At 74.6% G+C, this 113902-nt stretch carries 95 protein-coding genes (1 of these 95 cut by a window edge); 33 read left to right on the plus strand and 62 right to left on the minus strand.

Annotated features, from left to right (window positions below; genetic code table 11):
* Positions 1-64 precede the first annotated feature (64 nt).
* The 4 genes from AC3EVP_RS25145 to rhaI all read right to left on the minus strand — a co-directional run bounded on the left by AC3EVP_RS25145 (position 65) and on the right by rhaI (position 6089).
* Positions 65-901, minus strand: coding sequence for a (Fe-S)-binding protein (locus tag AC3EVP_RS25145; RefSeq protein WP_335972967.1), 837 nt, complete (start codon positions 899-901; stop codon positions 65-67).
* A 149-nt stretch (positions 902-1050) separates the two neighbouring features.
* Positions 1051-2460, minus strand: coding sequence for a rhamnulokinase (locus AC3EVP_RS25150; protein ID WP_435133542.1), 1410 nt, complete (start codon positions 2458-2460; stop codon positions 1051-1053).
* Positions 2461-2751: 291 nt separating this feature from the next.
* A complete protein-coding gene (locus tag AC3EVP_RS25155) occupies positions 2752-4791 on the minus strand; it encodes a bifunctional aldolase/short-chain dehydrogenase (protein WP_435133299.1) in 2040 nt (679 codons plus the stop codon).
* A 131-nt stretch (positions 4792-4922) separates the two neighbouring features.
* Positions 4923-6089 (minus strand): L-rhamnose isomerase, encoded by a 1167-nt coding sequence (gene rhaI, locus AC3EVP_RS25160; RefSeq protein WP_335972957.1) that lies wholly within the window; start codon positions 6087-6089, stop codon positions 4923-4925.
* A gap of 324 nt (positions 6090-6413) precedes the next feature.
* On the opposite strand from rhaI, the gene AC3EVP_RS25165 reads away from it, so the two are divergent.
* Positions 6414-7502, plus strand: a complete 1089-nt coding sequence (locus AC3EVP_RS25165; RefSeq protein WP_335973105.1) for a MerR family transcriptional regulator — start codon at positions 6414-6416, stop codon at positions 7500-7502.
* A 1-nt stretch (position 7503) separates the two neighbouring features.
* Here AC3EVP_RS25165 and AC3EVP_RS25170 read toward each other — a convergent pair whose 3' ends face one another.
* The 4 genes from AC3EVP_RS25170 to AC3EVP_RS25185 all read right to left on the minus strand — a co-directional run bounded on the left by AC3EVP_RS25170 (position 7504) and on the right by AC3EVP_RS25185 (position 11307).
* Entirely contained in the window at positions 7504-8553 is a 1050-nt protein-coding gene (locus tag AC3EVP_RS25170; RefSeq protein WP_435133302.1) for a DUF2690 domain-containing protein, read from the minus strand.
* Positions 8550-9425 carry a peptidoglycan-binding protein gene (locus AC3EVP_RS25175; RefSeq protein WP_435133305.1) on the minus strand — a complete coding sequence of 292 codons (876 nt, stop codon included), beginning with the start codon at positions 9423-9425 and terminating at the stop codon, positions 8550-8552. Before AC3EVP_RS25175 ends, AC3EVP_RS25170 begins: the two co-directional genes overlap by 4 nt.
* Before the next feature lie 122 nt (positions 9426-9547).
* Positions 9548-10051: a hypothetical protein gene (locus AC3EVP_RS25180; protein WP_435133308.1), complete on the minus strand. Its 504-nt coding sequence runs from the start codon at positions 10049-10051 to the stop codon at positions 9548-9550.
* Between the two features lie 44 nt (positions 10052-10095).
* Entirely contained in the window at positions 10096-11307 is a 1212-nt protein-coding gene (locus AC3EVP_RS25185) for an alpha/beta hydrolase family protein (RefSeq protein ID WP_488179826.1), read from the minus strand.
* 175 nt (positions 11308-11482) lie between these two features.
* Here AC3EVP_RS25185 and AC3EVP_RS25190 point away from each other — a divergent pair, with 175 nt between their 5' ends.
* On the plus strand, positions 11483-12130 hold the full coding sequence (locus AC3EVP_RS25190) for a TetR/AcrR family transcriptional regulator (protein ID WP_435133314.1): 648 nt from the start codon (positions 11483-11485) through the stop codon (positions 12128-12130).
* Between the two features lie 13 nt (positions 12131-12143).
* On the opposite strand, the gene AC3EVP_RS25195 is transcribed toward AC3EVP_RS25190, so the two are convergent.
* Positions 12144-12860, minus strand: a complete 717-nt coding sequence (locus tag AC3EVP_RS25195; protein WP_435133317.1) for an SDR family NAD(P)-dependent oxidoreductase — start codon at positions 12858-12860, stop codon at positions 12144-12146.
* 177 nt (positions 12861-13037) lie between these two features.
* Here AC3EVP_RS25195 and AC3EVP_RS25200 point away from each other — a divergent pair, with 177 nt between their 5' ends.
* Entirely contained in the window at positions 13038-14087 is a 1050-nt protein-coding gene (locus AC3EVP_RS25200) for an Lrp/AsnC family transcriptional regulator (protein ID WP_435133320.1), read from the plus strand.
* 94 nt (positions 14088-14181) lie between these two features.
* On the opposite strand, the gene AC3EVP_RS25205 is transcribed toward AC3EVP_RS25200, so the two are convergent.
* The 11 genes from AC3EVP_RS25205 to AC3EVP_RS25255 all read right to left on the minus strand — a co-directional run bounded on the left by AC3EVP_RS25205 (position 14182) and on the right by AC3EVP_RS25255 (position 27074).
* Positions 14182-15024: an HpcH/HpaI aldolase/citrate lyase family protein gene (locus tag AC3EVP_RS25205; RefSeq protein WP_435133544.1), complete on the minus strand. Its 843-nt coding sequence runs from the start codon at positions 15022-15024 to the stop codon at positions 14182-14184.
* Between the two features lie 62 nt (positions 15025-15086).
* Entirely contained in the window at positions 15087-16397 is a 1311-nt protein-coding gene (locus AC3EVP_RS25210; protein WP_435133323.1) for a CaiB/BaiF CoA transferase family protein, read from the minus strand.
* 170 nt (positions 16398-16567) lie between these two features.
* A complete protein-coding gene (locus tag AC3EVP_RS25215) occupies positions 16568-17542 on the minus strand; it encodes a ribokinase (RefSeq protein WP_435133326.1) in 975 nt (324 codons plus the stop codon).
* Positions 17542-19125 carry an ADP-ribosylglycohydrolase family protein gene (locus tag AC3EVP_RS25220; RefSeq protein WP_435133329.1) on the minus strand — a complete coding sequence of 528 codons (1584 nt, stop codon included), beginning with the start codon at positions 19123-19125 and terminating at the stop codon, positions 17542-17544. Before AC3EVP_RS25220 ends, AC3EVP_RS25215 begins: the two co-directional genes overlap by 1 nt.
* Positions 19122-20267, minus strand: a complete 1146-nt coding sequence (locus AC3EVP_RS25225; protein WP_435133332.1) for an ADP-ribosylglycohydrolase family protein — start codon at positions 20265-20267, stop codon at positions 19122-19124. The genes AC3EVP_RS25220 and AC3EVP_RS25225 overlap by 4 nt, the downstream gene beginning before the upstream one ends.
* Entirely contained in the window at positions 20251-21585 is a 1335-nt protein-coding gene (locus tag AC3EVP_RS25230) for an ADP-ribosylglycohydrolase family protein (protein ID WP_435133335.1), read from the minus strand. Before AC3EVP_RS25230 ends, AC3EVP_RS25225 begins: the two co-directional genes overlap by 17 nt.
* Positions 21582-22679, minus strand: coding sequence for an ADP-ribosylglycohydrolase family protein (locus AC3EVP_RS25235; RefSeq protein ID WP_435133337.1), 1098 nt, complete (start codon positions 22677-22679; stop codon positions 21582-21584). Before AC3EVP_RS25235 ends, AC3EVP_RS25230 begins: the two co-directional genes overlap by 4 nt.
* Positions 22680-22853: 174 nt before the next feature.
* On the minus strand, positions 22854-24176 hold the full coding sequence (locus tag AC3EVP_RS25240) for an ABC transporter substrate-binding protein (protein WP_435133340.1): 1323 nt from the start codon (positions 24174-24176) through the stop codon (positions 22854-22856).
* Positions 24176-25093, minus strand: coding sequence for a carbohydrate ABC transporter permease (locus AC3EVP_RS25245; protein ID WP_435133343.1), 918 nt, complete (start codon positions 25091-25093; stop codon positions 24176-24178). The genes AC3EVP_RS25240 and AC3EVP_RS25245 overlap by 1 nt, the downstream gene beginning before the upstream one ends.
* Positions 25090-26049, minus strand: coding sequence for a carbohydrate ABC transporter permease (locus tag AC3EVP_RS25250; RefSeq protein WP_435133345.1), 960 nt, complete (start codon positions 26047-26049; stop codon positions 25090-25092). The genes AC3EVP_RS25245 and AC3EVP_RS25250 overlap by 4 nt, the downstream gene beginning before the upstream one ends.
* Positions 26046-27074, minus strand: coding sequence for a LacI family DNA-binding transcriptional regulator (locus AC3EVP_RS25255; protein WP_435133348.1), 1029 nt, complete (start codon positions 27072-27074; stop codon positions 26046-26048). The genes AC3EVP_RS25250 and AC3EVP_RS25255 overlap by 4 nt, the downstream gene beginning before the upstream one ends.
* 239 nt (positions 27075-27313) lie before the next feature.
* On the opposite strand from AC3EVP_RS25255, the gene AC3EVP_RS25260 reads away from it, so the two are divergent.
* Positions 27314-27712: a YunG family protein gene (locus AC3EVP_RS25260; protein ID WP_335972905.1), complete on the plus strand. Its 399-nt coding sequence runs from the start codon at positions 27314-27316 to the stop codon at positions 27710-27712.
* A 41-nt stretch (positions 27713-27753) separates the two neighbouring features.
* On the opposite strand, the gene AC3EVP_RS25265 is transcribed toward AC3EVP_RS25260, so the two are convergent.
* Together AC3EVP_RS25265 and AC3EVP_RS25270 are read right to left on the minus strand one after the other, a co-directional pair.
* Positions 27754-28281, minus strand: a complete 528-nt coding sequence (locus AC3EVP_RS25265) for a MerR family transcriptional regulator (RefSeq protein WP_435133351.1) — start codon at positions 28279-28281, stop codon at positions 27754-27756.
* Positions 28282-28311: 30 nt separating this feature from the next.
* Positions 28312-29349: an MDR family NADP-dependent oxidoreductase gene (locus AC3EVP_RS25270; RefSeq protein ID WP_435133354.1), complete on the minus strand. Its 1038-nt coding sequence runs from the start codon at positions 29347-29349 to the stop codon at positions 28312-28314.
* Between the two features lie 352 nt (positions 29350-29701).
* Here AC3EVP_RS25270 and AC3EVP_RS25275 point away from each other — a divergent pair, with 352 nt between their 5' ends.
* From AC3EVP_RS25275 to AC3EVP_RS25285, 3 genes are all read left to right on the plus strand, one after another.
* Complete coding sequence (locus tag AC3EVP_RS25275) at positions 29702-30385, plus strand: helix-turn-helix domain-containing protein (protein WP_435133356.1); 684 nt, start codon at positions 29702-29704, stop codon at positions 30383-30385.
* A gap of 73 nt (positions 30386-30458) precedes the next feature.
* The gene (locus AC3EVP_RS25280) at positions 30459-31277 is read left to right on the plus strand and encodes a universal stress protein (RefSeq protein ID WP_335972888.1); all 819 of its coding nucleotides are present in this window, start codon (positions 30459-30461) and stop codon (positions 31275-31277) included.
* A gap of 141 nt (positions 31278-31418) precedes the next feature.
* Complete coding sequence (locus AC3EVP_RS25285; RefSeq protein ID WP_435133360.1) at positions 31419-31913, plus strand: DUF3761 domain-containing protein; 495 nt, start codon at positions 31419-31421, stop codon at positions 31911-31913.
* A 100-nt stretch (positions 31914-32013) separates the two neighbouring features.
* Here AC3EVP_RS25285 and AC3EVP_RS25290 read toward each other — a convergent pair whose 3' ends face one another.
* Complete coding sequence (locus AC3EVP_RS25290; RefSeq protein ID WP_435133363.1) at positions 32014-32793, minus strand: transglycosylase SLT domain-containing protein; 780 nt, start codon at positions 32791-32793, stop codon at positions 32014-32016.
* Between the two features lie 361 nt (positions 32794-33154).
* On the opposite strand from AC3EVP_RS25290, the gene AC3EVP_RS25295 reads away from it, so the two are divergent.
* Positions 33155-34123: an LLM class flavin-dependent oxidoreductase gene (locus AC3EVP_RS25295; RefSeq protein WP_435133366.1), complete on the plus strand. Its 969-nt coding sequence runs from the start codon at positions 33155-33157 to the stop codon at positions 34121-34123.
* Positions 34124-34326: 203 nt separating this feature from the next.
* Here the strand turns inward: AC3EVP_RS25295 and AC3EVP_RS25300 are convergent, their stop codons facing one another.
* Complete coding sequence (locus AC3EVP_RS25300) at positions 34327-35067, minus strand: nitroreductase (RefSeq protein WP_435133368.1); 741 nt, start codon at positions 35065-35067, stop codon at positions 34327-34329.
* 102 nt (positions 35068-35169) lie between these two features.
* Between AC3EVP_RS25300 and AC3EVP_RS25305 the strand changes: the two genes are divergently transcribed.
* Positions 35170-35763, plus strand: coding sequence for a TetR/AcrR family transcriptional regulator (locus tag AC3EVP_RS25305; RefSeq protein WP_335972876.1), 594 nt, complete (start codon positions 35170-35172; stop codon positions 35761-35763).
* A gap of 79 nt (positions 35764-35842) precedes the next feature.
* On the opposite strand, the gene bla is transcribed toward AC3EVP_RS25305, so the two are convergent.
* The 5 genes from bla to AC3EVP_RS25330 form a co-directional block, all read right to left on the minus strand.
* Positions 35843-36793 (minus strand): class A beta-lactamase, encoded by a 951-nt coding sequence (gene bla / locus AC3EVP_RS25310; RefSeq protein WP_435133371.1) that lies wholly within the window; start codon positions 36791-36793, stop codon positions 35843-35845.
* Positions 36794-36861: 68 nt separating this feature from the next.
* Complete coding sequence (gene lysA / locus AC3EVP_RS25315; RefSeq protein ID WP_435133373.1) at positions 36862-38190, minus strand: diaminopimelate decarboxylase; 1329 nt, start codon at positions 38188-38190, stop codon at positions 36862-36864.
* Between the two features lie 13 nt (positions 38191-38203).
* A complete protein-coding gene (locus tag AC3EVP_RS25320; RefSeq protein ID WP_435133376.1) occupies positions 38204-38581 on the minus strand; it encodes an SAV_915 family protein in 378 nt (125 codons plus the stop codon).
* Positions 38582-38756: 175 nt separating this feature from the next.
* A complete protein-coding gene (locus AC3EVP_RS25325) occupies positions 38757-39110 on the minus strand; it encodes a hypothetical protein (protein WP_335972866.1) in 354 nt (117 codons plus the stop codon).
* On the minus strand, positions 39107-41497 hold the full coding sequence (locus AC3EVP_RS25330) for an FdhF/YdeP family oxidoreductase (RefSeq protein WP_435133379.1): 2391 nt from the start codon (positions 41495-41497) through the stop codon (positions 39107-39109). Before AC3EVP_RS25330 ends, AC3EVP_RS25325 begins: the two co-directional genes overlap by 4 nt.
* A gap of 361 nt (positions 41498-41858) precedes the next feature.
* On the opposite strand from AC3EVP_RS25330, the gene AC3EVP_RS25335 reads away from it, so the two are divergent.
* Positions 41859-43685 carry an RICIN domain-containing protein gene (locus AC3EVP_RS25335; protein ID WP_435133382.1) on the plus strand — a complete coding sequence of 609 codons (1827 nt, stop codon included), beginning with the start codon at positions 41859-41861 and terminating at the stop codon, positions 43683-43685.
* Between the two features lie 82 nt (positions 43686-43767).
* On the opposite strand, the gene AC3EVP_RS25340 is transcribed toward AC3EVP_RS25335, so the two are convergent.
* Together AC3EVP_RS25340 and AC3EVP_RS25345 are read right to left on the minus strand one after the other, a co-directional pair.
* Positions 43768-45807: an NPCBM/NEW2 domain-containing protein gene (locus AC3EVP_RS25340; RefSeq protein ID WP_435133385.1), complete on the minus strand. Its 2040-nt coding sequence runs from the start codon at positions 45805-45807 to the stop codon at positions 43768-43770.
* Positions 45808-46170: 363 nt separating this feature from the next.
* Positions 46171-47358, minus strand: coding sequence for a UDP-N-acetylglucosamine--N-acetylmuramyl-(pentapeptide) pyrophosphoryl-undecaprenol N-acetylglucosamine transferase (locus AC3EVP_RS25345; RefSeq protein ID WP_335972855.1), 1188 nt, complete (start codon positions 47356-47358; stop codon positions 46171-46173).
* Positions 47359-47527: 169 nt separating this feature from the next.
* Here AC3EVP_RS25345 and AC3EVP_RS25350 point away from each other — a divergent pair, with 169 nt between their 5' ends.
* The gene (locus tag AC3EVP_RS25350) at positions 47528-47965 is read left to right on the plus strand and encodes a hypothetical protein (protein ID WP_435133388.1); all 438 of its coding nucleotides are present in this window, start codon (positions 47528-47530) and stop codon (positions 47963-47965) included.
* Between the two features lie 30 nt (positions 47966-47995).
* Here AC3EVP_RS25350 and meaB read toward each other — a convergent pair whose 3' ends face one another.
* The 5 genes from meaB to AC3EVP_RS25375 form a co-directional block, all read right to left on the minus strand.
* Positions 47996-49000: a methylmalonyl Co-A mutase-associated GTPase MeaB gene (meaB, locus tag AC3EVP_RS25355; protein ID WP_335972849.1), complete on the minus strand. Its 1005-nt coding sequence runs from the start codon at positions 48998-49000 to the stop codon at positions 47996-47998.
* Between the two features lie 7 nt (positions 49001-49007).
* Positions 49008-51290 carry a methylmalonyl-CoA mutase gene (gene scpA, locus AC3EVP_RS25360; RefSeq protein WP_435133547.1) on the minus strand — a complete coding sequence of 761 codons (2283 nt, stop codon included), beginning with the start codon at positions 51288-51290 and terminating at the stop codon, positions 49008-49010.
* Entirely contained in the window at positions 51290-53131 is a 1842-nt protein-coding gene (locus tag AC3EVP_RS25365; RefSeq protein ID WP_435133391.1) for a methylmalonyl-CoA mutase family protein, read from the minus strand. The genes scpA and AC3EVP_RS25365 overlap by 1 nt, the downstream gene beginning before the upstream one ends.
* A 215-nt stretch (positions 53132-53346) precedes the next feature.
* On the minus strand, positions 53347-54015 hold the full coding sequence (locus AC3EVP_RS25370; RefSeq protein ID WP_435133394.1) for a GntR family transcriptional regulator: 669 nt from the start codon (positions 54013-54015) through the stop codon (positions 53347-53349).
* A 73-nt stretch (positions 54016-54088) separates the two neighbouring features.
* Positions 54089-55174, minus strand: coding sequence for a 4-oxalomesaconate tautomerase (locus tag AC3EVP_RS25375; RefSeq protein ID WP_435133397.1), 1086 nt, complete (start codon positions 55172-55174; stop codon positions 54089-54091).
* Positions 55175-55368: 194 nt separating this feature from the next.
* On the opposite strand from AC3EVP_RS25375, the gene AC3EVP_RS25380 reads away from it, so the two are divergent.
* Complete coding sequence (locus tag AC3EVP_RS25380; protein WP_435133400.1) at positions 55369-56943, plus strand: MFS transporter; 1575 nt, start codon at positions 55369-55371, stop codon at positions 56941-56943.
* A 117-nt stretch (positions 56944-57060) separates the two neighbouring features.
* Here the strand turns inward: AC3EVP_RS25380 and AC3EVP_RS25385 are convergent, their stop codons facing one another.
* The gene (locus AC3EVP_RS25385; RefSeq protein WP_435133403.1) at positions 57061-58671 is read right to left on the minus strand and encodes a glycosyltransferase family 39 protein; all 1611 of its coding nucleotides are present in this window, start codon (positions 58669-58671) and stop codon (positions 57061-57063) included.
* Positions 58672-58800: 129 nt separating this feature from the next.
* Between AC3EVP_RS25385 and AC3EVP_RS25390 the strand changes: the two genes are divergently transcribed.
* Both AC3EVP_RS25390 and AC3EVP_RS25395 read left to right on the plus strand, forming a co-directional pair.
* Entirely contained in the window at positions 58801-59481 is a 681-nt protein-coding gene (locus AC3EVP_RS25390) for a response regulator transcription factor (RefSeq protein ID WP_335972832.1), read from the plus strand.
* A complete protein-coding gene (locus tag AC3EVP_RS25395) occupies positions 59468-60979 on the plus strand; it encodes a sensor histidine kinase (RefSeq protein WP_435133406.1) in 1512 nt (503 codons plus the stop codon). The genes AC3EVP_RS25390 and AC3EVP_RS25395 overlap by 14 nt, the downstream gene beginning before the upstream one ends.
* A gap of 90 nt (positions 60980-61069) precedes the next feature.
* Here AC3EVP_RS25395 and AC3EVP_RS25400 read toward each other — a convergent pair whose 3' ends face one another.
* The 4 genes from AC3EVP_RS25400 to AC3EVP_RS25415 form a co-directional block, all read right to left on the minus strand.
* Positions 61070-62089, minus strand: coding sequence for an NADPH:quinone reductase (locus AC3EVP_RS25400; protein WP_435133409.1), 1020 nt, complete (start codon positions 62087-62089; stop codon positions 61070-61072).
* Positions 62090-62260: 171 nt separating this feature from the next.
* Positions 62261-62818 (minus strand): TetR/AcrR family transcriptional regulator, encoded by a 558-nt coding sequence (locus AC3EVP_RS25405; protein WP_435133412.1) that lies wholly within the window; start codon positions 62816-62818, stop codon positions 62261-62263.
* Between the two features lie 115 nt (positions 62819-62933).
* The gene (locus tag AC3EVP_RS25410) at positions 62934-63290 is read right to left on the minus strand and encodes a hypothetical protein (RefSeq protein WP_435133415.1); all 357 of its coding nucleotides are present in this window, start codon (positions 63288-63290) and stop codon (positions 62934-62936) included.
* 282 nt (positions 63291-63572) lie between these two features.
* A complete protein-coding gene (locus tag AC3EVP_RS25415; protein WP_435133418.1) occupies positions 63573-64448 on the minus strand; it encodes a LysR family transcriptional regulator in 876 nt (291 codons plus the stop codon).
* Between the two features lie 122 nt (positions 64449-64570).
* Between AC3EVP_RS25415 and AC3EVP_RS25420 the strand changes: the two genes are divergently transcribed.
* Both AC3EVP_RS25420 and AC3EVP_RS25425 read left to right on the plus strand, forming a co-directional pair.
* Positions 64571-65569 carry an NADP-dependent oxidoreductase gene (locus AC3EVP_RS25420; protein ID WP_435133421.1) on the plus strand — a complete coding sequence of 333 codons (999 nt, stop codon included), beginning with the start codon at positions 64571-64573 and terminating at the stop codon, positions 65567-65569.
* A complete protein-coding gene (locus AC3EVP_RS25425; RefSeq protein ID WP_435133424.1) occupies positions 65566-65991 on the plus strand; it encodes a nuclear transport factor 2 family protein in 426 nt (141 codons plus the stop codon). Before AC3EVP_RS25420 ends, AC3EVP_RS25425 begins: the two co-directional genes overlap by 4 nt.
* A gap of 65 nt (positions 65992-66056) precedes the next feature.
* On the opposite strand, the gene AC3EVP_RS25430 is transcribed toward AC3EVP_RS25425, so the two are convergent.
* The 3 genes from AC3EVP_RS25430 to AC3EVP_RS25440 all read right to left on the minus strand — a co-directional run bounded on the left by AC3EVP_RS25430 (position 66057) and on the right by AC3EVP_RS25440 (position 70306).
* On the minus strand, positions 66057-67139 hold the full coding sequence (locus tag AC3EVP_RS25430; protein ID WP_435133426.1) for a Gfo/Idh/MocA family protein: 1083 nt from the start codon (positions 67137-67139) through the stop codon (positions 66057-66059).
* Positions 67136-67951 (minus strand): alpha/beta hydrolase, encoded by an 816-nt coding sequence (locus AC3EVP_RS25435; RefSeq protein ID WP_435133429.1) that lies wholly within the window; start codon positions 67949-67951, stop codon positions 67136-67138. The genes AC3EVP_RS25430 and AC3EVP_RS25435 overlap by 4 nt, the downstream gene beginning before the upstream one ends.
* A gap of 165 nt (positions 67952-68116) precedes the next feature.
* On the minus strand, positions 68117-70306 hold the full coding sequence (locus tag AC3EVP_RS25440) for an NHL repeat-containing protein (RefSeq protein ID WP_435133432.1): 2190 nt from the start codon (positions 70304-70306) through the stop codon (positions 68117-68119).
* A 212-nt stretch (positions 70307-70518) separates the two neighbouring features.
* On the opposite strand from AC3EVP_RS25440, the gene AC3EVP_RS25445 reads away from it, so the two are divergent.
* The 3 genes from AC3EVP_RS25445 to AC3EVP_RS25455 all read left to right on the plus strand — a co-directional run bounded on the left by AC3EVP_RS25445 (position 70519) and on the right by AC3EVP_RS25455 (position 75918).
* Positions 70519-71544, plus strand: coding sequence for a LacI family DNA-binding transcriptional regulator (locus tag AC3EVP_RS25445; RefSeq protein ID WP_435133434.1), 1026 nt, complete (start codon positions 70519-70521; stop codon positions 71542-71544).
* Between the two features lie 135 nt (positions 71545-71679).
* On the plus strand, positions 71680-74748 hold the full coding sequence (locus AC3EVP_RS25450) for a glycoside hydrolase family 2 TIM barrel-domain containing protein (protein WP_435133437.1): 3069 nt from the start codon (positions 71680-71682) through the stop codon (positions 74746-74748).
* Between the two features lie 132 nt (positions 74749-74880).
* The gene (locus AC3EVP_RS25455) at positions 74881-75918 is read left to right on the plus strand and encodes a LacI family DNA-binding transcriptional regulator (RefSeq protein ID WP_335972806.1); all 1038 of its coding nucleotides are present in this window, start codon (positions 74881-74883) and stop codon (positions 75916-75918) included.
* A 12-nt stretch (positions 75919-75930) separates the two neighbouring features.
* Here AC3EVP_RS25455 and AC3EVP_RS25460 read toward each other — a convergent pair whose 3' ends face one another.
* Entirely contained in the window at positions 75931-77586 is a 1656-nt protein-coding gene (locus tag AC3EVP_RS25460; RefSeq protein WP_435133550.1) for a GAF domain-containing sensor histidine kinase, read from the minus strand.
* Positions 77587-77907: 321 nt separating this feature from the next.
* Here AC3EVP_RS25460 and AC3EVP_RS25465 point away from each other — a divergent pair, with 321 nt between their 5' ends.
* Positions 77908-78912: an Acg family FMN-binding oxidoreductase gene (locus AC3EVP_RS25465; RefSeq protein ID WP_435133441.1), complete on the plus strand. Its 1005-nt coding sequence runs from the start codon at positions 77908-77910 to the stop codon at positions 78910-78912.
* A gap of 284 nt (positions 78913-79196) precedes the next feature.
* A complete protein-coding gene (locus AC3EVP_RS25470) occupies positions 79197-79913 on the plus strand; it encodes a response regulator (RefSeq protein ID WP_335972796.1) in 717 nt (238 codons plus the stop codon).
* A 33-nt stretch (positions 79914-79946) separates the two neighbouring features.
* Here AC3EVP_RS25470 and AC3EVP_RS25475 read toward each other — a convergent pair whose 3' ends face one another.
* Complete coding sequence (locus tag AC3EVP_RS25475; RefSeq protein WP_435133445.1) at positions 79947-80819, minus strand: universal stress protein; 873 nt, start codon at positions 80817-80819, stop codon at positions 79947-79949.
* Positions 80820-81111: 292 nt separating this feature from the next.
* Here AC3EVP_RS25475 and AC3EVP_RS25480 point away from each other — a divergent pair, with 292 nt between their 5' ends.
* A complete protein-coding gene (locus tag AC3EVP_RS25480; RefSeq protein WP_335972790.1) occupies positions 81112-81537 on the plus strand; it encodes an Hsp20/alpha crystallin family protein in 426 nt (141 codons plus the stop codon).
* A 116-nt stretch (positions 81538-81653) separates the two neighbouring features.
* Here the strand turns inward: AC3EVP_RS25480 and AC3EVP_RS25485 are convergent, their stop codons facing one another.
* Entirely contained in the window at positions 81654-82316 is a 663-nt protein-coding gene (locus AC3EVP_RS25485) for a CBS domain-containing protein (RefSeq protein WP_435133448.1), read from the minus strand.
* Positions 82317-82845: 529 nt separating this feature from the next.
* Between AC3EVP_RS25485 and AC3EVP_RS25490 the strand changes: the two genes are divergently transcribed.
* The 7 genes from AC3EVP_RS25490 (at position 82846) to AC3EVP_RS25520 (ending at position 90054) form a co-directional block, all read left to right on the plus strand.
* The gene (locus AC3EVP_RS25490; RefSeq protein WP_435133451.1) at positions 82846-84348 is read left to right on the plus strand and encodes a SulP family inorganic anion transporter; all 1503 of its coding nucleotides are present in this window, start codon (positions 82846-82848) and stop codon (positions 84346-84348) included.
* 93 nt (positions 84349-84441) lie between these two features.
* Complete coding sequence (locus AC3EVP_RS25495) at positions 84442-85014, plus strand: helix-turn-helix domain-containing protein (protein ID WP_335972782.1); 573 nt, start codon at positions 84442-84444, stop codon at positions 85012-85014.
* Positions 85015-85122: 108 nt separating this feature from the next.
* On the plus strand, positions 85123-86115 hold the full coding sequence (locus AC3EVP_RS25500; protein ID WP_435133454.1) for a class I SAM-dependent methyltransferase: 993 nt from the start codon (positions 85123-85125) through the stop codon (positions 86113-86115).
* A 235-nt stretch (positions 86116-86350) separates the two neighbouring features.
* Positions 86351-87445, plus strand: a complete 1095-nt coding sequence (locus AC3EVP_RS25505) for an FAD:protein FMN transferase (RefSeq protein WP_435133457.1) — start codon at positions 86351-86353, stop codon at positions 87443-87445.
* A 4-nt stretch (positions 87446-87449) separates the two neighbouring features.
* Entirely contained in the window at positions 87450-88106 is a 657-nt protein-coding gene (locus AC3EVP_RS25510; RefSeq protein WP_335972766.1) for a response regulator transcription factor, read from the plus strand.
* Positions 88103-89287: a sensor histidine kinase gene (locus AC3EVP_RS25515; RefSeq protein ID WP_435133461.1), complete on the plus strand. Its 1185-nt coding sequence runs from the start codon at positions 88103-88105 to the stop codon at positions 89285-89287. The genes AC3EVP_RS25510 and AC3EVP_RS25515 overlap by 4 nt, the downstream gene beginning before the upstream one ends.
* Positions 89288-89328: 41 nt before the next feature.
* Entirely contained in the window at positions 89329-90054 is a 726-nt protein-coding gene (locus AC3EVP_RS25520) for an SOS response-associated peptidase (RefSeq protein ID WP_335972759.1), read from the plus strand.
* A 36-nt stretch (positions 90055-90090) separates the two neighbouring features.
* On the opposite strand, the gene AC3EVP_RS25525 is transcribed toward AC3EVP_RS25520, so the two are convergent.
* Entirely contained in the window at positions 90091-91557 is a 1467-nt protein-coding gene (locus tag AC3EVP_RS25525) for a sensor histidine kinase (RefSeq protein WP_435133553.1), read from the minus strand.
* Between the two features lie 71 nt (positions 91558-91628).
* Complete coding sequence (locus AC3EVP_RS25530) at positions 91629-92390, minus strand: response regulator transcription factor (RefSeq protein WP_435133464.1); 762 nt, start codon at positions 92388-92390, stop codon at positions 91629-91631.
* Positions 92391-92551: 161 nt separating this feature from the next.
* On the opposite strand from AC3EVP_RS25530, the gene AC3EVP_RS25535 reads away from it, so the two are divergent.
* From AC3EVP_RS25535 to AC3EVP_RS25545, 3 genes are read left to right on the plus strand one after another with little or no spacing between them, the layout of a single operon-like run.
* Entirely contained in the window at positions 92552-93916 is a 1365-nt protein-coding gene (locus tag AC3EVP_RS25535; RefSeq protein ID WP_435133467.1) for a ferredoxin reductase family protein, read from the plus strand.
* Between the two features lie 39 nt (positions 93917-93955).
* A complete protein-coding gene (locus AC3EVP_RS25540) occupies positions 93956-94432 on the plus strand; it encodes an FMN-binding protein (RefSeq protein ID WP_435133556.1) in 477 nt (158 codons plus the stop codon).
* A 53-nt stretch (positions 94433-94485) separates the two neighbouring features.
* The gene (locus AC3EVP_RS25545) at positions 94486-95220 is read left to right on the plus strand and encodes an FAD:protein FMN transferase (RefSeq protein WP_435133559.1); all 735 of its coding nucleotides are present in this window, start codon (positions 94486-94488) and stop codon (positions 95218-95220) included.
* Here the strand turns inward: AC3EVP_RS25545 and kdpC are convergent.
* From kdpC to AC3EVP_RS25605, 12 genes are all read right to left on the minus strand, one after another.
* Positions 95189-95812, minus strand: a complete 624-nt coding sequence (kdpC, locus tag AC3EVP_RS25550; protein ID WP_435133469.1) for a potassium-transporting ATPase subunit KdpC — start codon at positions 95810-95812, stop codon at positions 95189-95191. The two genes, AC3EVP_RS25545 and kdpC, sit on opposite strands and share 32 nt — an antisense overlap.
* A gap of 38 nt (positions 95813-95850) precedes the next feature.
* A complete protein-coding gene (gene kdpB / locus AC3EVP_RS25555; RefSeq protein WP_435133472.1) occupies positions 95851-98001 on the minus strand; it encodes a potassium-transporting ATPase subunit KdpB in 2151 nt (716 codons plus the stop codon).
* A gap of 1 nt (position 98002) precedes the next feature.
* On the minus strand, positions 98003-99667 hold the full coding sequence (gene kdpA / locus AC3EVP_RS25560; RefSeq protein ID WP_435133475.1) for a potassium-transporting ATPase subunit KdpA: 1665 nt from the start codon (positions 99665-99667) through the stop codon (positions 98003-98005).
* Positions 99668-99757, minus strand: a complete 90-nt coding sequence (gene kdpF, locus AC3EVP_RS25565) for a K(+)-transporting ATPase subunit F (protein ID WP_435133478.1) — start codon at positions 99755-99757, stop codon at positions 99668-99670. It lies immediately after the preceding gene.
* Between the two features lie 326 nt (positions 99758-100083).
* The gene (locus tag AC3EVP_RS25570) at positions 100084-101214 is read right to left on the minus strand and encodes a universal stress protein (protein ID WP_435133481.1); all 1131 of its coding nucleotides are present in this window, start codon (positions 101212-101214) and stop codon (positions 100084-100086) included.
* Between the two features lie 111 nt (positions 101215-101325).
* Entirely contained in the window at positions 101326-102624 is a 1299-nt protein-coding gene (locus AC3EVP_RS25575; protein WP_435133484.1) for an MFS transporter, read from the minus strand.
* 179 nt (positions 102625-102803) lie between these two features.
* Complete coding sequence (locus AC3EVP_RS25580; RefSeq protein WP_435133487.1) at positions 102804-103811, minus strand: LacI family DNA-binding transcriptional regulator; 1008 nt, start codon at positions 103809-103811, stop codon at positions 102804-102806.
* 53 nt (positions 103812-103864) lie between these two features.
* The gene (gene yicI, locus AC3EVP_RS25585; protein WP_435133490.1) at positions 103865-106141 is read right to left on the minus strand and encodes an alpha-xylosidase; all 2277 of its coding nucleotides are present in this window, start codon (positions 106139-106141) and stop codon (positions 103865-103867) included.
* Between the two features lie 45 nt (positions 106142-106186).
* Positions 106187-106951: a carbohydrate ABC transporter permease gene (locus AC3EVP_RS25590; RefSeq protein WP_335973080.1), complete on the minus strand. Its 765-nt coding sequence runs from the start codon at positions 106949-106951 to the stop codon at positions 106187-106189.
* 53 nt (positions 106952-107004) lie between these two features.
* Positions 107005-107907 (minus strand): carbohydrate ABC transporter permease, encoded by a 903-nt coding sequence (locus AC3EVP_RS25595; protein ID WP_435133493.1) that lies wholly within the window; start codon positions 107905-107907, stop codon positions 107005-107007.
* Entirely contained in the window at positions 107904-109196 is a 1293-nt protein-coding gene (locus AC3EVP_RS25600; protein WP_435133496.1) for an ABC transporter substrate-binding protein, read from the minus strand. Before AC3EVP_RS25600 ends, AC3EVP_RS25595 begins: the two co-directional genes overlap by 4 nt.
* A gap of 380 nt (positions 109197-109576) precedes the next feature.
* The gene (locus AC3EVP_RS25605) at positions 109577-110521 is read right to left on the minus strand and encodes a GNAT family N-acetyltransferase (RefSeq protein WP_435133499.1); all 945 of its coding nucleotides are present in this window, start codon (positions 110519-110521) and stop codon (positions 109577-109579) included.
* A 189-nt stretch (positions 110522-110710) separates the two neighbouring features.
* On the opposite strand from AC3EVP_RS25605, the gene AC3EVP_RS25610 reads away from it, so the two are divergent.
* Positions 110711-112666, plus strand: a complete 1956-nt coding sequence (locus AC3EVP_RS25610; protein WP_435133563.1) for a Xaa-Pro dipeptidyl-peptidase — start codon at positions 110711-110713, stop codon at positions 112664-112666.
* Positions 112667-112752: 86 nt separating this feature from the next.
* Here AC3EVP_RS25610 and AC3EVP_RS25615 read toward each other — a convergent pair whose 3' ends face one another.
* Positions 112753-113902, minus strand: the 3' portion of a protein-coding gene (locus AC3EVP_RS25615) for an MDR family MFS transporter (RefSeq protein ID WP_435133502.1). The gene runs 557 nt beyond the window's last position; 1150 of the gene's 1707 nt are visible here — the last part of the coding sequence; the start codon falls outside the window, past its right edge; it ends in the stop codon at positions 112753-112755.

The raw sequence follows: 113902 nt of genomic DNA on the forward strand, positions 1-113902 counted from the left end.
TGGGTGTCCTTCGTCGACACCCGCGCGGCCTGCGGGAACGTCGGCATGCCCAGGTCCGTACGGCTCATGACCGGCTCCTTGCCGCGCTGGAGGCGGCTGCTGTGGTGACTGAGGTGGCTGCGGTGGCTGCGGCGGGGGCCGGGGGCGGCGTGAACGGCTCGTCCTCGGTGGACGCGAGGATCTCCGCGATGTGGACGCTGCGCAACGGGGCGCCCTCGCGCCGAAGGATGCCGTCGATGTGCGTCAGGCAGGAGTTGTCCGCGGCGCACAGCACCCCGGCGCCGGTGTCGAGGGCGTGCCGGACCTTGTCCTGGCCCATGGCGACGGACACGTCCGGGTTCTTGACGGCGAAGGTGCCGCCGAAGCCGCAGCACTCCTCGGCGCCCTCCAACTCCCTCAGTTGAAGCCCCTTGACGGCCTGGAGCAGCCTGCGCGGGCGTTCGCCCAGTCCGAGCATGCGCAGGCCGTGGCAGGTGGGATGGTAGGTGACGGTGTGCGGGAAGTACGCGCCCACGTCCGTCACCTGGAGCACATCCACCAGGAACTCGGTGAGTTCCAGCGTGCGGTGCTCCAACGACGCGGCGGCGTCGGCCAGTTCGCTGCCGCGCCCCTCGGCGAGCGCCTTGGCGCCGATCCGCGGGTAGTTGTCGCGCACCATGGCCGCGCACGAGCCGGACGGCGTGACCACGTAGTCGTAGCCGTCGAAGGCGCGGGCCATCCGGCGGACCAGCGGCTCGGTCTCGCGCCGGTAGCCGGTGTTGAACTGCGGCTGGCCGCAGCAGGTCTGGGCCTCGGGGAAGTCCACCTCGACGCCCAGCCGCTCCAGCAGCCTCACGGTGGCCCATCCGGTGTCGGGGTACAGCGCGTCATTGACGCAGGTGACGAAGAGTGCGACCCGCATGCGGCTCCTTCGGGGTATGCGGTGTGCGGTGCGGTGGTCGTGCGGTGCGGTGGTCCACGGCCGCCCCGGGCGGCGGCCGTACGGTACGGCGGGTCCGGTACGCCCGGGGGCCGCGCGGCAACTAGACGCGAACGAAGGGGCGTTGGCGCTCAGCCCAGGCCGACCCGCGCGCCCGCGGCGGCCCAGGCGCGGGGATCGCCGCTCGGCCGGTAGTGCCGCAGATGCTGTGTGTCGGCCACCAGCCGGCGCATGGCGGCATGGTCGGCGACGAGCCCGTGCGCGCGGGCCTGCACCAGGATGTTGCCGAGCGCGGTCGCCTCGGTCGGCCCGGCCACGACCGGCAACCCCGTCGCGTCCGCGGTGAGTTGGCACAGCAGGTCGTTGCGGCTGCCGCCCCCGACCAGGTGCACCACGTCGAGGTCGCGGCCGGACAGCTCGGCCGCGGTGCGCAGCGCCACCCGGTGCGCCAGCGCCAGGCTCTCCAGGATGCAGCGCACCATGGCGCCCTGGTCGTCCGGCGGGCGCTGACCGGTGCGCGCGCAGTACGCGGTGATCCGCGCGGGCATGTCGCCGGGCGCCAGGAACTCCGGCGCGTTCGGGTCGACCAGCGCGGCGAACGGCGGCGCCTCGGCGGCCCGCGCCAGCAGCGGCGCGAGGTCGCTCGGCAGGCCCTCGGCCGCCCAGGTGCGCAGCGTCTCCGACAGCAGCCACAGCCCCATGATGTTGCGCAGGAAGCGGAACGTGCCGTCGATGCCGCGCTCGTTGGTGAAGTTCGCCGCGCGCGACGCCTCGGTGACGACCGGCCGGTCCAGTTCCAGGCCGGCCAGCGACCAGGTGCCGCAGGAGACGTAGCCGAAGCCGGGCCGGTCGGCGGGCACCGCGGCCACCGCGGACGCCGTGTCGTGGGAGGCGACGGTGACCACCGGGGTGCCCTCGGCCAGCCCCGTCGCCCGCACCACCTCGGGCAGCAACTCCCCGGCCACCTCGCCCGGTTGGCGGATCGCCGGGAGCAGCCCCGGCTCGATGCCGAGCCGCCCGAGCAGGTCGGCGGACCAGGTGCCGGTGGCCGCGTCCAGCAGGGCGGTGGTGGAGGCGTTGGTCAGCTCGGCGCCGACCGTGCCGGTCAGCCAGTGCACCATCAGGTCCGGGACCAGCAGCAGCGTACGGGCGGCGGCCAGTTGGGCGCTGCCGCGCGCCGCGCCGAGCTGGAAGACGGTGTTGAACGGCAGGTGCTGCAACCCCGTGACCCGGTACAGCTCCGGCGCGGGCACGCTCCGCCACACCTGGGGCACCGCGGCCTGCGTCCGGTCGTCGCGGTAGTGGTATGGATTGCCCAGCAGCCGGCCGTCGGCGTCCAGCAGGCCGTAGTCCACCGCCCAGGAGTCGACCCCGACTGACGCGACGCCGCCGGCCCGCGCGGCCTCGCGCAGCCCGTCCAGCACCCCCTGGTACAGGCTCAGTACGTCCCAGTGCAGGCTGCCGCCGGCCTGGACCGGGCGGTTGGGGAAGCGGTGCGCCTCGCTCAGGTCGAGGTTGGCCGGGCCGACCCGGCCGACCATGACGCGGCCGCTGGTGGCCCCGAGGTCGGCGGCGGCGAACGCGGACGGGAAGGCGGAGGAGGGGCTGCGGGGCACGGCGGTTACCTCGGTCGGTACGGCTCGGGTGCGGCCAGGGACGGCGTGGCGCCGTACACCGCACGGGAGGTGGCGGGAAGCGGGCGGCGGTAGGGGATGGCGGGCGGCGGTAGGGGGGAGGGAGAAGCGGGCGGCGGGAACGGGCGGCGGTGGCGGAGGTGGATCGGCGGGCGCACCGGCTCCGTGGCCGGTGCGCCCGCCGGGCTCGGGCGCGGCTCAGCGCAGGAACGCCGCCGCGACACCCGCGTCCACCGGCACGTGCAGGCCCGTGGTGTGCGTGAGGTCGCCGCCGGTCAGCGCGAACACCGCGTTGGCCACGTGCTCGGGCAGCACCTCCCGCTTCAGCAGGGTCCGCTGGGCGTAGAACTCGCCGAGCTCGGACTCCTCGACGCCGTAGACCGCGGCGCGCTGCGCGCCCCAGCCGCCCGCGAAGATGCCCGAGCCGCGGACCACACCGTCGGGGTTGATGCCGTTGACGCGGATGCCGTATTCGCCCAACTCGGCGGCCAGCAGGCGCACCTGGTGGGCCTGGTCGGCCTTGGTCGCGGAGTAGGCGATGTTGTTGGGGCCGGCGAACACCGCGTTCTTCGACGCGATGTACACGATGTCGCCGCCCATGCCCTGCTCGGTCATCACGCGGGCGGCCTCACGCGAGACCAGGAACGAGCCGCGCGCCATGATGTCGTGCTGGAGGTCCCAGTCCTTCGCGGTGGTCTCCAGCAGCGGCTTGGAGATCGAGATGCCCGCGTTGTTGACCACCAGGTCCACCCCGCCGAAGGCGAGCAGCGCCTGCGCGAAGGACGCCGCGATCTGCTCCTCGGAGGTCACGTCGACCGTGACCGCGACCGCCTTGTCCGGACCGCCCAACTCCTCGGCGACCGCTGCCGCGTTGGCCTCGTCGAGGTCCGCGACGACCACGCACGCGCCCTCGGCGACCAGCCGGTGCGCGATGGCCTTGCCGATACCCGAGCCGGCGCCGGTGACCAGCGCGATACGGGTGGCCAGCGGCTTGGGCGCGGGCATCCGCCGCAGCTTGGCCTCCTCCAGCTCCCAGTACTCGATGCGGAACTTCTCCGCCTCCTCGATCGGCCGGTACGTCGAGACCGCCTCGGCGCCGCGCATCACGTTGATGGCGTTGACGTAGAACTCGCCCGCCACGCGCGCGGTCTGCTTGTCCTTGCCGTAGGAGAACATGCCGACGCCCGGCACCAGGACGATCGCCGGGTCGGCGCCGCGCATCGCGGGGGAGTCCGGTGCGGCGTGCCGCTCGTAGTAGGCGGCGTACTCCGCCCGGTACGCCGCGTGCAGCTCCTTCAGCCGGGCCTTGACGTCCGCCAGGGGCGCGGTCGGCGGCAGGTCCAGGACCAGCGGGCGGACCTTGGTGCGCAGGAAGTGGTCGGGGCAGGAGGTGCCCAGCGCCGCCAGCCGGGGGTGCTCGGCGCGGGCGAGGAAGTCCAGCACCTCGTCGGTGTCGGTGAAGTGGCCGACCTGCGGCCGGTCGGCGGAGGCCAGGCCGCGCAGCAGCGGCGCGAGTTCGGCCGCGCGGGAGCGCCGCTGCCCGGCCGGCAGCGGCCCGTAGCCGTCCAGCAGCGGGCCGAACGGCTCGGCCTTGCCGCGCTGGGCGAGGAACGTCTCGGCGGTGCGGATGATGTGCAGCGAGTTGCGCTCGCACTCCTCGCTGGTCTCCCCCCACGCGGTGATGCCGTGGCCGCCCAGCACGCAGCCGATCGCCTTGGGGTTCTCCCGCTTCACCGCGGCGATGTCCAGGCCGAGTTGGAAGCCCGGGCGGCGCCAGGGCACCCACACCACGGTGTCGCCGAAGCACTCCTTCGTCAGGGCCTCGCCGTCGGCCGCGCAGGCCAGCGCGATCCCGGAGTCCGGGTGCAGGTGGTCCACATGGGCGGCGTCCACCAGGCCGTGCATCGCGGTGTCGATCGACGGGGCCGCGCCGCCCTTGCCGTGCAGGCAGTAGTCGAACGCGGCGACCATCTCGTCCTCCCGCGCGACCCCCGGGTAGACCTCGGTGAGCGCGCGCAGGCGGTCCAACCGCAGGACGGCCAGGCCCGGTTCGCGCAGCGTGCCGAGGTCGCCGCCGGAGCCCTTGACCCACATCAGCTCGGTGTCGGCGCCGGTCACCGGGTCCGGGGAGGTGCCCTTCGCGGAGGTGTTGCCGCCCGCGTAGTTGGTGTTGCGGGGATCGGCGCCCAGTCGGTTGGAACGCTCGAGGAGTGCGGCTGCCTCGGGAGGGAGGGTCATGACGGTCGTCTTCCTTCGCTGAAGGGCGGGTGGCGTGGCAGGTCGGGCGGAGGGGTCGGGGGAGCGGCTTGGCGCGGGAGCAGCGGGCGCGGGCCGGGCACGGACGTTGCGCACCGCGCCCGGCGGAGGGACTACGCGCCCCAGCCGGCCTGGGTGCCGCCGACGCGCTCCTCGACGATCCGCTGCTGGTAGCCGGTAGCACGGTAGGCCGCCAGCGGGTCGGGGTCGAGCCCCTGCTCCTGGCGCACCTCGGCGAGCAGCGGCCGGACGTCCGTGTTGTACGCGTCCATCAGCACCGCGTTGGCGCCGAGCACGTCGCCCGCCGCCTGGGCGGCACCCAGCGCGTCGAGGTCGACGAGCAGCGCCTTGGCGGTGGCCTCCTGGACGTTCATCACCGAGCGGATGACGGCGGGGATCTTGCCCTCGATGTTGTGGCACTGGTCGAGCAGGAATGCCACCCCCGCCTCGGGCGCGAAGCCGCCGTTCCTGGCGACCTCGTGCAGGATGCGGAAGAGCTGGAACGGGTCGGCCGCGCCCGCCATCAGGTCGTCGTCGGCGTAGAAGCGGGAGTTGAAGTCGAAGCCGCCCAACTTCCCCTGGCGCAGCAGGAAGGCGACGATGAACTCGATGTTGGTGCCCGGCGCGTGGTGGCCGGTGTCCACCACGACCTGCGCCCGCTCGCCGAGGGTGAGGCAGTGCGCGTAGGAGGTGCCCCAGTCCGGCACGTCGGTGGTGTAGAAGGACGGCTCGAACAGCTTGTACTCCAGCAGCAGCCGCTGCTGGTCGCCGAGGCGCGCGTACACCTCGGCGAGCGCTTCGGCCAGCCGGTCCTGGCGGGCGGTGATGTCGTCCTGGCCCGGGTAGTTGGTGCCGTCGGCGAACCACAGCTTCAGGTCGCGCGAACCGGTCGCGTCCATGATGTCGACGCAGGCCAGCAGGTGGTCGATCGCCTTGCGGCGCACCTTCGGGTCCGGGTTGGCGACCGAGCCGAGCCGGTAGGCGTCGTCCTGGAAGACATTGGCGTTCACCGCGCCGAGCCGCAGGCCCCGCTCCTTCGCGTGGCGGGCTAGCGCCGCGTAGTCGTCCACCGCGTCCCACGGGATGTGCAGCGAGACCACCGGGGCCGCCCCGGTGGCCGCGTGCACCTGCGCGGCGTCGTCGAGCTTCTCGAACGGGTCGCGGGGCACGCCCGGTTCGGCGAACACCTTGAACCGGGTGCCGGAGTTGCCGTAGCCCCATGAGGGGGTCTCGATCACCTGCGCCCGCAGCGCCGCTTTCACCGCCGACAGCTCAGGCATGGGCGACCCTCCGTTGACGGTTTGAAATGAATCGATTCACGGCACGAAGATAGGTCCGCCCCGGAGCGCTGTCAAGGTATCGAGTAACCGTTCTACGGCAGGTGGAATCAGCCTCGGGGCGGCCGCATCGCGCCCCGCGCCGAGGCGTGTGGTACACGGGAGAGGCGATTTTCGATGAATCATTTCACGCCCCGGAACGCAAGGGCGGCGCGCCGCCGCCCCGGGCCTCGCCCTGCCTAGCGGCTTGACCCTCACGCGGCGTGAGGGGGCATCGTCGGGGGCGTGGAAGAGCACCTGGGCGCAGGACACCTGACCGTGGGGCGCGTGGCCGAACTGGCCGGCGTGAGCGTGCGGACCCTGCACCACTACGACGAGATCGGCCTGGTGGTCCCCTCGGCGCGGACCGCCGCCGGGTACCGCGCCTACGCGGCCGGTGACGTGGAACGGCTGCGCGAGGTGCTCGCCTACCGGCGGCTGGGCTTCGGACTGCGCGAGATCGCCGATCTCGTCGACGACCCGGCCACCGACGCGGTCGCGCACCTGCGCCGGCTGCGCGGCCTGCTGCTGGAGCAGCGCGACCGCGCCGCGGCCATGGTGACGGCCATCGACCGGGAACTCCAGGCGCGCGCCATGGGCATCGCGACCACACCTGAGGAGCAACTCGAAGTGTTCGGAGCACAGTTGTACGACGTCATCGGGTCCGCCTACCCGGCCACCCGCCGTACCGAGCCGCGCATCGCGGCCCGCGTGTGGGAGGCGCTCGGCGACGCGCGGACCGTCCTGAACGTCGGAGCCGGCACCGGGTCGTACGAACCGCCGGACCGCGAGGTCACCGCCGTGGAGCCGTCGGCGGTGATGCGGGCGCAGCGTCCGGCCGGCGCCGCGCCGTGCGTGGCCGCCGCCGCGGAGCACCTGCCGTTCCCCGACGGCGCCTTCGACGCCGCGATGGCCTTCAGCACGGTGCACCACTGGCGGGACCCGATCGCGGGCCTGCGTGAGATGCGGCGGGTGGCGCGCCGGGTGGTGGTCTTCACGTACGACGCGAGCGACCCGGGCCGCCGGGAGCGGTTCTGGCTCACCCGCGACTACCTGCCCGAGTTCGCCGACCTGCTGGTGGACTGGCCCTCGCTGGCCGACCTGACCCGCGCGATCGGCGGCCGCGCGGAGCCGGTGCTCGTGCCGTGGGACTGCGCGGACGGCTTCTTCGAGGCGTACTGGCGGCGGCCCGAGGCGTATCTCGACGAGCACGTGCGCCGGGCGGTGTCGGTGTGGACGCGGGTCGGCCCGCAGGCCGAGCGCCGTGCGGTGCGGGCGCTGCGCGACGACCTCGGCTCGGGGCGCTGGGCCGAGCGCAACCGGGACCTGGTGGCCCTGGACGCGGCCGAGTTGGGCCTGCGGCTGCTGGTGGCGTGAGTCAGCGCGGAAGGGCGGCGGAGTAGCAGCTCGGGTGCCGGGCGGCGGGGGCGGTGAGGCACAGGCGGACGGGGATGCCGGGGCCGGGGAGGGCGACGAGCGGGGTGTAGACGAAGGGGTCGCTGTCGCGGGCGTGGCGCACGGTCATCCGCTGGACGGGGTGGCCGCTGACCGCCAGGCGCACCGTGGTGCCCGGGGCGACGTTCCACAGCCGGGCCCAGGCGGCGCGGCACAGCGGGTTGTAGCGGATCTCGGCACCGGCGCCGGCCGGGGTCTGCGTCTGGAGCAGCGTCTCGGGCCCGACCCCGCACAGCATGGTGCCCGGGTCGCGCCCGTCGCACGCGGAGGACGTACAGCCGACGTGGAAGGTGGTGGCCGAGGGAGTAGCGGGGTCGGCGCGGCCGGCGCGCGCGGCCGAGAGGCCCTGCCGGCCGCCGACGGCGAGCAGCACGCACAGTACGGCGAGGGCCGCGCCCACGGCGGCACGCCGCCGGCGGCGCGGGCGGGCCGGAAGCGGGTCCGGAGCGGGTGCGGGCTCCGGACCGCCAGGCGGCTGCTCGCGGCCCGCTGCCGGAACGGGCGCGGTGAGCGGCGCGGTGAGCGGTAAGGGCGCCGTCAGCGGCGCGGGCCCCGGCGCCGGCTCGGATGTCCGGGCGGGCTCGGGCGACGGCTCCTGTACGGGCGCGGGCCCCTGCACGGGCTCCGGCTCCTGTACGGGCTCCGGCGCCGACGCCGGCTCCGGTTCCTGCTCGGGCTCCGGTTCCTGCTCGGGCGCGGGCCGCGCCGCCGTGCGTACGGCCGCGCGGCCGCTCCATCCGGCCTCCGCCAGCTCCCACAGCGCCCGCAGTTCCTCCTCGGACCCGCCGGCCAGCCCGCCCAGCGTCCGCACGGCAGGCCACGGCGGCAGCGCCTGCCCGGCGAGGTAGCGCTGCCAGGAGGACTTGCTGTACGCCGACGCGCCGGCCAGCGCCGCGAGCGTCAGGCCGGACCGCGTCCGCAGCAGCCGCAGCTCCGCGGCCAGGCGGCCGCACGCTGCCGGAACCCCGCTCATCGGCGCAGCGCCGCCCAGGTGGCGGGCCCCACCTGGCCGTCGACGTCGAGGCCGTCGGCCTTCTGCGCGGCGATGACCGCGGACTCCGTGAGCGGACCGAAGTTGCCGTCGACGCCGCCGGGCGAGAACCCGTCGTGCTGGAGCAGGCACTGCAACTCGGCCACCTCGGGCCCCCACATGTCGACTTCGAGGGCGGCGGTACGCGTCCGGCTGTTGCCCGCGTACCAGAGCCCGCCCGTGCGGGTGAAGTCGCAGACGTAGGAGGGTTTGTGCGTGGCCGCCGCGGCCGCCGTCCTCGCGGGCTGTGCCCGCAGCACCAGCGCGGTCACCCCGGAGCCGAGCGCGGCGGACACCACCACCGTCAGCAGCAGCCGCAGTCGGGGTCCGCCCAGCCGCGCCACCCGCCGGCGCGGCGCCGGGCCGGGGTCCGGACGGGCGGAGCCGGGGTGGTCCTGTGCCGGTGCGGCGGACGCCGCGGGGGTGGCCGCACCCGGCTCTTCGCGGTCCGCCGCCGCCGGGGCCGCCGCTGCAACGTCCGCCGCCGTAGGGCCCGTTGACGTGGATTCCGTCGCCGCGGTTTCCGTCGGCGTACGTCCCGCGCCCGCCCGGCCCCACGCGTCCGCCGCCAACTCCCGCCGCGCCAGCAGCCGTACGGCGTCCGCGCCGACCGCCTCGGCGAACGCCTCCACGGCGCCGCGCGGCGGCAGCGTACGGCCGTTGAGGTAGCGGTCCCACGAGGTGGCGCTGTAGCCGGTCCGGGCGGCGAGCTGCCGCAGATCCAGGCCGCCGCGGTCCTTCAACTGCCGCAGCCCGGCCACGAACGCGACGGCCTCCGGGCCGAGTTCCGCGGGCAGCGCTTTCCAACGGGCCATGTCCGGCCTCCCCCATTCCCCACGACGCCTGACGCCCAGCGGGATACTACCGACCCGGGCGCTCCGGTTCGCCGTTCACGGGCCGAACCGGCGGGGTGCGGGCCGTACCGGGCACACGAATGTCAGCCGTGGCACTTCAGAGCGACCAGCAGCGTGTCGGCCGGCTGCGCCTCCAAGTGGCCGTAGAAGTCCCGCACGTACCGCTCCCCGGTCGCCAGGTGCGGGCAGGACTCCTCGCCGGCGCAGCTGCTGTGCCGCGGATGGCGGCCGTCCTCGATCCACCAGCCGTCAAGGGTGAGCAGGTCGGGCTGCCAGCGGGCGCGCAGGCGGAAGGCGGCGAGGTCCAGCAGGCCGCGCGGACCGCCCGCGCAACGGCCGGGCGGGCTCGGCAGGGGCGTCCCGTCGTACCCGTCGTCGTCATGGATCAGCCGGGGGTCGTCCGCGTGCCCGGGCAGCGCTGTGAACCCGGTGCCGTCACTGCCGCCGCGGACCGTCCACTCGTCCCAGATCCCGCGCCACCGCGGCACCTCCCCCAGCCGGAACGGTGCCAGCGCCAACCCGATCGCCCCGCGCAGGTCTCCGGCTGCCGCCGCCGGCAGGCACACCACGACCCGGATACCCGCCACCACCGCCACCCCCAGTTCCCCGGCCGACCCGCCCGCCGCCCAACCTACCGCGCCGCTACGGCACCTGGTGTGCTCGGACCGGCGGCGGAGTCGGTGCGGCCGACGTGGTCGTCGAGGAAGTCGAAGAACCGCTGTGCGGCAAGCGACCGGGCCATCGGCTCGCAGTGCCCGGCGGCCCCTTCGGCCTCGGTGAACCGGACGTGCGCCTTCTCGCCGCGGATCATGTCGTACAGCCGCCTCGGCTGGCCGGCGAAGTACCCCTCCTGATCGGGATCGGCGATCAGTACCGGCGTCGTGATCCGCGCGGCGAGTTCCGGGGTGATCTCGTAGCGGTCCGCCTCGAGGAACGTGTCGTAGAAGCTGGGGCGGCCGTACGGCCCGGCCCGCCAGGTGAACATCAGCCTGACGTCTTCCGGGAGGCGTGCGATCGCGGCGTTGAAGGCGTCACGGTCACCGGCCGCGAGAAGCTCCCTCGGCTCGGGCGGCAGCGCGGCATGCCACGCCTCGGACACCTTGACCACACCGTCGTCGATGACCGCGGCCTTGAACCGGTGCTCGAACGCCAGGGCGCGCGGGGCCCAGTACCCGCCCTGGCTGACGGCGTAGAGGGCGAGCCGCTCCGGGTCCACCCCCGGCAGCCGCAGCGCCGCGTCGACGACCGGCGTGACGACGTGCTCCCAGTCCGGCCGGAAGGGGATGCCCCGCTCGAACAGCATGCGCTGCTGGCCGGGCCCGTCGAAGACCACGACGTTGTACCCGCGTACGGACGCCTCGGTGCCGTAGCCGGGCCACAGGTAACTGGCCGCGCCGTCGGCGCCGTTGACCATCACCAGCGTCGGCTTGGACCCTTCGCCGGGTGCGGCGAAGTACCAGCCGGGCATCGTGGTGCCCTCGTACGGGATCTCCAGCGGCTCGGGCGGGTTGTCCAGGAGGCCGAGGTACCGCTCCCAGCAGTGGCGGTACGCGGCGAACGTCCGCGACCGGGTCTCGTCCGGTTCCGCGCACGCGTCGGCCACCAGGACGCACGCCGCGTAGTAGGTCGCGGCGCGCAGGAGCGCGTTGCGCCCGCTCACCCGGTGGCCGCGGTGCACGCAGTCGTCACCGATCGCGGCGACGCGTGCGGCGGTGGCCTCCCACGCGCGTGCCCACGAGGCGAGGTCGCCGTCGGTGACGCGGTCGATCGTCGTCAGCGTCTCGCCGGTGTCCGCCGCGCCGGTGTACACCCGCCCGAGCATCGCCCGGGTCATCGAGTTCATCCGGGCGTCCGCGAAAAAGGTGGAACGCGTACCTGTCGCTGTGCTCATGCTCGTTGCCGTTCTCGTAGTGGCTCGGGCCCCGCGCGGCGCGATCCGAACGAATAAGAGAGGAATCCCTCTCTTACGAGCGTAGGGCGGCTCGATAAGGAATGCAAACCTCCTCTAGACTGGTGGGATGCCCCTGCCTGCCACCGAGCCGCCCCGCGGGCGCCGGCGCGGCCCCGAACTGGAAGCCGCGCTGCTGGACGCGGCCTGGGACGAGCTGACCCAGGCCGGCTTCGCGAAACTCACCATGGAGTCCGTCGCGGCCCGCGCCGGTACCGGGATATCCGTGCTGTACCGCCGCTGGGCCAACAAGGACGAGCTTGTGCTCGCCGCACTCAGGCACTACCGGGACACCCACCCCGTCGACATCCCCGACACCGGCTCCCTGCGCGGTGACCTGCTGGCCGCACTGAGCGTCATGGGCGAGGCCCGCGCCGGCTTCTTCGCCCTTGCCTCGGCCACGGCCTTCTCCGGACTCCTGGCCAGCACCGGGCTCACTCCCTCCCAGGTGCGCGACCGGATCTTCGGCGACCGGCGGCCGCTGCTCACCCAGGACCTCTACCAGCGCGCACACGACCGCGGTGAGATCGACCTCGAACGGATTCCCTCCGCGGTGCTCGCCATGCCGTTCGACCTGGTGCGCAACGACCTGCTGATGGACCCCGAACCCCTTCGGCCCGCACGCATCCGGTCGATCGTCGACGACCTGTTCCTGCCCCTGGTCCACCTGCACAACAGCGGCGGGGCGGGTGCCGCGCAGGCCACCTGGACGTCATGAGGCGCCGGCCTGCCTACCAGGGCACGGTCCGGCCCGAGCGGTCCAGATACGCCAGACCGGGCGTGCCCAGTTGGGACAGCAGGACGTCCACGAGCAGCGGGGCGCTCTCCTCGACGGTGTAGGGAGCGCCCGGCCCGCCGAGCGCGGTGCGGACCCAGCCCGGTGCCAGGAGGGCGAAACCGCGCTGTGTCGCGGCCTGCCGGACGGCGAAGCCGCGCATGAACATGTTCAAGGCCGCTTTGCTTCCCCGGTAGACCTCGCGGCCGGCCGTCGTGTTGTTCGTGATGCTGCCCTGCCCGGACGACATCGCCCCGATCAGGCCAGTGGGGGACACCAGGTCCTCGAGCGCCTCGATGACGCGCATGGGGCTGAGGGCGTTGGTGATCATCACCTCCACGAAGTCGTCTACCGCCACCTCGCCGATGGGCGTCTCCTCGTTGTTCGTGGTGCCGGCGTTGACGAAGAGCAGGTCAAGCCGTCGGTCCGCAAGACGCGCGCGCAGGGGCGCGAGGTGGTCGGGCTCGTTGATGTCGAGGTACTCGACGGTGACGCGGCCCTCGGCCCGGTCTGCGAGGTCGTGCAGGAGCGTTCGCGCCGAGGCGTCGCGGACCGTGCCGATGACGTTCCACCCGCGGCCGAGGAATTCGGCCGCCATGGCGTGGCCGAGGCCGCGCGAGGCCCCGACGATGAGGGCGGTCGGCATGTGCTGCGGGGTGTCAGTCGATGACATCCAGCGTCATCTCCGTTCTGTGGTGTGGCGAGCTCACTTCGTGCGTCCTTGATCGAGACCGCCTCGGGGCGGCACCGGTGTCCAGCACTGCTGTGGCTCTTCAGCGGTACGCGACAAGTCTGCTCAGCGCCCTGCCGAAGGCGTGATCCAGAGCGGCCGATTTGTAGGATTCGTGCCATGGCCGGTACCTCAATGCGTGAATCCATCGCGATCCAGTCCGATGACGTGCGTATCGTTCGCGCACTCCAGGTCGCTCCGAGAGCCTCCTTCGCCTCGATGGCAGTGGCGCTCGGCCTCACCGAGGGCACCGTCAGGCGCCGGTATCGGCGCCTGCACGCCGACGGCGTCATCCGCGTCGTCGGCGTCGTCAATCCGGGCGCGCTGGGGCAGAGCAGATGGCTGGTACGCCTGCGCTGCCGGCCCGGCAGCGCAGCGGCGATCGCGGGCGCCCTCGCCAAGCGGGACGACGTCAACTGGGTGGCTCTGGGCGCGGCCGGCTCCGAAGTCACCTGCGCGACGCAGTCACGGGACCAGGCGCAGCGGGAAGAACTCCTCGGCCGGCGGCTGCCGCGCACAGCGGCGGTACTCGACATCAACGCCTTCGCGATGCTCCGCCAGTTCATGGGAGGCCGCGGCCACTACTGGGCCGCGCTCCAGGGCACGCTGACGCCTCAGGAGGAAGCGGTGCTCGGAGGCGACGTCCCTCCGTTCACCGAGTCTCCGGCCGTCGCGGACGCCCCCGCAGACCTCACCGCCGAGGACGAGAAGGTCCTCGACGTGCTCACCGCGGACGGACGGGCCAGTCTCGTCGACCTCGCCGCAGCGGCGGACTCCACCCCGGGTCGGGTATCCCGCCGCCTGCGCGTCCTGCTCCTGCAAGGCGTCGTCCACATCGACGTCGAGATCGCCCCAGCGGCCCTGGGCTATCACGCACGGGCCAACCTGTGGCTGCGCGTGCACCCGGCAGAGGTGAAGAAGGCCGGACGCGCACTGGCCCGAGAACCCGAGATCGCCTTCGCCGCGGCCATCTCCGGCCCGTACAACATCCATGCCGTCGCCCACTGCCGCAACCTCGACGAACTCTTCGAATTCACGTCAGATCGCATCGGCGGCCTGCCTGGCCTGCAGAGCATGGAAGTCTCACCTGTCCTACGGCATGTCAAGCAAGCAGGCACGCTGCTGTCCGGCGATCGCCTCGTCGGGCCGACCAGCCCGAGGGCGACGTGAGATGACCTGGCCGACGCCCCGCGCCCCGTGGCAGGTCGTGCGCGACGCGGTGGGGCGCGGGCCAGGTGCGGAGAAGCTGCGCCTCGGCGGCCGTTCACCCGTAGCGCTCCGCGCGGGCGGCGAGGGCGAGGACGCGGTGGGCGCCGGCCACCACTGCGGGGTCCACGAACCGCCCGTCGGGCAGGGCGAGTGCGCCGGGGTGGGCGGCGGCCGCGGCCACGATCTCGCGGGCGGCGGCCACTTCGTCGGGTGGGGGCAGGAAGGCGCGGGCTATCACCGGGAGCTGGCGGGGGTGGAGGGCGGTGCGGCCGAGGAAGCCGAGGTCCCGGCCGCGGCGGCAGGACGCGGCGAGGCCGTCGAGGTCGCGCACGTCCGGATATGCGGACTGGGCGGGCGGCGCGAGTCCCGCCGCGCGGGCGGCCACCACCGTGCGCACCCGCGGCCAGGCGAGCGCGTCCTCCCCGGCCACGCCGAGATCGGCGCGCAGGTCGGCCTCGCCCAGCGCCAGGCCGCGCACCGCCGGGTCGGCGGTGGCCACGGCGAAGGCGTTCTCCACGCCGAGCGCCGACTCCAGCAGCGGGTAGAGGCCGGGCAGCCGGGCCGCGGTCCCGGCCGCCTCGCCGTACCGCCGCCGTACGGCCGCCACGTCGCCGGGCCCGCCGACCTTCGGCAGCCGCAGCCCGTCCAGGCCCGGCCGCCCGGCGAGCGCCGCCAGGTCCGCCGCGCACAGCGGGCTGCCGAGGGCGTTGAGCCGGACATGCACCCGGGGCGGGCCCGGCCGCGGATCGGTGAGCAGTTCCGCGGTGGCGGCCCGGGCGTACGCCTTGCGGGCGGGGCCGACGGCGTCCTCCAGGTCCACCACGACCACGTCCGCGCCCGAGCGCAGCGCCTTCGCGACCACCTCGGGCCGGTCCCCGGGGGCGTAGAGCCAGGTCAGGAGGAGGCCGTCGTCGGGTTCCGGCGCCGCCACGGCCACCCGCGCCGCGCCAAGTCCCGCGGTCACAGCGCGCCCTGCGCCCGCAGCGCGGCGATCTCCCGGGCGCCCAGGCCGAGTTCGGCCAGTACGGCGTCGGTGTCCGCGCCGTGCGGGCGGCCGGTCCAGCGGATCGTGCCGGGGGTGCCGGAGAGCCGGAAGAGCACGTTCTGCATCCGTATCGGCCCCAACTCCGCGTCGTCCACCGACGCTACGGTGCCCAGCGCGTCGTACTGCGGGTCGGCGAGCACGTCGCGCACGTCGTAGACCGGCGCGACCGCGGCCTGCGCGGCCTCGAACGCCGCGACCACCTCGGCCCGTTCGTGCGCGGCGATCCAGCCGCCGACCGCCGCGTCGATCTCGTCGGCGTGCGCGGCCCGTCCGGCGCCGGTGCCGAACCAGGGCTCCGCCGCCAACTCCGGCCGCCCCACCAGCCGTACCACCCGCTCCGCGACCGACTGCGCGGAGGAGGACACCGCCAGCCACGCGCCGTCGGCGGTCCGATAGGTGTTGCGCGGCGCGTTGTTGGTGGACCGGTTGCCCATCCTCGGCTGCACATAGCCGAGTTGGTCGTACCAGATCAGCTGCGGGCCGAGCACCGCGAGCATCGGCTCGATGATCGCCAGGTCGACCACCTGGCCCGCGCCCGTGCGCTCCCGGCCGGTCAGCGCGGCCAGCACCGCGTACGCGGCGGCCAGCCCGGCCACGGCGTCGGCGAGGCCGAACGGCGGCAGCGTGGGCGGGCCCTGCGGCTCGCCGGTCGCCGACGCGAAGCCGCTCATCGCCTCGGCGAGGGTGCCGAAGCCCGGCCGCCGGGCGTACGGTCCGAACTGCCCGAACGCCGTCACCCGTGCCAGCACCAGCCGCGGGTTCGCCGCCGACAGCCGCTCCCAGCCCAGGCCCCAGCGCTCCAGCGTGCCCGGGCGGAAGTTCTCGATCACCACGTCGGCGGACGCGGCGAGCCGCAGCAGCACGTCCCGGCCGCCGGGGGTGGACAGGTCCAGGGTCATGGTGCGCTTGTTGCGGCCGAGGTGCTTCCACCACAGGCCCACCCCGTCCTTGCTCGGGCCGTGGCCGCGGGAGGGGTCGGGCCGCCGCGGGTGCTCCACCTTGACGACGTCGGCGCCGAAGTCGCCCAGCAGGGTGGCCGCGCTCGGCCCGGCGAAGAGCGTGGCCAGGTCCAGGACCCGTATGCCCGTCAACGGACCGCAGGGCAGCGGTGGTTCGGGCGCGGCGGCGGTGGACGGCGCCGGCCTGGGCGGCGGTACGGGGGCGCCGGCGGCCGCGGGTACGGCCGGGTGCGCGGCGGGGGGACGGGGGAGTCGGGGGTGGTCCATGGAAATCACCTCGGCTTCGTTCACCGTGCTTCGGCGGCCGGCGGGTTCGCCCGGCCGCCGTTCCTCACTCGTGGGGTACGCGGTTCGCGGGTGGCTGTTCATGGGTAGCGGTACGCGGGTGGCAGCTCGTGGGAGGCGGTTCGGGGGTGGCGGTTCGCGGCCGCGCAAGCTCATGGGCGGGTACGGCCGCCGCCCGCCCGCGCGTCGATCTCCGCGCGCACCGGCATCGACGACGACGCGCCCTCGCGTTCGACCGACAGCGCGGACGCCGCCGTCGCCCACGCCAACGCGTCCCGCACCGGCCGCCCTTCGCCGAGCGCGACCGCCAGCGCGCCGACGAACGTGTCACCGGCCGCGGTGGTGTCCACCGCCTTCGCGGGCAGCGCGGCCACCGCCAGCGGCTCCCGGCCGCGCGCGGCGTACAGGCAGCCCGCCGCGCCCAGCGTCACCACCACCTCGGGCACCGCGTCGAGCAGCGCGCGGGCCGCCGACCGCGGGTCACCGCGGCCGGTGAGCGCGGCGGCCTCGTGCTCATTGGGTACCAACAGGCCGGTCACCGCCAGGAGTTCGTCCGGCAGCGGCTGGGCGGGCGCGGGTGTGAGCACCGTCCGCACGCCGTGCCGGTGCGCGGCCCGCGCACCCGCCAGCACACCGGCCAGCGGCAGTTCGAGCTGGAGCAGCAGCGCACCGGCCGCCGCGACCACCTCCTCGTCGCCCGCGGCCAGCCCCGTGACGGTGCCGTTCGAGCCCGGCACCACCACGATCGCGTTGTGGCCCTCGCCGTCCACCACGATGTGCGCGATGCCGCTCGGGCCGGGCACCGTGCGCAGCGCGGCGGTGTCCACCCCGGCGCCGTCGAGCGCCGCGCGCAGCCGCGGCCCGAAGTCGTCGTCGCCCACCGCGCCCACGAACGCCACCGCGCCGCCCGCCCGCGCGGCCGCGACCGCCTGGTTGGCGCCCTTCCCCCCGGCCACGGTGCGGAACGTCTCGCCGGTGACGGTCTCGCCGCGGGCGGGCGCCACCCGCGTGTAGGCGACCAGGTCCATGTTGGCGCTGCCCATCACCACGATGCGGGCCCTCCCGCGGCTCCCGGGGCGTTCGGGCGGCTCCGGCCGCTCGGCCGGAACGATCGGATCGCTGCTCATCAGGTGCCTTCCTCGAAGTCGCCGGGTGCGGGCGTGCGGCGCGCGGGCGGGCCGGGGTGCGCCGGCGGTAGGACGAGCGTGACCGCCGGGCGCGTGCCGGTGGGGGAGGCGGGGCCGCCGGCGGGCGTGCGGCACTCGGGCGGGGCCGGTGCGGGCGTGCGGCGCTCCGGTGGGGTCGGTGCGGGCGGCGGCAGGACGGCCACGGCGGCGGTACGGCGGGCGAGCGCGTCGAAGCCGATGCCGTCGAAACCGGCGACGGTGCTGGCCAGGCGGTTGTCCAGCGGCGCTGTCCAGGCGGCGGGCAGCGCGGCGGCCGAACCGGCGAGCAGCCCGGTCACCGAACCGGCCGTCGCCCCGTTGGAGTCGGTGTCCCAACCACCCGACACCACACGGCAGACGGCGCCGGTGAAGTCGCCGTCGGCGTGCGTGAGGGCCGCGGCGAGCAGCGCCGCGTTGGGCAGCACATGCACCCAGTGGTGGTGCCGGAAACGCCGGTGCAGCGCGTCCACGACCGCCTCGAAGCCCGCGACGGTGCCCGTCGGCTCGGCCCGGGCCAGGTCGATGCCGAGCCGTACCGCGCCGGCCAGCCGCGACTCCGGCGGCACCACCTGGAGCCCGGCGGCCAGGCACGCGTGCACGTCCGCGCCGCCCCCCGCCGCCCGCGCCACCACCGCGGCGGCGAACATCGCCCCGTACACGCCGTTCGCGCGGTGGCTGAGCACCGCGTCCCGCCACGCCTCGGCCGCCGCCGCGGCCGGGTCGCCCGGGCGGGTCCAGCCGAAGACGTCCGCGCGGATCAGGGCGCCGATCCACTCCCGGAACGGGTTGCGCCAGCTCGCGGTGCGCGGTGGCACCAGCCCCGCCAGCAGGTTCCGGTACGCGATCCGCTCGGCGGTGAACGTACGGCCCGCGGGCAGCTCGTCCAGCCACAGCCGCGCCACGTCCGCCGTGCCGAAGCCGTGGCCGTGCCGCTCCAGCAGCATCAGGTTCAGCAGCGGGTAGTCCAGGTCGTCGTCCTCGGGCATCCCGTCGATGTTCTCGGCGAGCGACGTGGCGCGGCTGCGGCGGTTCCACGGGTGGCGGGCGGCGAGCGCCGGGTCCAGGCCCACCGCGGTGAAGTAGCCGCGCAGCGGCCAGTTCCCGGTGGACCGCGCGATCGCCCGGATACCCGCCAGCGGCAGCTTCTCCACCGGCTTGCCCAGCAGGCAGCCCGCCGCCCGGCCGGTCCAACCCGCCTCCAGCCGCTCGGCGAGCCGCTCCGGGCAACCGGCCCAGGACGCGGCAGGCGGGCTGCCTGCCGCCGCCCGGATCTGCGCCCACTCCGTCGGCTCCCGATCGGCCAACGGCGAGGGCAGCGCCGCCAGTTCGTCCAGCAGCCGCGCCGCCAGCTCGCGCAGGCCCGGCGCCGCCGGCCCCGGCGACGCCCCCGCCCGCTCCGGCGCCGCAGCCCCGCCCGCCGCCGACCAGCGCTCCCGCAGCGCCGCCACCTCGCGGCCCTCCTGCGCGGACTGCCGCAGCTCGTGCCCGACCAGGTCCTCCACCTGCACCCACGTCAACCGCAGCGCCCCCGCGTCCGGCGTCATCGCGGGCCTGCCAGGTCGGCGAAGGCGGCTTCGTGGGCGCGGCGGCGGGCGGTGTCGCGCGCGAAGACCTCCCGGGTGACGGCGGCCAGGCCCGCGGCGGGGGCGTGCAGGTCGAGCCGGCTGGCGCGGGCGACCTGATCGGCCCAGGCGGCCGGTACGGCGGCGCAGCCGCCTAGGGCGCCGGCCAGCGCGCCGCACATCGTGGCGATGGAGTCGCAGTCGCGGCCGTAGTTGACGCAGCCGAGGACCGCGGGTTCGTACGCGCCCTGCGCCACCAGCAGCATGCCCAGGGCGATGGGCAGTTCCTCGACGGCGTGCAGGCGCGAGGGGCGGCGGGCGCCGAGCGACGGCTCGCGGTAGCGCGGCCCGACGGTGTCGAAGGGCGCGACCGCCTCGCGCAAGGGCCCCAGCGCCTCCTCCCAGTCGCCGAACCCCGCCGCCCGCTCGCACACCGCCGCTATCGCCGCCCGGGTGCCGTCCTTCGCCAGGCCGAGCGCGGCCTCGGCGACGGACGCGGCGGTGGCGCCGGGCAGGAAGGCCGCGGCCACGGCGGCGGCGAACACCCCCGCCGCCTCCCGCCCGTAGGAGGACTGGTGCGGCGCGGCGACCTCCAGCGCCTCGGCGTAGGCACCGGCCGGGTTGCCCGCGTTGACCGCGCCGACCGGCGCCATGTACATCGCGGCACCGCAGTTGACGATGTTGCCGACGCCCGCCTCGCGCGGGTCGACATGCCCGTAGTGCAGCCGCGCCACGATCCACTTCTCGGCGAGGAAGACCCGCTGGAGCGGCAGCGCCTCGGCCTCCAGCTCGGGAATCCAGCGCGGTGTGCCGATGAGGTCGGGCACCAGGTGGTCGGCGACGCTGTACGCGTCGAGGTGGTCGCGGACCTTCGCGTAGACCCGGACCAGCGCGTGCGTCATGAGGGTGTCGTCGGTGACGTGCCCGTCGCCCTTGTGGTACGGGGCGATCGGCCGCGCGGTGCGCCACTGCGCGTGGTAGGGGCCGACGACGCCCCGCACCCGCCCGCCGTGCCGCGCGGTGATCTGCTCGGGTGCCAGGCCCTCGACCGGGCCGCCCAGCGCGTCGCCGACCGCGGCGCCGACGAGGCAGCCGGTGACGCGGTCCTCAAGAGTGGGTGTCATGGTGTCCGGGTCCTTCCGTGCGCTCGGTGCGGTCGGTGCGCGGGACGGGATACGGGGCGGGGCGCGGCCCGCGGGCGTACGGTGGCGGGCCCGGCGCGCCGTACCCGCCCGCGTCCCCGTCCCCGTCTCCGTACGGCGCCGGGCCCGACTCCGGCCCGGGGCCCGCCAGTTGCGCGGCCAGCCGCACCAGGTCGGTGCCCGCCAGCCGGGGCAGCGCACAGCCCGGCAGGGTCCGGCACGCCTCCCGCCAGGAGCCGGGCACCCCGGCGCCGCCGCCGAGCGCGCCGGCCAGCGCCCCGGCCAGCGCGGACGCGGAGTCCGCCACCCGCGACAGGCAGGCCGCCGCCGGCACCGCCTCGGCCACCGCGCCGTCGGCCGCCAGCACCAGGGCCAGCGCCACCGGCACGGTCTCCGCGGCGGCGATGCCGTAGCTGTACACGTGGTCCACGATCTGGTGCTCCAGCAGCGGGACCAGGCCGAACGCCCGCCCGCGGCCGCCGGGTCCGGCCGCGCGGGCGGCCCGGGCGAGCGCGACCGCGTGCTCGGCGTTGCGGGAGATCTCCGAACCGTCCGGCAGCTCGCGCAGCGCGGCCCGTACGCAGTCCGCGGCGCCCGCGCCGGCCAGCGCGAGGCAGACGGCCGCGGCCATCGCCCGGGCACCATGCACCCCGTCGCCGTCCTGCGTGTACCGGGCGTCGTACTCCGCGAGGTCCGCGGCGGCCGCCGGGTCGCCGGGGTGCACCACCGCCAGCACGCAGGCGCGCCCGCACGCCGCGTCGTCGAAGAAGTGCGGGTTGTCGTGGCCGGTGGCGGGCGGCCGCAGCCCGGTCGCGAGGTTGCCGAGCCCGGCCCGGACCGAGATCCGGGCGCGCAGCGGCACCACCGCGGACTCCACCTCCGACGCGCGCGCAGCCGCCGAGGAGATCTCCGCGGCCAGCGACATCCACGCCAGGTCCACCGCGGCCCGCACCCGGCGGTCGCGGCTGAGGTCGCTGAGCGGCGCGCCGCGCGCGGACAGCACCGACTCGGCGGTGAACGCCGCCCACTCCGCGTCGTCGGACGGCCCCAGCCGCAGGGGCTCCGGCGGCTGGTTGAGGGCGATCGGCACCGGCAGCGTCGTGGTGGCGTACTGCTCGGCGAACGTGTCCAGCTCGCGGGTCAGCCGCCGGGTCCACTCCGGCATCCGCGCGGCGCGGTGCCGGGCGGCGGGCCATCCGGCGGCGTCGCCCGCGGCCAGCCCCAGCAGCAGCCCCTCGACCCGGCCGCCGCGCCCGGCGTCCGCCCGGTCCAGGGACACCGGGGGCCGCGCGGCGCTCACGAGGCGACCCGGGCGGCGGGCGCGGGCCGCTGCCCGGGGAGCGGATCGGCGGGGGTGAGGAGGTCGGCGATGTCCCGCACGTGGTAGCCCGCCATGGCCGGCAGGCAGCTGCCGGTCACCGGCCCGATCGCCGCGGACCAGCGCGCGGGGATCGCGCCGAGGCCGCCGACCGAGCCGGCCAGCGCCCCGGCCAGCGCCGCCGTGGTGTCGGCGTCGCGGCCCATGTTGACCGCGGTGAGCACCGAGCCGGTGAACTCGCCGTCGGCCAGCGCGAACGCGCCGAACGCCAGGCCCACCGCCTCCGGCGCCAGGTCCGTCCACGGGTAGCCGCCGATCACGACGGCCGAGCGCAGCGCCCGCTCCCGGTCGAGCACGCTCAGCGCCGGATCGCGCCGGACCCGGCGCGCCACGGTCACCGCCCGCCGCAGCGACCGCGCCGTCCAGGAGTCCTCGGGCACCACCGACAGCGCGGCGGTGATCACCGCCGCGCAGTCCCCGCCCGACATGGCCGCGGCCACCCCGGCGGCGACGGCCTGGCCGCCGTAGATCCCCTCGCCCTCGTGGCTGACGGTGCCGTCGATCGCGACCAGCCGCGCGGCCTCGGCGGGCCGCCCCGCCGCGTGGACGCCGTACGGGGTCGCGCGCATCGCCAGGCCGTCGCTCCAGGCGTGGCGGTGCTGCGCGGTGATGGGCGAGGCGAGGCCGCGGCGCAGGTTCTCCAGGGTGCCGCGCTCGCTGAACCCGGCGCCGCGGAAGGGCCCCTCGTCGCGGTCGGCGATCCACACGTGCCAGGCCGCCTCCACGTCGCGGGCGGTGAGCGCGGCGCCGTAGTGGACGAGGAGCAGGGCCGACAGGATCGCGTACTCGGTGTCGTCGGTGCCGGCCGGGTCGTCGCGGACGAAGTCCTCGATCCGGCCCCAGCGGCGCCGGATCTGCGACGGCTTCATGTTCTCGGCGGGCGCCCCGAGGGCGTCGCCGACGGCCAGCCCGGTCAGCGCGCCGCGCGCGTGGTCACGGGGGCTGAGGGGCGCGGGGCGGGGGTCGGGGGCGTGGGGGGCGTCGGAACCGCTGGAGGGGGCGGGAGTTGTGCTCATGGGTGCCGCTTCCTGGTGAGGTCCTGCCGGTGGTGCGGGTGGTGGGGGAGTGAGGGAGTGGAGAGGCGGGGGACACGGCAACGGTGCGGCGGTGGGCGGCGGTGGGCGGCGGTGGTTGGCACGGGGCGGTGCGGGTGGGTGCGGCTCGCCCCGCGGACGGGGCGCGCCGCCCCGTCAACTCCGGTACCGCTCGAACACCCGGTTGCCGTCCCGGACGAGCTTGCGGCGCAGCGTGTCCAGCGATATCGCGCCGTTGTAGTACTGCTGGAGCGCGGGCGTGGCAATCTTGTCGGACCACTCGGGGTAGCCGCGCATGCTCAACGCGGGCGACGCGGTGAGGTGCCGCGCGACCGCCATGCCGGTGGCCCACCCGAGTTCCGCGGTGGTCAGCGACGGGTCGCGCAGCGCCGCGGTGCCGGTGGGCGGCATCCAGTCGCCCTGGGCGAGCCGCACCAGGTGCGGGGTCTGCGTCAGGAAGTCGATGAACTCCACCGCCGCCTGCTGGTGCTTGCAGGACTTCGCCACCGACAGCGTCTGCGGGCTGACCCCCTGGGCCCGCCCGCCGTCGGGCGCGCCGCGGCCGGCCGGCAGCGGCAGGGTGACCCAGTCGAAGTGCGCGGGCGCCTGCTGCTGGACCTGCTGCCGGTAGGAGAAGCCCAGCGGCAGCATGGCGTACCGCCCGGCGAAGAACCCGGGCAGCAGGTCGCCGCCGCCGAGCGCCAGCGCGCTCGCGGGCGCGGAGCGGTCGGTCCCGACCTGGCGGCGCACCAGTTCGGCGAACGCGGAGTCCGCCGCGCCGAACCGTACCTCGGTGCGCCCGCTGCCCTGGTCCTTGTAGAGGACGCGGCCGCCGTCGGTCAGCGCCAGGTTCAGCGTCAGGCTGACCGGCGAGCGCATCGGCCAGGCGGTGCCGTAGCGCTCGGCGCCGCCGCCGTGGTGGGACAGCTCCCGGCAGATGTCCTCGAACTCCTGCCAGGTCCACGGCCGGTCGGCAGCCGGCAGCCGGATGCCCGCCGCGGCCAGCAGCGTCCGGTTGGCCAGAAGCACCTTCGGCTCCTGGAGGAAGGGCACCCCGTACAGCGCGCCGCCGAACCGCGCGGTGTCCCAGCTGCGCTGCGGGATACGGCTCTTCAGGCCCGCGGGCAGCAGGCCCGTCAGGTCGGCGAGGTAGCCGCCGGAGCCGAAGTCGGTCAGGTCGACGCCCTCGTCATGGATGACATCCGGCGCCGCGCCGCCCTCGAAGGACGTCAGCAGCTGGTCGTGGACGTCGTCCCAACTGCCCTGCACGTAGCGGACCCGCACCTGCGGGCGCCGCGCGTTCCACTGCGCGACGAGCGCCTTGTTCGCCGCGACCGACTCCGCCTGCCAGGCCAGCGACAGGAAGTCCAGCCGCGGCACACCGGAGCCGGCGTCCGCCCCGCAGCCCGACAGCAGCGGCCCCGCGCCGGCCGTGGCGGAGGTCGCGGCGGTGGCGGCCAGGAGAGTACGGCGGCGCATCAGCCCTTCACCGCCCCGGCCGTCACGGCACCGGCCAGCCGCCTTTGCAGCAGGGCGAAGAACAGCAGGCTCGGCAGCGTGGCGAGCACCGACGCGGCGGCGAGCGGGCCGAGGTCGGCGGCGCCCTCGGCGCCCAGGAAGTGCGTCAGGATCACCGACATCGTCTGCTTCTCCGGGGACTTGAGCAGGACCAGACCGAAGAAGAACTCGTTCCAGGCAGTGACGAAGGAGAACATCAGCGTGGCCACCAGGCCCGGGGCCAGCAGCGGCAGCACCACGCTGCGCAGGGTGCGGGCCCGGCCGCACCCGTCGATCGCGGCGGCCTCCTCCAGGGAGACCGGCACCGCCCTGACGTAGCCCTGGAGCATCCACAGCGCGAACGGCAGCGTCCACACCACGTAGACCAGGCCCAGGCCGAGCCGGGAGTCGACCAGGTGCAGGTTCTTCAGCACCATGAACAGCGGGATGACCACCAGCACCAGCGGGAACATCTGGCTGACCAGCACCCAGGCGGTGCCGGCCCGGCTGACCGCCGAGCGGAACCGCACCATCGCGTAGGCGGCCGGCACCGCGACGGCCACCGACACCAGCGCGGCGCCCCCGGCCACCAGCAGGCTGTTGAGCGCGGCGTGCAGCAGCGGCTGCTGGTCGAAGGCGGCGCGGAAGTTGCCGAGCGTGGGGTGCCGCGGCAGCCACGTCGGGTGCACCGAGCCCAGCTCCCGCGGCGACTTGAACGCGGTGGAGACCAGCCAGAGCAGCGGGAAGGCGAGGAAGACCAGGTAGCACAGCAGCGCCAGATACTGCCCGGCGCGCCCCGCCCGGCGGCGTGCGGTGCGCCGCCCGGCGCGCGAAGGAGCGCGCGGGGCGGCGGCCCGCGGCGGTACGGCGGCCGGACCGGCCGCGTCGGTCGCGCTCATGAGTCCTCCTCGGTCAGGCGGTTGCGCAGGAAGACGGCCAGCAGCACGGCGATCACCGCGACCATCACCAGCCCCATGGCGGCCGCGTAGCCGAACTGGCCGTAGCGGAACGCCTCGTCGTAGGCGAAGAGCATCGGCAGCTCCGTCTTGCCGCCGGGCCCGCCGCCGGTCAGCACGTAGACCAGGCCGAAGGAGTTGAAGTTCCAGATGAAGTTCAGCGCGGTGACCGACAGCGCCACCGGCCGCAGCGCCGGCCACGTCACCGCGGTGAACCGCCGCCAGGCCCCGGCCCCGTCCAGGGCGGCCGCCTCGCGCAGCTCCGGCGGTACGTTCTGGAGGCCGGCCAGCAGCACCACCGTGGTCTGCGGCATGCCCGCCCACACGCCCACCACGACCACCGCGGGCAGCGCCAGCGACAGGCTCGCCAGCCAGTCGGTGGTGCCGTCGGTCAGGTGCAGGTCGCGCAGCGTGGTGTTGAGGATGCCCGCGTCCGGGTGGTAGACCAGCCGCCACATGATGCCGACGACCACCTCCGGCATCGCCCACGGCACCAGCGCCAGGGTCCGGGCCAGCCAGCGCAGCCGCAGGTCCTGGTCGAGCAGCACCGCCAGGCCCAGCGACAGCAGGAACTGCAAGGCGGTCACGCACACCGCCCACAGCAGCCCGATCCGGAACGACTGCCAGAACAGCGAGTCCAGCCGCAGCTCCCGGAAGTTGTCGACGCCGGTGAACGTGGTGGCGTGGGTGACGCCGGACTGCGCGTCGGTGAAGGCCAGCGCGATCCCGTACAGCAGCGGGCCGACGCTCAGCACCAGCACCGGGACCAGCGCGGGCAGCAGCAGGAACCACGCGTCGCGGTCCAGGCCGAGCACGCGACGGCGCGCGGCCCGGGTACGCGGCGGGGGAGTGCCGGCGCTCCGGCCGGCCCCGCGCCGCGGTATCGCCTCGGCGCTCACGACGCGCGCCCCGCCGAGGCGGCGGTCGAGCCGCGGACGACCAGCCGCGGCGCCACCGTCGCGCACCGCACCGGGTGCCGGCCGCCGCCGAGCCGGGCCAGCAGCATCTCGGCCGCGATCCGGCCGCGTTCGGCCGCGCCGAGGTCCACGCTGGTCAGCGCGGGGCGGCCGGCGCGGGCCAGCTCGCCGTCGTCCATCCCGGCCACGGCCAGCTCGTCGGGGACGCGCAGGCCCCGGTCGAGGGCGGCGTGCACCGCGCCCAGCGCGAGCTGGTCGTTGGCGCACAGGACGCTGTCGATGTCCGGGTCGGCGTCCAGCAGGCGGTGGGTGGCGGCGGCGCCGGCCGCGATGCCGAACTCGGTGGTGGCGGTGAGCGCCGGGTCGAGGGCGAGCCCGGCCTCCTCCAGCGCGATGCGGTAGCCCAGCGCGCGGTTGCGGCCGGGGACGGTGTCCGCCGGGCCGCCCACGAACGCGATCCGCCGCCGCCCCGAGGCCAGCAGGTGCCGGACGGCGAGGACCGCGCCCGTCACCGAGTCCGCCCGCACGCTGTCCACCGGCGCCCCGTCGGGCAGCGACCCGATGACGACGACCGGGCCCGCCGCGTCGGCCAGCACCCGCAGATGCTCGGCCGTGACCCGGATCGGCACCAGGATCAGGCCGTCGCTGGTCCGGTCGGCCAGGGCGCGCACCACGTCCAACTCGTCCGCAGCCACCGCGTCGGTGGCGTGCAGCAGCAGCCGGTAACCCGCCGGCTTCGCGGCCGCCTGTATCCGGCGGACCATCGCGGCGTACACCGGGTTGCCCACGTCCGGCAGCGCGAAGGTGAGCTGCCGGGTACGGCCGCCCTTGAGCGATCTGGCCACGCCGTTGGGGACGTACCCCAGTTCGGAGGCGGCCTGCCGGACCCGGCGGACGGTGTTCGGGCGCGCGCCGTGCCCGTTGAGCACCCTGGACACCGACGCGACGGACACCCCCGCCCGCGTGGCGATCGTCTCGACGGTCGGCGGTCCGGCGGAAGTCGTCATGGCGGTCCCTTCGCTGGTCCGGCGGACGGGCCGGGACGGCGCCCAACCGGCCGGTAAACGTTTACAGTTCGCGCCTGGCGGTCCGCCTCCGGAGGTCATGGGTTTCCGACATGGTGCGGGGGCGTTTCACCACCCGTCAATGAGGCCGGAGTTCAAACCACCCGCACGAGCGAAGCGTCGGCCGGGGCGGCTCTGCGGCACCTGAGCCGATTGTCAGAGGGTGCTGCGATGCTGGCGGCATGACCTCCTGGAGCCTGCTGGACCTCGATCGCGCCCTGCGTGCGAGCTGGGCCGACGACACCTGCTCGCCCGACGACCTCGCCGACTGGCGGCCGGACAACCCCTCCTGCGGCCACTGCGACATCACGACGCTGCTCGTGCACGACCTCTTCGGCGGCAGCCTCCTCGTCGGCGAGGTCCACATAGCCGGCACCCAGCACGGCTACCACTGGTGGAACCGGCTGCCCAGCGGCGTCGAACTCGACCTCACCCAGGAGCAGTTCCGCCGCGGCCAGACCGTCGGCGCCCCCCGCGCCGTCGAGCGCCCGCCCGGCCCGCTGCCCCGCCGCTGGCCGGAATACCTGCTGCTGCGCGAACGCGTCGCCGCCCGCCTCGGTCCCCTCCCGGAGCCGAGCTGACGCCTGCCGCCGTTCACGGGGTACCGCCGGCCGCCGACCGGTCAGGAACGGGCGCCCGGCGGCGGCCCGCCCGCCAGGAGGTGGGTGAGGCGGGCCCGCAGCCGGGTCAGGCGGTCGATCTCCGCGTCGAGCGCGGCCAGCCGCAGCGCGACGACGCCGCCGGGCTCGGGCACGCACACCGGCATCGGCCCCCCGTCGAGCAGCAGGTGCATCCGGGGCGCGAGCCCGCGCAGGTCGGCGACCGTGAAGCCCGCCGCCAGCAGGTCGCGGATGATGCGGACCCGGGCCACGTCGGCGGGCCCGTACTGCCGCTGGCCCGAGGCCGTACGCGCCGGGGTGGGCAGCAGGCCGCGCTGCTCGTAGAAGCGCAGCGCGCGCGGGGTGGTGCCGGCCGCGGCCGCCGCGTCGCCGATCCGCAGCAGTGCGGTGCCGCCGCCCTCCGGCCCGCCCGCGGCCGCCGCCACGGTGGCTGCCGAGCCCGTGCCGCTGCCCGCGTCCGCGCCCGCGCCGGTTTCTGCGTACGCGCCCGCGCCCGCGTCCGTTTCTGGGTCCGCCCACCCGGTCCGCATCCCTGGCCTCCTTCGTCCACCGGCAGGCGGCTACACGTCCACGATCACCGTGCCGAAGTGCCGCCCGCGCACCAACTCCTCCAACGCCTCCGGAGCCCGTTCGATGCCCGCGACCCGGGTGTGCGGGAAGCGGATCTCGCCCGCCCGCAGCCACTCCCCGAAGCGGGCCGTCCACTCCGGGATGACGTCCTGGTGCGTCAGGCCGCTGTAGCCGCGCAGCGCCACCCCCTTGAGGATCAGCGGGGTGCTGTCCACCGTCACCGGCGCACCGGCGCCGTCACCGGCCGGGTCGAGTTGCCCCGACAGCGCCCCGACCAGCGCGAACCGCGCACCCTGCCGGGCGGCGCCCACCGCCGCGGCCAGCTGCTCCCCGCCGACGTTGTCCAGCAGGACGTCCACCCCGTCCGGCGCCGCCTCCGCCAGCCCGCGCGCGAACGCGCCGGGGCCCTGGCCGCGCAGCACGGCCGCGTCGTATCCCAGCTCCGAGACCAGCCGCTCGCCCTTCGCCGCCGATCCGGTGGTGCCGATCACCCGGGCCGCGCCGAGCCGCCGGGCGATCTGGCCGGCGAGCGTACCCACGCCGCCCGCCGCGCCGGTGACCAGCACGGTGTCGCCCTCGCGCACCTGCCCGAGCCGGGTCAGCGCGCCGTAGGCGGTGGCGCCCTGGTTCAGGTACTGGGCCGGCTCGGGCAGCGCGGCCTGACCGTCCAGCCGGACGGCCTGCCCGGCCGGCAGCACCGCGTACTCGCGCCAGCCGAGCATGTGCGTCACCGGGGTGCCCGGGGGCAGGCCGGCGCCCTCCCCGGCGGCCACCACCTCCCCGACGGCGTGGCCGAGCAGCGTGTCCCCGGGCCGCAGCGGCGGCAGCGGCGCGTCCCGGACCCCGCCGCCCAGCAGGGTGCGCAGCGCGGCGAAGACCAGGAAGTGGCGGTTGCGCACCAGCACCTCGCCCGGGCCGGGCGCCGGGACCGGCGCCTCCACCACCTCGAAGTGCCGCCGTTCGGGCAGCCCTGCGGGCAGTTCCGCCAGCCGCACCTCGTGTGCGGTGCCGCTCGTCGCCGTGGCCATCGCCGTTTCCTCTCCGTCGTCCGTATGTCGCGGGCCTTGTGGGCCGCAGGGGCCGCAGGGGCCGTACGCCCGCGAGGTGCCGTGGGGCCCTTCGCAGCAGGTCCGCACGCCGCCGTGCCGGTCCGTACGGCCCCTGCGAGCGCGCCGGAACGCTAACCCCTGACCCGCACGTCAGGGTCAAGCGCGGGTCCGAGCGCGGGGCGGGCCGTATCCCCCGTATGGCGCAAGCCGGGCAGGAGGTCCAGGCTGGTAGTAAGCCCTGGCGCCGGCGTGGCGGGTCCGGGTCCGGGTCGCGCCGCACGCGCGTCGCCTGTTTCCGCCGCGCTCCATCCCGGCCGGAGGGAGGACTGGCATGTATGACAACGCCGATCCCATGACGCGGCCCGACCCGCGGGTCCTCGCCCGCCGGGTGGCCGAGCGCCGGCTCCAGCTCGGGCTGAGCGAAGGCGCGCTGGCCACCCAGGCGGGCATGGCACCGCGCTATCTCCAGCACCTGCTCGGCGCGGGCGTGGACTTCGACCCGGGCGGCTTCGTCCGGATCGCCTCCGCGCTGCACCTGTCCTACGACGACCTGCTGGAGGGCCGTACGGGGCTGCCGCCCGGGCAGGGCGAGCCGGCCGTGCACCCCGCGCTGCTGCGCCTGACCGAGCACGAGTGCTGGGATCGGCTGGGCAGTCGGGGCGTGGGCCGGGTCGCGCTCGCCCTCGAGCCGAGCCCCGGTGTCTTCCCGGTCAACTACGCGGTGGACGCCCATGCCGCGGACGGCCCGTCGATCGTCTACCGGACCGCCCCGGACAGCGTGGCCGCGCCCGGCGCGGGCGCCGCGGTGTCCTTCGAGGTGGACCGGGTGGACGACCACGTCAGCCAGGGCTGGAGCGTGCTGCTGTCCGGCGTCGCCGAGCACGTGGACGACCCGGTGGTGGCCCGCCGGCTCAGCGAGAGCCACGTGGTGGAGCCGTGGTCCGGCGGCGACCTGCCGCTGTGGGTGCGGATACGGCCGGGGCACGTCAGCGGGCGGCGGATCGGGGTGCTGTGAGCCGCCGGACCCGTACCCCCGCCGGGTGGGCGCCCCGGCGGGGGCGGTCGCACCGAACGAGGAGGCGGACACCATGCGCCGTACGGTCGCCGTCGGAGTCGACGGTTCCCCCGAGAGCCTGGCCGCCGCGGACTGGGCGGCGCGCGAGGCCGTACGGCGGCGGGTGCCGCTGCGGCTGGTGAACGCGGCTGCCCCGGCGCCCGGGCTGGCCGGCCCCGCCGACCCGCACCCCGCGCCGGTCACCGTGAACTGGTCGCCGTACGCCGTGGCCGACGAGCTGCGGCGCGCCCACCCCGCGGCGGAGATCACGGTCGACCAGGTCGCCGGGCAGGCGCTGCCCGTGCTGTTCGCCGCCGCCGACGAGGCGGCGCTGGTGGTGCTGGGCTCCCGCGGGGTGGGCGCCGCGGCCGGCTTCCTGCTGGGGTCGGTCGCCCTGACCGTCGCCGGACAGGCACCCGTGCCCGTCGTCCTGGTGCGGGCCGCCCGCACCTCCGAGGCGCGCGGCGGCGGCGACGTGGTGCTCGGCCTCGACCTGGTCCGGCCCGGCGAGGGGGTGCTGCGGTTCGCCTTCGACGCCGCCGCCCGGCGCAGCGGCACCCTGCGCGTCGTCCACGGCTGGAGCCAGGGGCCCCCGGCCGGCCCCGACGCCGGTACCGAGGTGCTCGCCGCCGCCCTCGCCCCCTGGCGCGAGCACTACCCGCAGGTCCGCGTCTCCGGCGAAGCGGTCACCGCCGACCCCGCCCACCACCTCCTCGCCGCCTCCGCCGACGCCGCCCTCCTCGTCCTCGGCCGCCACGAACCCCCCACCCGCCTCTCCCCGCACCTCGGCCCCACCACCCACACCGTCCTCCACCAGGCCCCCCTCCCCGTAGCCGTCATCCCCGCCACCTGACCCCGGCGGCCCGCGGCCACCCGCGGACCCGCCCCCGGGAGCGCTACTCCTACGTAACGTCACAACTCGGCCACTCCGCCGATGCCCGGCGAAGCGGGCTGGCACGCTCATCCCTCCGCAACCGAACCAGGGGGGACGAACATGCGCAGCCACGCCCGTATCACCAGATCCGACGGCCCCGCGCGGCACGGGAGACGCAGGGGCCTGCGGGCCGCCGCGGCCGGCGCCGCGGTCGCCACCGGGCTGCTCGCGAGCGCCTGCGGGCCGGCCGCTTCCGGGACGGGGAACCCGGCGCCGCCCGCCACCACCACTGCGGCCGCCACGACCGCGCCTGCCACCACCGCGCCCGCGTCAGCCTCCGCGTCCCCCTCCGGGACGACTGCAGGGCCCACCTCGCCGCCGCCCACCACCGTGCCGGTGACTGCGACGGCGCCTCCGGCCGCTCCGACCACTCGCGCCGCCACCCACCGGCCGACGGCCGCGCCCACCACGCGGCACACCACGGCTCGTACCGAAGCGCCGGTCGCGCCCGGGGGCGGGGCCACCGCCAAGTGCAACGACGGCACCTACTCCTACAGCCTCCACCACCAGGGGACCTGCTCCCACCACGGCGGAGTCGCCGTCTTCTACAAGTAGGCCGCCCCGGCGCCGGGGTAGCGCGAAGGGCGGCGGCCCGGTGGGGCCGCCGCCCTTCGCGTGGGGGGTGGTGGGTGCGTGCGGGGTGCGCGCGGGGGCGTCAGTACGCCGAGTTCACGTTGTCCATCGAGCCGTACTTGTGGGCCGCGTAGTTGCAGGCCGCGGTGATGTTGGCGACGGGGTTGTAGATGTTCCAGGACGTGCCGGACACGTGGTAGGTGTCGAAGGTCGGGTTGATCACCTGGAGCAGACCCTTCGAGGGGATGCCGTTGCGGGCGTTGATGTCCCACAGGTTGATCGCCTTCGGGTTGCCGCTCGACTCGCGCATGACGTTGCGGTGGATGCCCTCGTACGTGCCGGGGATGCCCTTCTTGTGCATGATGTCGAGGGACTGGCGTATCCAGCCGTCGAGGTTGTTCGGGTAGGTCTTCACCGCGGCCTTCTTCGCGGCGGCGGCCTTCTTGGCAGCGGCGGCCTTCTTCGCGGCAGCCGCCTTCTTCGCGGCGGCGGTCTTCTTCGCTGCCGCGGCCTTCTTCTCGGCGGCCGCCTTCTTCACGGCTGCCTCGTGCGCGGCGGTCTTCTTCGCGTCCGCCGTCTGCACGGCGGCGACCAGGTCGACCTTGTGCGTGGTGCCCTGCGTGGCGCTGTGCACCACGAGCGCGGACTGCTGGACCGGCTGACCGGCGGAGACGCTGAACCCGGTGGTGGCGTCGCTCGCCGCGGTCGCCGAACCGGCTCCTGCGGTCGCTTCCACGCCCACGACCGCGAGCAGGGCCGCGGCCGCGGCGGTGGTGCCGACAGTCGTGATCTTGCGCTGCTTCGACAGCCGGGTGAACGAGGAGACGCCGGGGAGCTTCTTGGTGACCGTGGGGAACTGCATTGCGGGTTTACCTCTTCCGTTGGGGACTCGTGAATTGTTAGAGCTCCCGGATTCAACGGTCAAAGGTCGCATCTACGGACAAAACCGTAGGTGAATTGGGTGCCGGAAAAGGGTCCGCGCACACCCGCCGCGTCACGCCGCCCGCCCGCCCGCAGGCCCTACTAACGCGCTTAGTTTGTGACGTGGGCTATATCGAGGGGATCACACAGGACCTCCTCAGCAAGCACAGGACGTACCCGGCCGTGTGCACACGGTGCCGAAATTCCGGCGGTTTTCCGGGGCGCGCCGACATACGCTCGCACCGGCCGGGAAGCGGGCCCGGCGACCCGCCGGCCGACGGCCGCGGAAAGAGGCGAGCGCCGTGGGCGACCAGGTCACCGTGGACAGCAAGGACGATCCGACCAGCACGCGCGGCCCCCGGGTCGCCGCGGCACGCGCGGCGCTCGGCCCGGTCGGCGTGGTCCTGCCGGTGTCGTTCACCGGCCAGCCCGCGGTGTCGGCCCAGCGCGCGGCCGTCGTACAGCTGGAGCAGGCCGGCTACCGCACCGCGTGGACGAACGAGGTGGTCGGCGGCAAGGACGCCCTCGTCCACGCGTCGATCCTGCTCGGCGCGACCCGGCACCTGGTGCTCGGCACCAGCATCGCCAACATCTGGGCCCGCTCCCCGCAGACCCTGCACGCCGCCGCGGCCCAGCTCGCCGAGGCGTACCCCGGGCGCTTCGTGCTCGGCGTCGGCGTCGGCTACCCCGACCAGGCGGCGGCGGTCGGCCGTGCGTACGGCAGCCCGCTCGCCACGCTCCGCGACCACCTCGGCCGGATGGACGCCCCGACCCAGCCGCCCGCGCCGGAGGCGCCCTACCCCCGGATCGTCGCCGCCAACGGGCCGCGGATGCTGGCGCTGGCCGCCGAGCTGAGCGACGGCGCCCTGCCCGCCGGGATGCCCGAGGCGTACACCGCCTACGCCCGGAAGGTGCTCGGGCCGGACCGGCTGCTGGCCGTCGGGCTGAGCGTGGTGCCCGGCGACGACCCCGAGCAGACCCGCGCCGCCGCCCGCCAGATGGCGACCGCCCTGCTCAGCCGCCCCTCCTACGCGGCGGTCGCCGCCAAGCTGGGCCTGCCCGGCGCCGTCGCCGACCCCGCCACTCCGGACGACGCGCTGGTGGACGCCCTCGTCGCCCACGGCGGCCCCGACGCGATCGCGGCCGCTGCCCGCCGGCACCTCGCCGCGGGCGCCGACCATGTCCTGCTCCTGCCGCAGCCCGGCGAGGAGTACGCCGCCGCCGTCGACACCCTGGCCGCGCTGGCCCCGGCCCTGGCGGACCTCGCCTGACGGCGGCCGGGGGCGTCCTCAGGGCCTGTCGTGCGGACCGCCGGGTGACGCGGCGCCGCGGAGATCCGGGCGACAGGCCCTACCGCAAGTAGCTCGGCTCCCGAGGCGGCCGGCCATATGACAAACTCGCCGTCCGATACGAGGCGACCGTGCTGGTCGCAGCCCGCAACGAGTGGCTGTGACCAGCGCTTTCGGGACCGACTCTAGGTGTGGAACGTGGTGGTTGCCTCCAGGGCCGCCCGGCCGGTCGCGACCCGGTTCACCGGCGCGTTCTCGTCGGCGTAGCCGAAGGAGATACCCACGAGCAGCTTCCCCTCGTCCACTCCGAGTTGATCGCGGACAGTGTCGGCGTAGAAGCTGAGCAGGCCCTGCGGGCAGCTGGCCACGCCGTAGCCGGTCATGGCCAGCAGCAGCGTCTGCAGGTAAGCGCCGGCGTCGGCGGCCAGTCGCGGCCCGCCGTCGCCGGTGACGAACAGGAACGCGGCGTGGGGCGCCCCGTAGAAGCCCAGACTCTCCGCGTCGTAGGCCGTGCGCGCCGGGTGGTCGTCGGGGTTGATGCCCAGCGCTCCGTACAGACTGGCACCGAAGGCGGCCCGCCGTTCCTGGTGGACGGGAGCGTACATGTCCTCGGCGTACGGGTAGTCGGCCGTGACGCGTCGCTCGGCGTGCGCCGTTCGCAGGGCGTCGGCCAGACGGTCTCGCCGTGCGCCACCGACCACCTCGACCCGCCACGGCTGCGCGTTGGAATTGGACGGCGCGGTGCCGGCCAGGGAGAAGACCTCGCGCAGAGTGTCCTCGGGTACCGGGTCGGGACGGAATGCGCGAGTCGCGCGGCGCCCGCGGATCAGCTGCTCGGCGTACTCCGACGTTCGCGTCCCGCCCGGCTGTGTCCCGCCGGTGGGCGCCTGGCTCGTGCGTGTCCGGGTGAAGGCCGGTCCGCTCATGGAACTCTCCTCAGGATCACTGAAGTAAACGTAACCGTTTACCTGAAGGGCCACTATAGCCAGCCGCTCCCTCCGAAGTAAACGAGAACGTATACTTACGTCATGACCACGATGACGACGGCGTCTCGACGGCCGGGGCGCGGAGGGCGGGAGCGCATCCTGGCCGCCGCGGCCGGACTGTTCGCGGCCCAGGGGATCAACGCGACCGGCATGGAGCAGATCGCGGAGCGGGCGCCGGTGTCCAAGCGCACCCTCTACGCGCACTTCAGGACCAAAGACGAGCTGGTCCTCGCCCATCTCAAGGACCTCTCCTCGACGGGGCACACCCTGGAGAGCGTGCTGGCACGCGAGGACATCCCCGCCAAGGAGCGCATCCTCGCACTGTTCGACCCGCCCCCGACCGGCACGGACCCCGTGCGCGGATGCCCGTTCATCGACGCCGCCGCGGAGTTCCCCGACCCCCAGAACGAGGTCCATTCCTACGCCCGCGAAATGAAACTGCTGATGGTGCGGCTGGTGACCGACCTGGTGGCGGAAATGGGCTGCCGCGAGCCCGCCGTCCTCGCCGAGCAACTCGTGACCCTCGCGGACGGCGCCGCCAGCCGCGCCATGGTGCTGGGCGAGTGGAACTACGGCCGGCACGCGCGGACAGCGGCGGAGACCCTCCTGGAAAACGCGCTGCCGACCACGATCTGACAGGTCCTACCGGGTTGCTCGATATGCCTGGCGCCTGATGCGAAGATCCCGCCGCTCGACCGAGAGGAAAGCGGGACTTTCACGACAGGCCCTGGTACCCCAGCGCGTCGAGCGCGGCCTTCGTGGCGTCCGCGACCAGCCCGTCCGCGGACGCCGCGTCCGCGCGCCCGCGGTCGGACAGCACACTGACCACCACGGGCGCGCCGTGCGGCGGCCAGGCCACCGCGATGTCGTTGCGGGTCCCGTACCCGCCGCTGCCGGTCTTGTCGGCGACCTTCCACCCCGACGGCACCCCGGCCCGCACATAGGGGCCGCCGGTGGTGTTGCGCACCATCAGGCCGGTGAGCAGAGCGCGGCGGCCGGCCGGCAGGGCGCCGCCGACCAGCAGCGCGCGCAGGTCGGTGCCGAGCGCGCGGGCGGTGCTGGTGTCGCGGGTGTCCCCGGGGAGGGCCGTGTTGAGCGCGGGCTCGGGCCGGTCGACCCCGGTGACGGCGTCGCCCATGCCGCGCACCGCCCGCCGCAGCCCGGCCGGGCCGCCGAGCCGGTCCAGCATCAGGTTCTCGGCGGTGTTGTCGCTGTACCGCAGTGCCGCCGCCATGACCGCCCGCAGCGTCATCCCGCCGCCCGGGCCGCTCCCGGCGTGCCGCGACGTCACCGGCGAGTACGCCACCAGGTCCGCGGCCGGATACCTGACGACCTCGTCGAGCCCGGCGTCCGTCTCCCGGGCCAGGAGCGCGGCCGCGGCGAGCACCTTCACCGTCGAGCAGTGCGCGAACCGCCGGTCCGCCCGGTAGGCGACGCTCCGGCCCGACCCGGTGTCCAGGACGTACACCCCGAGGTGCGCGCGGTACCGCTGCTCCAGCGCGGCCAGCGCCCCGGCCGCGTCGGCGTCCCGGACGGTGCCGGTGCCCGCCGGGGAGGGCGCGACATGCGCGGCGCGGGGCGCGCCGGCACCGCACCCGGCCGTCAGGAGGGATACGGCGGCGAGCGCACCCGCCGCCCGCCGGGTACGCCGATCGGTCGCAGGCATGCGCACCACTGTGGGCGGCGCGCCCCACCGGGTCAACGACCCCCGCCGCCGTGGCGCGGCCCGCCGGCTCACAGGCCGACGTCGCGGCGGCTCATGTCGGCCAGCGACTCGCGCCGCACCAGCACGCGGGCCGCGCCGTCGCGGACGGCGACGACCGGGGGACGGCCGACGAGGTTGTAGTCGGAGGCCATCGACAGGTGGTAGGCGCCGGCGGCGGGCACCGCCAGGAGGTCGCCGGGCCGGATGTCGGCGGGCAGCGGCACCCCCTCGGCGAGGATGTCGCCCGCCTCGCAGTGCCGGCCGACCACGGTGACCGGGGCCGTGGCGGCGGGGGAGCGGCGGCCGACGAGGCGCGGGGCGTAGCGGACCCCGTACAGCGCGGGCCGGGGGTTGTCGCCCATGCCGCCGTCGACGGCGACGAAGGTGCGCACCGGGGTGCGCTTGACCGACAGCACGCGGTAGACCGCGACCCCGGCCGGGCCGACCACCGCGCGCCCGGGCTCCAGGGTGAGGCGGGGCACGGGCAGCCCGGCCCGGGCGCAGCCGGCCGCCAGCTCGGTGCGGACCCGGTGGGCCAGCAGCCGCGGGTCGAGCGCCTGCTCGCCGGGGCGGTAGGCGATGGCATGCCCGCCGCCGAGGTCGAGCCGGCCCAGGACCAGGCCGTGCCGGTCGCGGATACGGGCCATCAGCCCGACCATCCGGCGCAGCGCGGCGACGTACGGGCCGGTGGTGGCGATCTGCGAGCCGAGGTGGCAGTGCAGGCCGACGAGTTCGAGGCGCGGCTGCCCGATGATCCGCTCGACGGCGTGGTGCGCGGAGCCGTCGGCGAGGGACAGGCCGAACTTCTGGTCGTCGGTGCCGATGCGCACTGCGGCGTGCGCGCCGGCCGCCACGCCCGGCGCGACCCGCACCATGACCTGCTGGCGGTCGGTGGGCGCCACGATGGACGCCAGCCGGGCGATCTCGGACATGCCGTCCAGGACGATCAGCCCGACACCCAGGCGCACCGCGGTGTTCAGGTCCTCCGGGCTCTTGGCGTTGCCGTGCAGCACGATCCGCTCGGCGGGCACGCCCGCCGCGACGGCCACACCCAGTTCCCCGGCCGAGCAGACGTCGAGTCCGAGCCCCTCGTCGGCCACCCACCGGGCGACGGCACGGCACAGGAACGCCTTGGCCGCGTAGAGGACCTCGGCGTCGGGGAACGCGGCGCGGTAGGCGCGGCAGCGGTCGCGGACCTCGCCCTCGTCGAGGACGTACAAAGGGGTGCCGAACCGCTCGGCGGCCTCGACGAGGGAGACCCCGCCGACGGTGACGTCCTGGTCGCCGCCGGCCGGCAGCCGGGTCGAGGCGGGCCAGATCGCGAGGTCCGGGGCGGGGGAGGCGACGGAGACGGACATGTCGCGCGCCCCCTCAGCCGATCGCCCGCAGCGCGCCGGGGCGCCGCACGGTCGGTCCGGTCGGCACGGACACCGGTGCCGCCGGTGCCGCCGGCACCCGGGCGGGCGCGGGCGCGCAGAACCGCGGGTCCACCGTCACGCAGGTGACGCCCAGCGGTTCGGCGAGCGCCCGCAGCGCCGCCGCCGACAGCCTGACCCACGGCTGGTCGGGGCCCAGCGCCGCCGCCAGGCGCTCGGCGCTGGTGAAGCCGACCGCGGTGCGGGTGCCCAGCGGGGTGCGGAAGAAGCGCGCGGTGCACCCGCCCGGGCCCGGACGGACGGGGACGAGCAGCGGTCCGGCCGGGACGGGTTCGTGGGGGTCGGGGTCCTCCGGGTGACGGGTCGCAGCCACAGGTGCCTCCAGGTGCAGAGCGTGGAACCGGCGTCCGGCGGGGTGCCGTGGGCGCCTCGTCGACGCTAAGCCCGCGGACCTGGGTGCCCGCCGCCCCCTGACGCGCGCTTGACGCCCCGCGGCGCCCTCCTGACGGGACGCTGACGGCCACCGCGCGGCCCGGCCGGCCCGGTGCTCAGGCCAGGCGGCAGGGGACTTCCAGGTCCTCCGAGAGGTAGTGGATGGCGCAGACCCGGTGGTAGCCGTCGGCGATCAGCAGCGGCCGGCCGCGCAGCAGCAGCACCGGGGAGAGCTTCTTGCCGAGCACCGCCTTCTTCATGTCGTGGGCGACGTGCGGGTTGCGGGCGGACAGCAGCTCCAGGCCCGAGGCGCGCAGGATGTCCTTGGCCTTCCTGGACGTGGTGGGGACCGCCCTCAGGCGCCGCACCGCGTCCTGGGCCTGCTCGGGCGGCAGCAGGAGTTCGAGGTAGTCCGCGGCCGCGGGGAAGTCGTGCTCCTCGGGGTCCTTCTTCCACACCGGGTCGGTCATCGCGCCTGCTCCCCGCCGCCGGCCGCCGCCCGGCGGGTGACGGTGACCTTGAGGTGCTTCATGATCGGCTGGTCGCTCTGCGTGCTGCGGTCGCCGATCGCGCACAGCACGTTCATCTCGGGCATGTAGCCGGCCGCGCAGCCGCGCGGGATGCCGTACGGGATCGCGAGGTAGCCCTCCAGGGTGCGGGTGCTGCCGTCCCCGGCGGTGCTGGTGATGTCGACCGGGTCGAACGGGTCGAGTCCGCGCTCGCCCATGTCCTCGGGGTTCATGAAGACCAGGGTGCGCAGGTTGCGCACCCCGCGGTAGCGGTCGTCCTCGGAGTAGATCGTGGTGTTCCACTGGTCGTGCGAGCGCATCGTCCCCAGCGACAGGGTGCCCGGCGCGGGCCGGACGTCCGGCAGGGCCGCGGTGGAGAACTCCGCCCGCCCCGAGGGCGTGTGGAAGACCAGCTCCCGCGCCGGCTGCCTGATCCGGAAGCCCAGCGGCAGCCGCACCCGGCGGTTGAAGTCCTCGAAGCCGTCCAGGACCTTGGCCATGGTGTCGCGGACGCGGTCGTAGTCCTCGACGTACCACTCCCAGGCGGTGGCGCTGTCCGGGAGGGCGGCGCGGGCCAGGCCCGCGATGATGGCGGGCTCGGAGAGCAGGTGCGGGGAGGCCGGGCGCTTCATCCCCACCGACAGGTGCACCATGCTCATCGAGTCCTCGACCGACGTGCTCTGCACCCCGCCCGGCCGCTCGTCCTTCTCGGTGCGGCCCAGGCACGGCAGGATCAGGGCCTGGCGGCCGTGCACCAGATGGCTGCGATTGAGCTTGGTGCTCACCTGCACGGTGAGGTCGCAGGCCCGCAGCCCCGCGAAGGTGTACGCGGTGTCGGGCGCGGCCCGCGCGAAGTTGCCGCCCATGCCGACGAAGACCCTCACCTCGCCGCGGTGCATCGCCTCCAGGGTGCGGACGGTGTCCAGGCCGGGCGCGCGCGGCGGGTCGATGCCGCACACCGCGGCCAGCCGGTCCAGGAACGCGGCCCCGGGCCGGTGGTCGATGCCGCAGGTCCGGTTGCCCTGCACGTTGCTGTGCCCGCGCACCGGCGAGGGCCCGGCGCCCTCGCGCCCCAGGTTCCCGCGCAGCAGCAGGAGGTTGACGATCTCCCGGACGGTGTCCACCCCGTGCTCGTGCTGGGTGATGCCCAGGCACCAGCTGAAGATGCTGCGGTCGGCGTCGCGGTAGACCTGCGCGGCGGCACGGATTGCCGCGCGGGTCAGACCGCTCTGCTCCTCGATCTGCGGCCACGGCGTCCGCTCGCACAGCGCCCGGTACTCCGCGAAGCCGCTGGTGTGGCGCTCGACGAACTCCGCGTCCAGCGCCTTCGGGTCGACGGCGGCCAACTCGAACACGGCCTTGGACATGCCGCGCAGCAGCGCCATGTCCCCGCCGATGCGCACCTGGAGGTCGAGGGTGCCGGTCGGGGTGGACTTCGCCAGCGCCATGTCGGTGAACTCGTGCGGCACGATCGTCCGGGTCGCGGCCGCCTCGACCAGCGGGTTCACGTGCACGATCTGCGCGCCGCGGCGGTAGGCGGCGGCCAGCGCGGTGAGCATCCTCGGCGCGTTGGAGGCGGCGTTGACGCCCAGGACGAACAGCGCGTCCGTCGCCTCCCAGTCCCCCAGGTCGACGGTGCCCTTGCCGGTGCCCAGCGCCGCGGTCAGCGCCCGGCCGCTCGCCTCGTGGCACATGTTGGAGCAGTCCGGCAGGTTGTTGGTGCCGAGCTCCCGGGCCATCAGCTGGTACAGGAACGTCGCCTCGTTGCCGAGCCGGCCCGAGGTGTAGTAGGCGGCCCGGTTCGGGTCGTCCAGCGCCCGCACGGTGCGGCCGAACAGCGCGAAGGCGTCCGCCCAGGTGATGGGCACGTAGTGGTCCGAGGCCGCGTCGTAGACCATCGGCTCGGTCAGCCGGCCCTGGTCCTCCAGGGCGAAGTCGCTCCACCCCGACAGCTCGGTGACCGAGTGCGCGGCGAAGAAGTCCCGGTCCACCCGCTTGCGGGTCATCTCCCAGGTGACGTGCTTGATGCCGTTCTCGCAGATGTCCAGGTGCAGGCCCTTGGTGTCGTCCGGCCAGGCGCACCCGGGGCAGTCGAAGCCGCCGTTCTCGTGGTTCATCTTCATGATCGCCCGCGGGCCGTCCAGCAGCTCGCCCTGCCGGGCCAGCGCGCGGCCGACGCTCGCGGCGGCGCCCCACCCCGCGGCCGGGTGGCGGTAGCGGCGGAAGGCGGGGCGGCCGTCGGGCGCGGCGGCCCGCTGCGACGCGGCGCCGGGCAGGGCGTCCCCGGTGGCCGGGGCCTGCGCCGCCGCGTCCCCGTCGCGGTGGCCGGTGTCGCCGTCGGTGCTCATGGCTGGGGTCCTTCCGCCGTCGCGGGGGAGGCAGGCGGCGCGGCCTCCCGGCACGTCTCGGGGTTCGCCGCATGCTAAGCCGGGGTGTGCCGGTGCTGCCACGCGACAGGCCGGGCACCGGCGGTTCGCGGGGTGCGCGGAAGCCCGCGGTCGCGCCCCCGATGTTATCGATGCCAAAACCACTTCTCGATGCGGCGAAGCGCCTGGACAAACACCAGATCCAGGCGATGGGTCCACTCCGGCTCTGGTGTTATCGATGCCAACTGGCTAGGGTTCCGGGCAACTTCACCACGCCCGCCGTCCGTGCCTCGGACGGCGACGATCCGCCGTCGACCCAACCCCCCCGAGACGAAGGACTGGCATGCCACACCCTCGAACAAGACTGGCCGTCGCGCTGCTGGCCGCGGCCCTGGCCGTGGTCGGCGCCGGCGCCGGGACCGGCGCGACCGCCGCCACGGCGACCACCACGGCCGCCGCCTCCCCGGCCGCCTCCGGCTACACGGTCTCCGTCGGGACGACCGGCAGCTACGCCTACCCCACCGACACCCCGGCCAGCTCGTACATCGACAAGGACGGCACCTACTACTTCCAGCAGTCCGTCGCCGACTACGGCACCGACGGGCCGCGCTCCTGGGACTTCTTCACCGGCACCGACATGGACACCGCGACCCGCTCCGGCGCGATCAGCGACGCGGTGAACCCGGCCGAGCCGCGCGACCGCAACAACGACACGACCTGGCGCTGCGACAACAGCCCCACCGGCAAGGACGCCACCCCCGCCCCGGCCGGCTCCGGCTACACCCAGCGCAACTTCTGCGACCTGGTGGGCACCTGGGTCGACCCCGACACCGGCGACTGGTACGGGCTGGTGCACAACGAGTTCACCCCGCAGCCCTTCGGCGACGGCATCCACTTCGACGCCATCGACTACGCCGTCTCCACCGACCAGGGCCGCACCTGGACCATCAAGGGCCACGCGCTGACCTCGCCGTACAGCACCGAGCGCGGCGACACCGCGGCCTTCCCGCAGCAGACCTACTACTACGGCGACGGCGACCAGCGGCTGTTCGTCGACACCGCCTCGGGGTACTTCTACGTCTACTACGGCTCGCGCGCGGTGGACAAGAACGGCGGCTGGAAGGCGTTCTACGAGCACGTCGCCCGCGCCCCGATCGCCGCGAAGATGGCACCGGACTCCTGGCAGAAGTGGTACGACGGCTCCTGGTCGCAGCCCGGCACCGGCGGCAAGGAGAGCAACATCGTGCCGGTGGCCTCGGCGGGCGACACCGGCTACACCGACCCCGCCGCCGAGTACGACCCGGCCACCCCGGGCACCGTCAGCGCGCAGGTCGCGGCCGGCACCGCCCCGCCCACCTCGCCGCTGTTCGTGATGGACGTCTCCTACGACGCCTACCTCGGGCTCTACATCGGCGAGCCGCAGGCGGTCGACCAGAGCGGCAACGCGCCCCAGCAGTTCTACGCCACCGCCGACCTCGCCACCCAGAAGTGGACCCTGCTCGGCGACACCGGCGGCTACACCACCGCGTCGTGGTACCGCTGGATGCTGGACAGCGCGAACAAGACCAGCTCCACCATCGTCGGCCGCAGCTTCCGCGCCTACTGCTCGATCGCCTGCGCCGACGGCTCCGACGGGCAGTACGCGAACGTGACGATCGACCCGGCCGGGTCCGCCGCCGCGCCGGTCGTCTCGGGCGGCACCTACACGATCGCGAGCGGCGCCGGGCGGGTGCTCGCCGCCCGCGGCGCCGGCACCGCGGCGGCGGCCCCGGCCGCGGGCCGGCCGGCCGCGCAGAGCTGGAAGTTCACCGCGAACGGCGACGGCTCGTACCGGATCACCAGCGCCGCCACCGGCCGGGCGCTGGGCGTGCCCACCGGCGCCGCCGGCCGGGCCTGGGGCACGGCGCCGGTGCTCACCGCGCTGCCGGCCGCCGGTCCCACCGTCGGGCAGCAGTGGTTCGTGCTGCCCGGCACCTCCGCCGACGGCACGCGGACCGGCACCTTCAAGCTGGTCAACCGCTACAGCGGGCTGGTGCTCGCACTGCCGGCCGCCGCCGGTCGGGGCACCGAGACCACCCCGGCGCGCAGCTGGAGCGACCGCACCGGCAGCGCCGTCGGCGGTCGGCGCGGCGCCGCCGAGCAGACCCTGACGCTGACCGCCGCCGGCTGACCCGGCCCCGCCCCGACGACACGGCACGGCGGGCGGCGGGGGCGCCGCAACGCGCCCCCGCCGCCCGCCGGCTGATGTCCCGTCAGGAGCAGGTGACCTGCGCGTCCGCCCAGTCCGCGTGGTCGCTGTCGTTGCCGTCGCCGCCGTCGGTGACGATCAGCTGGACCTGCTGGGCGCCGGTGACGTCGGCGGCCAGCGGGGTCGGCCCGTCGGCATTGGTGAGTACCCCGCTGTCGGCGACCTGCCGGCCGTCGGCGGTCACCTCGAACTCCACGGTGCCCTTGCCGTCCTTCTCGTCGTCCACGCCGACGGTCGCGGTGACCGTGCTGCACCCGCCGCCGAGGTAGTAGGTGACCGTGCTGGGCGCGTGGGCGCCCAGGCCCTTGGCGAAGACGGTGCCGCCGATCGTCAGCGGGTGGCCGTCGCCGGCCGCGGTCTCGCCGTTGCTCTGGTCCCGCTCGACCGGGCCCCACCCGTTCGTGGCGGTCACCCAGTCCAGGTCGCTGAGGTAGCTGGTGCCGGACGGCGGCGGCACCTCCACGGTGACACTGCCCGCCAGCGGCACGCTCACCTGCTTGCGGCCGCCCGGCGGGTCGTAGCTGACCGTCCCGGACAGCGGGTACGTGCCCTGCGCGGTGCCGGTCGGCGCCGTGACGGTCCACGGCGTGGCGAACGTACGGCCCTTGAGCAGCAGCGGGGTGCCGGTCGCGCCCGCGGCCTTCACCGTCCAGCCCGCCGGGGCGTCCAGGCTGACGTGCAGACCGGTGGCCGGCAGCGCGCCGAGGTCGGTGGCGTAGGTGTCCACGGTCGCGGAGGCGCCGGGCTCGAGGTGGTCGGGCGCGTGCGAGACGCCGGTGTCCAGCAGCGCCGGGTCGCGCAGCGCGGCCGCGCCGCCCGCCGCGCTCGCGCCGACCCGCAGCAGCACCGTGCCGTGCGCGGGCACCGTCGCCGCCAGCGTGCCCGCGCTGTCGTAGTCGGTGTGGCTCCACAGGTCGCGCACCGCGTAACTGGCGCGGCGGGGCAGCCCGGCGGCCTCGGCGGTGGTGGAGATGTGCTGCGCGGTGTCGGCGGAGTTGAACAGCGCCACCGCCCGGCCGCCGTCGGCGAGCTTCTTGCTGAGCACGTAGGTGCCCGCGGAGGTGTCGGAGGAGATGACGGTGGCCGCCGAGCCCAGCGGGTCCTGGTTCAAAGCGATGACGTCCTTGTTGCCGAGGATCGCCAGCGTCTGCGGGGTGGCCTTGCGCAGGTCGGTGCCGATCAGCAGCGGCGCGTCCATGACCGACCAGAGCGAGAAGTGGGTGCGGTACTCCGTGTCCGTCATGCCGCCGTTGCCGACCTCCAGCATGTCCGGGTCGTTCCAGCGGCCCGGTCCGGAGTCGGCGCCCAGCGGCATGTTCGCCTTGGCGATGCCGAGCATGCTCGACCAGGAGTCGTTGATGTCGCCGGTGGTGCGCCAGGAGTTGCCGACGTCGCCGGCCCACTGCCAGGGGTCGTTGACGCCCCACTCGCACAGCGAGAAGACGATCGGGCGGCCGGTGGCCTTCAGCGCGTCGCGCATCGCGGTGTAGCGCGCCACGTAGTCCGCCTGCGTGCCGTCGCTCTGGTTGTTGCAGTTGTCGTACTTGAGGTAGTCCACGCCCCAGTCCGCGAACGACTGCGCGTCGGTGGCCTCGTGGCCGAGGCTGCCGGGGTAGCCGGCGCAGGTCGCGGTGCCCGCGTCCTCGTAGATGCCGAGCTTGAGGCCCTTGGCGTGCACGTAGTCGGCGGTGCCCTTGATCCCGTCGGGGAACTTCGCCGGGTCCGGCACCAGCCGCCCGTCGGCGTCGCGGGTGTGCGTCTGCCAGCAGTCGTCGATGTTGACGTAGGTGTAGCCGTCGTCCTTCAGCCCGGAGCTGACCAGGTAGTCGGCGGTCTGCTCGATGAGCTGCTCGCTGACGTCGCACCCGAAGGCGTTCCAGTCGTTGAAGCCCATCGGCGGGGTCAGCGCCAGGCCGTTGTCGAGAGCGGCGGCGGGCGCCGCGGCGACGGCCACCTGCGCGGCGGTGGCGGCGGCGCCCAGACCGCCGGCCCACAGCACGCCGGCGGTCGCACAGGCGATCAGCCTGCGGACGGATCTTGGCATGTGGCTTCCTCTGCTCGCGTGATTCGGAGAACCGAACGGAACGGAACAGGGCCGGCCCCTCCCGGCCGGCCCGGCCTGCGCGCATGCGTCGGACGTCCGGCCGACGGCGGCTCGCGCGCAGGCAATTCAACGTAAGGAAACAGAGTCGAGCATTTTCTTTCGCGGCCACACCGTAGAAGCTGTGACGTGTCTTTGACAAGACATGTGCGCCGGGCTCTCCTGCGCGCTGTGGCGTACCGCCGCAGCCGGTTCGCCCCGCGAAAAACCCGGAAAAAACCGGCAAAACTCGGTAGAACCTGGGAAAAGGGAACGGGCCCGGTGGGAAGGCCGGGCCCGTCGAAGGAGGAGGGGAGGGGGAGGGGGTCAGGAGCGGGTGGCCACCGACAGCAGGACGTCCACCAGGCGGTCGGCGGCGTCGGGGCGGCCGTGGGCGCGGGCCTGAGCGGCCATGGCGGCGCGGCGGGCGGGGTCGGTGAGCAGCGGGCCGGCCGCGGCCACGAGGCGGTCGGCGGTGACCTCGCCGATCAGGGCGACGGCGGCGCCGGACTCCTCCAGGTGCCGGGCGTTGTGGGCCTGTTCGTTGCCCGCGGAGGTGGCCAGCGGGATGAAGACGGCCGGCTTGCCCAGCGCCGTCAGCTCGGCGAGGGTGCCGGCGCCGCTGCGCGAGACCACCAGGTCGGCCAGCGCGAGCACGTCCGGCAGCTCGGGGCCGACGAAGCCGGTGAGGTGGTAGCGGGCGGCCAGCCCCGGGTGCAGGCCGGCCACATGGCGGCGCAGGTCGTCCACGTTGGCCGGGCCGCACTGGTGGATGACGTTCGCCCGCTCCAGCAGCCAGGGCAGCGCGTCGCGCACCACGTCGTTGATCTGCTGCGAGCCCTGCGCGCCGCCGGTGACGTAGACCGTGGGCAGGCCGCGCTCGAAGCCGTACAGGTTCAGCGCGCTGATCGCCTTGTCCGGGTGGCCGGTCAGCACCTCCGGGCGGATCGGGTTGCCGGTCACCACCGCGAGGGGCCGCAGCTGCTCGGGCAGCAGGGCGAGCGAGGAGTCGGAGGACAGCGCGATCCGGGCCGCCGAGCCGGCCAGCTTGCGGTTGGCCAGCCCCAGCCGCACCGTCTGCTCGTGCAGCACCAGCGGGCGCTTGCACATGCGGGCGGCCAGGCCCGCGGGCACCGCGACATAGCCGCCGGTGGCCAGCACGACGTCCGGCCGGAACCCGGAGACGATCCGGCGCGCCTGCGCCACGCCGAGCGGCACCCGCGCCATGTCCCGCATGTTCGCGGGCGAGGCCATCTTCAGCGGGTTGCTGGAGCGGCGGATCTTGCCGGTGACGACGGTGTCGAAGGCGATGCCCTCGGCCGGGGCGACCCGCGCCTCCAGCCCCTCCTCGGTGCCGATCCACAGCACGTCGAGCGCGCCGCCGCCGGCCGCCAGCCGGGCCTGGAGGGTACGGATCGCGGTGAGCGCGGGATATGTGTGCCCGCCGGTGCCGCCTCCGGTGACGATCAGTCGGAAGGAGGACGGGACGGGCGGGGTGGCAGAGGGAGTGTTCACGCGCGCACCCTACCGACTCCGCTGCCGGTCCGCCGCCCGCGGTGCCGCTACCGCGGGCGCACCGGGACCTCGCGGTGCCGCGCAGGGTGCGGTCCGGGACCGTACGGGTGACCGCGCGGACGGCTCCGGACCACCCGCCGGCCGCCCGGCGGGCACTACGCTGCGGCCCATGGAAGCGACGCTGACGCTCAACTACCCGGCCCCCATACCCGCCGGGCACGAGATCGAGGTGACCGAGTTCGCCGACACCCGGCCGGAGAAGAAGCGCAACAGCTGGCACCCGGCGTGGGACCAGCCCTTCCGGCACCCGGTGATCCTCGACGTCGCCACCAACATTCGCTACATGAACCACATGCACGTCCACCGCGGCGACAACGGCGGCAACAGCTTCACGGCGAACGACTACCCGCTGACCCCGCGCACCGACCTCCCCGTCAGGCGCGTCTACCGGGCCCGGGTGCGGGCCTGCACACTGGTGATGGTGGAAGGGCTGGACGGCCAGCACACCAAGCTCGTCGTCGAGGTCCTCGGCCCCGCCGACGTGCCCGCAGCACCGCCCGCCGACGCGCCCGCCGCCCCGGAGGACCGCCGCCCGTACGGCCGTTGAGGCCCCGTCCGGGTTGCCGGTCGGCTGACCTCACGCCCCGGGCGGGGACTGCGGATCGCGGCCGTCGAAGACCGCCAGCAGCCGGTCGGCGGCGCCGGCCGCAGTGATCCTCCCGGCGCGCACCTGCTCCTCCAGGTACGGCGCCGCCGACCGCACCCCCGGGTGGCCGCGCAGGCGCCCCAGCAACTCGTCCTCGACCATCGACCACGCCCACGCGACCTGCTGCTCACGCCGTTTGGCGTCCAGCCGCCCGTCCTTCGCCAGCAGCGACCGGTGCTGCTCCAGCCGCTCCCAGACGGTGTCCAGGCCGCTCGACTCGCGGGCGCTGCAACTGAGCACCGGCGGCGTCCAGGACGCGTCCGCGGGGTGCATCAGCCGCAGCGCGCCCGCCAGTTCACGGGCGGCGCCGCGCGCGTCGCGCTCGTGCGGGCCGTCGGCCTTGTTGACCGCGATCACGTCCGCCAGCTCCAGCACGCCCTTCTTGATGCCCTGGAGCTGGTCGCCGGTGCGGGCCAGGGTGAGCAGCAGGAAGGAGTCCACCATGCCCGCCACGGCCGTCTCGGACTGGCCGACGCCGACGGTCTCCACCAGCACCACGTCGTATCCGGCGGCCTCCATCACCACCATCGACTCCCGGGTGGCCTTCGCCACGCCGCCCAGGGTGCCCGCGCTCGGCGAGGGCCGGACGAACGCCGACGGGTCCACCGCCAGCCGCTCCATCCGCGTCTTGTCACCGAGGATGGAGCCGCCGGTGCGGGTCGAGGACGGGTCCACCGCCAGCACCGCCACCTTGTGGCCCAGCCCGGTGAGCATGGTGCCGAAGGCGTCGATGAAGGTGGACTTGCCCACCCCCGGCACCCCGCTGACCCCGATCCGCCGGGCCCCGCCGCTGTGCGGCAGCAGCTGAGTCAGCAGCCGCTGCGCCAGCACCCGGTGCTCGGGCCGGGTGGACTCCACCAGGGTGATCGCCCGCGCCACGAAGGCGCGCCGCCCGTCGAGCACACCCTTGGCATAACCGTCGACGTCCCTGAGCATGCCGCGGCTACAACTCCTCGTGTCCGAGGGCGGCACCGAGCCGGGCCACCAGGTCGCGCGCCGCCTCCGGGATGACCGTGCCCGGCGGGAAGACCGCCGCGGCGCCCGCCTCGTGGAGCGCGGCGACGTCCTGCGGCGGGATCACCCCGCCCACCACGATCATGATGTCCTCCCGGCCCTCGGCCGCCAGCTCCTCGCGGAGCGCGGGCACCAGCGTCAGGTGCCCGGCGGCCAGCGACGACACGCCGACGATGTGCACGTCGGCCTCCACCGCCTGCCGCGCCACCTCCGCCGGGGTCTGGAAGAGCGGGCCGACGTCCACGTCGAAGCCGAGGTCGGCGAAGGCGGTGGCGATCACCTTCTGCCCCCGGTCGTGGCCGTCCTGGCCCATCTTCGCGACGAGGATGCGCGGCCGCCGCCCCTCCGCCTTCTCGAACCGTTCGACCAGGTCCCGGGTGCCCTGCACGGTGGGGGACTGGCCGGCCTCGTTGCGGTACACACCCGTGATCGTACGGATCTGGCCGGCGTGCCGCCCGTAGACCTGCTCCAGGGCGTCGGAGATCTCGCCGACCGTCGCCTTCGCGCGGGCCGCGTCCACCGCCAGCGCCAGCAGGTTGCCCTCCAGGTCCGGGCCCGGCGCGCGGCCCGCGGCCCGGCTCAGCGCGCGCAGCGCGTCCTGGCAGGCGGCCTCGTCGCGCTCCTCGCGCAGCCGCCGCAGCTTGGCGATCTGCTGGGCGCGCACCGAGGAGTTGTCGACCTTGAGCACCTCGATCTGCTCGTCGCTGTCCACCCGGTACTTGTTGACGCCGATCACCGGCTGCCGGCCGGAGTCGATCCGTGCCTGGGTGCGCGCGGCCGCCTCCTCCACCCGCAGCTTCGGGATGCCCGCGTCGATCGCCTGGGCCATGCCGCCGGCCGCCTCGACCTCCTGGATGTGCTGCCAGGCGCGCTCGGCCAGGTCGTGGGTGAGCCGCTCGACGTAGGCGCTGCCGCCCCACGGGTCGATCACCCGGGTGGTGCCGGACTCCTGCTGGAGCAGCAGCTGGGTGTTGCGGGCGATCCGCGCGGAGAAGTCCGTCGGCAGCGCCAGCGCCTCGTCCAGCGCGTTGGTGTGCAGGGACTGGGTGTGGCCCTGGGTGGCGGCCATCGCCTCCACGCAGGTGCGGGTGACGTTGTTGAAGACGTCCTGCGCGGTCAGCGACCAGCCGGAGGTCTGCGAATGGGTGCGCAGCGACAGCGACTTGGGGTTCTTCGGGTCGAACTGCCGCACCAGCCGGGCCCACAGCAGCCGGGCCGCCCGCAACTTCGCGACCTCCATGAAGAAGTTCATCCCGATCGCCCAGAAGAACGACAGCCGCGGCGCGAACGCGTCGACGTCCAGCCCCGCCTCCCGGCCCGCCCGCAGGTACTCCACCCCGTCGGCCAGCGTGTAGGCCAGCTCCAGGTCGGCCGTCGCACCGGCCTCCTGGATGTGGTAGCCGGAGATGGAGATCGAGTTGTAGCGGGGCATCTTCCGCGAGGTGTACGCGAAGATGTCGGAGATGATCCGCATCGAGGGCCGCGGCGGGTAGATGTAGGTGTTGCGGACCATGAACTCCTTGAGGATGTCGTTCTGGATGGTGCCGGCCAGCTTCTCCGGCGGCACCCCCTGCTCCTCGGCGGCCACGATGTACAGCGCGAGCACCGGCAGCACCGCGCCGTTCATGGTCATCGACACCGTCATACGGTCCAGCGGGATGCCGTCGAAGAGCTGCCGCATGTCGTAGATCGAGTCGATCGCGACGCCCGCCATGCCGACGTCGCCGGTCACCCGCGGGTGGTCGCTGTCGTAGCCGCGGTGGGTGGGCAGGTCGAACGCGACCGACAGGCCCTTCTGGCCGGCCGCCAGGTTGCGCCGGTAGAAGGCGTTCGACTCCTCGGCGGTGGAGAAGCCCGCGTACTGGCGGATCGTCCACGGCTGGTTGACGTACATGGTCGGGTACGGGCCGCGCAGGTAGGGCGCGATGCCGGGGTAGGTGCCCAGCGCGGGCAGGCCCCGCACATCGGCGGCGGTGTACAGCGGCTTGACGCCGATGCCCTCGGGGGTCTCCCATACGAGGTCGGAGGCGCCGCCGCCGGCCGCGGACTCCTTCACCGCCGCGCGCCACTGCTCCAGGGTGCCGCTGTCGGCGCTGCCCTCGGCGCCGGAACCGTCGCCGGTGCCGAGCGGGATCTGCGAGAAGTCGGGGATCGGGGAGGAGCCGGGGGTCGCCGACGGCTCGGAGGTCGAAGAAGGGTCGGGGGTCTGCATCACGCCGCCACTCCCGCGCGGTCGAGGACGGTGGTCAGGACGGCGACGGCGTCGCAGCCCAGGAAGACATGGCCGTCGGCCCCGGGCGCCACGGCAGGCTTGCCCGCCACCCCGGTCCAGCGGGCGCCGGCCGCGCGCAGCGCCGCGACGACCGCCTCGGCCTGCTCGGCGTAGACGGCGTCGCTGGAGCACACGCAGGCCAGTTCGGCGCCGCTGGCCGCGAACGCCTCGGCGACGCCGGCGGCGTCCACGGTCACCGGGTCGTGCACCGGCTGGACGCCCCCGGCCTGGAAGAGGTTCGAGGCGAAGGAGACCCGCGCGGTGTGCACCGCGGGCGGGCCGAGCGCGGCGAGGAAGACCCGCGGGCGGACGCCGGTGGCGGCCAGGTGGGCGTCGGAGCGGGCGCGCAGCACTTCGTACGCCTCGTCGCGCCGCACCTTCGGCAGGCCGCCCGCCGGCGCGGCCGGGGCGCTGGCGCGCTCGACCGGCCGCTCGGCCAGGTCCGGGAACTCGCTGACACCGGTGACCGGTTCGCGGCGGGTGGCCAGCCGGCGGCCGCGGTCCTGCCAGGTGGCCGCGATCCGCTCGCCGACCAGCCCGGCGGAAAGCGCCCGCTCCTGGCCGCCGGCCGCCTCCAGCTCCTGGAAGAGCTCCCAGGCGCGGTGGGCGAGTTCGTCGGTGAGGCACTCGACGTACCAGGAGCCGCCGGCCGCGTCGGCGACCTGGCCGAGGTGCGACTCCTCCAGCAGGATCGAGGAGGTGTTGCGGGCGATCCGGCGGGCGAACGCGTCGGGCCGGCCCAGCGCCTCGTCGAAGGGGAGCACGGTCACCGCGTCGGCGCCGCCGACCCCGGCACCCAGGCAGGCGAGGGTGGTGCGCAGCATGTTCACGTACGGGTCGCGGCGGGTCATCATCACCGTCGAGGTGACGGCGTGCTGGTGCTGCCCGCCCGCCGCGGGGGCGCCGGCCGCCTGCGCGACGCGGGCCCAGGTCCGGCGGGCCGCGCGGAGTTTGGCGATGGTGAGGAACTGGTCGGCCGTGGCGGCGTAGCGGAACTCCAGCCGGCCGCAGGCGGCGGCGACGTCCAGTCCGGCGGCGGTCAGCGCCCGCAGGTAGGCGACGCCGGTGGCGAGGGAGGCGCCCAGTTCCTGCGCGGCCGACGCGCCGGCCTCGTGGTAGGGCAGCGCGTCCACGGTCAGCGCGCGCAGCCGCGGGTAGCGCTCGGCGGTGCGTACGGCCAGCGCGAGGGCGTCGTCGTAGGCGGCGGGGGCGCCGGTGCGGGCGGCCAGGCCCAGCGGGTCGGCGCCGAGGTTGCCCGCGGCCTGCGCGGGGTCCACACCCCGCTCGTCCAGCAGCCGCAGCAACTCCTGTGCGGCGGCGCCGGTTTCGGCCCCCGCCTCCAGGACGACCGGCGCGAGGTCGAGGTAGACCCCGTCCAGGGCCCGCCCGAGGCCGGCGACCGGCAGCCCCGCGCCGCCCACCGTCAGCCACACCGAGGTGGCGCCGTTCTCCAGGTCGGCGAGGATCGCCTCGTTGGCGGCCGCGGGGTCCGCCGTGAGGTGCCGCTGGCGTACGTCCCAGCCGCCGAGCGGGCGGCTGCCGCGTACGTACGGCGGGAAGCCGGGCAGGCCCGGGTCGGGCGCGGTGTCGTCGGCGGTGTAGAGCGGGCGCACGCTGATGCCGTCGCCGAGGTCGGTGGACAGGGCGCGCTCGGCCTCCTCGCCGGAGAGCTCGCGGCCCGACTTGCGCAGTACGCCCGCCACCAGCTCGCGCCACTGCTCGCGGGTGGCGGGCGGGAACGCGTCGGGTGCGGAGACGCCGTCGTCCGGCAGAACAGTCATGGGACAGATGCTAGGCAAGGCCGGGGCCCGGTGTCTGCATCGTTCGCCGTGTTCCTACCGCCCCGTAGCGTGACATCGGGCACGCCGGGCGGCCGGGAGCGGCGGCCCGACGTGCGGCTTCGCCGCCATTGCCGCAGGTGGCCCGGCCGTAGTGGTGAAAGGCCCGCATGGGGTCCGCCCCCGCTCCGCCCGGGCCGCCGCGGCGGCGGAGTGGATCAGTGGGGGTTTTCCAGGGCGGGCAGGGCGCTGACGACGGAGTGCAGGTGCGCGCGCATGGCGGCCTCGGCGGCGGCCGTGTCACCGGCGCACACCGCGTCGATGACCGCGAGGTGCTGGGGGAGGGAGACCTGCGGGCGGCCCGGGTGCATGGCCAGCCGGAACTGGCGGCGGACGTTCTGGCCGTGCAGGCGCTCCAGCACCGCGCAGGCGGTGCGCTGGCCGCTCATCTCCAGTACCCGGCCGTGCAGGCGGCGGTTGAGGTCGGAGTAGCCCAGCACGTCGCCCGCCGCCACCGCCGCCTTCATCCGGGCGCCGAGGTCGAGCAGCACCTCGCGGTCGGCGTCGGTGACGCGCTCGGCGGCCTTCGCGGCGCACAGGCCCTCCAGGGCCATCCGGACCTCGGTGATCTCCACGGCCTCGTCGAGCGAGACGGCGCGCACCCGGGCGCCGCGGTTCTGGATGCGCTCGACCAGCCCCTCGGTGGCGAGTTGGGCCAGCGCGTTCCGCACGCTCGCCCGGCTCGCGCCGAACTGCTCGGACAACTCGGCTTCCACCAGGCGCTGGTTGGGGGCGAAGTCCCCGGCGGTGATGGCCTCGCGGATCGTGTCGGCGACCTTCGACCCGGCCGGGTCCGCCGCTGCGGCCGGCCTCGCGGTCACAGCCATGACCTGTACCCCCATCGCTGCATTGGCGACAATATTGTTCTCCACATCGTAACCGGCCCCCGGGGTCCGGTCGTCATCCGGCCGGGCGGGGGAAGACGCGGCCGTCGAAGAGCTTGCGCGCGGTGCGCACCAGGCGGGAGCGGCGCACCCGGGGCGGCAGCTGCCCGCCCGCCAGCTCCACCTGGACCTCCAGCCGCCCGCTCGGGTGCTCGATGCCGAGCGGCTCGCCGGGGGAGGGCAGTTCGGCCAGGTCGTGGCCGACGGCGCCCGGCAGCAGCAGCGCGGTCGCCACCGTGACGGCGCCGAGCACCCCGATCGACTCGTGCGGGCGGACCGGGATGAAGGTGCGGGTGCTGATCGCGCCGCCGTGCCGCGGTGGCGCGATCAGGGTGGTCTTGGGCACGGGCGCGTCGCGTACGTCGCCGAGCCCCATCAGCCGGCCCGCCGCGATCCGCAGTGCCTGCACCCGCGCGGCCAGCCGGGCGTCGGCGGCCAGTTCCGCGGTCGTCTCGTAGCCGGTGGCGCCCAGGTCGCGGGCGTCGGCGACCACCACGGGCATGCCGTTGTCCAGGCAGGTGGCCTCGACGCCGTCGACCAGGTCGCGGACGTTGCCGGTCGGCAGCAGGGCGCCGCAGGTGGCGCCCTCGGTGCCGGCGAAGTCCAGCAGGATCGCGGCGGCGGTGCCGGGCACGCCGCTGATCGCGGTCCCGCCGTCGTAGCGGACCGCGCCGCCGGGGGTGGCGAAGTCGGCGGTGGCCAGGCTGCCGGAGTTGAGCATGCGCACCCGCACCCGCGTACGGTCCGCGCCCGCGGCGACCAGGCCGCGTTCGACCGCGAACGGCCCGACCCCGGCGAGGATGTTGCCGCAGTTCTGCGCGGCGGAGACGGTGGCCGCGCCCACGCCGACCTGGAGGAAGAGGTAGTCCACGTCCGCGCCGGGGTCGGGCGAGGCGCCGACCACCGCGACCTTGCTGGTGAGCGGGTGGGCGCCGCCGACGCCGTCGATCTGCCGGGGGTCGGGGCTGCCCATCACCCGCAGCAGCAGCGCGTCCCGCTCGCCGGGGTCGGCCGGCAGGTCGTCGGCGAGGAAGTAGGCGCCCTTGGAGGTGCCGCCGCGCATCAGCATGCACGGCAGTCCGGCGCCGGGGGTGGGCTGCATGGTCGTCTCGCTTTCGCGAAGGAGCTTCCGGCGTGACTCTAGGGGCGCCCCGAAGGATCGTCAACAATCTTAGTCACAACTCTTGCGCCAAAATCAGCGCCAGTTTACGGTCCGTTGACGCGGCCAACCCGCCGGTCCGGCGCCCCCACGGGGTGAGCGCCCGGCCCCCCTTGCGAAGCGAGCGAAGGACCACGATGACAACAGCGACAGGGCAACACCCCTCCGCGGACGGCGGGGGCGCACTGCGAACGGGAACGGTCGTCGCGGTGCTCTTCGCCGTGTGCCTGGCGCAGATCGGCCTGGCCATGCCCGCCACCCTCAACGGCACCTTCCAGGAGGTCTTCGAACCCAGCGGCTCCCAGCTCACCTGGATATCCGACTGCTCCCTGCTGCCGATCACCGTCCTCGAACTGACCTGCGGGGTGCTCGGCGACCTCTTCGGCCGCAAACGGCTGCTGCTGGGCGGCGCGCTGCTGCTCGCGGTCGGCGAGGCGGTGTCGGCCGCCGCCCACCAGATCGGCGTGATGTGGACCGGCCAGATCATCGCGGGCATCGGTTGCGCGGCGCTCTTCCCCACCACCCTCGCCATGCTCGTCGCCGGCGAGCGCACCGCCGCCCGGCGCGCCCGGATGATCGCGCTGTGGGCCGCGGTGCTGTCCACCGGCAACTTCCTCGCCCCGCTGCTCGGCGGCATCACCGCCACCTACTTCCAGTGGCGCTGGGCCTTCACCGTCGTCGTCGTACTCGCCCTCGGCGACGCGCTGCTCACCCACTTCTTCGCGCAGGACTCCCGCTCGCCCGCCGGCCGCTCGCTCGACCCGCTCGGCCAGACCACCGTCGGACTCGGCCTGTGCGCCCTGCTCTTCGGCGTCATCCAGGGCGCCTCCGACGGCTGGGGCAGCGCCACCGTGGTCGGCGCGTTCGTGCTGTCCGGCGTGTGCCTGGCCGCCTTCCTCGCGGTCGAACTGCGGGTGGCCAACCCGCTGCTGCGCCTGGACCTGTTCCGCTCCCGCAACTTCGCGCTGGCCTCGGCCGTCACCGTGGTCGGCATGTTCGCCTTCCTCGGCACCGCCTACGCGATCAGCCTGCGGATGGGCCCGATCCAGGGCCAGAGCTCGATGCGCACCGCGGTGGCGTTCCTGCTGCTGAGCGGGCTGACGATCTTCCTGCTGCCGCTCACCCACCAGCTCATGCGCGCCCTGGAGGCGCGCTGGGTGCTCGGCCTGGGCTTCCTGCTGATGGCCGTCGGCGACTTCCTCGCCGGACGGCTGCCGATCTCCGACAGCGCGCTGCCCTCGCTGATCGTGCCGATGGGGCTGGTCGGCGTCGGGTTCAGCTTCGCGGTCTCCGCGGTCACCGCGACCGCGGTCGAGACGGTCCCGCACGACCTGGCCGGCATGGCCAGCGCCACCACCAGCATGCTGCGCGACTTCGGCTTCACCCTCGGCCCCGCGGTGATCGGCGCGATCGCCACCGCCAACGCCGTGCACCACTTCAGCGGTTCGCTCACCGCCTCCACGCTGGGCGCCGCCGACAAGGCGAAGGCGCACGGCATCCTGTCCGCCGACGGCCCGGTGGCGGTGCTGCACGCCGACCCGTCCGCGTCCGGCCTCGCCTTCAAGGCCCTCGGGCACGCCTACGCGCTCGGGTTCGAGGTGTGCGCGGCCGCCGCGCTCGCCTGCTGCCTGGTGACGGTGCTGCTGCTGCGCTCCGCGGAGCAGCCCGAGGCCGCGGCAGTGGCAGAGCCGGCCAGCCCCGCGGCGATCTGACGGCCCGCCGCTTCGGCCCCGCCGCTTGGACCCCGCCGTACCAGCGCCCGGCCGCCGTGCGAAGAACACCGCGGCCGGGCGAACGGCCTGACGGGGCAGGCGGGTCCGGCGGCCGGCTCAGCCAGGCGTCCGCCCGGCCGCCGGCGCCGGCCGGGCCGGCCAGGGAGCCCGCGACGGGAGGACCGGGCTCTGCTGGTCGCGGCGTACCGGCCCACGAAGACAGCCGTGGTGTTTTCTGACGTAGACGGTGATGTGCGCCCCGCCGGCCTCGGTGGTCGCGTGCGGGTCGAAGCAGCGCCGGAGCGTGGCTGTTTTCGCTTCGTCCCGCTGGTCGGCCGATGCGGGTGACCCTGCGCGGACGGCGACTATGCGGTCGAAGGCCCGCATGCGTGCCGCGACGGTCCGGGCGGGAAGTTCGACGCCTGCGAGCGTGTCCGACGAAACGGCGTCCCGCGCCAGCGCCAGGTCGGTCAGGAAACGGGTGTCCTCCGGGTCGGCTGCCGTCAGGACCCGGGCGGAGCCGGGAAGGTAGACCAACCCGTCCCCCGGGCGGCCTGCCGCACGTACGGCGGCGCCGATGGCCGTGACGTTGTCGCTCCGGCTTCGGGGCGTCCGCAACTCGATGCTCGCCGGGACGAGCGCGGCCAGAAGGGCCGTCGCGGCCAGCGCGGAGACCACGACGGTCCCCGTGCTGCGGGAGGAGGCCCGCCGTCGCAGGAAGCGGTCGATCCGCGCTCCCAGGAGCAGGGCGAGTCCGATGTTGCCGTAGACCACGTACCGGTCGACGAAGAGCGGCACGGCCGGTGAGACGGCCAGCAGCACAAGTCCCGGGAGCACGAGGACCGGCACGGCCAGCGCGGACAGCCGTACCCGCCCCCGGCCTCCCAGGGGCACCGTCGCACAGGCCCCACCCACGGCTGCCGCGACCAGGAAGTAGCCGGGCCGCACCGGGCCGCTGATCCAGGAGACCTGCTCCGACTGGCCGACGCTGCAGACCGCCAGCGGCAGCAGCCCGACGGACACGCACACGGCGGCCAGCCCCCACCCTTTGAGCACCGGTCGCGGAACCCGGGAGACGAGCAGGGTCGCGCCGTGTGCGACGAGTGCCAGGACGGCGAACTCGTGGAGCAGGCAGGCCAGCAGCATCACGCAGCCGTAGACCGCCCACCGCCGGCGGGCCCGCGGCAAGGCGCCGGCCGCGAGCAGGTACGTGGCCCATGCGATCAGCGCGCAGACCATCGCGTAGGAGCGGCCTTCCTGCGCGTACTTCTGCACCTGGGGAAGGAGGGGGAACACCAGCCCGGCCAGCAGCCCGGTGCGCGGCCCGGTCAGGCGCCTTCCGAGCAGTCCGACCCAGCCCGCCGCCGCGGCCATGGCCAATACGGACGGCAGCCGCAGCGTCAGCAGCCCTCCGCCGAAGAGGCGGAAGAGCTCGTGCATCACGGTGTAGTAGAGGGAATGCACCAGATCGACATGCCGGGCGGTGCGCCAGATCTGCGCGAGGTCGCGATGGGCGAGCTGGCACGTGACGGACTCGTCCCCCCACATGGTGTTCTGCCTGCGGATGCCCCACAGCCCCAGAACGACGGTCAGCGCCGCCGGCGCGAGGACGACCACCGCTGGGGGCGGGCCCGGTGGTTCCTCACGGGCAGGCGCGGGAGCGGGGCCCTTTCCGGCGGCAGCGGCAGCGGCGTCGGCGGGGGCGGGGGCACGCTCGAACACGGACATCGGCGGCGGGACCTTTCAGCGGTGGCGGAAGGGGCGCCGCCAGCGTGCCCGTACCTCCTTGACCGGCTGCTGATCCAACCTGATCAGCCGATCAGGAATGCCGAACCCCGCTGTGCGAGGCTGTTGCGCATGCGCATCCTGGTGGTCGAAGACGAAGTGGACCTTGCCCAGACGCTGCGCATCGGCCTGCTGGCCGAGGGCTACAGCGTCGACCTCGCCCACGACGGCCGGCACGGTCTGTGGATGGCCCGGACCGGCGAATACGCCGTCGTCGTATTGGACTTGATGCTGCCCGGCCTCAACGGCTACAAGGTCTGCGCCCAACTGCGCCGGGAGGGCAACACCGTGCCCGTCCTGGTACTCACGGCCAAGGACGGGGAGTGGGACCAGGCGGAGGCCCTCGACACGGGAGCCGACGACTACCTGGCCAAACCCTTCTCCTACATGGTGCTCGTCGCGCGGCTGAGGGCCCTCACCAGACGAGCCACCGCGGCCGTCCCGCCCGTGCTGTCCGTGGGCGACCTCTCGCTGGACACCGCCGGGCGGGTGTGCCGCCGGGCCGGGGTCAGGGTCGAGCTCACGCCCCGGGAGTTCGCCGTGCTGGAACTGCTGGCCCGCCGGGCGGGTCAGGCGGTCCCGAAAGCGGATCTCCTGCACCACGCATGGCCTGACGAAGCGCAGGACCCCAACCTGGTGGAGGCGCGCGTCAGCGTCCTGCGCAAGAAGGTGGACGCCGCTTTCGACCGGAAGTCCCTCCAGACCGTGCGGGGGATCGGCTACCGACTGGTGGACGATCGTGAACGCGAGTAAGAGGCCGCGCCGATGGCTCCCGCGTTCGGTACGGGCCCGTGCCGCCCTGGCCGCAGCGCTGACCGCCGCGGCCGTGCTGGCCGGCATCGGCGGGTGGATGCACCACGAGATATACCGCCAGAGCGCGCGGATCGCCGAAGTACAGGCCCGCGAAAACCTTTTCGCCCTGGTCGGCCAAGTGAACGAAGGGGTGGTCCCCGACCGCACAAGCGCGGTCCCGTACGAGATCGTCGCCACCGGTCGGCGCGGCGCCGTCGCCTCAGGCGGGGGCCTGGACGCCGTCGACTCCGGCGCCCGCCACGTGCTGCCCGCCCCGTCCGCCCTCTTTGCCCCAACCCCCCCGCCGGACAGCGACGACGGCTGGTTCTACACCGTTCGCCCCCTGCGGATACCGGCGCGCGGCGGCCACGCCCCCACGGGCTCACTCGACCTGGCAGGCCGGACCTACCCGGTGCTGTACGTCGACACCTGGGCCGGCGGCCTGAGCCGTGACAAGGCCGCCGCGTTGGGAATCGCCCCCGATGCCACGCTGCGGACCTACGTGGTGGTGCTTCCGGAGACGGCCGAGGCGATCACCGCGACCACCGGCGGCCTGCTCCTGCGCGCCGGGCTGGTCGGCCTCGTACTGATCGCCGCCGCCGCCTACTTCACCGTCCGTCTCGCCCTGCGGCCGGTCGAGGCCATCCGCGCCCTGACCGCCTCGGTGACCGCCGACGACCCCCGCGAACGCGTCACCGTCCCCGCCACCGGACACGAGATCACCGCCCTGGCCACCACCATCAACACCACCCTTCAGCGTCTCGACACCGCGGCGGCGCGGCAGCGCCGCTTCGTCGCCGACGCCGCCCACGAACTGCGCAGCCCCCTCACCTCCCTGCTGGCAAGCCTGGAAGTGGCCCTGGCCTACCCAGAACGCACCGACTGGCCCACCGCGGTCACCACCGCCGCACGGCAGACCCGCCGCCTCCAGGCCCTCGCCGAGGACCTGCTGCTCCTCGCCCGCTCCGACGCCCAGGCCCCGGAAACCGCCTTGCAGGCCGTCGACCTGTCGGCCCTCGCCGCCAAACTGGCCGAGCAGTACTCCCTCACCGGCAGCACACTGATCCTCACCTGCGACAGCACCGGCCCAGCACCCGTGGACGGGAACCCCGGCGAACTCGAACGCCTGCTGCGCAACCTCATCGACAACGCGGTCCGCCATGCCGCCCGCCGCATCGAGATCACGGTCCGGACGGAGGGCACATGGGCCGTCCTCACCGTGGTCGATGACGGGCCGGGCGTGCCGGTCGAGGACGCCGAGCGCATCTTCGAACGGTTCGTCCGGCTCGATGACGCACGCTCCCGCGCCCACGGCGGCAGCGGCCTGGGCCTCGCCATCGCCCGCGACCTGGCCCACCGCCACGGCGGCACCCTCACCCTCGCCCCGCGAACACCCGGAGCCTGCTTCCGGCTGCGCCTCGCGCTGAACCGTTCCGGCACGGCGGGGGACCCCGGCTAGGAGCTCGCGGGGAAGCACGGCGTCGCCTCCCGTGATGCGGCTCGCTGCCGGGGCGTTCGCCGCCCGTTCCCACCAGGCCGGGACGGAGCGTCAGGAGCCGATGTCCACCAGGACTTTGCCGACCGAGCCGCTCTCGACCGCCCGGTGCGCGTCGGCAGTGCGCGCCAGGGGGAAGCGGAGCAGCGGCAGGCCGTGCTCCGCGCCGACCGGTAGCGCTCCGTCGCCCACCGCGGCGGCGACGTCCTGGGCGGCCGCGGCGCGTGCTTCCGGACCGGCCGTGTAGAGGACCAGGAACTGGAGGCGTGCGTTGAGCACCATGTTCCGCAGTACGTCCAGTTCGACCGGTCTGCCGCCGTCGTTGGCGTAGGTCGAGATCGTGCCGCGCGTGCGGAGGACGGCGAGGTCCAGGGCGAGATTGCTGCCGAGTGCCACCTCGGCGACGACGTCGACGCCGTCCGGGGCGCTCTTGCGGATGGCGGCGGCCGGGTCGCCCTCGCGGTAGTTGACCACGTGGTGGGCTCCGGCGGCGGTGGCGAGCCGGGCTTTCTCCGGGCTGCTGACCGTGCTGATCACGGTGGCGCCGGACCATCGGGCGAGCTGGATCACCGCGTGTCCCACCGCTCCGGCCCCGCCCGCGGCCAGCACCACCTTCCCGTCGAGGGTGCCGGGCCCGAGCCGGCGCGGCCCGTCCTCGGTGACGGTGAGCGCGCGGTGTGCGGTCAGCGCGGGGACGCCGAGCGAGGCGCCGATGTCGAAGCCGGCCTCGTCGGGCAGGGGTACGGCCTGTTCCGCGGGCACGACGGTGAACTCGGCGGCGGTGCCGGTGGGCCGCCCGGCGGCGGCCATGAACAGCCAGACCCGCTGACCGACCCGGCTGCGGGCGACGCCCTCACCGACGGCGTCGATCGTGCCGGCGCCGTCGAGGTGCGGGGTGACCTCGGGGAAGTGTTTGGGGTGGCCGGCACCGGAGCGTGCCTGCCAGTCGGTCGGGTTGACACCGGATACGGCGACCCGGACCCGGACCTCGCCCGGGCCGGGCTCGGGGAGGTCGCGGTCGACGAACCGGAGAACGTCGGGTGTGCCGGTGTCGCGGTAGATGATGGCTTTCATGATCCGTCCTTGGTGCCTGGTGGAGTGGGCGGCCCGGCATGGCCTGATGCTTCGTCATGGCTCCCGGCGGGGCGGGGGCGTGGTCGAGCCCCGGCCGCGGCGGTACCGGTCAGCCGATGGGGACGTCGTGGGTGCGGGCTCCTGACGGAGCGGTCGGGGCGGTCGGGGCGGTCACGACGCGGTCTCCTCAGCCGGTGTCCGCAGGGCGGTGTAGAGCAGTTCGGCCTGGTAGAGCGCCATGATCCGGTGGGCGATCGGGGCGGCCTGCTCCCGGGCCGGGGCCGGTTCGCGGTGCTCGACCTTGACGAGCCAGGCCGTGACGCAGTCGTGCAGCATCGCGCGCATCCGCTCGGTCGCGTCGACGACGATGGCGTGGACCTCCGGGTCGGTGGTCGCCTCGCTCCAGGTCTGCACGCCGACCCGGGCGTGGACGGGGTCGATCGCGGCGGTCAGCCGGGAGAGCAGTTCGTCCGGGTCGGGCGGGACGTCGGCCGCGGCGAAGTCGCCGATGGTGTCGGCGCGTTGGTGGAGCATCTGGCGGGCGGCGGCGCGGACCAGGTCGGCCTTGTTGCGGTAGTGCGTGTAGATCGAGCCGGTCGACAGGCCGGACTCGGCGGTGATGTCGGCGATCGAGGTCCGCTCCAGGCCGTAGCGGCTGAAGCAGCGGACGGCGGCGTCCGTGATCTGGGTGCGCCGGAGTTCCTTGCGCGCGTCGGTGAGCCGAGGCACACCCCCACCTCCTCGCAAAAAGAATCGATGTTCTGCTTGTGGAAACACTAGCAGAACACCGATTCTGTATGTGGGGGAGTGCGTCCATAGGGGTGGGCGCGGGGTCCGAGGTGCGTCAGAAGGTGATGACGGTGGCCTGTTCGAGGGTGAAGCGGACGAACTCATCGCGGGCCACGCGAAGTTCGAGCCCGCGGGCGGCGAGCTGGTCCTCGGTGCCGTCCGCCCGGGCGGCGTTGACGCAGGCGCCCACCCGGACGCCGCCGGCGATCAGCTCGTCGATCTGCCGGTTGAAGGTCGCGACCGCCTCCGAGTCGCCCGCACCGCTGAGGCGGCGCTGGGCCGGCCCGAAGCAGAAGACCTCGACAAAGACTCCCCGCTCCGGCGCGACCTCCTGGATGCGCTGCGCCACCCGCGTCCCGGTGGCCAGCGAGTCATCGTCGTCGTGGAACACGTGAACGACCGTCTTGGGCATGGCGCACTTCCGCTCGTGTCGCAGGTTCGGGACCGCGTCCGACCCTAGTCGTCCTTCTCGCAGAACAAGACGCGCGTCTCACCAAGTGAAACGCTGAGGGTTTGCGCGCACCCTTCGGCGCCCGCGGCGGGAACCGGTTGCTCGCCCCCAGGGCGCCGTCGTGGATCTTGAGCCCGCCCGCTCCGAGGAAGCCGGTGGGGCCTGACCACGGCCGAGCGGGACCACCTGCGGGCGCTCGTCAACGGGTCCCCGCGGCCCGGCGCGCCTTCACGGCCGGCCCGGTCACGCCGCCGGGGCGGTCGCCAAAGCCCGGGCCACCCGCCGCAGATGCGTGATCAGCGGATTCGGGTCGCCGTTGCGGTGGACCAGCACGACCTGACTGCGTGGTGCGTCCTCGATCGGGACGGTGACGAGGTCGGGGCGCAGAGTGCTGCGCCGGTCACCGACCGGCAGCACGGCGACGGCCCTGCCGCCGGCGACCAGTTCGAGCTTGTCTTCGTAGCTCTCGATCGGCGGCAGGCCGGTCCCGAGGACGCGGTAGGAAGTCCAGTCGGCCGTCGCCAGCCGGCAGGGCGCCTCCTCCAGGCCGGCGAGGTCCTCCGCGGTCACCGACGTGCGGTCGGCCAGGGGGTGGCCGCGTGGGACCACGAGCATCCGGGGCTCGTCGTACAGCGGCGTGGTGGACACCTCGTCGGCGGCGAGCGGCAGCGGGGCCCGCGCGATCAGGGCGTCCACGCGCCGGTCGGCCAATGATCCGACGTCGCGGCAGCTCAGGTACCGGGTGGCGATCTCGGCGTCCGGGCGGCGCCGGCGCAGTTCCTCCACGACGGGGGTGATCACCAGGTCCTCGACGTAGCCGATGACGATCCGTTCGGCTTCGGCTCCTTCGCGCACGGCCGACTCGGCCTGACGGGCGGCCGCCAGCAGGACGTGGGCGCGGGGGAGGAACCTCTGTCCGGCCGCAGTGAGCCGGGCGCCTTGGGGCACGCGGTCCAGCAGCCGTGTGCCGAGATGCCGCTCGAGCCGCTGGATCTGGCGGCTCAGCGCCGGTTGGGCCACGTGCAGCTCGGTGGCGGCCCGGCCGAAGTGCTGGTGCGCTGCCACCACGGTGAAGTAGCGCACGAGCCGCAGGTCCAGGTCCTGTCCGAGATCGTTCACCCTCTCAGGGTACGCGTCATGCCGTTTCGGAATGATCAGGTTGCCGAACCGGTCTTGGACGGCCGTGCCGCCCCGGGGATTGACTGACGGAGCAACGTTTCCCCGAGAAAGCGACAGGCGCGATGAAGGCGATCCAGTTCCACGAGGCGGGCGGCCCGGAAGTTCTGCGGTACGACGAGGTGCCGGTTCCCGGGATCGGCCCGGGCGAGGTGCTCGTCCGGGTGCACGCGGCGGGCGTCAACCCGCCGGACTGGTACCTGCGTGAGGGGATGAAGATCATGCCGGCCGAGATGAGGCCGGCGCTGGAGTTCCCCCTGACCCCTGGAACGGACATGTCGGGCGTCGTCGAGGCGGTCGCTCCGGACGTCCGCGGGTTCGCCGTCGGTGACGAGGTCTTCGGCATGCTGCGGTTCCCCGGGTTCGACGGCCGGACGTACGCCGAGTACGTGGCGGCACCCGCGTCGGACCTGGCGCCCAAGCCGGCCGGCATCGACCACGTGCGGGCCGCCGGGGCGCCGATGGCCGTGCTCACGGCCTGGCAGTACCTGATCGACCTCGGCCACGACGTGCCGTCCCCCTTCACCGGGCAGGTGCACCGGCCGGTGCCGCTCACGCCGGGGATGACCGTGCTGGTCAACGGGGCCGCCGGCGGGGTGGGCCACTTCGCGGTGCAGCTGGCGAAATGGAAGGGGGCACACGTCATCGCGGTGGCCTCCGGCCGCCACGAGCAGTTCCTGCGCAAGCTCGGCGCCGACGAGTTCATCGACTACACCACCACGCAGGCCGCCGACGTCGTCCGCGGCGCGGACGTGGTCATCGACACCGTCGGCGGCCCGGACAGCTCCCGCTTCCTGGCCGTACTCAAGCGCGGCGGCACCATGCTCCCGGTGTTCTTCGCCCAGTACGACCCGGAGGAGACGGCACGCCTGGACGTCACGGTCTCGAACATCCAGGTACGTTCCAACGGCCCCCAGCTCGCCGAGATCGGGCGCCTGTTCGACGAGGGCGGACTCCAGGTCGGGGTGGACAGCACCTACCCGCTGTCCGAAGCGGGCAGCGCGCACACGCGAGCCGCGCAGGGCCACATCCAGGGCAAGATCGTGCTGACGGTGGCCTCGTGACCGCCGAACTCCAGCAGGTGGTGGCGCGGTACGCCCACGCCCTGGACGAGCTGAACGTTCCCGAGCTGGAAGCGGTCCTGACCGAGGACACCACCTGGACCTTCACGATGCCCGGACCGCGGGTGCTCGGCCCGGTCGCCGGACGCGCCGCGGTCCTCGACTTCGTCCGGGACGGGCACGCGGCCCAGGCCGGAAGGGTGCGACACCATCTCGGCGACGTCGTGGTCACGACGGCGGGCGCCGCCACCGCCGAGGTGCGGGCCTATCTGCTGCAGACGCGAAACACCGGCGAGAGCATCCGGACGATCGCGACCGGGGTCTACACCTTCGGGCTGCGCCGGTCCGACGGCGGGTGGCAGATCGCCGAACTCGCCCTGACGCTCGACAACGCCTTGGCGGACGGGCCGCGGGCTGCTCCGTAGCGGCTCGGGCGTTCACGAGGCGGGTGGTCCGACGCGTGACCGAACGAGCGGGGTGCCGGAGCCGCTCACCTGGCCACGGGCGGCCACCAGGAGCGGTGGAAGGGGTCGTCGGGGGTGATCGACCCGCGGGCCACCGGCTGCCCGGTCGCCGCCGATTTGTACAGGGCGGTGACGAACTCGGTGGTGCGGCGCGCGTCGGCGGTGGTGTGCTCCGGCGGCTCGCCGCGCCGCATCCGGGCCACCAGGTCCGCGAGTTGGGGCGCCTGGTGGGCGGGCACGTCGGCGCCGATGGCGTCCCAGCCGGGCGCCGGCGGGTCGTCGGGGGCGGCGGTGAACGTCCAGTGCCCGTTGCGGTAGGCGTACAGGTGCCGCAGCTCCACGCTGGCCCGGCGGCAGTCCAGCCGCAGGTAGGACTCCTGGCGGGCGGAGACGACGCTGTTGACGACCGAGGCGAGCGCGCCGCCGTCGAAGGACACCTGGGCGAGCGAGACGTCCTCGGTCTCGATGTCCCGGTCCACGGTGGCGATCCGCGCGCGGACCTCGCGCCAGTCCGGCATCAGCCACAGCAGCAGGTCCATGGCGTGGATGCCCTGCGTGACGGTGGCGCCGCCCAGTTCGGTCGCGCGCCGGCCGCGCCAGGGCGCGGCGTAGTAGTCCGGGCCGCGGTACCAGGTGGTCTGGCACAGCGCCAGCAGCGGCGGCCCGAGCACGCCGTCGCGCAGCAGCCCGCGCAGGTGGGCGGCGCCCGAGCCGGCCCGCCACTGGAAGACCGGCGCGCAGTAGCGGCCGGTGGCGCGCTCGGCGGCCAGGATGCGGTCGTGGTCGGCGAGCGAGCCGCACAGCGGCTTCTCGCAGTACACCCAGGCGCCCGCCTCCAGCGCGGCCACCGTCAGGTCGGTGTGCGTGAACGACGGCGTGCAGATCACCACCAGGTCGGGGCGTTCGGCGGCGAGCAGCTCCCGCGGGTCGCCGTAGCCGCGGGGGATCGCGTGCTCGGCCGCGAAGCGCTCGGCCCGGGCGGCGTCGGCGTCCGCGACGGCCACCAGCTCCAACTGCCCCGGCAGGGCCCGGATCGCGGGCACATGGGCGTCCCCGGCGATGCTGCCCGCCCCGATGACCGCCGTGCGGTACGGCCGCGGCGCGCTCATGCCCGGCCGCCGTCCGCCGCGAGCCCCGCGGCCAGCCACCGCGTGGTCACCTCGACCGCCTCCCGCTCGGTGCCGGGGGTGTGGAACCCGTGGTCGGCGCCGGGCATGCTGTGGAACTCCCATGCGGGCAGGGCCGCCGCGGCCTGCCGGGCGATGGCGTGGGAGACGTAGCGGTCCCGGTCGCCGTGGACCACCAGCGCGGGCGGGGACGCGGCGGCGTACCCCTGAAGCGGGTGGCTGCGGGCCATCTCCGCGAACAGCACGCGGCCCAGCGGGAAGCGGCCGCCGAGCGCCAACTCGCCGGTCGCGGCCAGCTCCTCGAACCGCTGCGGCCCGAAGTTCGCCAGGCCCCAGGGCAGTTCGGGGGCCAGGAAGGTCCGCCGCAGGTCCAGGACCGGGTTCCACAGCACCAGCCGGGCCAGCCGCGGGCCGAGCCAGGGCATCGACAGCCCGGTGGCGACGGCGCCGAAACTCGCGGCCACCACCGCCGACGGCCCGGGGAACTCCCGTTCCGCATAGGCCGTGACGGCTTCGAGGTCCAGCATCTCCCCGGCGATCGTGACCCCTCGCGGGGTGCCGCCGCTGGCGCCGTGCCCGCGGAAGCTGAACCGCACGGCGGTCAGGCCCGCTGCGGCCAGGCGCGCGGCGAGCCGGGTGAAGCCGCCGCCCTCGTCGAGGTCGGCGCCGATGCCGTGCGCCAGCACCACCGTGCCCTGCGGCCGGCCCCCGCCGCCCGGCGCGGGCCGGTGCACCGCGGTGTCCAGCTCGATCCCGTCGGGCGCGGCCACCCGCATCCGCTGTATGTCCGTCACGAACCCCTCGTCTCCTTCGCCGACTCGCCGACTCGCCGACTCGCCGACTCGGCGACCCGGCGTGCCCTCCACGCCGTCCTGCGGCGGACCGATCCGCCGGCCCGGCCCCGGCCCGGCCCCGGCGCGCCCCCCAGGCAGCGCACCGGAGCCGGGAGTTGCCCCGCGTCAGGGCGTCCAGCGGTACAGCAGCACCTTGTTGAACAGGTCGTCCTCCACCTGCACCAGGTAGTCGCCGTCGGCGCGCTTGGTCGCGGAGATGCCGTACGGCACGTCCACCCAGCCGGAGCGGTCGATCGTGCCGATGACCGAGCCGGCCGTCCAGGTGCCCACCGGGCTGGCGTCGGCGGCCTTCCACACCCACACCTGGCCGCGGGTCTCGATGCCCGCCGCGAAGATGTAGTCGCCCGCGAACGCCAGGCTCACCATGGTCACCACGATCGTCGAGGCGGTGTCCCAGGGCAGCAGCAGCGTCCAGGTCGGCGTGGTGTTGCCGGTGCTCCACTTGTCGTAGCGGACCAGGACCTTGCCGCACTCCTTCCAGTGCGCGTTGTCGAACGGCTGGTCCGGGGTGTAGCCGACCATGTACATCACGTCGGCGGCCACGTCGTAGTGCAGCCGCCGGACCACGCTGAAGGGCGCGGGCAGCGCGATGGTCTCCATCGACTCGTAGGTGTAGATCGGGTTCTGCTGACTGTCGAAGCCCTGGAGCGGGTAGCGGCGCAGGTTGCGGTCGCCGCCCTCCCAGATGTCGCCGTTGTCGTCGACGTACCACACCCAGCAGTTGCTGGGGGAGCTGCTGCCGTCGCCGGGCTGGACGTACTCGCCCGCCTCGAAGTTGCCGTTGCCGCTGAGGTCGCGCCAGATCCACTGGCCGGTCGCGGGCTGGTTGGGCGGCCAGGTCGGGTCGTCGCCGTTCCAGCGGGCCTTGAAGATCGCGCCGGACGGCTTCGCGATCTCGCCGTCCATCCGGTAGATCAGCAGGTGGGCGCAGTACATGCCGGTGACGTACATGTACAGCCGGCCGCCCAGCCGCTTGAGGAACGGCGAGGCGGCCGCGTGGCTGTGGCCGGTGAGGAACAGCCGGGCGTCCTGCGGGTAGGTGACGGAGTCCAGGGTGTAGCTGCGCCAGGTCGCGTCGCTGCCGGGCGCCTTGGTGTACGCCATGCTGTAGTGGCACTGCTTGGTGTAGATCTCCACGCCGTCGGAGGCCGGGTCGAAGTCGGCGGCGTCCACGAAGGCGCTGCCCTGGAGCTGCCAGACCACCGCGCCGGCCGGCGAGAACTTCCGCAGCCAGGTGCCGAACTCGAACATCGCCACGTAGACGTTGCCCGCCGAGTCGCCGCCGACGCCGACGATGCCGAAGAACTTGTCCGCCGCGACCCGGCCGGGCGTGCCCGCGCCGATGCCGCCGGCCTGGCCGAGGCTGCGGGCCAGCGCCGGGGTGCCGGACAGGCCGGTGTAGGTGTGCACCTGGCGCAGCGGGCCGTTGTCGCCGACCAGCAGGTCGCCGTTGGCGTCGACGGCCACCGAGGTGGGTATCCACTGCGCGGACGGCCCGGAGATCGTGCCGGCCAGCGCGGCGCCGGAGTTGGAGAAGTGCAGGATCTTCGCCGGGTTCGCGGTGTCGACGTGCCAGAAGTGCCCGTCGTTGGTGTCGCGGGTGATGTTCGAGACGACCCAGATCTCCCCGCTGGGCGCGATCGCCACCGAGCCGGGCTGGTTGACCGTCCAGGTGTGCTGGACGGCGCCGGTGGCCGCGTCGAAGACCAGCACCCGGTTGTTGGCGCGGTCGGTGGCCACCACCTGGGTGTCGGTCGCGGCGGCCGCGGCCGGCGGGCTGCCCACCGCGTACGTCAGCGAGGTGGCGGTGCCGTCCAGGGTGTACCGGGTCAGCCCGTTGCCCACGCTGAGGTAGGCGTAGGTGCTGTTGACGGCCACCGCGTCGCCGTTCGCGCCGTGGCAGTTGCCGATGAGGTGGCCGTCCTTGTAGATGCCCGCGTAGTCGCCGGCCTCGTCCCAGAAGCTGACGGTGTAGACGGCGCCGTCGGCGGTGACCGCGATGTTGAAGACGAAGTCCTGCACCCACTCGGTCGCGCCGGAGAAGGTGTTGCCGGTCCAGGAGGTGACGACGTTGGTGAGCGTGGTGTCCAGGGAGGCGGCGGACCGCGCCTTGGCGAGGCTGCCCTTGGCGGTGGTGGCCGGTGCGGCGGCGCCGGCCGAGGCGGCGGTGGCCGGGACCGCCAGGGCGGCGCCCGCGACGATCGCGGCGTTCCGGCCGTAGGTGAGCAGTCGGCGGCGGCTGACGGAGCGGGTGCGAGGCGCGGACGGTGTCTGTGCGGGTTCCTGCTCGCTCATGGAAGGGGTCCTTCGTCGTGGGGTTCGTCGTGGGGCCGGCCCCGTGGGGAGGCCGGCCGGACGTCCATCGAGTGACCGGTCACTTGACGCGACGCCAAGCTAGGGGTCCCCGCACCCGGCGTCAATGCATCTGACCTCTTCCGTTGTCGCGGTCGTGCGATTAGGATGCGTCACATTGTCATGTGAACGGTCACTGAGAATCGAGGTCCTGCGTGTCCGACCGGCCGACCCTGCGGACCGTCGCGGCGGAGGCGGGCGTCTCCCACCAGACGGTCTCCCGGGTGATCAACGGCGACCCCACGGTCACCGAGCCGGTGCTCGACCGGGTGCTGCACGCGATGCGCGTGCTCGGCTACCGGCCCAGCGCGGGCGCGCGCGCCCTGGCGAGCGGCCGCACCGAGGTGGTCGGCGTCGTCCTGCCGCACAACCCCGGCTTCGCCTTCTCCAACGACCACCTGATCCGCCTGGTCCAGGGCGCCGACCAGGAACTGACCACCCGCGGCTACGGCCTGCTGCTGTCCACCCGCGAGGTGCCCGACGACCCGTCCTCGGCCTACCGCCGCTTCGTGCAGCGCCGCCAGGTCGACGGGCTGCTGGTGGAGGCGGGCGCCGGCGGAGACTCGCTCGCCGCGCTGCGCACCGCCGACTATCCGACGGTGGTGATCGGCTACACCGCCGAGGACTTCACCTGCGTCCACCCCGACGACGAAGGCGGCGCCTACGCGGTGGCCCAGCACCTGCTGGCCCTCGGGCACCGCCGGATCGCGGTGGTCGACGGGCCGCCCGAGAGCCGGCTCGCGATGGCCGCGCGGATGCGCGGGGTGCGGCGGGCCTTCGCCGACGCCCGCCGCGAGATCCCCGCCGACCTGCTGGAACAGGGCGACTTCACCGCCGCCTCCGGCCACGCGGCGGCCGGGCGGCTGCTCGCCCGGGCCGACCCGCCCACCGCGATCTTCGCCTTCAACGACGGCATGGCGCTGGGCGCCGGGCGCCGGCTGCGCGAACTGGGCCGGGACCTGCCCGGCGAGGTGTCCCTGGCCGGCTTCGACGACACCGAGGCCGCCGACCTCGTCGACCCCGCGCTGACCAGCGTCAGCCTGCACAGCGTGGACGTCGGCCGCCGCGCCGCGCAGATCCTGCTCGACCTGATCGACGGACGGCCCCCCGCCGAGCGGGAGATCGTCATGCCCAGCACGCTCAAGGTCCGCGCGTCCACCGCCCCGCCCACCGCCGGCTGAAGCAGCCCGCCGCACACGCCGCCGCCTGCCCCCCACGCCGCCACCTGCCGGACCCGCCGCCGAAACCGCCGGACCGGCCCCGTACCGAAGCGCACCCCGCGCGCACCGCACCACCCGGAAAGGACCGTCGTACCGATGGAGAACGCCCCACACCCGAGCCACCGCCCGGAAGGCGGCTACGTCGAGGACGTCTCGCCCGGCACCGGTCGGCTGCGGCCCCGCGCGTCGTTCGCCTCCGACGCGCCCGAGTACTCCCTCGACGGCCGGTGGAGCTTCCGGCTCGCCGCGGGACTGCACGACCTCACCCCCGGCTTCGAACAGCCCTCCTTCGAACCCGACGCCGGCAGCGGCTGGACCGGCATCGCGGTGCCCTCCTGCTGGCAGATGGACGGAATCCCCGGCCCCGGCCGCTTCGGCGCCCCCGCCTACACCAACGTCACCTTCCCGATCCCCGTCGACCCGCCGCTGGTGCCCGACGAGAACCCCACCGGCGAGTACCTGCGCACCTTCGACGTCGAGGACGGCTTCGGCACCGGCACGGCCGTCCTGCGCTTCGAGGGCGTCGACTCCTGCTTCGCGGTCTGGCTCAACGGCCACCTGCTCGGCGACGGCAAGGGCAGCCGGCTGCCCACCGAGTTCGACGTCACCGAGGTGCTGCGCCCCGGCCGCAACGTCCTGGCGCTGCGCGTCCACCAGTGGTCCGCCGCGACCTACCTGGAGGACCAGGACATGTGGTGGCTGTCGGGCGTCTTCCGCTCGGTGCGGCTGCTGTCCCGACCGGCCGGCGGCATCGACGACTTCTTCGTGCACGCCGACTACGACCACCGAACCGGCACCGGCACCCTGCGCGTCGACGTCCGCGGCGACGCCCGGCTCAGCGTGCCCGAACTCGGCATCGCCGACGCCGACCCCGCCGGGCCGCACACCGCGGCCGGCATCGAGCCCTGGAGCGCGGAGCGGCCGCGGCTGTACGCCGCCGAACTCGCCACCGCCACCGAGCGGGTGCCGTTGCGCATCGGCTTCCGCCGGATCGCCGTCGAGGACGGCGTGCTCACCGCCAACGGCACCCCGCTGCTGCTCAGCGGCGTCAACCGGCACGAGTGGGACCCGGTCACCGGCCGCACCCTGACCCGCGAGACCATGCTCGCCGACGTGCTGCTGATGAAGCGGCACAACATCAACGCCGTCCGCACCAGCCACTACCCGCCCGAGTCGGCCTTCCTCGACCTGTGCGACGAGTACGGCCTGTGGGTCGTCGACGAGTGCGACCTGGAGACCCACGGCTTCGCCGAGAACGGCTGGCGCCGCAACCCCAGCGACGACCCGGCCTGGCGCCCCGCGCTGCTGGACCGGGCCGAGCGGATGGTGGAGCGGGACAAGAACCACCCCAGCGTCGTCATCTGGTCGCTGGGCAACGAGTCGGGCGTCGGCGAGAACCTGCGGGCCATGGCCGAGTGGATACGCGACCGCGACCCGGACCGGCTCATCCACTACGAGGGCGACTGGGACAACTGCGCCTACACCGACCTGTACTCCGCGATGTACGCCGACTACCCCGCGGTCGCGGCGATCGGCGCCGGCCAGGAGCCGCGCACCGGCGACCCCGCCCACGACGCCCGCCGCCGCGCGATGCCGTTCGTGCTGTGCGAGTACGCCCACGCGATGGGCAACGGCCCCGGCGGACTGCGCCAGTACCAGGAGCTGTTCGAGCGGCACCCCCGGCTGGCCGGCGGCTTCGTGTGGGAGTGGATCGACCACGGGGTGGCGCAGCGCGCCGCCGACGGCACCCTGTACTACGCCTACGGCGGGGACTTTGGCGAGCCGGTGCACGACGGCAACTTCGTCGCCGACGGCCTGCTGCTGCCCGACCGCACCCCCTCGCCCGGCCTGCTGGAGTACGCGAAGGTCATCGAGCCGGTCCGGATCACCGCCCGCGCCGACGGCGGCGGCATCGAGGTGCGCAACCTCCACCACACCCGCGACACCGGCTACCTGCGGTGGACCTGGCTGCTGGAGGTCGACGGCGAGCAGGCCGGGGAGGGCGACTGGACGGTGGCGGCCACCGCGCCCGGCGCGACCGGCCGCGCCGACTGGCCCGAGGCGCTGCTCAAGGCGCTGGAAGCGGCCGGACCGGGCGAGCGCCGGCTGACGGTCGGCGCGCAACTCGCCGCCGACGAGCCGTGGGCCGGCGCGGGCCACACCGTCGCCTGGGCGCAGTTCGCCCCCGCCGTCGAGGGCGCGCCGGACGCCGCCCGACCCGGCGGCGGACTCCCGCAGGCGGCCCCGCGGTTCACGCCGCCCGCGACCTCGGGCACCGCGGTGCCGCGCCGCTCGGGCAGCACCGTCACCCTCGGCGACGCCGCGTTCGACACCGTCACCGGCACCCTGGTGCGCCTGGGCGGCCTGGCGCTCACCGGCCCGCGGGTGGACATCTGGCGGGCGCCCATCGACAACGAGCGCCGCTCGCCGCTGCTGGAGCAGTGGCTGCGCGCCGGGCTGCACCGGATGCGGCACAAGGTGCTGGACATCCGCGCCGGCGAGGACACCCTCACCGTGCGCACCAAGCTCGTTCCGGCCGGCCTGGACGTGGCGCTGCTCGCCGACTACCACTGGTCCACCGCCCCCGGCGGCGGCCTCGTCCTCACCCTGGACACCGCGCCGACCGCGCCCTGGCCGGTGCCGCTGCCGCGCCTGGGCGTCGCGCTGACGCTGCCGGGCACGCTGGACCGGGTGAGCTGGTTCGGGCTCGGCCCGGGCGAGGCGTACCGGGACAGCGAGGAAGCCGTCCGCGTCGGCCGCTACGCCGCCACGGTCGCCGCACTCCAGACGCCGTACGTCTTCCCGCAGGAGAACGGCAACCGGCGGCATGTGCGGTGGGCCCGCCTGACCGCGGACCCGGCGGCGAACGCGAGTGGCACCGCGGGCGGCGGGGGAGCCGTACCGGGCCTGGCGATCACCGGCGCCCCCTGGTTCGACCTGACCGCCAAGCCCTGGTCCACCGAGGCGCTGTCGCAGGCCGCGCACACCTGCGACCTGCGGCCCGACGGCCGCACCCACCTCAACCTGGACCTCGAACACCACGGCCTGGGCAGCGCCTCCTGCGGCCACGCCCTCCAGCCCCGGCACGAACTGGCCGCCCTCCCGGCCCGGTTCACCCTCACCTTCGCCGCGATCGGGCCCGAGGCGGGTGAGGGCGCGGGGTGACGGTGCGGGGCGGTGCAGGGTGACGGCGCGGGGCGGCGCGGGGCGGCGCCCCCGAACCCGCCGGATGTAGGATGATCCGGCGAGACAACGTTGGCCCACCTCTCGGCGCCACGTCGCCGAGGGGGACACCACGTGACTGCACCGAGCCCGGGCCCGAGCGGCGCCGCCCCGCGGCGCCCGACGATGGCCGACGTCGCCCGCGCGGCCGACGTCAGCCTCAAGACCGTCTCACGGGTGGTCAACGGCGTGTCCACCGTCGACCCGGAGATGGCCGCCCGGGTCCGGGCGGCGGTGGCCCGACTGGGCTTCCGGCGCAACAGCATGGCCCGCGACCTGCGCACCCGCAGCACCTCCGCCACCGTCGGGCTGCTCATCGAGGACCTCGCCAACCCGTTCTACGCGCTGATCGCCGCGGCCGCGGCGCAGTGCGCCCTGGAGAACGACACCCTGCTGATCACCGCGAGTTCGGAGGAGGACGCCGAACGGGAGCGCCGGCTGCTGCTCCAGATGTGCGAACGGCGCGTGGACGGGCTGCTGGTGGTGCCCGCCGGCAGCACCGCCGACCACGTCTACCTGCGCTCCGAGATCGAGATGGGCACCCCCGCGGTGTTCCTGGACCGGCCGCCGACCAATGTGCGGGCGGACACCGTCCTGATCGACAACGCGGCCGGCGCGCGGTCCGCGATCGAGCACCTCACCGCCCGGGGGCACGAGCGGATCGGCGTGGTGTCGGACTGGCTGAGCATCCACCCGATGTCCGAGCGGCTGTCGGCCGCCGAGGCGGCCCTGGAGCGCGCCGGGCTGCCCTACCGGCCGGACCTGATCCGCTTCGGCCTGCACACCGTGCCCGACACCGAGGCGGCCGTCGCGGAGATGCTCGCCGGGCCGCAGCCCCCCACCGCGCTCTTCGCCCTCAACAACCGCCTCACCCTCGGCGTGCTCGGCGCCCTGAACCGGCTCGGCCAGGACGTCGCCGTGGTCGGCTTCGACGACTTCGAGACCGCCGGGCTGATGGCGCACCCGCTGACCGTGGTCTCCTACGACGCCCGCGCCATCGGCCGGATCGGCGCCGAACTGCTCTTCCAGCGCATCGCCGGCGACACCTCCCGCCCCCGCACCGTGGTCGTCCCCACCACCCTGGTCGAGCGCGGCTCGAGGCCCCCCGCCTGAGGCGCTCCGCCCTCAGCCGTCCTGCGGGCCGGCCAGCGGCACCCGCCACTCCAGCCGGGTGCCGCCCCCCGCGGCCGGGCCGACCTCGAACGTCCCGCCCAGGGCCCCGGCCCGCTCGGCGAGGTTGCGCAGGCCGCCGCGCGGCGCCCCGGGCGCGATGCCCGCACCGTCGTCGCGCACGGTCAGCTCCAGCGTGCCGGCCGCGGCCCGCAGCGTGACATGGACCCCGCGGGCGCCGGCGTGCCGGGCCACGTTCGACAGCGCCTCGTCGAGCACCGCGACGGCCTCCTCCGCGACCGCCGGCGGCACCTCGGTGTCGATCGGACCGGCCATCTCCAGCGACGGGTTGAAGCCCAGCGAGGCGGCCGCGCGCTCCACCCCGTCCGCGACCCGCGCGCGCAGCCCGTGCCGCTCGGCCGCCCGGTCCCGCAGCCCGAAGATCGTGGTCCGGATGGTCCTGATCGTCTCGTCGAGGTCGTCGACCGCGCGCGTGATCCGCTCGGTGGCCTGCGGGTGGTCGACGAACCGCAGCGTGCTCTGCAACGTCATGCCCGTCGCGAACAGCCGCTGGATCGCCCGGTCGTGCAGGTCCCGGGCGATCCGGTCGCGGTCCTCCAGCACGGCGATCTGCTCCGCGTCCCTGCGGCGCGCGGCCAGCTCCAGCGCCAGCGCCGCCTGCCCGGCGAAGGCCAGCAGCGGCGCGGTCTCCTCGTCGCTGAAGGGCGCCGCCCCTTCGGTACGGGCCAGCAGCAGCACACCGCGCACCCCGTCGTCGGTGACCATGGGCACCGCCACCACCGGCCCCAGGCCGCGCCACCTGGCCGGCCGCGCGGCCGCGGTCGCCCGGGGGTCCTTACGGATGTCGGCGGTGGAGATCCGCTCCCCGGTGGACAGCGCCGCGCCCATGAACGAGCCGTCCACCGGCAGCACCAGGCCGCGGTGCGCCTCGGCGTCCACGCCCAGCGCGATCGCCACCCGCAGATCGGCGCCCCCGGCGACCGGCAGCGCCAGCACACCGAGGTCGGCGCCCAGGATGCGGCCGGCGTCGCCGACGATCCGCTCCAGCACCTGCGACTGCGGCGCGCCCGACAGCAGCGCGCGCACGATCTGCGCGTTCGCCGCCAGCCAGCGCTGCCGCCGCCGGGCGGCCTCGTACAGCCGGGCGTTGTCGATCGCGATCCCCGCCGCCACCGCGAGCAGCCGCAGCATCGTCTCGTCGTCCGCGTCGAAGTCCGCGCCGCCGCGCTTCTCGGTGAGGTAGAGGTTGCCGAAGACCTCCCCGCGCACCCGGATCGGCACACCGAGGAAGGTGTGCATCGGCGGGTGGTGGGGCGGCAGGCCGTAGGACGCCGGATGCTCCGACAGCTCGGACAGCCGCAGCGGCCGCGGGTCCCGGATCAGCTCGCCGAGGATGCCGTGCCCGGCGGGCAGCGCTCCGATCCGCCGCGCGACCTCCGCCGGCACCCCCACCGTCAGGAACTCCGACAGCCGCGTGCCCTCGACCACGCCCAGCGCCCCGTACCGGGCGTCGACCAGCGCCACCGCGGACTCCACGATCCGGCGCAGCAGATGCGACAGATCCAGCTCGCTGCCCACCGACAGCAGCGCCTCCAGCAGGCCGTGCACGCGCGCCCGCGCGCCGTGCTCGACATCGGCGCGCGCCTGCATCTCGTCCAGCAGGCGGTCCAGTTCCGGCCCGGGCCGGCGGCCGTCGTCGCCGAGGCTGTCGCCCACCGCATCCTCCACCCGCCCGATACCACCCGATCCGGTCCGCCCGATCCCGCCCGACGCATGCCGCTGACCACCGCACGCTAGCCGCGCCCGCGCGCCGCCCGGCGCACCGACGCCGGGCACGGCCCGCGATCCGCCCGCGATTCCGCCCGACCGGGCGCACCCGGGGCCGAACGGCCCAGCGGCCCGCTCCGGGCGGCCCTGCCGCGACGGGCGCGGCTCCGGCAGCGTGGAGGGCACAGCCGCACGGAGGATGCCATGGCCACGCCGACGCTGGACGACACGACACTGGACCGGCTGATCTCGGCCGCGGTCGCCGCCCCGTCGATCCACAACTCCCAGCCCTGGTGCTACCGCCTCGACCCCGCCACGCTCACCGTCGAGGTGCACGCCGCCCCCGAGCGGCGCGTCCCGCACGCCGACCCCGACGGGCGCGCCCTGCACCTGTCGGTCGGCGCCGCCCTGTTCAACCTGCGCGTCGCGGTGGCGCACTTCGGCTGGGAGCCGGTGGTGCGGCTGCTGCCGCACGCGCCCGACCCGGGCCACCTGGCGTCCGTACGGCTCGCCGGGCCGCGGCGCGGCGACGGGCGCACAGCGGCGAACCGTGCGAACGCGCGGCTGTACGAGGCGCTGTGGCGCCGCCACAGCAACCGCTTCCCCTTCTCCGACCGGCCGGTGCCCGAGGACCTGCTGCGCGAACTGGCGACCACCGCGGGCGACGAGGGCGTACGGCTGGTCCTGCCCGACCCGGCGGAGGCCGCCCGGCTGCTGGAACTGACCGCCCGCGCCGACTGGTACGAGTCCGCGGACCCGCGGCGCCGGGAGGAGTCCCGCTCCTGGGTGCGGGACGGGGCGGCGGACGGGGTGCCGTCCTCGGCGATTGGCCCGCGCGACGAGCAGGGCCGGATGCCGGTACGGGACTTCTCCGCGGCGCCGCCGGTGCGCAGGCCCCCGCCGGGCCCCTTCGAGACCCACCCCGTGGTCGGCGTGCTGTCCACGCGGCAGGACGAGCCCGCGGACTGGCTGCGCGCCGGGCAGGGCCTGGAGCACGTGCTGCTGCTCGCGACCGCCCACGACCTGCGGGCCTCGCTGCTCCACCAGGCGCTGGAGTGGCGCGAGCTGCGCTGGGCGCTCAACGACCCGCACGGCGGGATCGGCCATGTGCAGATGCTGATGCGGCTGGGCTACGGCCCGCAGTCCCCGCCGACGTCCCGGCGCCCGGCGCGGGACGTCCTGGCGCCCCCGCGGCCGCCCGGTAGCTGACCGGACGGGCGGTGCCATCGACCCCGGCCCGGGACCGGTCGGCCCCTGCGCCCGGGCCCGGGCGCGGACGACCATGGAAGCGCGGACGCCGCCGGGCCGCGCCCGAAGAGGCCGGCCGCCGAGAACGCAAGGCGAGGTCGCCTTGGACCTGCGCGGCCCGCACGGCAGCGGGCTGCCGGAGCCGGCCCGCGGGTAGACCGTTCGGCCCTAGAAATCCGGGCGGCCGCCGCCCCATGATCGTTGTCACGGGACAGGAGGCGGTTCGGGCGGAAGGGCGCAGTGGGATGAGTGAGGCGCGGCGCGGTGCAGCGCAGGGGCCGATCAGGGTGTTCCTGCTGGACGACCACGAGGTCGTGCGGCGCGGTGTGCGCGACCTGTTGGACGCCGAACCCGGCATCGAGGTGGTCGGGGAGGCGGGCACGGCCGGCCAGGCGCTCGCCCGGGGGCCCGCGCTGCGGCCCGACGTCGCGGTGCTGGACGTGCGGCTGCCCGACGGGGACGGCGTCACCGTCTGCCGCGAACTGCGCTCGCGGCTGCCCGCCCTGGGGTGCCTGATACTCACCTCGTTCGACGACGACGAAGCACTGCTGGACGCCATCATGGCCGGCGCCGCGGGCTACGTACTGAAGCAGATCAAGGGCTCGGACCTGGTCTCGGCGGTGCGCACCGTCGCGTCCGGGCAGTCGATGCTCGACCCGGCCACCACCACCCGCCTGATGAGCAGCCTGCGCGGCGGCGAGGAGGACGCGGACCCGCAGGCACGGGCGCTGTCCGGGCTGACCCCCAGGGAGCGGGAGATCCTCGGCCTGATCGGCGAGGGCCTGACCAACGCGCAGATCGGCCGGCGGCTGTACCTGTCGGAGAAGACGGTCAAGAACAACGTCTCCCGCCTGCTGGGCAAGCTCGGGGTGGAGCGGCGGGTCCAGGCCGCCGTCATCGCCACCGAGGACGCCGCCCACCGCGCGGAGCACGACCCGCCCGGTGGGCGCGGCCGCCGCTGACCGCGCGCCGCCGCGCCGCCCGGAGGACTCCGGTCAGCCGCCGTGGATCACCGCGACCGGGCACTGCGCGTGGTGCAGCACCGCGTGCGTCACGCCCCCGAAGGGCGCACGGAAGCGGTGGGTGGGCCGCCGGGCGCCCAGGACCAGCAGGTCGGCGTCCTCGGACGCCGTGACCAGGGCGCCGCCGGTGGACCGGGTGCGGACCGTCTGCTCGGTGATCTCCAGGTGCGGGAACTCCTCGCGCAGCGGCCGCACCGTCCGGCGCGTGGCACCCGCCTCGTCCGCCGCGACGGCCGCCACGTCGTCGACCATCGGGACCATGCTCCCCACGCCTTCCAGGAACATCCAGGCGCTCACCACCCGCAGCGCGGCGCCGCGGGCGAGTGCCGAGCGCGCGGCGAACCGCAGCGCGTCGCGGTCGCCGTCGTCGCGCGCCGCCGCGACCACCACCCCGCGCTCCGGCTCCGGCACCCGGTGCACCACGACGAGCGGACCGCGGGCGCGGGCCGCCGCGCGCAGGCCGACCGAGCCGAGCAGCAGGCCGGAGAAGCCGCCCAGGCCGCGGGAGCCCACGACGGCGGTGCCGGTCGCGCCCGCCGCCTCCAGGACGCTGTCGGCGGGGTCGCCGCGGCTGAGCACGGTGTCGACGGCCAGGTCCGGGTACCGGGCGGTGACGAGGTCGACGGTGTGCCGCAGGCAGCGGTCGGCGTCCTGGAGCAGCTCCTGGAGCCCCTCGGGGCCGACGTAGCGGGTCTCGTCGCTGCCGAGCGCGGACACCACGGTCAGCGGCCGGCCGCGGCGCGCGGCTTCCTCGGCGGCCCACAGCACGGCGACCCCGGCGGGCGCCGAACCGTCCGTGCCGACCACCACGGGCCCCAGGCCCCCGCTGGCCTCTGCGCTGTCCATGGCTCCTCCAAAGGTGTCGGGTGCGCAAGGCCCCCCTCATGACCGATTCTGTGCGCGGCCGCCGGTCGGGCGCATGGGCCCTTCGGGCCCGCGCGGCCGGGCACCGGCGGTGCGCCGGCGGGCCGAACGGCCCCTGGGACAGGGCCGGCCGGCCCGGGGCATCGGCACCGCAGGACCGCTGCACCGCCCACCGCGGACGAGGAGCGTGGGAGCCGAGAGGGCGGCGGGGCCGGCACGGGCTGCCCCCGCCGGCGGTCGACCGCCCGAACACGACAACGGAGGAGCGACAGCCATGGCTTCACGTCAGATGGAACGGCGTCCGCGCTGGATGCCGCCGTTCGCGGACTGGATCGACGACCTTCCGTTCGACCTGCGCCTGCCCGGCGAGCACATGATCCGGGTCGAGGAGAGCACGACGGAGGGCGCGTGGACGATGAAGGCGGAACTCCCGGGCGTCGACCCGGACAAGGACGTCGACGTCACCGTCCAGGACGGCGTCCTGACCGTGCACGCCGAACGGACCGAGGAGGCGACGGACACCAAGCACCGCTCCGAGTTCCGGTACGGCTCCTTCACCCGCAGCGTGGAGCTTCCGCCCGGCGTGAAGGAGGAGGACATCTCCGCCGACTACGACAGCGGCGTCCTGACGGTGACCGCGCCGGTCGGCACCCCGGCCGAGACCGAGCCGCACCGCGTGCGGATCGCCAGGAAGCCCTGAGCGGCGCCGGCCGCGGGCCGGGCGCACGGCCGCCGCCCTGCGCCCGACCCGTTCGGCCGCGCCGACATGACGACGTGACGACGTGACGACGGTGGCGAACGGGCCACCGCGGCCCGTCAGGTGACGGCGGTGCCCGACGGCGACGGCCGCAGCTCGCTCGTCACGTCGACGACCCCTTCGACGGCGCGGGCCAGCCGGGCCGCCAGCCCGATCAGCCCGGGCTCCAGCACGTCGCCGCGCAGCGCCACCCGCCCCTCGTGCACGGTCACCCGCACGTCGGGCTCCCCGGGGAAGAGCACCTCCACGACCTGGCGGCGCACCTCGCCGGCGAGCTCCTCGTCGGTGCGCAGGAACGCCTTGAGCAGGTCCGCGCGGCTGACGATGCCGCTCAGCCGGCCGGACGCGTCGATCACCGGCAGCCGCTTGACGCCCCGCACGGCCATGATCCGGGCGGCCTGCGCCAGCGTGGAGCCGGCGTGCACGCACACCGCGGGCGCCGTCATCAGCCGGTCGGCGGTGACGGCCTCGGCCTTGTCCAGTCCGGGCCGCCGCTCCTCGCGGTCGTAGCGGTTCGGCGGCACCGCCCGGAACTCCTCCTTCGGCAGCAGGTCCGCCGCGGAGACCACGCCCACCACGCGGCCCTCGCCCTCGAGCACCGGAAGGGCGCTGACCTTCCAGTGCTTCATGGTCCTGACGATCTCCTTGAAACTCGCGTCCCGGCCGACGGCGACGACGGTGCGGGTCATCACGTCCCCGACGGTCATGGGTGAGCTGAACATGGTCGCCTCCCGCGGCGGCGAGGACGCGAGCCCGCCGTGCGGACCGTCCGGCCGCCTCGGTCTCCAGCATCGCGCACCCGCCGCCCGCGGCGCTGGGGCCGATCGGGCCCTACCGCCCGCACCGGTCCCGCGCGCGGGGCGGTAGGGCGGCGAAGGGTAGGGTGTGCGCTGTCAGGGGCGGCACGCGAGCCGCCCGGCCGGGGCCGACGACGCCCCCGCGGAACCCGCGAGCAGGAGAGACGAGGCGTGCACATGACCCGGTTGCCCGCCGCCGCCTGCTGTCCGCCGTGAGGCCCGCCGCGCGCTGAGCCGCGTGCCGCGGCCCGCCGCCGTACCCCGCCCGCCGCGCCGCTCCGGCCGGGCCCGCGCCGTATGCCCGGCCGTCCGTTCGTCCGTCCGTCCGAGGGAGCCGTCCCGGGCCCCCTTCGACGACCTCCCCGCTGCCCCCCGCGCCCGCCGCCCGGCGCCGCGCGCCTCCCGTCCCCCGCGCAGCCGAGCGGCCGCGCCCGAGCACGACAGGCACCTGGTCTTGCAGACACCGCCCCCGCCCCTGTCCGCGCGCCTGCGCGCCCTGCCCCGCCCGGCCTGGTCCGCCCCGAAGGTCCTCCGGGTGGAGGTGCTGGCCGGCCTCGTCGTCGGCCTGGCGCTGATCCCCGAGGCGATCTCGTTCTCGGTGATCGCCGGGGTCGACCCCAAGGTCGGGCTCTTCGCCGCCTGCACCATGGCGATGACCATCGCGATCGTCGGCGGCCGGCCCGCGATGATCTCGGCGTCCACCGGCGCCGTCGCCCTGGTCACCGCACCCGTCGTCCGCGAGCACGGGCTCGGCTACCTCATCGCGACCGTCATCCTCGCCGGCGTCCTCCAGATCGTGCTGGGCGTACTCGGGGTGGCCCGGCTGATGCGGTTCGTGCCGCGCCCGGTGATGGTCGGCTTCGTCAACGCCCTGGGCATCCTGCTGTTCACCGCGCAGATACCGAACCTGCACGACGTGCCGTGGGCGGTCTACCCGCTGGTGGCCACCGGGCTGCTGGTGATGGTGTTCTTCCCGCGCCTGACCCGGGCGGTGCCCGCGCCGCTGGTGTCCATCGTGATCCTGACGGTGTTCACGGTCGCGGCGGGCGTCGCGGTGCCGACGGTCGGCGACAAGGGCCGCCTGCCGTCGTCGCTGCCGGTGCCGGGGCTGCCGGACGTGCCGTTCGACACCCACACCCTGGCGGTGATCGCGCCCTACGCGCTGGCGATGGCGCTCGTCGGGCTGATGGAGACGCTGATGACCGCCAAGCTCGTGGACGACATCACCGACACCCGCTCGGACAAGACCCGCGAGTCCGTCGGCCAGGGCATCGCCAACATCGTCACCGGGCTCTTCGGCGGCATGGGCGGCTGCGCGATGATCGGCCAGACCATGATCAACGTCAAGAGCGGCGCCCGCACCCGGCTGTCCACCTTCCTGGCCGGGTTCTTCCTGCTGGTCCTGTGCATCGTGCTCGGGCCGGTCGTCTCGCACATCCCGATGGCCGCGCTGGTCGCGGTGATGGTGCTGGTCGCCTTCGGCACCTTCGACTGGCACTCGGTCAGGCCCGCCACCCTCAAGCGGATGCCGGTAGGCGAGACCGTCGTCATGGTCGTCACCGTCGCCGTGGTGGTGGCCACCAGCAACCTGTCGATCGGCGTCGTGGTCGGCACGCTCGCCGCCATGGTCGTCTTCGCCCGCCGCGTCGCCCACCTCACCGATGTCACCTCGGTCCTCGACCCGGACGGCGGCAGCGTCGTCTACGCCGTGACCGGCGAGCTGTTCTTCGCCTCCTGCAACGACCTGGTCACGCAGTTCGACTACGCCGGCGACCCCGACCGCGTCGTCATCGACCTCAGTGCCGCGCACGTCTGGGACGCCTCGTCCGTGGCGGCGCTGGACGCGATCACCACGAAGTACGCGGCACGCGGCAAGAGCGTGGAGATCGTGGGGCTCAACGAGCACAGCGCGCGGATGCACGGGCGGCTCAGCGGCGAGCTGACGGGGGCGGGCTGACCGGGGCGGGTCGAGGCGACCCGGCGGGCGGCGCGTCGGGCGGCCGTACGGGGGCGCGGGCGCGGGTTGCGGCAGGCGCATAGGATCTTGCTCATGGCGCAAAGCGAGGACGGGGAGCTGGACCGCCTGGTGCGGCAGCGGATCAGGGCACTGCGGGTGGCGCGCGGCTGGTCGTTGGAGGAGCTGGCCTCGCGGGCGCTGGTCAGCCAGTCGACGCTCAGCCGGATCGAGAACGGGCAGCGCCGCCTGGCGCTGGACCAGCTGGTCACGCTGGCCCGGGCACTGGACACCTCTCTGGACCAGCTGGTCGAGGCGGCGGCCGACGACGTGGTGAGCAACCCGGCGATCGACCCGGCCCACGCGCGGATGAGCTGGCCGATGAAGGGGTACCCCGGGATGAGCGTGATCCGGCAGCGGCTGACGGCGCCCCCGCCCGACGGCCCGGCCCGCACCCGTGCCCACCCGGGCCGGGAGTGGCTGGTGGTGCTGTCGGGCACCGCGGTGCTGCTGCTGGGCGACCGCCGGGTGCGGGTGGAGGCGAACCAGGCCGCGGAGTTCCCCACGATGCTGCCGCACGCCTTCGGCGCGGAGGGCGGCCCCTGCGACGTGCTGGGCGTCTTCGACCGCGACGCCCGCCGCGGCCACCAGCGCGGCGAGGCCGGATGAACACCCCGGCCGGCGGCGCCTTGCGCGGACGGCAGCAGATCCGGCGGATGTCTTGCGTACCCCGGGAAGGGCGCCGCCGGGCCCGGGGCACGGCCCTAGCGTGACCGTATGACCCACGCTTCCCCGCATGACCACCACCTCGCCCCGGCCCCCGGGCACACCGGCGCCCACGCCCACGGCCCCGCGCACACCCACGGCGGCACCCACGCCCACACCCACGGCCCGTCCGGTGCCGCGCCCGGCACCGACGACATGGCCGAACTGCTGGACCTGGGCGCGGAAGTCCTCGCCGGGCACACCGCGGAGATCACCGCCTGGCTGCCGGTCGCGGAGCCGCCGCGCCGCATCCTGGACCTGGGCGCCGGCACCGGGGCCGGCACCTTCGCGCTGCTGGCCCGCTTCCCGGCGGCGGAGGTGACCGCGGTCGACGCGTCGCCGGCCCACCTGGAGCGGCTGCGGGAGAAGGCCGAGGCGCTCGGGGTGGCCGGGCGGGTGCACACGGTGCCGGCCGACCTCGACGGGGAGTGGCCGGAACTCGACCGGCCCGACCTGGTGTGGGCGTCGGCGTCGCTGCACCACATGGCCGACCCGGCCCGCACCCTGCGCACCGTGTACGACCTGCTCGCGCCCGGCGGGCTGCTCGCCGTCGTCGAGATGGCGGGCTTCCCGCGGTTCCTGCCCGCCGACGCCCCGCAGGAGCGGCCCGGCCTGGAGGACCGCTGCCATGCCGCGGTGGACCGGCAGCACGCCGAGCAGATGCCGCACCGCGGCGCCGACTGGGGCCCGATGCTGGCCGCCGCCGGGTTCGCGGTCGAGGGCGAGCGGACGGTTCGCGTGTTCGTCGAGGGCGCGGCAGGGGCGGTGGGCGCGGCAGGGGCGGTGGGCGCGGACGGCGCGGAGAGCGCCGCGGACAGCGCCGTCGGCCGCTACGCGCTCGGCAGCCTGCGCCGCCTGCGCGAGGCGGTCGGCGCGGAGCTTCCCGCCGAGGACCTGCGGGCGCTGGACCGGCTGCTGGACACCGCCGGCCCGTCGAGCGTGCTGCGCCGCGGCGACCTCGCGGTCCGCACCGAGCGCGCCGTGTGGGCCGCCCGCCGCGCCTGAGCACCGCCGGCACCGTACGCGCCCCGCACCCCGCACGCCCCATGCGACGAAGCGCCGTTCCGCCGCCGGATGGCCGGAAACACGGTGTCGCGAAAGGCGTGTTACCCCGTCGTTAGGTCTCCGCCGGAACAGTGGCGGGCGAAGTGCCCGCCAGCCGGAAGGAGTTGCCATGTCGAGGGGGACCGGCACACCTGCCCGCCGCCGTACACCGTACGTCCCGGCGGAGCGGTAGGCGGTGCGCACCGTCAGGGAGGGCGTCCTCGGGGCCCGGGTGTCGATCGCCGCGCCCGACTCCGCGGACTTCGGCACCTTCCAGGCGGCCGGCCGCGCCGCGTTCGCGCTGCTGCGGCGGATCGAGGACGTCTTCTGCGCGCCCCGGCCCGGCGGTTCGGCCCGCCGCGTGTTCGAGGGGCTGCTCGGCGCGGCCGACCTCGGCGGGCCGCCGGAGGCGGGGGAGAGCCGCGAGGCCCTCGACCTGTGCGCGATGCTGCGGGCCGTGGGCGAGGGTGTCTTCGACGCGCTGGACACCACTGGCGCCTGGGACGCCAGCGGCTACGTGGGCGCCCCGGCCGGGGCACGGACCCCGGGCGGGCGGCGGCTCGACCCGCGCAAGGCGGTCCGCTGCTGGGCGGTGGAGCGCGCGAGCGACCTGCTGGCCGCCCGCGGGCTGCCCCGGCACCTGGTGAACGCGGGCGGCGACCTGCGGCTGCGCTCCGACGGGGGCACCGGCCCGGCCTGGCGGGTGCGGCTGGCCGACCCCGGCCTGACCGGCGGCCTGCTCGCCATGCTGGAGGTCCGCGAGGGCGCCCTCGCCACCTGCGCGGCCACCGGGCACGACCTGCCGGTGCGGATGCCCGGCACCGGCCGGCCCGCCGCCGCGCTCACCCAGGTGACCGTCATCGGCCCCGACCTGGCACGGGCCGACCTGTACGCCACCGCCGCGACCGCGCAGCCCACCACCGACCGCGCCCGCGCCTGGGTCGACGGCCTCGCCGCGAGCACCCCGTACGAGGCGCTGTGCGTCGACTCCCGCGGCCGCCTGCACACCACCGCCGGGCTCGCCGGCCGGCTGCGCCTGGAGGCCGAGCCGCTGCCCGAGCAGCCGGACCACCCGCCGCTGCGCCCGCCCGCGCGGACCGTCCGGCAGCGCCGCCCCGGCCCGCCACCGCCCGCGCCCGCCTGCCCGCCACCGCCCGCGGCCCCGTACGGCGGGCCGGCTCCGCGCCCCGGCACCGCCCCTGACACCCCGCACACATCGCTCGACCCGTCACCTGATACGCCGTCAGGTTCGCGGTCCGAGCCCGGCGGGAGCGGCCGGCCGACAGGATGAGGCCATGCGTATCCTGATTGTCGAGGACGAGCAGCGCCTGGCCGCCGTCATAGCCGAGGGACTGCGGGACCAGGGCATGGCCGTGGACGTCTGCCACGACGGCGCCGACGCGCTGGCGAAGGTGGAGCTGGGCGACTACGACGTCCTCGTGCTCGACCGCGACCTGCCCGGCCGCTCCGGCGACGAGGTCTGCGCGGAGCTGGCCGGCCGCCCCGAGCCGCCGATGATCCTCATGCTCACCGCCCTGTCGGGCATCGACGACCGGGTGGACGGCCTGACCCTCGGCGCCGACGACTACCTCGGCAAGCCCTTCTCCTTCGCCGAACTCACCCTGCGCGTCAAGGCGCTGGGCCGGCGGCGCGGCGCGCACGGCGTGACCCTGGTCCGCGGCGACCTGACCATGGACACGCTGCGCCGCACCGTACTGCGGGCCGGGCGGCCGGTCGCCCTGACCGCCAAGGAGTTCACGGTGCTGCGGCTGCTGCTGGCCGCGGACGGCGCGGTGCTCAGCCACGAGCAGCTGCTGGAGCGGGCCTGGGACGAGAACGCCGACCCGTTCACCAACACCGTGCGGGTCACCGTCAACCGGCTGCGCCGCAAGCTCGGCCCGCCCGACCTGATCGAGACCCTCGTCGGCGCCGGCTACCGGATCGCCCGGTGAACCTGCCGCGCCGCGCCGCCGCCCGGCTGCGCCGCCCGAACCTGACCCTCCGCGGACGCCTGACCCTCACCTACGCCGTGCTGTTCACCGTCGGCGGCAGCGCCCTGGTCCTGGCCATGACCACCGCCCTGTACGAGGAGATCTTCCGCCCGCTGCCCGCCTCCGAGGTCCCCGGCAGCCTCGACCCCGACCACGACAACTACATCGGGCTGTCCGACCAGATCCGCGACGCGGCCGCCTCACGGCTGCTGGTCATCGCGCTGCTGCTGCTGTCGGTGGTCGTCGCGCTGTCCGCGCTGGTCGGCTGGTGGGTCGCCGGACGGCTGCTGCGGCCGATCGCCGACATCACCGCCGCCGCCCGCCGCGCCACCGACGCGACCCTGCACGAACGGCTGCGGCTGACCGGCCCGCCGGACGAACTGCGGCAGCTCGGCGACACGTTCGACGAGATGCTGGAGCGCCTGGACCGGGCCTTCGACGCCCAGCGCAGATTCGTCGCCAACGCCAGCCACGAACTGCGCACCCCGCTCGCGCTGACCCGCGCGGCCGTCGAGGTCACCCTCGCCAAGCCCGCCGTCACCGAGGAGCAGTGGCGCACCATGGCCGCCGACGTCGCCGACGCCACCGGCAGCGCCCAGCGGCTGATCTCCGCGCTGCTGCTGCTCGCCCGCTCCGAGCAGGCCGCCGCCGACCTCGTCGAGGACGACCTCGCCGACGTCGCAGCCGAGGCGCTGGACCAGGTGGCGGGCCGGGCCAGGGCGCGCGGGCTGCGCCTGCGGACCGACCTCGAACCCGCCCCGCTGCCCGCCAACGTCGCGCTGCTGGGCATCGCGGTCTCCAACCTGCTGGAGAACGCCGTCCGCTACAACCGCGACGGCGGTCTGCTGCACGTCACCACCGCCCCGGCCGGCGACGGCACGGTGCGGCTGACCGTGGTCAACGACGGGCCCGCGCTGGACCCCGAGCGGGTGGAGAACCTCTTCGAGCCCTTCAACCGCGGCGACCGCACCCGGCGCCGCAGCGCCCCGGACGACCTGCCGGACGGCACGGGCCTGGGCCTGTCCATCGTGCGGGCCGTCGCCCGCGCCCACACCGGCACCGCCACCGCCCGGGCCCGCGCGGAAGGCGGCCTGAGCGTGGTCCTGGAGCTGCCGGGCGTACGGCCCGGCCACCGCACCTGAACCCGCGGGCGGCGCGGCCGCCGCCGTGGCACCGTGGAGGCATGTGCGGAAGGTACGTCGCCTCCCGGGCCGCCGCCGACCTCGCGGCCGCGTTCGACGCCGAGGTGCGCGTCAGGACCGGCGAGCAGGCCCCGGAGCCGAGCTGGAACGTGGCCCCCACCGACCCGGTGTGGGGCGTGGTGCAGCGCGCGCAGGACGACGAGCCCGAGCCCGTACGGCGGCTGCGGCCCCTGCGCTGGGGGCTGGTGCCGTCCTGGTCGAAGTCGCCGGCCGGCGGCGCCCGGCTGATCAACGCCCGGGCCGAGACCGTCCACACCCGGCCCGCCTTCCGCAAGGCGTTCACCGACCGCCGCTGCCTGCTGCCCGCCGACGGCTACTACGAATGGGAGACCCTCCCGGCGACCGCGCACCGCAAGGCCGTGAAGAAGCCGTACTACCTGCACCCGGCCGACGGCTCCCTGCTCGCGATGGCCGGGCTCTACGAGTTCTGGCGCGACCGGACCGACCCGGCGGGAGCGTGGCTGGTGAGCTGCACGGTCATCACCACCGACGCGACCGACTCCTCCGGCCGCATCCACCCGCGGATGCCGCTGACGATCGCCCCCGAGCACCACGCGGACTGGCTCGACCCGGCCCACCGCGACCCGGACGACCTGCGCGCCCTGCTCGCGCTCCCCTCCGGCGGCGACCTGGCCGCCCGCCCGGTCCCGCCCGCCGTGAACAGCGTCCGCAACGACGGCCCCGAGCTGATCACCGAGCTGCGCTGACCTCGCCGCCCAGGGTGCGGAGGCGGCAAGCCGGCCCTACGGCCGCGCGGGCAGGGTGACGGTGAAGACCGTGGCGCCCGGGCGGCTGCTGACCTCAGCGGTGCCGCCGTGCGCGGTGGCCACCGCCCGCACGATGGCCAGGCCCAGCCCGGCGCCGTGGGCCTCGGGCGCGGGGCCGGACGCCGAACCGGAGGCAGGACCGGAGGCCGGGCCGGGGTGGGTGGTGTGGTCGGCGCGGGCGAAGCGCTCGAAGACCGTGTCGCGCACGTCCGCGGGGATGCCCGGGCCGTCGTCCGCGACCTGGAGCCGGGTGGTGCCGTCCCGGTCCTGGCGCAGCCGCAGGGTGACGCGGGTGCCGGGCGGGGTGTGGCGGCGGGCGTTGGACAGCAGGTTCCCCGCGACCTGCTGGAGCCGCAGCCGGTCCCCGGCCACGGTGACCGGCTCCGCCGGCAGGTCCAGCTCCCACCGGTGGTCCGGGCCCGCGGCGCGCGCGTCGTCCACCGCGTCCAGCACCAGCCGGGTCAGGTCCACCGGCTCGGACGCCAGCGGCCGTCCCGCGTCGAGGCGGGCGAGCAGCAGCAGGTCGTCGACCATGCCGCCCATCCGCACCGACTCGGCGGTGATCCGCTCCAGCGCCCGCGCCACGCCCGGCGGCACCGGCCCGGGGTGCAGCCGCGCCAGCTCGGCGTGGCCGCGGATGGACGCGACCGGGGTGCGCAGTTCGTGGCTGGCGTCCGCGGCGAAGCGGCGCAGCCGCTCCTGGCTGGCGTGCCGCTCCGCGAGCGCGCCCTCCACATGCCCCAGCAGCCCGTTCAGCGCGATGCCGACCTGGCCGACCTCCGTGCGCGGGTCGGTGTCCGGCACCCGGTCCGGCAGCGTCACCTCGCCGCTGGCCAGCGGCAGCGCGGTCACGGCCGCGGCGGTGGCCGCGACCCGGCGCAGCGGCCGCAGCGACCACCGTACCCAGAACGCGCCCGCCGCGCCCGCCACCAGCAGCGCCCCGCCGAAGACGGCGCCCTCCACCGCAAGCAGCCGTGCCACCGCGTCCTGGACGCCGGCCAGCGGCAGCCCCGTCACCAGGACGTCGCCGTCGTCCCCGGTGACCGCCCGGACCCGGTAGTCGCCCAGCGCCGACAGGTGCAGCCGGTGCACGCTGCCGTCCGCCGGCAGCCCGGCGAGCGCCGCCTTGTCGCCCGCCGTCAAGGTCACGGAGGTGCCCGCGCCGGAGTGCACCGCACCGGCCGCGGTGACCTTCCCGTCCAGCAGCCGGGCGCCGAAGGTGCCCGGCACCTGCCGGCGGGTGTCGCCGTGCGGGTTGTCCGCGTCGGGCTCGCCGCGCCCGTGGTGTTCGAGGCTGGCCGGGAACGTCCCGCCGGCCTGCGCGATCTGCTGGTCCAGCCGCTGGGTGAGGAAGGAGCGCAGGGTGAGGACCGCCGCGAGCCCGACGGCGGCGCAGCTCACCGCGAGCAGCACCACCAGGCCCCAGATGAGCCGGGCCCGCAGGGTGCGCGGCCACCACCGGGACCCCGGGCGCCACCACCGGCCCCCCGCGCCGGGTCCGGACCCGGACCACCTCACCGCGGCGCCGCCTTCAGGACGTACCCCGCCCCGCGCACCGTGTGGATCATCGGCTCCCGGCCCGCGTCGACCTTCCGCCGCAGGTAGCTGATGTACAGCTCCACCACGTGCGCCTGGCCGCCGAAGTCGTACGACCACACCTGGTCGAGGATCTGCGCCTTGCTCAGCACCCGGCGCGGGTTGCGCATCAGGTAGCGCAGCAGCTCGAACTCCGTCGGCGACAGCTCCACCGGCTCGCCGCCGCGGGTCACCTCGCGGGCGTCCTCGTCCAGGGTGAGGTCGCCGACCACGAGCTGCGCCGAGTCGTCGCGGGCCCGCGTCATGCCCGCCCGGCGCAGCAGCCCCCGCAACCGGGCCACCACCTCCTCCAGGCTGAAGGGCTTGGTGACGTAGTCGTCGCCGCCCGCCGTCAGCCCGGAGATCCGGTCCTCCACGGAGTCCCGCGCGGTGAGGAAGAGCACGCACACGTCCGGCCGGACCGCCCGCAGGCCGCGCAGCGCGGTCAGCCCGTTGCCGTCGGGCAGCATGACGTCCAGCACCACCGCGTCCGGCCCGAAGTCGCCGGCCTGCGCGAGCGCGGTCGCCACGTCGCCGGCGGTGCGCACCTGCCAGCCCTCGTAGCGCAGCACCCCGGCCAGCACCTCGGTGAGGTCCGGCTCGTCGTCGACGACGAGGACGCGGATCGGGGTGCCGTCGGGCCGGGTCAGGGGCGCCGGCCGGGCGTGGGGCGCGGGCCGGGCGCGCGGTGCGGAGTCCATGGTCACTCCAGCATCCCTCTCGCCGCGGCCCGCGCCACCCCGTTCCGGCTCTGAGTCCGCTGTGGATCTGCCGCGGCAGAGCCGGTTGAGAGCAGGTTCAGAGCTGACTGAGAGGTTCCGGCCGCACAGTGGCCGTGCACGGCGAGGAAAGGACGCACGGCATGACCACCACCTACGACCCGCGCACGACCAGGCACGCCGCCGCCCCCGCGGCGCGGCGCTCGCCGGCCGCGTGGGTGCTGCTGCTCAGCTGGGCGGGGGCGGCCGCAGTGCTCGCACTGTGGTGGCAGGACACCGGCTCCGTGGTCGGCACCGCGGACTGGCTGCTCGGCGCGGGCCGCATCGCCGGGCTGCTGTGCGGCTACTCCTGCGCGCTGCTGATCGGCCTGATGGCCCGGGTGCCGGTGCTGGAGCAGGGCGTCGGGAGCGACCGGGTGGCCCGCTGGCACGCCTCGCTCGGCCGCTACACCGTGTGCCTGCTGCTCGCGCACGTCACCCTGGTCCTGTGGGGCTACGCCGTACAGGCCCACAACGGCGTGGTGGGCGAGACGACCACGGTCGTGCTGACCTACCCCGACATGCTCAAGGGCACCATCGGCGGGGCCCTGCTGATCGCCGTCGGGGTGGTCTCCGCCCGCGCGGTGCGCCGCAAGGTCCGCTACGAGACCTGGTACTACCTGCACCTGCTGACGTACCTGGCGGTCTTCCTCGCCTTCTGGCACCAACTCGCGCTCGGCGCCGACTTCTCCTCCCACCCGCTCGCCCGGGCCTTCTGGTACGCGCTGTACGCCGCGGCCGCCGCCGCGGTGCTCTGGTACCGCATCGCGGCGCCGCTGCGGCTGAACCTGCGGCACCGGTTGCGGGTCGCCCAGGTGGTGCGGGAGACCCCCGAGGTGGTGTCGGTGATCGTCACCGGCCGGGACCTGGGCCGGCTCGCCGCCCGGCCGGGGCAGTTCCTGCGGTGGCGGTTCCTGGCCCCCGGACTGTGGTGGACCGCCAGCCCCTACTCGCTGTCCACCGCGCCGCGCGCGGACCTGCTGCGGATCACCGCCAAGGAGGTCGGCGACCACAGCCAGGAGCTGGCCCGGCTGCGGCCGGGCACCCGGATCTGGGCCGAGGGCCCGTACGGCGCGCTGACCGCGGACCGCCGCAGCCGGCCGAAGGTGCTGCTGCTCGCGGGCGGCGTCGGGGTGACACCGCTGCGCGCGCTGTTCGAGGCGCTGCCCGCCCGCCCCGGCGACCTCACCCTGATCTACCGGGCCCGCACCGCGCAGGAGCTGGCGCTGCGCGGCGAGTTGGAGGCGATCGCCCGCAACCGCGGCGCCCGCCTGCACTACCTGCTCAACGACGCGGACGGCCGCAGCCCGCGGCTGACCGCCGGCTTCCTGCGCGAGGCCGTACCCGACCTCGCCGGGCACGACGTGTACCTGTGCGGGCCGCCCGGCATGGCCCGCGCGTCGTACGAGGCGCTGCGCGCGGCCGGGGTGCCGGCCCGCCACATCCACCACGAGTCCTTCGAACTGTGAGCCGGTGAGACGTCCGTGAACACCCTTTCCTCCCGCCCGATGCGGCGGATCGCGCTGAGCGTCGCGGTGACCGTCGGCGGGGTGCTGCTCCTGCTCAGCCTCAAGCCGCACAGCACCGCGGTGGCCGTGGCCGGCACCCCGAGCGGCGGCGGCGCCGCGCCCGCGCCCGCGCCGTCGGCCTCGGCGACCGCCCCGGCGACGTCCCCGGCGACCTCGCCCGCCACCGGCGGCTCCACCGCCACCCGCAGCGTGACCGGCGACACCATCCAGACCCGCTACGGGCCCGTGCAACTGCGGATCACCGTCAAGAGCGGCAAGATCACCGCGGTCACCGCCGTCCAGATGCCCACCAACAACCCGCGCGACGAGGAGATCACCGGCTTCGCCGTGCCCCAGCTCACCCAGGAGGCGCTGTCCGCGCAGAGCGCGAGGATCGACACCGTCTCCGGCGCGACCTACACCAGCGAGGGCTACATCCAGTCCCTCCAGAGCGCCCTCGACAAGGCCGGCCTGTGACGGCGGCGCACCGCCCGGGCACCGGCCCGCGGCTGCGGCGGGTCGAGCACACCATGGGCACGGCCTTCTCCTTCGCCGTCCGCGGCGCCGGGCCGCGCACCGCCGCCGCCCTGGACGCCGCGGTGGCCTGGCTGCGCCACGTGGACGCGACGTTCTCGACGTACCGGCCCGGCAGCCAGATCAGCCGGCTCGCGGCCGGCTCGCTCGCGCTGTCGGCGTGCTCGCCCGAGGTGTGGGAGGTGATGCGGCGGTGCGAGGCCGCCGAGCGGGAGAGCGACGGCTGGTTCACGGCCGCCTACCGCGGCGGCTTCGACCCGACCGGGCTGGTCAAGGGCTGGGCGGTGGAGCGCGCGGCCGCGATGGTTGCCGCCTCCGGCGCGGACACGGTGTGCGTCAACGGCGGCGGCGACGTCCAGGTGCACGGCGGCCCCTGGCGGATCGGGGTCAGCGACCCGCTGCGCGCGGGGCAGTTGGCGACGGTCGTGGACGCCGACGGCGACCTCGCGGTGGCCACGTCCGGCCCGGCCGAACGCGGCTGCCACATCCTCGACCCGCACACCGGCCGCCCCCCGGCCGGGGCGCTCGCCTCGCTCACCGTGGTCTGCCGCGGCCTGACCGACGCCGACGCCCGCGCCACCGCCGGCTACGCGATGGGCGCCCTCGCCCGGGAGTGGCTGGCCGAACTCCCCGGCACCCGCGCGTTCGCGGTCACCGCCGACGGCACCACCTGGCACACCCGCGGCCCGGACAGCGCCCTCACGGGGCGGCCGTCGCCAGCGCACGGTTGAGCTGGAGCACATCGACCCGCCGCTCGCCGAGGAAGCCCAGTTCCCGTCCCTGGACATGGGCGGCGACCAGGGCGCGGACCGCGGCCGGGCGCAGCCCGCGGGCCCTGGCGACCCGGGCGGCCTGCTCGTAGGCGTAGGCGGGGGAGATGTCCGGGTCGAGCCCGGAGCCGGAGGCAGTGAGGGCGTCGGCCGGCACCGCTGCCGGGCGCACCCCGTCGAACGCGGCGACCGCGGCCCGGCGCGCCTTGATCGTCCTCACCAGCTCCGGGTTGTTCGGGCCGAGGTTGGACGCGCCGGACGCCAGCATGTCGTACGACCCGGCCGACGGGCGGGGCTGGAACCACCGCGGGTCGGGCGCCCCCGCGGCACGCCCGCCGCCGGGCGGCAGGTCGAAGCGCTGCCCGATCAGGCGCGAGCCGACCGGCCGCCCGTGGGCCGCCACCAGCGAGCCGTCGGCGCGGTGCGGGAACGCGAGCTGCGCGATGCCGGTGACGGCCAGGGGATAGGCGACCCCGGTGATCACCGTCAGGACGACCAGCAGGCGCAGGGCCGCGACGTACTGCCGTACGACGGCCGACAGGGGGTGGGGCATCGGAGCGCTCCTTCGCTGCTGCCGCGGGTCCGGCCCGGTCAGCGCAGCCCGGGGACGAACTGCACGACGAGGTCGATGAGTTTGATCCCGGCGAAGGGCAGCACCAGCCCGCCCAGGCCGAAGACCCAGATGTTGCGGCCGAGCAGGGCGGCGGCCGAGGACGGCTTGTAGCGCACCCCGCGCAGGGCCAGCGGGATCAGGGCCACGATGATCAGCGCGTTGAAGACGATCGCCGAGGTGATCGCGGAGGTCGGGCTGTGCAGCTTCATGATGTTGAGCTTGTCCAGGCCCGGGTACACCCTGGCGAACATCGCGGGGATGATCGCGAAGTACTTGGCGACGTCGTTGGCGATGGAGAAGGTGGTCAGCGCCCCGCGGGTGATGAGGAGCTGTTTGCCGATCTCGACGATCTCGATGAGCTTGGTCGGGTTGGAGTCCAGGTCCACCATGTTGCCGGCCTCCTTGGCGGCGGAGGTGCCGGTGTTCATGGCGACGCCGACGTCGGCCTGGGCGAGGGCGGGGGCGTCGTTGGTGCCGTCGCCGGTCATGGCGACGAGCTTGCCGCCGGCCTGTTCGCGGGTGATGAGGGCCATCTTGTCCTCGGGCGTGGCCTCGGCGAGGAAGTCGTCGACCCCCGCCTCGTCGGCGATGGCCTTGGCGGTCAGCGGGTTGTCGCCGGTGATCATGACGGTGCGGATGCCCATCCGGCGCAGCTCGTCGAACCGCTCCCGCATACCGGCCTTGACCACGTCCTTCAGATGGATCACCCCGAGCACCCGCGCGGTCGGCGCGCCCTGCCCGACCAGCACCTCGCCGACGACCAGCGGGGTGCCGCCGCTCGCGGAGATGCCGTCGGCGATCTCGCCGACCTGCGGCGGCGGCTGCCCGCCGGCCTGCCGCACCCAGCCGAGCACCGCCGCTGTGGCGCCCTTGCGCAGCTCCCGCCGCCGCGGCCCGGCCAGGTTCACGCCGCTCATCCGACTCTGCGCGGTGAACGGCACGAACTCCGCGCCCGCCAACTCGCCCTCGCTGCGGCCGCGCAGCGCGTGCCGCTGCTTGGCGAGCACCACGATCGACCGGCCCTCGGGGGTCTCGTCGGCGATCGAGGACAGCTGGGCGGCGTCGGCCAGCTCCTGTGCGGTGACGCCCTGGGCGGGCAGGAAGTCGGCGGCCTGCCGGTTGCCGAGGGTGATGGTGCCGGTCTTGTCCAGCAGCAGGGTGTTGACGTCGCCGGCGGCCTCGACCGCGCGGCCGGACATCGCCAGCACGTTGCGCTGCACCAGCCGGTCCATGCCCGCGATGCCGATCGCCGACAGCAGCGCCCCGATCGTGGTCGGGATCAGGGCGACCGCCAGCGCGGCCAGCACCACGACCGACTGCTCGGCACCCGCGAACACCGCGAACGGCTGGAGGGTGACCACCGCGACGAGGAAGACGACGGTGAGCGAGGCGAGCAGGATGTTCAGCGCGATCTCGTTCGGCGTCTTCTGCCGCGCCGCGCCCTCCACCAGCGCGATCATCCGGTCGATGAACGTCTCGCCGGGCCTGGAGGTGATCTGCACGACGATCCGGTCCGACAGCACCCTGGTGCCGCCGGTCACCGCGCTGCGGTCGCCGCCGGACTCGCGGATCACCGGCGCCGACTCCCCGGTGACCGCCGACTCGTCGACCGAGGCGATGCCCTCGACGACGTCGCCGTCCCCGGGGATGGTCTGCCCGGCCTCCACCACGACGTGGTCGCCCAGGCGCAGCCCCGTGGCCGACACCTCCTCCTCAGTACCGGCCGATGCCGCGGAGGAGGTACCGGGCCGCCAGTCGGCGATGCGCCGCGCGGTGGTGGCGGTCTTGCTCCGGCGCAGCGTCTCGGCCTGCGCCTTGCCGCGCCCCTCGGCGACCGCCTCGGCGAGGTTGGCGAAGACGACGGTCAGCCACAGCCAGGCGCTGATCACCCACGGGAAGACGCCCGGGTGCCGGATCGCGGAGTAGGTGGTGAGCAGCGCACCGACCTCGACGACGAACATCACCGGGTTGCGGTACAGCACCCGCGGGTCGAGCTTGCGCAGCGCGCCCGGGGTGGAGCGCAGCAGGAGCCCGCGGTCGAGCAGACCGGCCGAGACCCGGCCCTCCGGCTGCCCGCCGCGCTCCGGCGCGGGCTCCTCACCGCCGTCCTGCGGTCCGTTCCCGGGCATATCAGCGCAGCCCTTCCGCGAGCGGTCCCAGCGCGAGCGCCGGGAAGTAGGTGAGCCCGACCACGATGAGCACCACCGCGGCGAGCAGGCCGACGAACTGCGGCCGGTGGGTGGGCAGGGTGCCCGCGGTGACCGGCACGGACTGCTGCCCGGCCAGCGAACCCGCCAGCGCGAGCACGAAGACCATCGGCAGGAAGCGCCCGAAGAGCATCACCAGGCCGAGCACGGTGTTGTACCAGGTGGTGTTCACCGACAGCCCCGCGAACGCCGAGCCGTTGTTGTTCGCCGCCGACGTGAACGCGTACAGAACCTCGGAGAAGCCGTGCGGACCGGAGTTGAGCATCCCGGCCCGCTCGCCGGGCAGCGCCATCGCGATCCCCGTACCGACCAGCACGATCGCCGGCGTCGTGAGGATGTACAGCGACGCGAACCTCATCTCGCGGCTGCGCAGCTTCTTGCCCAGGTACTCCGGGGTGCGCCCGACCATCAGCCCGGCCACGAACACCGCGACGACCGCGAGGATCAGGATCCCGTACAGGCCCGAGCCGGTGCCGCCGGGCGCGATCTCGCCCAGCATCATGTTGAACAGCGCCATCCCGCCGCCGCCGGGCGTGTACGAGTCGTGCGCGGAGTCGACCGCGCCGGTCGAGGTCAGCGTCGTGGACGCGGCGAACAGCGCCGAACCCCAGATCCCGATGCGCTGCTCCTTGCCCTCCGTCATCCCGCCGGCCGCGTGGCCCGCCGAACTGCTCACGCTGTGCAGCTCGTTGGCCGTGATCAGGGCGACGGACGCCGCCCAGAACAGCACCATCACCGCCACGAGGGCGTAGCTCTGCCGCCGGTCGCCCACCATGACGCCGAAGGTCCGCGGCAGCGCGAAGGCGACCACCAGCAGCAGGTAGGTCTCGATCAGGTTGGTCAGCGCGGTCGGGTTCTCGAACGGGTGGGCGGAGTTGGCGTTGTAGAAGCCGCCGCCGTTGGTGCCCAGCTCCTTGATCGCCTCCTGCGAGGCGACCGGCCCGCCGGTGATGCCCTGGTGGCCGCCCGCGAGGGTGGTGACGTCGTGGACGCCGTGCAGGTTCTGGATGACGCCGGCCGCGGCGAGCACGAGCGCGAAGACGAAGGCGATCGGCAGCAGCACCCGCAGCACGATCCGGGTCAGGTCCACCCAGAAGTTGCCCACCCGGTCGGTCCCGGTCCGGGTGAAGCCGCGGACCAGCGCGGCGACCACCGCGACGCCGACCGCCGCGGACGCGAAGTTCTGCACCGCCAGGCCCGCCATCTGCACCAGGTGGCCGAGCGCCGTCTCACCGGAGTACGACTGCCAGTTGGTGTTCGTCACGAACGACGCGGCCGTGTCGAACGCCTGGTCGGCCTTCATCGTCGGGGTGCCGAGCGCGAGCACCAGATGGCTCTGCACCCGCAGGAAGACGTAGAGGAACAGCACGGACACCGCGGAGAACGCCAGCACGCTGCGCAGGTAGGCCGGCCAGCTCTGGGTGGCGTCGCCGTCCATCCCGCCGGCCCGGTAGACCAGCCGCTCCACCCGCGAGTGCCGCGTGGTGGACAGGACATGCGCCATGTAGTCGCCCAGCGGGCTGAAGGACGCGGCAACGGCCGCCACCAGCACCAGGATCGCCAGCCAGCCGCCCAGGGTGTCGCTCACTCAGAACCTCTCGGGGAACAGCAGACACACCACCAGGTAGACCACCAGGCCCGCGGCGACCACCAGGCCGAGGATGTTGTCCGCGCTCACAGCCGGCCGACCCCGCGCGCGATCACGCCCAGCAGGGCGAACACCACGACGGTCAGGGCGATGAAGACGACGTCCGCCATCGTCGGAGTGCACCTCGCTCGTGTGAAGTCCGCCCGGGCGCCTGCGCGACGACCGTGCCTGACGCGGCCTGTCCGAGGCTGTACGGTCCGGAATGTCCCGACTGCGTTCCGACGTTAGCGGAGACCGGTGGCGCCGACCGCCCACCACACGGCGGCCGACGGGGTGAATCCCACCGGCGGGCGGATGACCGCGACGGGGCGCGTGGTAGGCGCGCGCCGCCGCGGCCGCCCTGCGCCCGGCCGCCGCTACCGGTCCGCGGCCGGCACCCGCGGGGCGTGCAGCAGCCGGCCGTGCGCGGCGGCCGCGTGCGTGACCACGCACACGTCGATGTCGTCGCCGGAGCCTTCCACGATCACCTCGCCGATGCCGCGGCTGAACAGCCGGCGCAGCCGGCTGCGCCGGGTGGCGCCGACCATGATCTGGCTGGCGCTGACCTGCCGGGCGAAGTCGAGGACGGCCACGGCCGGATCGCTGCCGGTGACGGTGTGGCAGGTGCCGCCCAACTCCTCCACCAGGGCCCGCTGGTCCTCCGGCAGGTGCCCGGCAGCGGGGGAGAGGCTGTCGTCGGACCGGACGTGCACCGCGAGGAACTCGCCGCCCGCGCCGCGCGACGCGGTGCGCTTCGCGCGGCGGATCAAGGTGGCGCCCTCCGGCCCGCCGGACAGCGCCACCAGCACCCGCTCCCGGGTGGCCCACGGCCGCTGGATGCTGTGGTCGTGGCGGTAGCGCTGGAGCGCCTCCTCCACCCGGTCGGCCGCCCACAGCAGCGCGATCTCGCGCAGCGCGCTGAGGTTGCCGGCCCGGAAGTAGCGGGTCAGCGCCGCCTCGGCCTTGTCCTTCGGGTAGATGTTGCCGTGCGCCATCCGGCGGCGCAGCGCCTCCGCGGACATGTCCACCAGCTCGATCTGGTCCGCGCCGCGTACCACGTCGTCCGGGACCGTCTCGCGCTGCCGGGCACCGGTGATCTGCTCCACCACGTCGTTGAGCGACTCCAGGTGCTGGACGTTGACGGTGGAGACCACGTCGATGCCCGCGTCCCGCAGCTCGTCGATGTCCTGCCACCGTTTGGCGTGCCGCGAGCCGGGAACGTCGGTGTGGGCCATCTCGTCGACGAGCGCGACCTGCGGGTGCCGGGCGAGGACCGCGTCGAGGTCCATCTCCGTGAACGGGCAGCCGCGGTACTTCATGGCCCGGCGCGGCACCGCCTCCAGGCCCTCCGCCATCTGCCGGGTCAGTGGCCTGCCGTAGTCCTCCGCGAACGCGACGACCACGTCGGTGCCGCGCGCGGCGCGCCGGTGCCCCTCGCTGAGCATCGCGTACGTCTTGCCGACGCCCGGCGCCGCCCCGAGGTACACCCGCAGGGTTCCGCGCGCCACGGCTGCTCCCTCCTTGCCGCCCTCCTCCAGCCTCCCACTCCTCCCGCGGCGCTGGAAAAGCCCCGGTACGGCGGGAGGAGGGGGAGGCGCGGGCGGGCGGCGCGCCCGGGGTCACGCGTCGGCGCGGGTCCCGCGGTCGGCGGGCTCCTCGGAACGCGCCGTGGAGGAGGCCACCACCCCGCGCGGCGGTGTGACCGCCCCGGTGATCAGCGCCGCGACGCAGAGCAGGACGGACACGGAGGTCAGGGCGCGCAGCACGCTCAGGTGGTCGGCGAGCAGGCCGATGGAGGGCGGCCCGGCGAGGAACGCGCAGTAGCCGACCGACGCGATGACGCTGACCCGGCCGGCCGCGTACTGCGGCTCGTCGGCGCCCGCGCTCATGCCGACCGGGAAGCCCAGCGAGACCCCCAGGCCCCACAGCACCGTGCCGAGGAAGGCCAGCGGCGTGGCGGGCGCGAAGACGAACAGCAGCGAGCCCGCGATGCCGAACGCGGCGAGCACCCGCAGCACCGGCACCCGGCCGTACCGGTCCAGCAGCGTCGGCCCGAACCACCGTCCGACCGTCATCGTGGACAGGAAGGCCGCGAACGCCAGGGTGCCGACCAGGGCCGACGTGTCGTAACCGTCGATGGTGGCGATCCCGATCCAGTCGTTGCCGGTGCCCTCGGCGAACGCGAAGGCCAGCACGAACACGCCGATCAGCAGCGTGCGGGGCTCGCGCCAGGCCGCGAGCGGACCGCGCGCGGCGGGCGCGGGGCCCTCGGCGCTGTCCTCGCCGGCCTCGCCGTCCGGACCGGAGTCCTCGGCCGGGGCGGCGTCGATCAGGAAGGACCGCGACCCCCAGGGCACGGCCACCGCGATCGCCGCCGCGGCCAGCAGCAGGTGCGCGGTGACCGGGACGTGCAGCGCGACCATGCCCGCGCCGATCAGCGCGCCCGCGACCGTACCGAGGCTGTAACCGGCGTGGAAGCGGGACATGATCGAGCGGCCGAGGTGCTTCTCGACCAGCGCCCCGTGGACGTTCATCGCCACGTCCCACGCGCCGGTGCCGAAGCCCAGCAGGAACAGGCCGACCACCACCGGGGCGGTGCCGTGGGAGTAGCCGACCGCCACGACCGACAGGCCCACGCACAGCAGCAGCGACATGAAGGCCACCGTGTTGCGCGTGCCGGCCTTGTGGATCACCGGCCCGGCCAGCGGCAGCGCGATGATCGAGCCGGCGGCGATGGCCAGCAGCACCAGGCCGAGCCTGGCCGGCGACAGGTCGAGGTGGTCGCGGACCTGCGGCAGCCGCGAGGCCCAACTCGCGAAGGCGAGACCGCAACCGGTGAAGGCGACGTAGGTGCCGATGACGGCACCGCGTATCCGGTCCGGTGCGGGCACGCCGGCGGTGGCGGGAAGGGACGGCATGGGTGGCAGCTCCGTGGGAGATCGTCGTCGGGCTGCCGCTGTTCCCCTACCTCGCCAGCCGATCCACCGTAGCAGCACCCGGACGGTGTATCGGCCCTGGTCGGCAGCTTTTTCGGGCCCGGCCGGCAAAGTTTCCCCGGCCGGTTGGCGGCCGGTTCGCGGCCGGTTCGCGCCGCTCTCTACGCGGGTGGCGGGGCGGTGGTGGCGCGGACGGTGAGGCGGACCGGCAGCATCGTGGTCTCGGGGACGGCGGCGCCCTGGAGTTTGGCCATCAGCAGGTCGACCGCGCGGGCGCCGACCTCCGCGCTGGGCATGGCGACCGACGTGATCGGGGTGGCGGCCGGCTCGGCGATCTCGTCGGGGCAGATCGCGGCGACCGAGATGTCCCGCGGCACCCGCAGCCCCAGCGCGGCCAGGGCCGCCAGGAGCGGCTGGACGATCGGCTCGTTGTGCACCACGACCGCCGTCAGGTCCGGGTGGTCGCGCACCAGTTGCCCGGCCAGCGCGTGCGCCGCCACGGGCGTGTCCACGCACGGGTGCACCGAGGAGGCCAGGCGGTGCCGGTCGGCGGCGGCGGTGAAGCCCGCCGCCACCCGCCGCGCGAAGCCGGTCCCGCGGACGTACACCTCCGGGTGCGAGCCGACCAGCGCGACCCGGCGGTGCCCGAGCGCGGCCAGGTGGTCCACGCACACCTCCGCCGCCTGCCGGAAGTCCAGGTCCACACAGGTCAGTCCGGCCGTCTCGGCCGGGTAGCCGATGAGCACCGAGGGCTGCGCCAGGGTGCGCAGGAGCGGCAGCCGGCGGTCGTCGAGCTCGACGTCCATGATCACGAACGCGTCCGCCATCGCGCTGTGCGAGACCCGCAGCAGCCCCTCCTCGCCCTCGCTCTGGGTGAGCAGCAGCACGTCGTGGTCGTGGTCGCGGGCGGCGGTGACCACCGACGTCGCGAACTGCATGACCACCGGCAGGTGCATGCCCTTGCGCAGCGGCAGCACCAGCGCCAGCACCCGGGCCCTGCTGCTGGCCAGCGAGCGGGCGCCGGCGTGCGGCCGGTAGCCCAACTCGCGGATGCTGCGCTCGATCCGCAGCCGCGTCTCCTCGGAGATCGGCCGCTTGCCGCTGAGCGCGTAGCTGACGGTGCTCGGCGAGACGCCCGCGTGCGCCGCGACGTCAGTGATCTTGACCATGGTGCTCCCTCGGCCGGTGGCCCTCCGTGCGGACGTCCGTGCCCGGACGCATCTCAGCGGCCCGGCAGATCGATGCTGAGGCTGCGCGTGCCGGCCGCGGCCCGGGCCGCGCCGCCGCCCGCGACCGCCACGCCCCACGGCGCCGACGCGTCGGAGACCTCGGCGCGCAGCACGTCCCCGTCGCGGACCACCACCGCCGTGAGCGCCGCCCCGCCGTCCGGGCGCGGCACCCGCACCTCGGTGCGCTGCCCGTCGGCCGGGCGGAAGACCCGCAGCGTCACGCCGTCCGCCCAGTCGCCGTCGGGGCGGTCGTCGGCCGCCGCCACCGGTACGACGGCGCCGGGGCGGACCAGCAGCGGCACGCTGTCGTAGCCGTGGGTCTCCCGCACCCAGCAAGGGCCGGTGACCTCCTCGCCGGTGGTGAAGTGCGTCCAGGTCCCGGCCGGCACGTAGTACGCCACGTCGCCGGCCGGCGAGAGCACCGGGGCGACCAGCAGGTCGCCGCCGAGCATGTACTGCCGCTCCAGGTGGCTGCACGCCAGGTCGCCGGGGAACTCCAGCACCATCGCGCGCATCACCGGCACGCCCTCGGTGTGCGCCTGGTACGCGGCCTGGTACAGGTAGGGCATCAGGCGGTGCTTGAGCCGGGTGAAGACGCGCAGCACCTCCACGGCCTCCTCGTCGAACAGCCACGGGGCGCGGTAGGAGGACGAGCCGTGCAGCCGGCTGTGCGAGGAGAGCATCCCGAAGGCGATCCACCGCTTGAACAGGCCGGCGTCCGGGCGCCCTTCGAAGCCGCCGATGTCATGGCTCCAGAAGCCGAACCCGGACAGCCCCAGCGACAGGCCGCCGCGCAGCGACTCGGCCATGGACACCCAGGTCGACTCGCAGTCGCCGCCCCAGTGCACCGGGAACTGCTGGCTGCCCACCGACGCCGAGCGGGCGAAGACCACCGCCTCGGCCGCGCCGCGGTGCTCGCGCAGCAGCTCGAAGACGGTCCGGTTGTACAGGTAGGCGTAGTAGTTGTGCATGCGCTCGGGGTCGGCGCCGTCGTGGTAGACCACGTCGGTGGGCACCCGCTCGCCGAAGTCCGTCTTGAAGCAGTCGACGCCCATGTCCAGCAGGGTGCGCAGCTTGCCGGCGTACCAGGCGCGGGCGGCGGGGTTGGTGAAGTCCACCAGCGCCATGCCCGGCTGCCACAGGTCCCACTGCCACACCGCGCCGTCCGGCCGCCGCAGCAGGTAGCCGGCCGCCTTGCCCTCGGCGAACAGCGGGGAGCGCTGGGCGATGTAGGGGTTGATCCACAGCGAGATCCGCAGGCCGCGCTCCTTCAGCCGGCGCAGCATGCCCTCCGGGTCGGGGAAGACCCGCGGGTCCCAGGCGAAGTCGCACCAGTTGAACTCGCGCATCCAGAAGCAGTCGAAGTGGAAGACCGACAGCGGCAGTTCGCGCTCGGCCATGCCGGAGACGAAGCCGGTGACGGTCTGCTCGTCGTAGGAGGTGGTGAAGGAGGTGGTCAGCCACAGCCCGAAGGACCAGGCCGGGGGCAGCGCCGGGCGGCCGGTGAGCGCGGTGTACCTGCGCAGGATCTCCTTGGGGGTCGGCCCGTGGATCACGTAGTACTGGAGGTGCTGGCCCTCGGTGCTGAAGCCGACCCGGGAGACCTGCTCGGAGGCGACCTCGAAGGAGACCCGGCCGGGGTCGTCGACGAAGACGCCGTAGCCGTCGTCGGTGAGGTAGAAGGGGATGTTCTTGTAGGCCTGCTCGCTGCTGGTGCCGCCGTCGGCGTTCCAGATGTCGACGCTCTGCCCGTTCCTGACCAGCGGGCCGAAGCGCTCGCCGAGGCCGTAGACGCTGGTGCCGACGGACAGCCGGAGCTGCTCGCGGACGTAGTGGCGGCCGTCGGCGGTCGTCATGAAGCCCATGGACTTCGGGCCGGAGCCGGTCAGGGTGCGGCCGCCCGCGGTGAAGTCCATCGCCCACTGCTCGCCGCGCCCGAAGCGCACGCTCAACGCGCCGGAGGTCAGCGAGGCCTCCTCGTCGGTGACGGCGACCTCGGGGGTGTCGCCGGTGGTGGCCAGCGCGAAGTGCGGCTGCCGGGGCCGCCCGCCGTCGAAGTGGGTGATGCGCACACCGATCACGTCCGGCATGGGCGCGGTGCACTCCACCGTGACCAGCGGCCCCTTGAGCAGGTCACCGCGGTGCCGGACGGGCTGGGTGGGCGCGTGCACGGTCAGCGTGCCCGGGCCCGCGGTGGCGTCGAGCACCTGGGCCGGGTGGGCCGCGGTGACCCCTTCGCGCAGCAGCCAGTAACCGTCGGTGAACTTCATCGTCAGGGACCCTTTCTGATAGGGCGACCGGTACGCGAGGGTGGCTCACTTGACCGCGCCCACGGCGATGCCGCGGGTGAGCGTGCGCTGGAAGATCAGGAAGAACGCGACCGCGGGCAGCGCGCCCAGCAGGCCGGCCGCGTTCGTCATCGTGGCGTCCATCAGCCGCTGGCCCTGGAGCACCCCGAGCGCGACCGACACCGTCTGGTTGTCGTTGGACGGCAGCAGCACCAGCGGCAGCAGGAACTCGTTCCAGGTCCAGATGAAGAACAGCACCATCAGCACGCCGAGCGTGGAGCGGCTGACCGGCACCACGATCCGCCACAGCACCTGCCAGCTGTTGGCGCCGTCGATCCGGGCCGCCTCGACGATCTCCCGGGGGAAGGCCCCCAGCACCGACGACAGCAGATACGTGCCGAACGCCGACTGGATCACGCTGAAGACGATCACCAGGCTCAACCGGGTGTCGTACAGCCCGAGTTGCTTGGACAGGTAGTACAGCGGGTAGACCAGGGACTCCTGCGGCAGGATGTTCGCCAGCACGAAGAAGGCGAGTATCCAGGCCCGGCCGCGCAGCCGCCCGATGCCGATCGCGTAGGCGTTCAGCACCGACAGCGCCACCCCCGCCAGTGCCACCGACCCGGAGATCAGGGTGGAGTTCAGCAGCACCCGGCCGAAGTCCACCCGGTTCCAGAAGCTCTTCAGGCCGTCGAGGTAGAGGTGGTGCGGCAGGGCGAGCGGGCCGTGCGCGGAGTAGTCGCCGGGCGACTTGAGCGCGTTGTCGAGCACGATCAGCAGCGGCAGCACCATGAGGACGGCGCCCACCACGATCGCGGCCAGCGCCGGGTAGCGCTTGACGGCGGTCACCGCGCGTCCTCCGCCCTGGCCTGGAAGCTCAACCCCGCCACGGTCAGCACGAGGATGAGCACCGTCATCACCGTCGCGATCGCCGAGCCGTAGCCGACCTGCGTCTTCTCGAAGAACGTGGCGAAGGAGAAGTACGACGGCACGTCGGTGGCGTCGGCCGGGCCGCCCTTGGTCAGGACGTAGACCGCGCCGAAGACCTTGAGCGCCGCGATGGTGCACCACAGCATCACCACGTAGATCTCCGGGCGCAGTTGGGGCAGGGTGACGTGCCAGAACCGCTGCCACCAGTTGGTGCCGTCCAGCTCGGCCGCCTCGTGCAGGGCCGGGTCCACGCGTTGCAGCCCGGACATGAAGATGACCACCGGGAAGCCGAGCTGGACCCACACCATGACCGCCATCACGCTGTAGAGCGCGATGTCCGGGTCGCCCAGCCAGTCCTGCCGCAGCCCGCCCAACCCCACCGCTTTGAGCAGGGAGTTGAGCGAGCCGTTCTCCGGCGCCAGAATCCAGCTCCACACGATGCCGGCCACCGTGACCGGCAGCACCTGCGGCAGGTAGAAGCAGGCCCGCAGCACCGCGGCCGGCTTCGACCCGAAGTGCTTGGCGACGAAGTCGAACAGGGCCGCGGCGACCACCAGTCCGATGGCGGTCGGCACCACCGCCATCGCCACCACCATGGCCAGGCTGTGCTGGAAGGACTGCCAGAACTGCGTATCGTCCATCAGGCGCCGGTAGTTGGCCAGGCCCGCCCAGCTCGGGGAGCCCACGCCCTGCCAGTCGGTGAAGCTGTACCAGACGTTCATCGCGAACGGGCAGACGATGACCGCGATCAGGGCCAGCGCCCCGGGGAGCAGGTACAGCGGGTAGGTGTTGACCGGGCGGTGCGCGCGGGCCGTCATGAGGCCGGCACGCCCGCGTCGTACGCCTTCTGGAGCTCGTCCAGCACCTGGTCCGGCTTGGCGCTGCCGGTGATCAGCTTCTGCACCGCGGAGACCATCACGTCGTAGAAGCCCGGCACCGGCCAGTCGGGGTAGAAGGCGAGGCCGTCGGCCGCGGTGACCTTGTCGAAGTTCTGGATGAGGGTCTTCGAGGCGGGGTCGGTGACGGCCGTGGGAGAGGCCGCCACCGGGATGCCGCCGTGGTTGCCGAGCGAGTTCTGCACGGCCTGCTTCATCGTGATGTCGATGAAGTCGTAGGCGAGCTGCTTGTTCTTCGCGTTCTTCGGGACCACCCACAGGTTGCCGCCCGAGCCGGGCGTCAGCTTCGAGCCGGGCCACAGGAACGAGCCCCAGGCGAACTTGTTCTCGCTCTTGAAGCGGCCGTACCACCAGCTCCCGGAGAAGAAGACCGGGTACTTGCCGTTGATGAACGACACCCCCGCGTCCTCCGCCTTCGCGCCGCTGGAGGTCTTGGCGATGTAGCCCTTGGCGACCCAGTCGGCGAAGGTGTCCGCCGCGTACGTCCAGGCCGCGTCATGGAAGTCGACCTTGCCCTTGTAGAGCTGGAAGGCGTCGACCCAGGCGCGGTCGGCCTTGCTCAGGGCCAGCTGGTAGAAGTACTGCTGCGCCGGGTACTCCGCGCCCGCGTCGGCGAGCGGGGTGATGCCCTTGGTTTTGAAGGCGGCCAGATCGGCGGTGAACTGGTCGAAGGTGGTGGGGACCGGGATGTTGTTCTTCGCGAACAGGTCCTTGTTGTAGTACACCATCGTGTACTCGCCGTAGTTGGGCACGCCGTACCAGTTGCCCGAGCCCATCACGCCCTGCGCGTCGTAGCGGCTGGTGGTGGTCACGCTCGGGCTGAGCTCCTTGTCCCAGCCGTACTTGGCCACCTGCGGGGTGAGGTCGGTGAGCAGGCCCTGCTTGGCGAGCAGGCCGGTGGTGGAGTTGCCCTTGTTGTACTCCATGACGTCCGGCGCGTCATCGGAGTTGAGCACCATCGAGGCGGTCTTCTGGATCTGCTCGAAGCCCTTGGCCTCGAACTCCACCTTCACGCCCGGGTGGGTCTTCTTGAACTCGGCGATCGCCTGGTTCCAGGCGATGCCCATCGCGCTGTCGGGTGCTTCGTAGTGCCACAGCTTCAGCGTCTTGCCGTCGCCGGTCGAGCCGCCCGAACTCCCGCACGAGGCGAGGAGCAGGGCGCCGGCCAGGGCCATCGCGGTCATTCCGATCCGTTTGCGCGCCTTCGACATCGAAGGACCTCCACGGGGTCGTAAGGAGGGGGCGAACGCTGTCGTCGAATCGCTTCGACGGAGCGTGTCGAAGCGATTCGACGGTGAACCGTAGGGGGGTGGCCCGCATTCGTCAATGGCGTTGACAAATCACGGGAAGACCGCCGCGGGGGCGGAGCGGGGCGGTGGTGACGGAGCGTCAGAAGCGGTCGGCGGTCACGCGATCCCGGTCGCGCCGGCCGCCTCGGCCGCCTCGGTGGACTCCTGCGCCCGCCGGACGGGGTGCCCGGAAGGGTCCGTGGTCAGCCAGGTGCCGTCGCCGAGCGGGCGGACGTCGTACAGGCCGTCGGTGTGCGCGTCGAAGGGAGCGCGGCTTCGCCCGCTCGGGCGGCGGCGTGGGGCTATGCCCGTTTGAGCAGGGGCGCGTCGCGCGAGAAGAAGCGGAATCCGGCGCCGTAGTACAGCTCGCGGGCGGCGCGGTGGCCGGGCGCGCCCAGGCACGCGACGGTGGCCTGGGTCGCGCCGGCGTCCCGGGCCAGGCGCATGCCGTGCAGCAGGACCGCCCGGGCGAGCCCCCGCCGCCGGTGGCCCGGGTGGGTCCCGACCGGCTCGAACTCCACCGTCCGGTTCGCCGCGTCGAACCACATGATCGCCGAGGCGGCCATGGCGCCGTCCGGGGCCGCCGCGAGGACGTGCAGGTCGGCGCGGTAGGCCGGGGTGGCGAGCAGCCCGGCGTAGCTCTCGGCGGTGAACGCCGTGGGCGCCCAGGCGTCGGTGTGCGCGCGGACCGCGGCAGCCGGTCCGGCCTGCGCGGCGGTCAGGAAGCGGTACCCGGCCGGCAGCACCGGCGCCTCGATGCCGGCGAGGTCGCGGGTGTTGAGCTGGGTCCAGGAGCCGGTGTCGCCGAGCGCGGCCGGGTCGGTGCCGTAGCCGTACGCGGCCCACCGATCCAGGGCGGCGGTGTCGCAGGCGCTCGGCATCAGGGTGCGGTCGCAGCCCGCGGCGGTGGCCTCGTACCAGCCGATGACGTCCTCCAGCAGCCCCGGACGGCCGGGGTGGACCTGGTAGTCGAGGTAGGCGGCGGTGACGTCCTTGACCGAGCCGTCGCTGCGCTCGAGCCGGTGCGGCAGCTGGGCCCAGCCCCAGGCCGCGAGTTCCCCGTCCGCGTGCCAGGTCCGCAGCCGCCAGCCGGCCTGCAGACGGGTGAAGCCCCGGCCCCAGTTCCAGGACAACTCCCCGTACGAGGCACCGCTGTTGAGCAGGTCCGGCCGGACGGCGGCGACGCGCTGCGCCAGCTCCAGCAGGGGCGGCAGGTCGGCCGGGCGGACGTGGTCGGCATCGTTCACGGCACGCCACGCTCCCAGACCCGCCGGTGCCCGTCGACCGGTTTTCCGCCCGCGGCCGGGGCCCGATGGCCGATAAGGGACGGTGGTGGCGCGAAAGGGATCTGTTGTCATGGCGGCGTCAGTGGGTAGCGTCCCGGGGTGCTGTCACTCACGCGGAGGTCCCGCCCCCACTCGGTGTCCGTCGTCGCGATGGTCCTCGCCGCCCTGGTGTTCGTCCTGCTCGCGCCCGTCGCCGCGCACGCCCGCCCGGGCCCGCACGACACCGGCAGCCAGCCGGTCGACTCCTACGCCAACGCCATCCGCCAGTCGGTGTGGGTCGACACCGGCCTCGACAGCGACCACGACGGGAAGACCGACCGGGTCGCGGCCGACATCGTCCGGCCCTCCGAGCCCGCGGCGGCCGGGCAGCAGGTGCCGGTCATCATGGACGCCAGCCCGTACTACTCCTGCTGCGGCCGCGGCAACGAGAGCCAGCTCAAGACCTACGACTCCAGCGGGAACCCGGTCGCCTTCCCGCTCTACTACGACAACTACTTCGTGCCGCGCGGCTACGCGGTGGTGCTCGTCGACCTGGCCGGCACCAACCGCTCCGACGGCTGCGTGGACGTCGGCGGCGCCTCCGACATCACCTCGGCCAAGGCGGTCATCGACTGGCTCAACGGCCGGGCCACCGCCTACACCACCCGCACCGGCACCACGACCGCGCAGGCGGGCTGGTCCAACGGCTCGGTCGGCATGATCGGCAAGAGCTGGGACGGCACCGTCGCCAACGGCGTCGCCGCCACCGGCGTCGAGGGTCTGAAGACCATCGTGGACATCAGCGGCATCAGCTCCTGGTACGACTACTACTTCGCGCAGGGCGCGGCGCTCTACGACGGCGGGCCGGACGACCTGGCCGGCGCGGTGGAGAGCTCCGGCGCGCAGTCGAAGTGCTCCGCCGAGCAGCAGGCGTTGCGGGACGGCGCGCCGCGCAACGGCGACTGGACCAGCGCCTGGCAGGACCGCGACTACTACGCCAACGCCTCGAAGGTGAAGGCGAGCGTCTTCGTCGCCCAGGGCATGCAGGACCTCAACGTCCGCACCAAGAACTTCGGCCAGTGGTGGGACGCGCTCGCCGCGAACGGGGTGCAGCGCAAGATCTGGCTGTCGCAGACCGGGCACGTGGACCCGTTCGACTACCGCCGCTCGGACTGGGTCGACACCCTGCACCAGTGGTTCGACCACTACCTGATGAACGTCGACAACGGCGTGCAGAACCAGCCGATGGCCGACATCGAGCGCACCCCCGACCACTGGACCACCGACGCGGTCTGGCCCCCGGCGGGCACCACCGCCACCCAGGTCGCGCTGAACGCCGGCGCCACCGCCGGCCTCGGCTCGCTGAGCGCGGGCGCCCCGCCCGCGACCGGCACCGAGCGGTACACCGACAACCCCGCGCACAGCGAGGACGACTGGGCCGCGCAGGCGGACCAGGCCACCGCGGACAAGGTCGCCTTCACCACCGGCGTGCTCGGCAGCGACCTGCGGCTGTCGGGCGGCGGGAGCGTGACGCTCACCGCGACCCCCTCCACCACCAGCGCCCACCTGTCCGCGGTGCTGGTCGACCTCGGCCCGGCGACCATCCGCGACTACGAGGCCGGCGCCGAGGGCATCACCACGCTGGGCACCCGCTCCTGCTGGGGCGACAGCACCTCCGGCGACAGCGCCTGCTACCTCGACACCGCGGCGGACACCGAGAGCGTCCAGCAGACCGTCTTCAGCCGCGGCTGGGCCGACCTCGGGCACTACGACCCGTCGCTCAAGGGCGTGTCGCTCACCCCGGGCAAGGCGTACCGCATCACGATCCAGCTCGCCTCGACCGACCACGTCGTCCCGGCCGGGCACCGGCTCGCGCTGATCGTCGCCGGTACGGACAACGGGCTGATCGTGGCGCCCAGCACCAAGCCGACCATCAGCCTCGACCTGAGCCGGTCCAGCGCCGACCTGCCGCTGGTCGGCGGCCTCCCGGCACTCGCCCACGCGCTGAAGGGCGGCTCCGGCCACCACCGCGCGGCGGCCCCCGGCGCCCCGGCCGCCACCACCCCGGCCCGCGGCCACACCCCGACCGCGAACCTCCCCGCCTCCCCGGCGGCCCGCCTCGGCTGACCCTCAGCCCCGCCCGAACGCCGTCGGCCGCCGCCCCCTTCTGCGAACCAGGGGGCGGCGGCCGAGTTGTGCCGGCGGGGGAGCGGTCAGTGGTCGGTCGGTGCGGCGGGGCCGGGGGCGTCGGTGGCCGGGGTGGCCGCCGCCGCGGAGGAGGGGGCCGGTGCGGCCTCGGCCTCGCTGCGGGCCTGGTTGCCCGAGACCAGCCGCAGCGGTACCTCCTTCAGGCGGGTGGACAGCACGATCGCCGCCAGCAGCAGCACGGCCACGATCGTGAAGACCACGTCGCCGGCCGCGGAGAAGCCCGCGAAGAAGGGGTGGCTGAGCGGCTTGGCGAGGGTGCTCAGGAAGGACGTGTCGTCCAGGCCGCCGCCCAGGTGCTGGTGGAGCGCCGCGAGCTGGTCCGGGTGCGCCTTGGCGGCCGCCGTGAACGCCGGGTCGCCCGCCGCCTTCGTGTACTCGTGGCCGATCTTGGTGCCGGCCTGCGAGAAGAGCACGGACAGGAAGATCGCCGTCCCCAGGGTGCCGCCGATGGAGCGGAAGAACGTCGAGGACGCGGAGGCCACGCCCATGTCCTTGGCGGGCACGGCGTTCTGCATCGCCAGTACCAGGCTCTGCATGTTCAGGCCCAGGCCGATGCCGAAGACCGCCATGTAGATGTCGGTGTGCCACAGCGGGGTGTCCGCGCCGATGGTGGTCATCAGGCCCATGCCGATGACCATCAGCACCGACCCGACGACGGGGAAGATCTTGTAGCGGCCGGTGCGCGCGATGAGCCGGCCCGAGCCGAGCGAGGCGGACATCAGCCCGGCGACCATCGGCAGCATCAGCAGCCCGGACCGGGTCGGCGAGGCGCCCTTGACGATCTGGAGGTAGAGCGGCAGGACCGACATGCCGCCGAACATCGCCATACCGATGATGGCGACCTGCGCCGAGGCGACCGAGAAGGTGCTGCTCCTGAACAGCCGCAGCGGCAGCAGCGCGTCGTCGCCCATCCGGTGCTCGACCCACACGAACAGCGCCAGGCCCGCGGCGCCCAGGAAGTAGCAGACGAAGGCGCCGGCCGAGGCCCAGCCCCAGCTCTGCCCCTGTTCGGCGACGACCAGCAGCGGCACCAGGCCGAGCGCCAGCAGCGCCGAACCCCACCAGTCGATGCGCCGCTCGCGGCGGACGTGGTCCAGGTGCAGCACCTTGGCGATGACGACCAGCGCGAAGGCCGCGACGGGCACGTTGATGTAG

It is taken from the genome of Actinacidiphila sp. bgisy144, from assembly GCF_057708105.1.

Bases quoted from the DNA above. Each gene is read 5' to 3' on its own strand.
- AC3EVP_RS25145 (WP_335972967.1), bottom strand. From the start codon at position 901: ATGCGGGTCGCACTCTTCGTCACCTGCGTCAATGACGCGCTGTACCCC.
- AC3EVP_RS25150 (WP_435133542.1), bottom strand. From the start codon at position 2,460: ATGGTCGGCCGGGTCGGCCCGGCCAACCTCGACCTGAGCGAGGCGCAC.
- AC3EVP_RS25155 (WP_435133299.1), bottom strand. From the start codon at position 4,791: ATGACCCTCCCTCCCGAGGCAGCCGCACTCCTCGAGCGTTCCAACCGA.
- rhaI (WP_335972957.1), bottom strand. From the start codon at position 6,089: ATGCCTGAGCTGTCGGCGGTGAAAGCGGCGCTGCGGGCGCAGGTGATC.
- AC3EVP_RS25170 (WP_435133302.1), bottom strand. From the start codon at position 8,553: ATGAGCGGGGTTCCGGCAGCGTGCGGCCGCCTGGCCGCGGAGCTGCGG.
- AC3EVP_RS25175 (WP_435133305.1), bottom strand. From the start codon at position 9,425: ATGGCCCGTTGGAAAGCGCTGCCCGCGGAACTCGGCCCGGAGGCCGTC.
- AC3EVP_RS25185 (WP_488179826.1), bottom strand. From the start codon at position 11,307: ATGAACTCGATGACCCGGGCGATGCTCGGGCGGGTGTACACCGGCGCG.
- AC3EVP_RS25190 (WP_435133314.1), top strand. From the start codon at position 11,483: ATGCCCCTGCCTGCCACCGAGCCGCCCCGCGGGCGCCGGCGCGGCCCC.
- AC3EVP_RS25195 (WP_435133317.1), bottom strand. From the start codon at position 12,860: ATGTCATCGACTGACACCCCGCAGCACATGCCGACCGCCCTCATCGTC.
- AC3EVP_RS25200 (WP_435133320.1), top strand. From the start codon at position 13,038: ATGGCCGGTACCTCAATGCGTGAATCCATCGCGATCCAGTCCGATGAC.
- AC3EVP_RS25210 (WP_435133323.1), bottom strand. From the start codon at position 16,397: ATGGACCACCCCCGACTCCCCCGTCCCCCCGCCGCGCACCCGGCCGTA.
- AC3EVP_RS25215 (WP_435133326.1), bottom strand. From the start codon at position 17,542: ATGAGCAGCGATCCGATCGTTCCGGCCGAGCGGCCGGAGCCGCCCGAA.
- AC3EVP_RS25220 (WP_435133329.1), bottom strand. From the start codon at position 19,125: ATGACGCCGGACGCGGGGGCGCTGCGGTTGACGTGGGTGCAGGTGGAG.
- AC3EVP_RS25225 (WP_435133332.1), bottom strand. From the start codon at position 20,267: ATGACACCCACTCTTGAGGACCGCGTCACCGGCTGCCTCGTCGGCGCC.
- AC3EVP_RS25235 (WP_435133337.1), bottom strand. From the start codon at position 22,679: ATGAGCACAACTCCCGCCCCCTCCAGCGGTTCCGACGCCCCCCACGCC.
- AC3EVP_RS25240 (WP_435133340.1), bottom strand. From the start codon at position 24,176: ATGCGCCGCCGTACTCTCCTGGCCGCCACCGCCGCGACCTCCGCCACG.
- AC3EVP_RS25245 (WP_435133343.1), bottom strand. From the start codon at position 25,093: ATGAGCGCGACCGACGCGGCCGGTCCGGCCGCCGTACCGCCGCGGGCC.
- AC3EVP_RS25255 (WP_435133348.1), bottom strand. From the start codon at position 27,074: ATGACGACTTCCGCCGGACCGCCGACCGTCGAGACGATCGCCACGCGG.
- AC3EVP_RS25260 (WP_335972905.1), top strand. From the start codon at position 27,314: ATGACCTCCTGGAGCCTGCTGGACCTCGATCGCGCCCTGCGTGCGAGC.
- AC3EVP_RS25265 (WP_435133351.1), bottom strand. From the start codon at position 28,281: ATGCGGACCGGGTGGGCGGACCCAGAAACGGACGCGGGCGCGGGCGCG.
- AC3EVP_RS25270 (WP_435133354.1), bottom strand. From the start codon at position 29,349: ATGGCCACGGCGACGAGCGGCACCGCACACGAGGTGCGGCTGGCGGAA.
- AC3EVP_RS25275 (WP_435133356.1), top strand. From the start codon at position 29,702: ATGTATGACAACGCCGATCCCATGACGCGGCCCGACCCGCGGGTCCTC.
- AC3EVP_RS25280 (WP_335972888.1), top strand. From the start codon at position 30,459: ATGCGCCGTACGGTCGCCGTCGGAGTCGACGGTTCCCCCGAGAGCCTG.
- AC3EVP_RS25285 (WP_435133360.1), top strand. From the start codon at position 31,419: ATGCGCAGCCACGCCCGTATCACCAGATCCGACGGCCCCGCGCGGCAC.
- AC3EVP_RS25290 (WP_435133363.1), bottom strand. From the start codon at position 32,793: ATGCAGTTCCCCACGGTCACCAAGAAGCTCCCCGGCGTCTCCTCGTTC.
- AC3EVP_RS25300 (WP_435133368.1), bottom strand. From the start codon at position 35,067: ATGAGCGGACCGGCCTTCACCCGGACACGCACGAGCCAGGCGCCCACC.
- AC3EVP_RS25305 (WP_335972876.1), top strand. From the start codon at position 35,170: ATGACCACGATGACGACGGCGTCTCGACGGCCGGGGCGCGGAGGGCGG.
- bla (WP_435133371.1), bottom strand. From the start codon at position 36,793: ATGCCTGCGACCGATCGGCGTACCCGGCGGGCGGCGGGTGCGCTCGCC.
- lysA (WP_435133373.1), bottom strand. From the start codon at position 38,190: ATGTCCGTCTCCGTCGCCTCCCCCGCCCCGGACCTCGCGATCTGGCCC.
- AC3EVP_RS25325 (WP_335972866.1), bottom strand. From the start codon at position 39,110: ATGACCGACCCGGTGTGGAAGAAGGACCCCGAGGAGCACGACTTCCCC.
- AC3EVP_RS25330 (WP_435133379.1), bottom strand. From the start codon at position 41,497: ATGAGCACCGACGGCGACACCGGCCACCGCGACGGGGACGCGGCGGCG.
- AC3EVP_RS25335 (WP_435133382.1), top strand. From the start codon at position 41,859: ATGCCACACCCTCGAACAAGACTGGCCGTCGCGCTGCTGGCCGCGGCC.
- AC3EVP_RS25340 (WP_435133385.1), bottom strand. From the start codon at position 45,807: ATGCCAAGATCCGTCCGCAGGCTGATCGCCTGTGCGACCGCCGGCGTG.
- AC3EVP_RS25350 (WP_435133388.1), top strand. From the start codon at position 47,528: ATGGAAGCGACGCTGACGCTCAACTACCCGGCCCCCATACCCGCCGGG.
- meaB (WP_335972849.1), bottom strand. From the start codon at position 49,000: ATGCTCAGGGACGTCGACGGTTATGCCAAGGGTGTGCTCGACGGGCGG.
- scpA (WP_435133547.1), bottom strand. From the start codon at position 51,290: ATGCAGACCCCCGACCCTTCTTCGACCTCCGAGCCGTCGGCGACCCCC.
- AC3EVP_RS25365 (WP_435133391.1), bottom strand. From the start codon at position 53,131: ATGACTGTTCTGCCGGACGACGGCGTCTCCGCACCCGACGCGTTCCCG.
- AC3EVP_RS25370 (WP_435133394.1), bottom strand. From the start codon at position 54,015: ATGGCTGTGACCGCGAGGCCGGCCGCAGCGGCGGACCCGGCCGGGTCG.
- AC3EVP_RS25375 (WP_435133397.1), bottom strand. From the start codon at position 55,174: ATGCAGCCCACCCCCGGCGCCGGACTGCCGTGCATGCTGATGCGCGGC.
- AC3EVP_RS25380 (WP_435133400.1), top strand. From the start codon at position 55,369: ATGACAACAGCGACAGGGCAACACCCCTCCGCGGACGGCGGGGGCGCA.
- AC3EVP_RS25385 (WP_435133403.1), bottom strand. From the start codon at position 58,671: ATGTCCGTGTTCGAGCGTGCCCCCGCCCCCGCCGACGCCGCTGCCGCT.
- AC3EVP_RS25390 (WP_335972832.1), top strand. From the start codon at position 58,801: ATGCGCATCCTGGTGGTCGAAGACGAAGTGGACCTTGCCCAGACGCTG.
- AC3EVP_RS25400 (WP_435133409.1), bottom strand. From the start codon at position 62,089: ATGAAAGCCATCATCTACCGCGACACCGGCACACCCGACGTTCTCCGG.
- AC3EVP_RS25410 (WP_435133415.1), bottom strand. From the start codon at position 63,290: ATGCCCAAGACGGTCGTTCACGTGTTCCACGACGACGATGACTCGCTG.
- AC3EVP_RS25420 (WP_435133421.1), top strand. From the start codon at position 64,571: ATGAAGGCGATCCAGTTCCACGAGGCGGGCGGCCCGGAAGTTCTGCGG.
- AC3EVP_RS25430 (WP_435133426.1), bottom strand. From the start codon at position 67,139: ATGAGCGCGCCGCGGCCGTACCGCACGGCGGTCATCGGGGCGGGCAGC.
- AC3EVP_RS25440 (WP_435133432.1), bottom strand. From the start codon at position 70,306: ATGAGCGAGCAGGAACCCGCACAGACACCGTCCGCGCCTCGCACCCGC.
- AC3EVP_RS25450 (WP_435133437.1), top strand. From the start codon at position 71,680: ATGGAGAACGCCCCACACCCGAGCCACCGCCCGGAAGGCGGCTACGTC.
- AC3EVP_RS25460 (WP_435133550.1), bottom strand. From the start codon at position 77,586: ATGCAGGCGCGCGCCGATGTCGAGCACGGCGCGCGGGCGCGCGTGCAC.
- AC3EVP_RS25465 (WP_435133441.1), top strand. From the start codon at position 77,908: ATGGCCACGCCGACGCTGGACGACACGACACTGGACCGGCTGATCTCG.
- AC3EVP_RS25470 (WP_335972796.1), top strand. From the start codon at position 79,197: ATGAGTGAGGCGCGGCGCGGTGCAGCGCAGGGGCCGATCAGGGTGTTC.
- AC3EVP_RS25475 (WP_435133445.1), bottom strand. From the start codon at position 80,819: ATGGACAGCGCAGAGGCCAGCGGGGGCCTGGGGCCCGTGGTGGTCGGC.
- AC3EVP_RS25480 (WP_335972790.1), top strand. From the start codon at position 81,112: ATGGCTTCACGTCAGATGGAACGGCGTCCGCGCTGGATGCCGCCGTTC.
- AC3EVP_RS25485 (WP_435133448.1), bottom strand. From the start codon at position 82,316: ATGTTCAGCTCACCCATGACCGTCGGGGACGTGATGACCCGCACCGTC.
- AC3EVP_RS25495 (WP_335972782.1), top strand. From the start codon at position 84,442: ATGGCGCAAAGCGAGGACGGGGAGCTGGACCGCCTGGTGCGGCAGCGG.
- AC3EVP_RS25500 (WP_435133454.1), top strand. From the start codon at position 85,123: ATGACCCACGCTTCCCCGCATGACCACCACCTCGCCCCGGCCCCCGGG.
- AC3EVP_RS25510 (WP_335972766.1), top strand. From the start codon at position 87,450: ATGCGTATCCTGATTGTCGAGGACGAGCAGCGCCTGGCCGCCGTCATA.
- AC3EVP_RS25520 (WP_335972759.1), top strand. From the start codon at position 89,329: ATGTGCGGAAGGTACGTCGCCTCCCGGGCCGCCGCCGACCTCGCGGCC.
- AC3EVP_RS25530 (WP_435133464.1), bottom strand. From the start codon at position 92,390: ATGGACTCCGCACCGCGCGCCCGGCCCGCGCCCCACGCCCGGCCGGCG.
- AC3EVP_RS25535 (WP_435133467.1), top strand. From the start codon at position 92,552: ATGACCACCACCTACGACCCGCGCACGACCAGGCACGCCGCCGCCCCC.
- AC3EVP_RS25540 (WP_435133556.1), top strand. From the start codon at position 93,956: ATGCGGCGGATCGCGCTGAGCGTCGCGGTGACCGTCGGCGGGGTGCTG.
- AC3EVP_RS25545 (WP_435133559.1), top strand. From the start codon at position 94,486: ATGGGCACGGCCTTCTCCTTCGCCGTCCGCGGCGCCGGGCCGCGCACC.
- kdpC (WP_435133469.1), bottom strand. From the start codon at position 95,812: ATGCCCCACCCCCTGTCGGCCGTCGTACGGCAGTACGTCGCGGCCCTG.
- kdpB (WP_435133472.1), bottom strand. From the start codon at position 98,001: ATGCCCGGGAACGGACCGCAGGACGGCGGTGAGGAGCCCGCGCCGGAG.
- AC3EVP_RS25575 (WP_435133484.1), bottom strand. From the start codon at position 102,624: ATGCCGTCCCTTCCCGCCACCGCCGGCGTGCCCGCACCGGACCGGATA.
- AC3EVP_RS25580 (WP_435133487.1), bottom strand. From the start codon at position 103,811: ATGGTCAAGATCACTGACGTCGCGGCGCACGCGGGCGTCTCGCCGAGC.
- yicI (WP_435133490.1), bottom strand. From the start codon at position 106,141: ATGAAGTTCACCGACGGTTACTGGCTGCTGCGCGAAGGGGTCACCGCG.
- AC3EVP_RS25590 (WP_335973080.1), bottom strand. From the start codon at position 106,951: ATGGTGCTGCCGCTGCTGATCGTGCTCGACAACGCGCTCAAGTCGCCC.
- AC3EVP_RS25595 (WP_435133493.1), bottom strand. From the start codon at position 107,907: ATGACGGCCCGCGCGCACCGCCCGGTCAACACCTACCCGCTGTACCTG.
- AC3EVP_RS25600 (WP_435133496.1), bottom strand. From the start codon at position 109,196: ATGTCGAAGGCGCGCAAACGGATCGGAATGACCGCGATGGCCCTGGCC.
- AC3EVP_RS25610 (WP_435133563.1), top strand. From the start codon at position 110,711: ATGGTCCTCGCCGCCCTGGTGTTCGTCCTGCTCGCGCCCGTCGCCGCG.